Origin of the sequence: Paenibacillus sp. UNC496MF, from assembly GCF_900113915.1 — a bacterium.
GTDB classification, from domain to species: Bacteria; Bacillota; Bacilli; order Paenibacillales; family Paenibacillaceae; genus Paenibacillus_Z; species Paenibacillus_Z artemisiicola.
This window is the reverse complement of record NZ_FORE01000006.1, coordinates 1-92,658: the sequence shown is the minus strand read 5'-3', so window position 1 is coordinate 92,658 and position 92,658 is coordinate 1. Positions and strand designations below refer to the sequence as shown.

The following is a 92,658-nucleotide window of genomic DNA, read 5'->3' as shown; positions in this document are numbered from 1 at the left end:
GCCGGGGGCAGCGGGGACGCGAAGCCGGGAGCCGGGAGCGATGCGAACGCCGGGGGCAGCGGGGACGCGAAGCCGGGAGCCGGAAGTGATGCGAACGCCGGCAGCAGCGGGGATTCGAAGCCGGGAGCCGGGAGCGGCGCGAATGACGGAAGCGGAAAGCCGCAGAAAGCGGCGCCCCCGGTCACGCTGGACCGGCCGTCCCAGCCCGCGGCGGCTTACGGCGGCCCGGACGGCGCCAAGCTGGTTGCGCTGACGTTCGACGACGGCCCCGACAACAAGTACACGCCGAAGATTTTGGATATTTTGAAAGCCAAGCACGTACACGCGACGTTCTTCGCGGTCGGCACGCAGGTGAAGCGCTACGGCGCCGTCATGAAGCGGATCGTGGCGGAAGGCAGCGAGATCGGCAATCACAGTTATTCGCATACGGATCTGTCCAGGCTTGACAGCGCTCATATCATGAATCAAATTAAATGGACGGACACCTTGATCCGGAAGCAAGCCGGCTACGTGCCGCGCCTCGTGCGCGCGCCGTACGGCGCCTCCTCGCCGCTATTGAAGCAGATCGTGGCGGACAACGGCCGTTCCCTGGTGTTTTGGACCGTGGATACCCGCGACTGGGAAGGCGCGTCGGTCACCGCGATGCGGGCCAACGTGAACAAGAACGCGCATCCCGGCGGCATCATTCTCATGCATTCGTTCGGCAGCAAGCATCTCGCCAATACGGTGGAGCTGCTGCCGCTCGTCATTAAGGATTTGCAAGCGAGGGGCTTTACGCTCGTCACCGTCAGCGAGCTGCTGGACGTGAAAGCGAAGCACGCGGCCGGGAAAGCGAACGGCGCGGCGGGCGGCGCCCAGGACGGCGCGGACGCGAAAGGCGGAGCCGCCGGCAAGGACGCCGGCGGCGCGAAGGGCGAAGCGGCCGCGGGCGTCGTCGCCGGCAAAGGCGGCGCGGGCGCGCTGGGCGGAGCATCGGGAGCGGGCGATGCGGCGGGAGCCGGGGCGGCCGGCAAGGGCGCCGGCGGCGCCAAAGGCGGAGCGGCCGGCGGCAAGACCGGCGCATCCGGCGCGGACGCGGCGGGAGCGGGCGGCAACGCCGGGAAGCGTGCCGGCGGAGCCAAGGGCGATGGGGCCGGCGCAGTCGACGGCAAGGCCGGAGCGCCCGGCTCGAACGCGAAAGACGGGGTCAAGGCCGGCAGCTAGACCGGTGCGGACGCGACTCTGGGCCGCGCTTCGCGCAGGCCGCCGAAGACGCCCCGGCGGAGGGGTGGATCCCGCCCGGCGCAAGGGTATGGAAGAATAGCCGAAAGGAGCGCATCCATGCGGATTCGACGACATTTCATACGGAAGGCGCTCCTGCTCGGCGGGCTGGCTTCGCTGCTGCTCGCCGCGGGCTGCCAGTATACGACGACGCCGGCGGATCTGCTGATGGCGCCGAAGCCGGTGCCGGAGAACGCGGCGCTGACGGAAGCGCTGCGGACGATTTTGCCGCTGCAGGCGAAGCTGTCGGTCGTGACGCACGAGGAAGCCGACTCGGCGATTCTGCAGCTGGACGGCGACGGGGACGGCCGGAAGGAGGCGTTCGTCGTCTTCGCCGACGAGAGCGGCACGCAGCGCGTGATGGTGCTGGAGCAGACGTCGGACGGCTGGCGGCAGCGGTTCACGTTCGCGGAGACGTCCGCCTACGGCGTGGACGTGCTGCGCGACGCGGACCTCGACGGCGACGGCATCCCCGAGCTGATGATCGGGTGGAACCAGTTCGGCGAGCCGCAGCATATATTAACGCTCTATCATATCGGCCGGGAGGCCGGGGAGACGGGGCCGCCGAAGCCGCTCGCGGAGCTGCCGTACGACACGATGGGCATCGGCGACGCCGACGGGGACGGCAGCCCCGAGATCGGATTGATTCAGCTCCAGCGGCTGAAGCTGACCGCCGGGCTCGACCTGTACCGGTTCACGGGCGGCGAAGCGGTGAAGGCGGCGTCCGCTCCGCTCGACGGTTCGGTCAACGCCTACCTGCAGGTGAAGCTCGGCCAGCTGGCGCCGGACAAATACGGCGTCGTGGGCGATGCCGCGATCGGCTCCAATTCGTCGACCACGACGATGCTCGCATGGGAGGACGGGAAGCTCGTGCAGATTTATCCGCCGAGGTCCCCGAGCGACGAGAACGTGCAGACCAACGCGAACGCGGTGCTGAGCGGCGACGCCAACGGGGACGGCATGCTCGACATCCCGCTGCTGGCCGAAGCGCCGGGGCAATCGGACGGCGTGCCGTACAGCGATCTGCTCTGGATCGAGGTCGATAAGCAGTGGAACGGCCGCGGCGGTTTCCTCGTCGTCGCGAGACGGTATGCGGACGCGGGCGATACTTACGCGATCCAGATTCCGTCCGAATGGACGGGGTTCACGTTCCGGCGCCCGGCGGACGGCAGCCCGAGCGACATCGCGCTCGACGCGTACGACGAGGAATCCGGCCGGCGGGCCGAGGTGCTGACGGTGCGGGTCGCGGCGCTCGATGCCTGGGACGACCGGGAAAGCAAGCTCCAGGCGGACGAGGCGCGGTACTTGAAGCTTGGCGCGGCGGACGGGCTCGTCTATTACGCGGTCTGGCACGACAAGCTGCAGGAGGGCGGCAGGCTGAGCGCCGCCGGGCCGGGAAGCTTTCCGCCGGACGAAGCGGAAATGAAGCGGCTGTTCAAGCTGCAGGCGCCGTAGAGAGACAAAGGGATGTTTGCGAAAGGGGGACTGCCGCATGCGGATATTATTCTTGGAGGATGAAGAGGCGATTCGCGGCTTCGTTCGCATTAATTTGAAACGCAACGGCATGGAAGTGACGGAGGCCGAGGACGGGGAGACCGCGCTCGCGCTCGCGAAAGCGGCCGTGCCGCCGTTCGATATCGCCTTGCTGGACGTGATGCTGCCGACGATCAGCGGGTTCGAGGTGTGCGAGCAGCTGCGGCAGCTGTTCCCGCGTATGGGCATCGTCATGCTCACGGCGAAGTCGCAGGAGGAGGACAAAATCCGCGGGCTCGAGCTCGGCGCCGACGACTACGTGCAGAAGCCGTTCAGTCCCGGCGAGCTCATCGCCCGGCTGCATGCGCTGAAGCGGCGCATGATGCCGTACGGCGAGGAGCAGCGAGCGGGCGTCGGCGGGGCCGATGGTGCCGCCGGCGGAGCCGCGGCCGAAGGCACAGCCGAGACGGCCGAAGGCGCCGCGGGCGGCCGCGCCGAAGCGGGCGGCACCGCGCCCGGCCAAGGCGGCTCCGCGGCGGAGCCGCGCGGCGCAGCGCCGGACGCCATCGGCGCCGGCGCGGGCAGCGCAAGCGGCCCCGCGGGCGGCGCGGGCGGCGAAGCCGCCGCCGATCCGGCCGCGGCCGACGCGCCGCCGTCAGCCGGCCATCGCCGCCCGGTCCGTCCCGGCGACATCGCCTCCGGCCCGTTCCTCCTCTCCGCGTCGGAGCGCCGTCTCTGGAAGGATAACGTCGAGATCGTGCTGACGCCGACGGAATGGACGCTCGTGAAGCTGCTGATGGAGCGGGACGGCGAAGGCCTGAGCCGCGACGATATTTTGAATTCGGTGTGGGGCCGCCATTACGTCGGCGATCTGAAGATCGTGGACGTGAACATCCGGCGCATCCGGCAGAAGATCGAGGTGCGGCCGTCCGATCCCAAGCACATCGAGACGCTGTGGGGCTACGGCTACCGCTGGAACCGGGGCGACGGGCAATGAGCAGCACCAGCCTCCGCTCCCGGCTTGTCTGGAATTACGGCGTGCTCATCGTGCTCGTCGTCGTCATGCTCGGCTCCCTGTTCGGCACGCTCGTCTGGAATTACTACTATTCCAGCGCGGTCAGCTCCGTGCTGCAGCGGGCGCAGACGGAAGCGGCGCTGCACAACCGGCAGATCGCGGACGAGCCGACGAAGGAGAAGGCCCGCTACATGCTGCAAAACATGGCCGCCGGCACGGCGCATCTCCAGCTGCTGACCGGCTCCGGCGCGATCATCGTCGACAGCGACGGCTTCGACGGGAACGGCAAGGTCATCGACACCCCCGACGTCCGCGCCGCCTTGGTTCACGACAAGGGCATCTGGCGCGGGCGCGATCCCGTGACGAACGAGCGCATCATCGCGGTGACGCTGCCCGTCAAGGAAGGCGCGCGCATCGCGGCCATGTTCCGCTACACCGCGTCGCTCTCGACGGTGGACCGGATCATCGCCAACATCCTGTGGCTGACGGTGCTCGTGGGCTCGACCGTCGTGCTGCTCTTCTTCACGATGAGCGTGCTGATCGCGAACCGGATCGCCCGCCCGATCCGCAACCTGACGAAGGTCGCGGAGAAGATGGCCGAGGGCGACTGGAGCCGCCGCGCCGCGCCGCGCGACCGCGACGAGATCGGCCGGCTCGCGGAGACGCTGAACACGATGGCCTCCGAGCTGACGCGGCGGGAGAAGCTGAAGGAGGATTTCATCTCCTCCATCTCCCACGAGCTCCGCACGCCGCTTACGTCCATCAAGGGCTGGAGCGAGACGCTCGCCTCCGGCGATCCCTCGGACGTCGAGGAGCTGAACCTGGGCCTCGCGATCATCGACCGGGAGACGGAACGGCTGTCCGGCCTCGTTGAGGACCTGCTCGACTTCTCCAAGCTGTACGCCAAGAGCATCGTGCTCCATCCCGAGATGCTGGACGTCCGCAGGACGCTCGAGGAGACGCTCCGGCAGTTCGAAGCCCGCGGGCAGCGGGAATCCGTGACGATCCGCGGCGATCTCGGCGACGAGGAGCTGACGGCGAAGGTCGATGCCGACCGGATGAAGCAGGTGTTCATCAACGTGATGGACAACGCGATGAAGTTCACGCCGAAAGGCGGTTCGATCCTGGTGGGCGCGGGACGGCAGGACGGCTTCGCGCGCCTGACGATCCGGGATACGGGCATCGGCATCCCCCCGGAGGACCTGCCGCATGTCACGGAGAAGTTTTACAAGGGCACGAGCCAGCGCTCCGGCAGCGGCCTCGGGCTCGCGATCTGCAAGGAGATCGTGGAGCTGCACGGCGGCATGTTCCGCCTCGACAGCGCCGTCGACGTCGGCACGACGGTCACGATCCTGCTGCCGCTCATGACGGACGCGCAGCGGCAGGAAGAGAAGCAGGAGCAAGGATGAGGCGCGCCGGCAGCCTGCCGCCCGGCCGCCCGAACGCAAACTAACCCGATCGGCCTCGCGCCGGCTTGCAGGAGCCGGACGAAGCGATCGGGTTTTTCGTAGGCCCGCACGCGCGGGCGGAGAGCTACTCCTTGTAAAACAATGATTTGCGCTTGTTGACGACGAAGCCGACGGCGATCAGGGCGAGGACGACGACGATCGCCGACAGCCAGCGCTCGTGCAGCCAGTGGAAAAGGGTTTGCATAGGGAAATCCTCCCTTGGCGGGTTTTAGAACTAGTATGGCTGAAAAGGAAAATCGTATACGACGGCGGCGCTGCTTCTACGCACGCGGTCTTCGGCAGGGGATGGATAGTTCTGGGTGCGGCGGAGAATCCTAGTGGACGGCGGACCGCGGCCGAAACGCCCGGATCCGGCCCATACTCATACGCGACGGAGGAACCGATCATGCAAAACTTATATACCGCGGACGTTACGGTCACCGGAGGCCGCGAGGGCAAGCTCGCCTCGAGCGACGGGCTCCTGAACCTGGAGCTGCGGATGCCGAAGGAGCTCGGCGGCGCGGGCGGCGCCGGAACGAACCCGGAGCAGCTGTTCGCGGCGGGCTACGCGGCCTGCTTCGAGAGCGCGCTGAACCTCGTGTGCCGGATGCAGAAAGTCAAGGTCGAAGGCACCGAAGTGCGGGGCCGCGTCACGATCGGCAAGGACGACGACGGCGGTTTCGCGCTCGCGGTCCAGCTGGACGTGACGCTGAAAGGGATCGAGCAGGCGCAGGCGCAGGAGCTGGCGCAGGCGGCGCATCAGGTGTGCCCGTATTCCAAGGCGACGAGGGGCAACATTCCGGTGGACATTCGCGTCGTATAGCCGGCGGCCGCAGCGCCGATTCGCCCCTAGCACGGAAAAGCAATCCGCCCGCCGGTTCGTCCGGCCGGCCGGGTTGCTTTTTTTCTGCCCGCGACGGAAAACCGTTTCGCCCTTCCCGGCGTCTAATAGTCATCAAGGCAAGGCGGGAGGTCAAGACACTGGATACGATCGAGCAAAAGGCGGCGGCCGCATCCGGCAAGGACGACGCGTTCCTGCGGCTCATGGAGGCGAGCAAGGAACGGCTGTACCGGATCGCGCTGGCCTATCTCCACCGCGAGGCCGATGCCGTGGAAGCCGTGCAGGAGGCCACCTACCGCGCGTACAAGAGCTTCCGCAAGCTGAAGGAGCCGGCGTACTTCCATACGTGGGCGGTGCGGATCGTGCTGAACGTCTGCGCCGACGAATTTCGCAAGCGGAAGCGCCGGGAGCCGGCGGACGGCCGGGAGGCGGAGGGGGCGGCCGGCACGTTCGCGGACGCCAGCGATACGCGGGTCAGCCTGCCCCGGCTCGTCGACGGGCTGCCGCGGGAGCAGAAGGACGTCATCATCCTGAAATATTACCAGCAGCTTACGCTGACGGAGGTCGCGGCCGTGCTGGAATGCCCGGAGGGCACCGTCAAGACGCGGCTGCATAAGGCGCTCGTCCGGCTGCGGGGCGAGCTGGGAGAGGAGGGAAGCCATGATTTTGCCAGAGCATGAACGGAGCCGGCTCGAAGCGGGGCTCGCGGACGAGCAGGCGGCGTGGGACGCGGCTCCGGTGCCGGCCGCCTTGGACGAAGCGGCGCTGCGGGGCATGGCGCGGGCAAGACGCACGGGGCGCAGGCGCGCGAGGCGGACCGCGGCCGCGGCGTCCGTTGCCCTCGTGTTCGCGCTGCTGCTCGGCTTGGTGCGGGTGTCCCCGGCGTTCGCCGCGGCGGTGGCGGAGCTGCCCGGGCTGTCGGGCCTCGTCGCGCTGGTCGCCGGGGACAAGGGGCTTGAGGGCGCCGTGAGGAACGATTTCGTGCAGCCGGTCAGCGCCGGCGACAGCCACGACGGTGTGACGTTCACCGTCACCGGAATCATCGCGGACGATACGCGGCTGAACGTCTTCTATACGGTGAAGCTGCCCGAGAAGATGGCGCTCCCGTATGACCGGCCGCGCGTCTATGACGCGGATACGGGCAAGCCGCTGCTGGCTTCTTACTCTTCCGGAGGTTCTGGTGCCGACGGCAAGCTCCGCTCCGAATTTCACCAGCGCATGGACATCAGCCTTGCGGCCGGAACGGAGATGCCGGATCGCATTAAGTTAAGCATCGGGCTGGCGGGCTATCCGCAGGACAAGGCGTGGACGGCGGTCTTCCCGATCGATAAAACGCGGTTCGAGGGCTTGTCGGAAACGATCCCGCTCGATCAGACCGTGACGGTGCAGGGGCAGCGGATCCGGTTCGCGCGGGCGGTCGTGCATCCGACGAGCATCGAAGTCGACGCGGAGTTCGACGAAGCGAACGCCATGAAGATCTTCTGGTTGGGCGACCTCCGGATCGTGACGGATGCCGGCGAGGAACTGCGCAGTTACGGGTCGACGTCCGCTTCGCCAAGCAAAGTGACGCTGCAGTTCGAGAGCGCGTTCTTCTCGAAGCCCAAGCATCTGACGCTGGAAGGCAGCCGGATTATGGCATTGGACAAATCGAAGCTGGAGCTGACGATGGATCTGGCGAAGAAGCGCATCTTGCAGGCGCCCGACGACCGGGTGAGAATCATATCCGCCGAGAAGACCGGCACGGACAAGGTTACGGTAAGGCTGGGCGTGAAGACGAATAAGGACCTGGACCGTTTTTCCTTCTCGATCGTCGACGGGGCGTTCCATGACGCGGCGGGCCGCGAGTTTCAGATCGGCGGCTACCGGACTTCAAGCACGAACGAGACCGACGAAATTACCACCACCTTCGAGGCGATGCTCGACAAGCCGTACACGAATCCGCTGACGTTCCGCATCACGGACTATCCGTCTTGGATCGAACAGCCGTTCACGGTGAAGCTGAAGTAGCGATCAATCCGCCAAACGGAGCTGTTTTGCCGAAAGAACAATTTTCTCGGTGGCGAGTGTGCCGTACCAGCGCGCAGCTGACAGCCAGCCGGCATGGTTCGGTCGGCGGTCAGGGCTATCCGAACAAGACAATCCTTGGACGAATGTGGTTTAATGGAACGGACAGGTTTTTCTATCCGAATGGACAAAAGGCGGGATGCGCGAGTGCGAGAACGACTTCACGACAGGCAGGCGCTGCTTCGCTTTGGCCTGCTGCTGGCGCTGGCCGCCATGCTGGCGCTGGCGGGCTGCAGCGGCGGCGGCAATACGCCCAATGCGGCGAACGACGCGCCGCCGCCGGCGAACGACGCGCCGCCGCCGGCGAACGAGACGACGGAGCCCGTCGATACGGAGCCGGTCGATCCGCCGGCCGTCGACCCGCCGCAGTTCGTCGCTCCGCTGACGGGGCTGCCGCAGGACGAGGAGCCCAAGCAGCGGCCGATCGCGGTTATGGTGAACAATTTCGCCGCGGCTCGTCCCCAGTCGGGGCTGCCGAACGCCGACGTCGTCTGGGAGGTGCTCGCGGAGGGCGGCATCACGCGGCTCGTGGCCGTGTTCCAGAGCACGCCGTCGACGTCGCCGATCGGCCCGATCCGCAGCAACCGGCCGTACCTGATCCGGATCGGCGAAGCGTACCGCGCCGTTCTCGCGCATGCCGGGGCGAGCACCGACGCTTACGACCTGCTGCAGCATCACGGCAAGCCGTACCTCGACGAGATTTCCAACGCCGGCGCGTACTTCTACCGCGAGTCGTTCCGCAAGGCGCCGCATAATCTGTACTCCAACCTCGAGAAGCTGCGGGCCGGGGCCGCGAAGAAGGGCTACGACGAGACGGTCGACATTCCAGCCTATTCGTGGTCGGAAGCGGGCGCGACGGCAGGGGGCACGGACGCCTCGGAGGTGGAGCTGCATTTTCTGCTGAAGGATTACGTCGTGTCGTATACGTATGATCCGTCGGCCAAGCTGTACGCTCGCTTCATTAACGGCAAGCCGCACGCGGACCTGGAGTCCAAGGCGCAGCTGACCGCGGCGAACCTCGTCGTGCTGGGCGCGAAGCACCGGACGTACGACGATTACGGCCGGCTCGAGATCGATCTCGAGTCCGGCGGACCCGCCGTTCTGATCCAGCTCGGCAAAGCCGTCGACTGCGAGTGGGTCCGCGGCGCCGACGGGGTCATCCGGCTCATGAAGGACGGGCAGGAGCTGCCGTTTGTGCCGGGCCATACGTTCTACCATATCGTGCCGCTGACGCCGACGTTCGAGAGCCACCTGAAGCTGGGCGCGGCGGGGAGCGCGACGTCCCGGCAGCCTTAGACGGGCCTGCGGCCGGAAGCGATTAGAGACACGGTGCGGTGCGGGGTTGAACATAGCGCGAAACGCCCTGCAGCATCGCAGCTGGATCGTCCCGCAACCGTTGAACCAACCGCCAAGCGGTACCCAATCGCCGCCCTCCCCCCAAACCGGAAGCCCCGCGCTTCCGGTTTTATTTTCCCTGCATGAGGTTAAAAACGGCTATGCCGGAAAAGACTAGGATAGTGCCGACGGCGCAAAAAGCGGCCGAAAAAAATATCGCGAAGAATGTCATAATTCATTTACATTCCCTTAACAATTGCGTTGTAAACTGTGATAAGATATTGTCGGTTTCTTGTTGATTTTGTAAAGACGCCGCAACCAATCGAGGAAGATGGCAAAGGGGATAGTTATGTTCAAGAGGAAAAACGACGTATTCTTCAACACGTTCGAAGCGATGGCGGACACGATTTTGGAGGCGGTGCTCTATTTTCAGCAGAACGTCTCCAGCATCGAGGACGTCACGAAATTCGCGCGCGACATGAAAGAATTCGAGAGCCAGTGCGACCGTCACGTGCATACGATTCTGACGGAGCTCAATAAAACGTTCATTACGCCGATCGAGCGGGACGACATCATGAACCTGACGAGCTCGCTGGACGACGTGCTGGACGGCATCGAGGCGTGCGCGTCGCGTTTCGAGATGTACAACATCACCGAGCCGGACGAGTACATCACGCTGTTCGCGGACAACCTCCTTCGCTGCGCCCAGCAGATCAAGAAGGCGATCTACCTGCTGTCGGAGAAGAAGCTGCTGGCGATGCGCGAGCCGTCGATCCAGATCAACGAGCTCGAGAACCAGGCGGACGATCTGCTGCGCGTGTGCGTGAAGAGCCTGTTCGCGAACGTGACGGATCCGATCGAGCTGATCAAGCGCAAAGAGATCTACGAGCGCCTCGAGCAAACGACCGACTATTGCGAAGACGTCGCGAACACACTCGAAACCATTATCATGCGTAACAGCTAAGGGGACGGGGACGAGCGGCTATGAGCATGGACGTATACATTTGGGTCGGCATCGTTATTTTTCTTGCCTTGGCATTTGACTTCATTAACGGGTTTCACGATACGGCGAACGCGATCGCCACGACGGTCTCCACGCGGGCACTCTCGCCGCGGCTCGCCATCATTCTGGCGTCCTTCATGAACTTCCTCGGCGCGGTCATGTTCACCGGCGTCGCCAAGACGATCGGGGGCAAAATCGCGGATCCTACCGTGCTCGACCACGGCGTGCAGGTCGTCGTCGCGGCGCTGCTCGGGGCGATCATTTGGAACCTCGTGACGTGGTGGTTCGGCATTCCGTCGTCGTCGTCGCACGCCCTGATCGGCTCCCTGACGGGCGCGGTCGTCAGCTCGGCGGGCTTCGGCGCGATCAACGCCAGCGGCTTTACCGCTATTATCAAGGCGCTTATTCTATCCCCGTTCATCGCGTTCGCCGGGGGCTTCGTCGTCATGTGGCTGCTGAAGCAGGCGTTCGCCAGATCGAGCCCGCATCAGGTCAACAAAATGTTCCGCTCCGGCCAGATCCTGACCGCGGCGTTCCAATCGTTCACCCACGGCACGAACGACGCGCAGAAGGCCATGGGCATCATCACCTTCGCGCTCGTCACGGCGAACGTACAGGACACGACGGATCATATCCCGATGTGGGTGAAGATCTCCGCCGCGACCGCGATGGCGCTCGGCACCTCGATCGGCGGCTGGAAGATCATCAAGACGATGGGCACGAAGATATTCAAAATCGAGCCGATCAACGGCTTCGCGGCGGACATTACGTCGGCGACGGTCATCTTCTCCGCGACGTTGACGCATCTGCCGGTCAGCACCACGCACGTCATCACGTCGTCGATTCTCGGCGTCGGCAGCGCGAAGCGCTTCTCCGCGGTCAAGTGGGGCCTCGCCGGCCGGATCGTCATCTCGTGGATCATCACGATCCCGATCTCGATGATCGTGGCGGCGCTGATTTATCAGGCGATTGCGCTGTTTTTGTAGGGGACGGGCCTCTAATTGGAAGAGCATCAAGCTTGCGCGGCGGCGCGGGCTTGGTGCTTTTTTTGTTGGGGGAACAGCGGGGCGGCCGGGGCAAGAGCGGCACGAGGTACGGGACATGGCCCGCAAAGCGGCGATTTCGGCGCAAGAGCGGTACGAGGTACGGTACATGGCCCGCAAAGCGACAAATTCGGCACAAGAGCGGTATGGGGTACGGTACATGGCCCGTAAAACGGCGAAATTGGCTTAAGAACGGTACCAGGTACCGTTCATTGACCGCAAAATGGAGAATCCGGTGCAAGAGCGGTACCAGGTACCGTACATCATCCGCCAATCGGCGAGTTCGGCGTAAGAGAAGCATGAGGTACCGTTACTTTTACCCGTCCAAGTGGGCGCTGTACGATTACTAGGCAGCAAGGAGTCTGAAGCGCGGCGGCGAATAGAAGATAGGTTAGCCTTCTCGAACGCGATCGTTCGGACGGGGACTAACCGATGAAAAGAATGAACAGAACGGAGCAACACGAACGATGATGACGTTAAGCGAAGACTTCCAGTACCATGACAGCTATTTCATTGCCGGCAACCCTTGGATCGTGTTGATTGCGGCCGGCGTCATTCTGGCAATCGGCGTATTGCTCTATTGGCTTTGGAGCAAGTAGCGGCAATGTGACAGGTTATCTCCACATAGGCACGTGATACAAATTAGCCGTCCACGAACAAAAGGGCCGCCCCATCGCCATTTTCATGACGAGCGGGACAGCCCTTTTTTCAAGTCGTGTCACCTTGCCGGCAACTCGCTTAAAACGAGTTCGGAGGCGGAGGCGGAGGCGAATCCTGGGCGGCGAACGATCCGCTGAGGGATTCCCCGCGCAGGCGAAGGTCTTCGTAGAAATGCGCCACCGCGGTGTAGATATACGGGTTGAGCCAGAGCGTGCCGATGCCGAACGTCGGGATGCAGAGGAGAATCCAGCCGATGAAGCTCAGCAGCAGCACGAACAGCCGCCATTTGTGCCCGACCATCATCGCTTTGCTGCGGCGGATCGCTTCGAGCGCGCCGATCTCCGGGTTATCTTTCAGGATGAAATAAGCCATCGAATACCGAAGCGCGGCGACAATGCCGGGAATGATGAACAGCAGCAGCCACAGGATGGTGAAAATCAACACGAGCAGATAGACCAGGAACGAGCGGATGAAGTCCGCGAAGCCGCTGAACAATTCGACGAACGGCGGACGCTCGCCGCGAGAGACGAGCAAGAAGTAGCTATACGCGCCGAGGGCGAGAGCGCCGGCGCAAATTTCGATGGCGATCTGTCCGATGGCCGGCAGCACGTTCGGCAGGGCACCGATCAGCAGCATGACCAGCGTGAAGCCCGCGGCTCTGCGCCATTGCCCTCGTAAGCTTTCCCGAGCCCGTGCCCGCAATTCTGAGCTTGTAACCATAATGACCGGCAAACCACCTTTGAATAAAATGTACGCCCGAGCCGCGAGCAAGCGTCCCGGGACGGGGGAGTTGTGTCCAAATGTTGAACGATGCCCGAACCTCATCTTAACCGATTCGGGGGCCAAAAGTCATTATTTTTTTGCCGGAAGCTGTCGAATGGCTTGTCCGCTCGCAGCGGGTTCGGGGCAGCGGCGGGATGCGTCAGCTGTCAATCGAGGCGGCATGCAGCAAGCCGGCGACGGCGCGAAAACACTTGCGCGGCAACAACGGAACCCGTCTTCGCCCTCGCACGGCAAACGGCCGACGGCTCCGTTCACCGCCGGCTGTTCATGCGCGCACATGCTTGAAGCCGAATGAGGGCATTCGGCTCGCCGCGGCGCGGTGCTATTTGCGCGGGCGCTTGCGCTTCACCCCGTTCGGCGAGATGCCGCCTTTGACGCTCTTGGTACCGCCGCCCTTCACGCTCTTGCCGGTCGCGCGGCGCTTCTTCTTGCGCGGGCGCGGCTTGTATTCGTCGAGACTGTCATCCGCGATCGTGGCCGAAGCCCCTTTCTTCCCGAAAGAACCGGCGAGCACCTTGATGAGCGGGGCCATCTGGGTGAAGCTGCCGACGACCTTCTGCACCTTCGTCATCGTCGTGACGATGCCGTCGAGGCCGCCCATCCGGTCGACCACGCCCTTCAGGTCGTTCAGACTGTTGCCGAGATTGAAGCCGCCTTTGGCCGGCGCGGCCGGGTCGGCTTTCGCGTCGGCCGCCGCGGCGGGCACGCCCGGCGTGCTCGGCGCCTCGGGGAGCGGAATGATTTGCTGGTTCGTCGCCGGCATGATGTTGATCGAAGGCACGCCCTTCGAGAATTCGGCCGTATCGAAGGGAACGGGCGTCTTGACGCCGACGGTTTTATTCAGGCCCGTGAACGGATCCGCAATGCCCGGAAACGGGCTGTCGGGCGGATTTTGCGGGCCTTGACCTTGGCCGCCGAGGGGCTGCTGGAAGCTTCTGACGGACGGATCGTAGCGATATTTCACGCAGATCACAACCTTTTTCAACGTTTTGTTATTAGTCTATGGGATACTCGACTATGCGGATTGGACGGATGCCCGCTTTGGGCAAATATTTATGGGTGAATGGGAGGGGGGCGTTCCGCCCGGGGCATGGCCGACGGCAAGCAGCCGAACGCATTCGGACCGCTATCGAGCCGAACGCTGTCGCGTCGCGGACGCGAGATGCAGACGACGATGCCCCGATCGGGCGGCGGGTTTCTTCAAGCCATGCCTCGAGCCGCAAACGCTCTCCCGCATCTCTACCTGCCCGCCTCTTTCTATCCCCCTTCTATTAATTCGTCTCTCGCTCGTCTCTGTTGATCTGTAAAGCACCGCAACGGTGACGCTTGAAAATTGTCGATGAAAGCAGTACACTGAGCATATCAGTCAGGGTGGGAGGAGCGCGGACGATGCAATTGAAGAAGCTGAACGATAAGACGGTCGACCAACTTTTCGAAGCGGTGCTGACCTTGAAGAGCGTGGAAGAATGCTATATTTTCTTCGACGACCTGTGTACGGTGAACGAAATCCAGTCGCTCTCGCAGCGGCTTGAAGTGGCGCGCATGCTCGGCAAGGGCGCTACGTATAATCAGATCGAAGCGGAGACCGGCGCCAGCACGGCGACGATCTCCCGCGTGAAGCGGTGCCTGAATTACGGCAACGACGGGTACAAAATGGCGCTGGAGCGCTCGGGACGATAGCCCGATGAAGCCGGGCATCCTCGTCATCAGCCACGGCTCGCGCGAAGCGGGCTGGGTGAAGCTCGTCGACGACGCCGTCGCGGCCGTCGCCGCTTCCGCCGGGTTCGCGTTCGAACCGGATGGCGAGAGCGGGGACGCGGTGCCGATCGCGTCGTCGTTTCTTGAAATCGTGGAAGGCCGTCTCATTCAGGATGGCATCGATCGGCTTGTAGCGGAAGGCGTAAGCGAACTCTACGTCCTTCCGCTTTTTGTGTCGTCCGGAAGCACGCATGCGGACGACATCGCGCAGGCGTTCGGCGCGCCGCCCGTCTCGGCGGCCCGGCCGGGCGAGCTCGCGCCGTTCCGCGTCCCCGCGGGCGTGCGCGTCCGGATGGGGCAGCCGATCGACGACGACGCGGACATCGCCGAGCTGCTGCACGGCAATATCGCGCCGCTGTCGGAGGCGCCCGCGCGGGAGCGGTTGCTGCTTATCGCGCACGGCTCGCGCGAGGCGGTGTTTCACGGCCGCTGGCGAGCGGGTATGAAGCGGCTAACGGCGCGTCTTCGCGCGCGCGGGGGCTTCGCCGGCGCGGACATCGCGATGCTGCTGCCGGATCAGGCGGCGTGCAAGCTGCGCGCGCTGCAGCGGCGCCATCCCGGCGACGCGTTCCTCGTCGTGCCGCTCTTCCTGAGCGAGGGGTATTTTACCCGGACGGTCATTCCGAAGCGGCTCGAGGGGCTGGCCTACCGGTACAACGGCCGGGCCCTGCTGCCCAATCCGTGCATCGCGGGCTGGATGGAGCGGCAGATCCGGAAATGGCTTGCAGAACTGGGCGCGGCTGGCGACGGGCATTTGGGAAGTTAGCCGCATTGGTGTATAGTAAGGAATAGGGCAACAGATCGAAATTCGATATAAAATCAGATTAGAATTCGAAAGCAATCGGGATCAAATTCGGATAGAAATCCGGCGGCAGGATAGGACGGCAGCGGCGGCGGGTCCCAAGGATAGAGGGCGCCGCTAAAGCGCGTTGGCGCGCATGGCGAGAGCGGCGAGGCAGCGGTTACGATGGGGAGAACGGCAAGGGCGGAGCGCCGACGGAAGGTCGGGTCCGTTCGGATTCGATCGGAACCGCGTTGTCGTGCTTCCCCCCTCGTGTCCGCCGCGGCGCCGGCGTTCGCCTTCCTTTATCGGCCGGCCTGGATGTTCGGATGTTCGGAGGTAGCAGTCAGTGACGATTAAGCGGGCAAGGCTCATTTATAACCCGACGTCGGGTCGGGAGGAAATCAAACGAAGGCTGCCGGATATTTTGCAGCGGCTCGAGCGCGGGGGCATCGAGACGAGCTGCCACGCGACGGTGAGCGAAGGCGACGCGACGGTGGCGGCGGCGGACGCGGCGGACCGCGGCTTCGATATGATCATCGCGGCGGGCGGCGACGGCACGCTGTATGAGGTCATCAACGGGCTGGCGGAGAAGGAGCACCGGCCGCCGCTCGGGATTCTGCCCTTGGGCACGACCAACGACTTCGCCCGGGCGCTCGGCATTCCGAAGCACTGGGAGTACGCGTGCGACCTCATTATCCAGCAGTACGCGAAGCCGATCGACCTCGGCCAGGCGAACAACCGGTATTTCATCAACATCGCCGGCGGCGGCTCCTTGACGGAGCTGACGTACGAGGTGCCGAGCAAGCTGAAGACGATGATCGGGCAGCTGGCCTATTATATGAAGGGCCTCGAGAAAATGACCCGCCTGCGGCCGACCGAGCTGCGCCTCCAGGCCAAGGAAATCGGCGAGATTCACGAAGAAATCATGATGTTCCTCATCTGCAACAGCAATTCCGTCGGCGGCTTCGAGAAGCTCGCCCCGGACGCGAGCCTGAACGACGGCCTGTTCGACGTCGTGGTGCTGAAGAAGTGCAACCTCGGCGAGTTCATCCGCCTCGCGACGCTCGCGCTGCGCGGGGAACATCTGAACGATCCGCACGTCGTCAGCTTCCAGACGCGGCAGCTGACCGTCACGACGCCGGACTACGTGCAGCTGAACCTCGACGGCGAGTACGGCGGCACGCTGCCGTGCACGTTCACGGTGCTGCCGTCGCATCTGAGCATAATCGTCGACGAAGCGGGCATTTCGACTTATAAATAAAGCAAACCGCGCGCCCGGGCGTGCGGTGCATGGAGCGGGTTAAGACAATGAGCAAGTTCAAGAGCAGGAACGGCGGGGGCAGAGCAGGTGGTGCAGGGCGAAACGCCAACCATGCGCCTTCCGCGAAGCCGGCCGCCAGCGGCGCCTCGCAGGCGCCGGTCAATAAGAATGACGACGTCACCGTCGAAATCATCGGCTTGACGCACGAAGGCGAAGGGGTAGGCCGCGCGGACGGCTTTACCCTTTTTGTGCAGGGAGCGCTTCCGGGCGAGACCGTGCGGGCGCGCGTCATGAAGGTCAAGAAGACGTACGGCTACGCGAAGCTGACGGAGATCGTCGCGCCGAGCGATGACCGCGTCGACGCGCCGTGCCCGATCTACAAGCAGTGCGGCGGCTGCCAACTGCAGCACATGGACTATGCCGCGCAGCTGAAGTGGAAGCGGCAGCACGTGGTGGACAGCCTGGAGCGGATCGGGAAGCTGCGGGTGGCGGGCGAGGCGGTTCGCGGCACCGGCGTCGGCGAGAGCAGCGGAACGGTCGAGGAAGCGGGCCGGGACGCGGCGGTGATCGTGCATCCGACGATCGGGATGGGCGAGCCGTGGCGCTATCGCAACAAGGCGTCCGTGCCGATGGGCATGGCGGTGAGCGGGGCGATTCACGGCAAGGACGGCCTGCCGCAGCCGGATCTGAACGGCGAGCGCCTGATCGGCGGCTTCTACGCCCGCGGCAGCCACCGGATCATCGACATGGACGAGTGTCTGATCCAGCACAACAGCAATGACGAGATCGTCGCCCGCGTGAAGCGCATCGGCCGCGAGCTCGGCATCACCGCGTATAACGAAGAGACCGGCCAAGGCCTGCTCCGCCATGTCATGGCCCGCGTCGGTTTCGTGACCGGCGAGGCGATGATCGTGCTCATCACGAACGGCAAGCGAATCCCGAACGTCGAGGAATGGATCGCGCGCATCCGCGAGACGATCCCGGGCGTGACGAGCATCGTGCAAAATATCAACAAACGCGACACCAACGTCATCTTCGGCCACGAGACCCGCGTCCTCTGGGGCAGCGAGGTCATCTATGACGAGCTCGACGGCATCCGTTTCGCCATCTCCGCCCGGTCGTTCTACCAAGTGAACCCGGTGCAGACGGTGGCGCTGTACCGCAAAGCGGTCGAATACGCGGCGCTGACGGGCACCGAGCAAGTCATCGACGCGTACTGCGGCATCGGGACGATCTCGCTCTTCCTGGCGCGCCAAGCCGGTCATGTCCACGGCGTCGAGATCGTGCCGGAGGCCATCGAAGACGCTAAGCGCAACGCCGCGCTCAACGGCATCGCCAACGCCGCCTTCGAAGCCGGCCCCGCCGAAGTCGTCATCCCGCGCTTGCGCGAGGAGGGTATCGTCCCCGACGTCATCGTCGTCGACCCCCCGCGCAAAGGCTGCGACGAAGCGCTGCTCGACACGATCCTGGCGATGAAGCCGGAACGCGTGGTGTACGTGTCGTGCAACCCAGCCACGCTGGCGCGCGACCTGCGCGTGCTGGAGGATGGCGGGTACCGGACGGTGGAGGTGCAGCCGGTGGATATGTTCCCGCATACGGTACATGTGGAGTGCTGCGCACAGTTAGTCAGGTAAGACTAGGACCAGAAATGTATTGGTGTATTACCTCTATTGGAGAAAATCATTAGAGGTTTTTTGTTTAATCTTTTACATTGGAAATGTATCCATTTAAAGATGGATATGTAAAGCATTACGAGCCATCCAATTAATGAACTTGCGGTTTTTTTTTATTCACCAATTAAATCAATAATCTCTCTTATGTCGTTGATATCAAGAGCTTCAGCAATCTTTTCTATATGAGTGAAATTAATGTTTTCACGTTTATTGTTACATAATTCGCTTAACGCTGCATGCCGTACATCAGCAATCCTTGACAATTCTCTTAATGATATTCCCCTTTTTTGAATTGTCTCTTGTATTTTCACTTTTACTCTCTTTGTCATACTAAGTGCTCCCTGTCTATTGACTTACGCAAAAGCGTATCATAATATAGTCATAAGTGTGGTACGTATTTGCGTATCAAAAGTGTGTAGAAGGGACTTCTCTGGGTGTTCTTTTTCTAATGTAGCTAAATATGGAATAGATAGATTGCGGTAAGAATTACGCAAAGCTATGGGAGATATGATAATATAGTTAAAGGATCGTATGTTCGTATTTCAGCATCGGAAAGGTGATAGTGATGATTCGTCCAAGTATTTTTTCCTTTTTTTCGGGTGCGGGTTTCCTGGATCTGGGGTTTGAATTAAGTGGTTATAATGTTGTCATGATTAATGAGTTTAATGATTCGTTTCGTGCCACATATGAGCATTCAAGGGAAAAGATGGGTATAGACCTACCGGAATTTGGGTGCCCTCATAATGATGTTACACAATTTCTAACCGAGAATGGGAGCGAAGAGTTGTCTGGTCTAGTTAATATTTGTCGAGAAAGAGGAAATCCAGTTGGATTTATCGGCGGGCCTCCCTGTCCAGATTTCTCAGTAGGTGGTAAAAACCGGGGGATTGAAGGTGACAACGGTAAGTTAACTGCGACATATGTGGATATCATATGCACACAAAAACCAGAATTCTTTCTGCTAGAAAATGTTAAGGGATTATGGAGAACTAAAAAACATCGTATATTCTATGAACATATGAAGAAAAAATTACAGGACCAGGGTTATGTTACGACAGAGCGTCTAATAAACGCGATTGAATATGGTGTGCCGCAACAAAGGGAGCGCATCATTTTATTAGGTATAAAACAATCTTATTTAAACGAGTTGGGAATAACAATGAGGGAAAATGAAACTCTTGGAGATATATTTCCCTGGGAAGCAAAAATCAAATATTCTTTAGCAGAAATCATGGGTTTCCCGTTCCCTACACAAGATTCGTTTGGTGAAGACATATCCAGGGGGATACCGGCAGGTGTGCCGCCCGAACTTACAGTTGAACATTGGTTCCGTCTTAACGATGTATATAATCATCCTAACTCCCATATGTCTTTTACCCCAAAAGCCGGCTTGGCTAAGTTTCTAGTCATTTCTGAAGGAGACGACTCGAAAAAATCTTATAAACGCCTCCATCGCTGGAGATATTCTCCAACTGCAGCTTATGGTAATAATGAAGTTCATTTACATCCTTATAAGGCAAGAAGACTCTCAGTAGCTGAAGCCTTAGCAATACAGTCACTCCCTAAACAGTTTGAGTTGCCTCCGGAAATTACACTTTCAAATGCATTTAAAACCGTGGGTAACGGTGTCCCTTATCTGGCGGCTAAAGGATTAGCAGAAACATTACTAGAATTTATCAATGTGAGAATCGGTGTGTAGCAGGCATATTGCCTGCTTTTTTGTTCTATTTATAACAGGATATTTTAATTTTTATGGCTATGAATATACTATAATATTTATGTGAGTTTGGAAAAGCTTTACGGGACTAATGCCTATTGACAAGTAACCCAATGTAGGTTCCATTTGAGGGAGTGGCTAAAACTTCAGATCAACGACTAGTCCTTCCGGGGACTTTCTTGATTTAGTTAGTTCACTTTCTGCTACTATCGCAGCAGGAATTAAGAGTGTTTAGCCGAAATAACACTTATTAACTATCAAGGAGCTACAAATGGATTATTTGTATAATTTTTCTGTAGAATCTGAACTCCGGCAAGAGCGGATACCGATTTTATCTTTCTTTACAGGGGCTGGTTTTCTTGATATTGCTTTCATTCATGCCGGATTTAATCCTATATGGACAAATGAATGTAATCCTTACTTTGTTCGCGGTTATGCTCATGGAATGACATTATTAACTGGAGCAGAGACACGGATTTCAAATATTACTCCGATTGAGCACATTGGACCTAATCAAATTATGTCAGAAGCGTTCGGTAAAGGGGTCAGGCCAGAATTGTTTGGTATTATTGGAGGGCCGCCATGTCCTGATTTTTCTGTGGGCGGGAAAAATAAAGGGAAAGAAGGTGAAAGAGGGAAGCTTTCTCAGGTATTTATAAATCGGATAATTGAAATACAACCCACTTTTTTTGTAATGGAGAATGTGCCTGGTTTTCTGCGTACCGCCAAACATAAAGAGTTTTTCTATGAGCTTATTTCACAACTCAATAAAGATTATCTAATTGATTATAGTATAATAAATGCTTTGGAGGCTGGAGTTCCGCAAGACCGTGAAAGATTGTTTATCTGCGGTCTTCACCGAAAATGGATAAAAAGAAAGACGAGAAAGAGAAATATACCGATTAATAAAAACTGGTTTCCTTGGAAGTATTATTTGACTTTTCATAATGCCAAATCTATGTACTTATGGCCGAGTGTATCACCGTTTGGAGATGAACCTCCACGCCCTGATGGCATCCCCGCAGAACTTATGGTGGGATCTTATATTAATGATACACATATAACAGTAAACTTGCCTAATGGTCGGGATGTACTAATTCCCAAAAGTTCTAAACTTTTTGAGATCGCAGAAGGGGATGTATCACGTAAAAGTTTCAAGCGTCTTCACCGATGGAGGTATAGTCCAACTGCAGCTTATGGTAATAATGAGGTGCATTTACATCCGTTTGAACCGAGAAGATTAACAGTTAGAGAAGCCTTGCGAATCCAAACTGTTCCAGACAGCTATGCATTGCCAAGATCCATGCCATTAACGATGAAATTTAAAACCATTAGTAACGGTGTACCAGTTAAGTTGGGATTTGCTATAGCGCAATCCATGAAAAAAATAATTGAAGGGGGACTACTATATGAATGAACATAACTTGATATTCGATTTTACGCCAGACCCTAATGTACTAATAGCGTTGACTCATACAGCTATTCTACCATTGGATGCTTTATGTGAGCTAATAGATAACTGTATTGACTCGTTTCAATACGCTACATTGTCTGGTCTAAAGATTGAAAATCCGATTATATTGATAGACCTTCCCAGGCCTTCGGAGCTATCCCGAAGAGAAGGTGTTATTCGTATACGGGATAATGGGCCTGGTCTAACACCTGAAATGGCCGAAAAAATAATCAGAGCCGGCTATTCATCTAAAAACAAGTTTGACAGCTTAGGGTTATTCGGTATGGGGTTCAACATTTCTACTGGAAAATTAGGCAGGATAACCAAGTTATATACCGCCCGGAAAGAGGAATCCCAGGCCACTGAAGTAACAATAGATCTCGCGGAGATTACACGATCTGGTAAGTATGAGCTCGAAGGTTACCGCACTTCAAAAAGAGATGGTGTCGGCCACGGAACAGTTATTGAAGTGTCGGGTTGGTGGCCGGAAGGAAATAGTAACAGTCAATTCGTAAAACGACTGATCCAGTATGGATTGCCGACAATAAGAACGGAGATCGGCAGACGTTATGCCACTTTGCTAAGAGACAAAAAGGTCAGAATTTTAGTTAACAATGAACCATGTGAGGCTTTTCACCACTGTGTGTGGCATGACACTCGTACGGTGGAAAGAAGAGGCTGGGGGCAGATACCAGCAGTTATAAGGTTCGATAAAGTAATCTATAACCAGAAAAAATGTAGCAATTGCGGATCTGAAATAATGTCTGAGATGGATGAGTGTCCTTCCTGTGAGTCTTCCTCTATCCGCACAGTAGAGGAGCGGGTAACAGGTTGGATCGGTATCCAGAGGTTTGATGATAGTACCAATTATGGAATTGATATAATCCGCAATGGACGGGCAATTCGGATTGCAGAGAAATCTGCTTTTTTTGAATTTGTCGATGAGTTCAAAAAGACGATTTATGATTACCCGGCTGACCAGAATTATGGTCGAATAGTAGGAGAGGTGCATTTAAACCATGTACCTGTTGATTTTTTAAAACAAGACTATATGCGAACAAGCCCGGAATGGTTGAGGGCTTTGGTCTATTTGAGGGGGGAAAGTTCCTTACAGCCGAAACAGCCAAACGCAGACAGAAACGAAAGCCCTATGTTCCGGCTTTATCAAGGATACAGGCGGGTAAGGAATTTCGGCAAAGCTGATATGTATATGGGTTATTATGATCCTGAGACCAATGAGCCAAAGCGAATTTCAAGAGATATTGAAAGAGAATATTATGCGAAATTCCTGAAAAAAATGCCAGGATACTTTGATGATATGGAATGGTGGAAGCTAGTCGAACAAGCGACGACCCCACCAATTCAGGAATTGCCCGAATGTCCTTCATGCGGTGCCCAAAATTTAAAGGAGAGAGACACTTGCGAAGTTTGTGGAGACGTACTTATCCCAAAGAATTGTATAAATCCCGATTGTAACAATCAGATCCCTAAGTCCGCTTTATCCTGTCCTTTTTGCGGAATCTCTCAAGTTCCCAAGATTGAAGAACCTTGGATATGCTTAGTATGTTCAACTAAAAATATAGCCGGTAACACAACTTGTTCGCATTGCGGAAGTGATCGGAATTCTGAAAACGTACTTTCCCGCGATTACTTGTTAAAGAACTCAAATAAATCCGATGAGCTATCCATGCCTGGGTGTAGTATTTTATTAGCAGATGGGTCCTATAGTTCACCTATAGATGTTAACACATTTATAACAGTCAACCCTACTATCCCCTTCAACCAGACTGAGGGTATCCCACTCGTTGTGTTCAAAGGGGAGGAAATTGATATTTTTATTGATAAGGCACATAAGGTTTTTCGGGCGTTCCGTATACGTCCGGAGCAAATGATTGCTGCTGAGGTTGCTTTGTATATTTATGATATGAATCGCCAGTTAACAGTAAAGCAGTATCAAGGACAGCATACGTTAACGAATCTAGAATGGCAAATTCTAAAGAGTAAATGGTCAGAAGTTCTAGAGGACAACGCCGATAAAATAAGGGCTGATATCAATAGTTTGTTTGATTCAATTAAAGAAAGACTTCCTTTACTCTTCGGAAACGTTATTCCTGATGTATTTGATGATTTACCGGAAGACGAGAAAAAAAATCTCGTTATAAATATGCTAGGTAAAGGAGAGGACATCAGCCGTATCGGCGAAATGAGAATCGACGGTACTTACCTTAAGTATTTAGATGAGGAAACAATAACAGGTCTATTTAATAAATACCCTGATAGGTTTTTAGACGGGAATTTCTGGATTGTCCCATTCACTGGAATTAGTGGTCTGCCGGATACCGTTCTTGCACCAATTCAATCCCGTATTAAACAAACATTCGGTAACTGTTTATCAGACATATCTGGTTTTGCCCGGGACCGCTCGCCAGAACCAGGCATCTCGCAGCGGGCAAGAATGTCCTTGGATTACTTGGTACAAAAGGTGGCAAAGTAAATGTTTTTTAACGAGGAGAGTTTAAAGTCAGGAACTTGGCAGGCATTTGAAAGGACTGTCGGCAGACTTCTAATTCACAGTGGTTTTGAAGGGGTTCGGTTGGTGGGTCAATCAAGGGACCGCGGTGCGGATCTGTTGGCTCAATATGCAGGTAAGCGTTGGTTGTTCCAAGTTAAACATTGGCGCCAGAAGGTTGGTGTTTCAGTCATTGGAGAAACACTCGAAGCTTTGCGTATTTACCGAGCCCAAGTTCCAGTGATTGTTTCTCTTAACGGATTTGAAGCACAAATGCAGGAGCACCAACGGTCACTGATGAGCCGTCACGTCCCACTACAATTGTGGGATTCAAAAATGTTAATTTCCAAAGCTGTGAAATTGCGGGAGGTACCGGACTTAAACCGTTCTCCCAGACGTTATCAAGAACAAGCGATTCAAAACATAATCCGGGTGTATAACTCCGGTACAAAAAGAGCTTTGGTAGTCATGGCGACTGGTTTAGGGAAAACATTTGTAGCAGGGGAGACCCTACGTAGATTAAATGCAATAAAACCTTTACGGGTATTGGTCATCGCACATACTAATCCACTAGTATATCAATTAGAAAGAGCTTTTTGGCCGTTTCTGAATAAGCATCAAAACACTGTAGTATGGAATGGTTATGAGCAGCTTTCCCATGAGCAAATAGAAGGAGCGTCTTTTGTTTTTGCTTGCCTCAACACGGTAGATGCGTTTATTAGAAATAGAGGAGAACTTGAGCATTTTGACCTGATTATTGTCGACGAATGCCATCATGTAGGTGGACAAATGTATAACAGCATCATTCAAGAACTAATGGCGGGGCAAGAGAACGGTCCGTTTTTGCTGGGTTTGACGGCAACCCCATGGCGACCGGATGAAGTGGATCTCAATCAATATTTTGGCGAACCCGTTGTAAGTGTTGATATAGTAAAAGGATTAAAGCAAGGATTCCTCTCCAATGTGGATTACCGAATGTATACGGACAATATAAATTGGGATTCATTGACTAGAATTAGGGGGAAAAACTTCTCTCCTCGTCAAATAAACCGCACACTATTCATTACTGAATGGGACGACGCAGTTGTATATGAGCTGCGGTCGATATGGAACGAACAAAAAAAACCTAGAGCAATTGTCTTTTGTGGGACAATAGATCATGCTATCACTATGCGTGACCGGATAAACGCTTTGGGCTTTTGTAATGCTTCAGCAGTTTATTCCCAGACTGTAGCCGGCAGGGTAATGGAGCCTTCCGAGCGTAATCGGATCCTGTGTGACTTTCATGACGGAATAATCGATGTCTTATGTGCTGTGGATATTTTAAACGAAGGCGTGGACGTACCGGATGTGAACATAATTGTTTTTCAGAGAGTGACCCATAGCCGAAGGATTTTTATCCAACAGTTGGGAAGAGGACTTCGTATTGCAGATGATAAAGACAAAGTTATCGTATTAGATTTTGTCTCCGATATTCGAAGATTCGCCGCGGGGATTAATTTGAAAGACAGTTTGCATGACGAGGAAGGTCCTGCACCTGGTTCACCGGTCAGAATCAGCTTGCAGCATAAAGTATCATTTAGGAAAGCTGGAAGCGAGGATCCGCAAACAGAATCATTTATCAGGCGGTGGTTAGAAGATGTGGCGGAGATTGAAAATGCCGGGCTAGATGCATCGGTACTGAAGTTTCCGCCGGAACTACCAGGAGGTAGAAAAAGATGAGGTTTGAGGACATGTTGTCTGATTTAGAGAAATTGGTCGGACTTAGGTTACAAAGCATCAAACCCGGATCGGATTTAAGGTTAGAGGAGGTCGATAGAAAAGATTTAAATATTCGGTTGATGGCTAGTAACGGAGACCATAAAAGTCGGCCTTTTAGCGAATTGGAAAAGATATGGCTTGCACTATGTAAAGAGCCAGCAGTTCACGTGGATAAGGTACTTGGAGGATCAGGATCAAGCAGGAACCAGCCGGAAACATTGATAGCGAACTTGCCATATATCGAGTGGTGCTATCTTGAAGGAAAGAAAAAGCATTTAGTACTTAAACCAGGACCTACACACCATTACGGTACGCTAAAAAAAATGGATGATATTGAAGCTCTATCGTTATCAGAACGAATTAAAGGCAACCAAGCAGTTCAATCTGGGACCGTTGTCATAGTTACTGATGATATTTCAGTTGTTTCTTCGAAGCTCGAACATACTACGGGAGTCGAGCTAGAGGCTATTGATAATGGTGTATATCAACAAATACACAGTGGTTTAAAAATACTTATAATCCCACTAGGAGTATTAAACTCCCCACTAGCCTCTGGGACTTATGTAGTTATTAAAGGTAAGGCAATACCTCCAACAGCATCACAAATAATAATTAATGAACAAACATATTACGCTGTTAGCAATAACGGAATGAATATACTGATGAGTTTAGACTGAGTTTGAGGAGACGGTATTTTATTTTTATTTTGTACGACGCGCATTATCAATAAATGTTGCAATTCGTAAAACTGTAGCCTCAAAATCGTCCTTTAGATCATGCTCCCAGACCCGAAGAACTTGCCAACCTAATTCGTGATAATATTTAAATATTTCCTCATCACGTCGTTTATTCCGTTCTAATTTCTCGATCCAAAATTCTGTATTGGATTTTGGGATATGGCCATGATGTTCACAGAAGTGCCAGAAACAAGAATCGATAAAGATAACAATTTTGTATTTTCTAATAGCTATATCAGGTTTACCTTTTAGCTTTCTGACATTTTTTCGAAATCTAAACCCCATCCTCCATAGCGAAGTGGTAACCGCATCTTCTAGTTTTGTGTGAGTGGAACGAATTGCGCTCATGTTTTTACTTCGGGCTTCTTTGCTGATTTTATCAACCGTGGTAACCCCTCCGTTCCTCAATGTGTTTATTATTTAAGCATTAATCATTGCATAAAAGTTTATACACACCGTTTAATACAAACAGATTATAAACTAACTTCTTTCATTCAACATACGAAAAAATAAGATTGTGAGGGGCATTCCTTTGGAGGATAAAATTGGACTATGTCGAAAAGTAAGATAGAAAGGAGTTGATAATATGAGGTTGAAAATAAATCCAAGGGTCATAGAGCAACTTGGAAAGGAATTAATAACAAGTGATGAGATAGCTATAGTTGAACTAATAAAAAATTCATATGATGCAGGAGCTAAAAAAACAAATATACACTTTATTGACAACAAATTTTCTTTCTATTTTCAAAATATGCTCATTGATGTTGATCAAGAACTTAAATATGCAGTTATGAAAGATTTGAAAGATGCCTGCATTATAATTGAAGACAACGGACATGGAATGGGGCTTAATGAGTTACAGGAGGGTTTCTTTACCATAGGGACAACTATAAAGAAGCTGCAAAAACAGAATATTAGTAACAATGATAGAGCTCCTTTGGGGGACAAAGGAATTGGAAGATTGGCAGCCCAAAGGTTAAGTAAGCGGCTATATATTGAAACTACAAATGATGAGTCCAACCATACTTATTTGGTCAGTGTAGAATGGGAATCGTTTATCTATAATGAAAAATACTCTGAATTAGATATTGATGTAAGTACATTTCCTAAAACGGCAAAATCATATACCAGGCTTTGGTTTACTGATCTTAATTTGAATTTAGACTCATTAATTGATTTGAAAAAAGCAAAGGAGCTAATGGATGATGGTGATTCTACTAACATAGGAACTAATATTATAAGGGATAATCTACAATCCGCTTTAGGCTTTTTAATGTCCCCTTTTAAAAACTTAAAAGAGGAATTCTCTATAAATTTGTATTACAGAAATTTTCCTGTCCCATCGAGTTCAGGAATAAATCTGATAAACGTGGCAGAAAACGAATATGCATTCAAAATAGAAGAAAAAGATGGCGAAATAAATATAACTTGTGGGCTTGTCATAAAACCTTGGTACATAGAAAGAATCCATCAAACACTAATTGGAAAAGAAAGTTCTTTGGAAATAAGAAAAAGTCATTTGTTTTATGCATCGTTATTAAAGCAGCATAAAGATAGATTTAATAAGTCATTAAAATCGATTGTGTCGCAAAAAACATTAATTAAAGAGTTAAAACGTATGAACCCAAATCACAACTTGTTGCATGAGAATGCTGCAACAATGCTTCTAGATATAGTGCCAATAGAAGCAAAAATTTATTCATTTAAGCGCGATCCAAAGATTTCTGCGAGTGCAATTGAATCTGCAAAAGAGAATGGATATTTAAAAAACATTAACTTAAATACTACTAATTTAAGGAGTTTTTTGGAATACCATAATGGGATAAAACTATATCGTGGAAATTGTAGGGTTTCAACATTAGGCGATAAGGATAATGATTGGCTGCAGCTACAACAAGCAAGAACTAGAGGTCAACAATTTTTTAGATTCGAACTCGGTAATACTATTGGTTATATCAATATCAATGACCCCTTACAATCGTATATTAAGGAAATTAGTTCAAGGCAGGATCTTATACAAAATGAGCACTCATTTATTCTTAAAGAGGTCATTAAATTAATTCTAAACAAATATTTCTACGAATTTAGCAGGAATGCATATTACATTACACAAGACATCTTAAAGGAAGAAGGATTAGTCCCAAGACGATCAATTGACACATTAAAAGAAGAGATAAAAAACAATCAAAAGGTAGTACAAGATAATAGAGACGATCTAAAGCACTTCGACCAAAACCTAAAGAAAATTAATGAATATTTTAGTAAAGCAGAAGTGGATGATGATGTAAGAAAAGCATTTGGCTCTTTGCAAGACACTTCTGTAAATTTAAAACGAAATATTGAATACACTTTAACTTCGACAGAAAAGACCAATCGAGCATTGGAGAGAGTTGAACAAGAGAGAAAAATTATAGAATTAGAAACCTATAATAATTATAAATTAATGGCCAACGGACTTATAACTGAAGTCATTACACATGAACTTCACTCAATTTTATCAAACTTGGATAGTGAAGATAAAACGAATTATCACTTCGAAAATATAGAAAACCACCTACTTATTAATGATGCGGATGATATTTATACTGAGGACTTTAAGCCACTTAAAAGTAGATTCAATTTAATAAACTCCAAAATGCTTGATATGAATCAATTTTATACGTTCTTAGAAAGAACTTTTTTGTATAAAGGTACACATGAAGATTTTGAAACTCAAGATGTATTTGGCTTCTTAGAAGACTTGGAAAAAAGGTTCGAAAAAAAATTAAAAAAATACAAGATTAATTTAGATTACTCAAAAATTGACCTTAATTGGAAAGTTCCACGTGGTGCATTAATTCATGTATTTTACAATTTAATAGACAATGCTATTTTCTGGGTGAATCAGCGACAAATAAAGTCTAGAACTGATAAAAGTTATTCGATTGATGAACGGGATAGCATTGTTATAGACCAAGTCGGTGAAAATATGATTTTGATTAAAGATTCAGGGATTGGCGTTTTTAAACGGGTTGAAAATATATTGTTTCATCCATTAGTTTCTGGGAAAGATCGAAATGGTAGAGGAATGGGTTTGTATATTGTGAAGAAATTATTAAATTCCTTTGGGGCGGATATAGAGCTTCTACCAGATAGGAATAGATTTGGAAATAAATATATATTCTCTATTATATTGCGGAATGATCTTGAAGAAGGAGATGACAGCGAATGAGTAATAAATTTTCTGAATTAATAAATCATCTAAATGTTAGAGCTTGTTTTTTGATAGATGATGATTTTGAGCACATAAGTGATGCAGAACAGATCATTTGCGACATGATTCAATTGAATCCAGCTGACCAGTTAATGATTATAGATAAGTTGCAACAGCTGCCAAGCAGTAATATCAGTCTAAAGGAAACTTATGATTATCTTTTTAGGTCCTTCTCAGAACTTGATGAAACACTAAAAACGCGAATACTGAGGACTGGGAAAATTATAAAGTTGCTAGAAACTGTTAGAGAGACGGAAATAAATAAAAATGTCCACGATTTAGCATTAAAGATTCAAGCCATGCTAAATGAATTGACTCAATCTAATGAAGACGAAGTAAGTAAACTTTTTTTGCGTTACGGAATTTCGCAAAAACTGGCGAACTATGAGTTTATTATTGATGAGATTGACTCGATTGATGGAAGTTCTAAAAGAATATACAAGGAAATTGGAAGCAATGTCTGGGATGATATAGAATCTGATTTGCAAAATCTTGAAGTAAGGAAAAATGAATTTGTTCTTTTTGTTGTAGATAAAAATTTAGATGGGAATAATGATGCTGGGGAGACATTTATCAGGGATTTTTTATTAAAAAGAACCGTCAAAGAAAATATCATTAGTGTTATATATACCAGTAAGAAAGAAGATGTTGTCTCAAGTTCATTAGAAAACGATGTATATGTGTTCCAAGTGAGTAAAACTGAGGGTAGCAAACAAGATAAAATGGCTGAAGGCTTTGCTAAATGTTCATATGTTCATCTATTTAAACTAATAAAAAGAATACATTCGGAATCGATAGATGATTCATTCAGTTTTGCTTTAAAAAGAACAGAAAATATGAACTTCCTTGCTAAAATGGCTAAAATCGAGGGCGTTACTTCATTAGAAATTATAGAGAAGTGGATTGAACAGTTGAAAAATCAATATATAATTGAAAAATTATTTAATGCAGATGCAGGGGGCGTGCCACAATATAACCAAATTGCAGGGTTAACGAAATTTATTAATGAGAAATATTTGTCAGAAGAAGTTGACAGGATAGTTGAAGAAGAAATTGAACGGAAAATTCATGAGTTAAATACATATGAAATATTTGATTACACAGTAAACAGCAAACAATTGCCGCCGGCTCCGGGTGATGTCTTTTTAATAGATAATGAAATTTTTGTGCTTGTTGGACAGGATTGCGATACCATTGTTAGAGTCGGTAAAGAATCTTTATCAAGAAATACAAAAAACGCGGATCTACTGCGTGCAACATTTCAGATAAACAATTTCAATGAGAAGCTAAAAATTGAGCCCAAAGAAATACTTTTTAACTATTTCAAAAGCATCGAGGGTGAGGTTGGTGCGCTTTCAGTAAAATTTGAAAATATGTGTTTTGCAGATTTTGAAATATTAGACACATGCGTCTTTAATCCAACAGGTCAATTTATGTTAAGCCTAGATGCATCACTTCCTATAGAGAATGAAGCGCTATTACCGGAATATTGGAAAAGATATTATCAAGGTCTTCAAAATCAATTAAATAAAGTTGTTGAATATCAACAAGTATTAGATACAGCAGGAAAAGATATTAGGGAATTGGCAAATAATCAATTAAGTATCTATAATTTTGTTCACGATACCAAATTAAATAATATTTCATTTAAGGGGCGAAGAATTTGCCGTCTAGTAGGCCAGTTTAAAGATGTTTTAATAAAAAATTATTGGGAATACAGGTCTAGAATCGGTTATAACGGTATTTTATTTAATGAGTTGATACCATATTCAATTAACAAAGTTGAATGTCAAAATCAAGGCGAAACTGATGTAGAATATTTATCAGTTGATAACTTAAAAGCTTATTTGAAATTTGAGCGTGGAAAGTCTCTTCAAGACATGGTTTTAGTGATCAATAAGGGTGATTTAACCCCGTTGATTCCTACGATCCAGCTTAGCAGTAGTCTGATAGAAATACATGAATTCTATTATGATAATGTAACCAAAGTGAAGATTGTAAAAATAGTTATGGCTGACGGCGGAATAGGGATTAAAGTTATTAAGCCGTGCAGAGTGCACGGGAGTAAAAAGTTAATTGATAAAGATCAAATTAATGTTTACGATATTGTGGATGATACTTTACGGCAACGTTTAATAAAAGAAAAACCAGAGAAATTGAAGTATTTAGATAGTGAAGAGGAGGTGGATTTCTTTGAGGGCAAAGGACCAAGGAGATTTCCGATCGGGGACTTACAAAGAGGAATTAGTATACCTGCACTGCAGATTGAAATTATGTTAGACAAGGGGGTTATAAAGATCAATAATAAACAACTTGACGATGCCTCTTAAAACTATTTAATTTTATATGAATCAACAACGAGGAAGCAGATCTCTGCTTCCTTATTTTATAAGTGATGCAGCTGGGGACGGATTGGGGACGAACGCCGTCCTATTGAACAATATTAAAAACGAAAAGTATCGTATCTCAGTGGGTAAAACTCTTATAAGTCAAGGGTTCAGCCCGCTTCAACAAAATCGAATAAAATAAGCGATGTTCCCGCATACAGTGCATATTGTATTTAATAAAATCAGACCAAGGTTAATTTCTGAGTTAAATAGCCTCTGTTTGATGAGAGGATTTACAATGGCAATATCGAAATTCCTTAGTGGAATAGTTATAACATTTACAATAGGAGAGTGTTTTATAGTTATGAATTATCAAGTTGTTCATCATGAGCAGGATTTAAAAGTTGAAATCTGTGGAGAGAGTGAGATATTTGAAGGAGTCGATCTGAAGCTTAAAGCAATAAACAGTTTGATTCATTCCCTTGACTTTAAGTACGCTAATGAAGAATTTGCTGATTATGATGAAAAAGCAATGATAACTATAATTGACGAGGTAGGGCGCTTACTTCAAAATGCAGATCAATTCAGAGCCGAAAGTAATATTCACTCAGTTCAAGCGTTCTTGAATTGGTTTATCAAAATTCGACTCCACGAAACTTCGGATTATAGAGCAATATTGCTGGATAGTGAGGAGCCGATAAGTACTGAATAATACGAACACAAGGCATTTCTCCGAATCACCCCTGAACCCCTCCATTAATTTTTACCACATGAAATCATCGGTATTAATCCCTTGTATGAATCCGTTTAATCCACTAGTTAAAACCTATTGAAAACCACATTTATGAAGGTAAGAGTGTCTAAAATACATGAGTAGGTTTGTTAATGTGTAAAGGCTGAGTATATCACAGTGGATTAACGTATATTCCTGCTAACTTTCGAAATCATAGCAATAATTAAGGATTGGATGAAATGAATGATTATGTTTTATGTTTGATATGGCATCTGCCCCTCCGCTTCCTTTACACTTAGACCAAAAGGAGATGATCCCAAATGCCGGAACTCATGAGCGCGGACGCGGTCATGCAGGAGCTCGAGGCGCTCGGCAAGGAGCGCATGAAGAAAATGTACGTCTCCAATGGCGCGCAGGAGCCGGTCTTCGGCGTCGCGACCGGCGAGATGAAGCCCATGTCCAAGAAGATCAAGCGCAATCAGCCGCTGGCCGAGGAGCTGTATGCGACGGGGAATTACGATGCCATGTACTTCGCCGGCGTCATTGCCGATCCGAAGGCGATGACGCCCGCGGACTTCGACCGCTGGATCGACGCGGCGTACTTCTACATGCTGTCGGACTTCGTGGTGGCCGTCACCTTGGCCGAGACGGAGATCGCGCAGCGGGTCGCGGATACGTGGATCGCGAGCGGGGAGGAGCTGCGGATGTCGGCCGGCTGGAGCTGTTATTGCTGGCTGCTCGGGAGCCGGAAGGACGCCGAGTTCGATCCGGACAAGCTGGCCGGGATGCTGGAGACGGTACGGCGCACGATTCACGACGCGCCGGAACGCGCGAAGTTCGCGATGAACAACTTCCTGTACACCGTCGCCACCTCCTATGTGCCGCTCCATGAGCAGGCGGTAGCCGCAGCCCAGGCCGTCGGGCCGGTCGCGGTGAACAAGGACAAGCCGAAGAGCAAGCAAACCATCCACGCCTACGAGAACATCCAGAAGGCCCTCGAGAAAGGGCAGCCCGGCTTTAAACGCAAATACGTGCGGTGTTAACCGCCATTGCATCGGACAGCTCCGGCAGGGAGATCGCTTCCTGCGGCAGCTGTCTTTTTTGCGTTCGCTTGCGGCCGCTGGCCTGAACGCCCGCCAAGCTGCTTCCTCACACGAGGTGTGAAGAAAAATAAGCCGTCCTCGTGAAAACGCCATGTAAGCAAGCCCTGCAAGGGATGCGCTGTCATTACATTCATGACGTCAATAGAAACGTTTCGATTGAACAATAATAACCCCTTGAATACGCTTTATATTTCGGCTATAATCGGATCGAAACGTTTCACTTGCGTAGTTTTCGGTGATTATTACCTCCGATATGGGAATTATACGATGAATCGAAACGTTTCTACGGGAATCCCGAAGTTCGGAACGCCGTAATAAGGCTGGAAAAGACAGGACATAATGAGGGGGTGCGTGCGCTTCTCGCGAGTGACGGACCGGAAGAAATGAAAGCGTGCACGTAAGGGCAGTACCTACGAATTAATGTGCGAAATCATCGAGAGGGGTATTTCGATATGAAAAAGACAGTTACCGTCATGACGGCCGCGATGCTGAGCGTCGGCTTGCTCGCAGGCTGCGGAGCGAAGAACGATACGAACGGCGGCAATAAGAGCGAGGGCGGCGGCGCTTCGAACGAGAAAGTCACCTTGACCGTATGGGGCATGGGCGAAGAAGCGAAGACCCTGCCGAAGTATGCGGACGAATTCACGAAAGCGAACCCGAACATCAAAGTCAACGTCCAAGCGCTGCCTTGGGATCAGGGCCACGATAAACTGCTGACGGCGGTCGCGTCCAAGAAAGGCCCGGACGTCGTCCAAATGGGCTCGTCCTGGGTACCGGAATTCGCGGATGCCGGCGTGCTGGCCGACCTCTCGCCGTACGTCTCGCAATACCCGGAGCTGAATCCGGATAACTTCTACCCGGGCGCCGTCACGGCTGGCAAGTACAACGATAAGTACGTGAGCTCGCCGTGGTACGTCGAGACCCGCGTGCTGTTCTACCGCACGGACATGCTGAAGAACGTCGGCTACGACAAGGCGCCGGCGACGTGGGACGAGCTATCCGACGCGGCGCAGAAGCTGACGAAAGCCGGCGGCAGCGGCAAGTACGGCATGAGCATCGACCCGAAAGAGCAGTCCCTTGGCTTCATGTTCGCCCGCCAGAACGGCGCCGAATGGTTCACGTCGGACGGCAAGCCGAACTTCAACGATCCGAAGTTCGTCGAAGCGATCTCGTACGTCAACAGCTTCTACCAGAACGGCTCCGCGCCGAAGGATCTCGGCCTCGACATCATCCCGGCGTTCAAGGAAGGCATCCTGCCGATGTTCATCAGCGGTCCGTGGATGATCAAGCTGATCCAGGATCAGGCGCCGGAGATCAAGGACAAGTGGGCGCTCGCGGTTCTGCCGAAGAAAGAAAACAACAAGTCGGTGCTCGGCGGCTCGAACCTGTCGATCTTCGAATACTCGAAGAACAAGGATGCCGCGGCTAAGTTCGTCGCGTACATGAGCAAGGCGGAAACGCAGCTCAAGTGGATGGACGACACGAGCTCGCTGCCGGCCGTCACGTCCGCATGGGACAACGACAAGCTGAAGAACGACCCGAATTACCAAGTCATCGGCGAGCAGCTGAAGACGGCGGAGCCGATGCCGGTCCTGAAGTCCTGGGCGCAAATCGGCGACGCCTACCTGAAGCACTTCGAAGTCATCTACCGCAGCAACGCGGACGTGAAGAAGGAAATGGACAGCTTCAACGAAGAAGCGGCCAAGCTGATGAAGTAATCCTTGCTTGACGAGCAATCCAGGTGCGGGAATCGTCTTCCGCTCCACTTGAAGCAGACCGGCCGCCCGGCGGCCGGCCTGCTCTATATATGCCCCGGGCATGAAAGAAGGAAGTGAGATCTCCCGATGAAAGGTTTCCTGAATAGGCAAGCACCGTACGTATTCATCGCGCCAACCTTGATTTTGCTTACGCTGTTCTCCCTGGTCCCGATTCTGGTCGCCCTCGTGATCAGCCTCACCGACATGGACCTGGGCGGACTCGCGAATTACGACTCGATCAACTTTATCGGTTTTGACAATTATGCCGAGGTCCTGAAGGACCCCGTCTTTCTGAAGTCCATCTTCAATACGGTCTTCTACGTCGTCATCGGCGTGCCGCTCGTCATCCTGTTCTCGCTTGCCATCGCGCTGTTGATCAACCTGGGCACGGCCCGGATTTTCAAGGCGTTTCGCGTTGTCTATTATCTCCCTTCCGTGACGAACATCGTGGCCGTGGCGGTTGTCTGGAGTTACCTCTATAATCCGTCGCTCGGCCTCTTCAACTATCTGCTGAACGCGCTCGGCCTGCCGGACGTGCAGTGGCTGACGCAGCCGACGACGGCCAAGCTGTCGCTGATCCTGCTGGCGCTGTGGAAAGCGGTCGGCCTCAACATGATCATCTTCATCGCCGCGCTGCAGGGCATTCCGAAGTCGTACTACGAAGCCGCGCAGCTCGACGGCGCCAGCCTGTGGCAGCAAGTGACGAAGATTACGATTCCGATGATGCGCTTCGCGATCTTCTTCGTGTCCATCACGACCATGATCGGCTGGCTGCAGTTCTTCGAGGAACCGTTCGTCATGACCAACGGTGGTCCGCTGGACGGCACGCTGTCGGTGTCGCTGTTCATCTACCAGAACGGCTTCAAGTTCAACCACTTCGGGTATGCGGCGGCCGGCTCGTTCGTCCTGTTCGTCTTCATCATCGCGATTACGCTCGTTCAACTGAGGCTGCAAAAAAACGAGTCTGACATGACTTAAGATGCGGGGAGATTCCTATGAGTAAATCAACTGCCGTGAGCAAAGGGAGCCCGGACGCGCAGCACGGCGGCCGTCTGTTCCAATGGATATCCGGCATCGTGCTGACGATCGGCGGCCTCTTCTTCCTGCTGCCGTTCTTCTGGATGATCATGTCGTCGTTCAAGCCGGAGAGCGAGATCGTGCAGATTCCGCCGACGCTCTGGCCGTCCCATTTCACGATGCAAAGCTTCAAGGACCTGTTCCAAAACATGAACTTCGGCGTGTACCTGAAGAACACGCTGATCATCGTCCTGTTCTCGTTCGTCGGGCTGCTGCTGAACGCCGTGGCGGGCTTCGGCTTCGCCAAGTACGACTTCAAGGGCCGCAACGGGCTGTTCGTCCTCGTCCTGGCGACGATGATGATCCCGAGCCAGGTCACGATGATTCCGGTCTACCTCATCCTGAACGCGATGGGGCTGACCAATACGATGACGGGGATCGTGCTGCCGGGCTTCGTCGGCGCGTTCGCGATCTTCTTGTTCCGGCAGTTCATGTCGACGATCCCGACGGAGCTGCTCGAAGCGACGCGGCTGGACGGCGCGAGCGAATACCGGATTTTCCTCCAAATCGCGCTGCCGATCTCGAAGCCGATCCTGGCGGTGCAGGCCATCCTGACGTTCATCGCCGGCTGGAACAGCTTCCTCTGGCCGCTGATCGTCGCGAACGACGAGAGCTTGTACACGCTGTCCGTCGGGCTGTCGCTGCTGAAGGGGCAGTATGCCTCGAACTACGGCTTGCAGATGGCAGGCGCCACGTTCATGGTCGCGCCGGTCATCGTCCTGTTCACGTACTTCCAGAAGCATATTATCGAGAACTTCAGCATTTCCGGTATGAAGTAATCCACACCACTAGGTTCGAAAGCAGGTGCTAGCCCGATGACCGCTGCCTCTCCGAAACGACCTAATATTCTGTTCATCATGTCGGACGACCACGCCTCGCATGCGATCGGCGCCTATGGCAGCCGCATTAATCAGACGCCGAATCTGGACCGTCTGGCCGACGAAGGCATGCGCTTCGACAACTGCTTTTGCACGAACGCGATCTGCGCGCCGAGCCGCGCGACGATCCTGACGGGGACGTACAACCACGTCAACGGCGTCAAGACGCTCGGCGACGATCTGGACGGCCGGCAAGTGACGTTTCCGAAGCTGCTGCAGGCGGACGGCTACCAAACCGCGATCGTCGGCAAGTGGCATCTCGGCCACGGCGGCCATCACGATCCGACGGGCTTTGATTACTGGAGCGTGCTGCCGGATCAAGGCGATTACCGCGATCCCGATTTTATCGAGATGGGCACGACGAAGAAGTTCGAAGGCTACGTCACGGACATCATTACGGACAAGTCGCTGGCGTGGATCGAGCGCCGCGACCCGGAGCGTCCGTTCCTGCTGATGTGCCATCACAAGGCGCCGCATCGCCACTGGGAGCCGGACGAGAAGCACAAGCATCTCTACGAGGATATCGAAATTCCCGAGCCGCCGACGTTCAACGACGATTACGCGACGCGCTCGCAAGCGGCCGTGCAGGCGAAGATGCGCATCGACGACCTGAACGACCTGGATACGAAAGGGCCGCCGCCGGCAGGACTGACGCCGGAAGAAGTCCGCAAGTGGAAATACCAGCGCTATATCAAGGATTATCTCCGCTGCATCGCCTCCATCGACGATAACGTGGGCCGCATGCTCGATTACCTCGACGCGAAGGGGCTGGCGGAAGACACGATCGTCATCTACACGTCCGACCAAGGCTTCTTCCTCGGCGATCACGGCTGGTTCGACAAGCGGTTCATGTACGAAGAGTCGCTGCGGATGCCGTTTCTGATCCGCTACCCGCGGGAGATCGAGGCCGGCCGCGTGAGCGAGACGATGATGTTGAACACGGACTTCGCGCCGACGTTCCTCGATTATGCAGGCTTGCCGGCGCACGAACGCATGCAGGGCTTCAGCATCCGGCCGCTTCTGAACGGCGAAGCGCCGGAAGGCTGGCGGACGTCGATGGTCTACCGCTATTGGATGCACCTGGACGGCAGCCATGAAGTGTACGCGCACTACGGCATCCGGACGCATCGCTACAAGCTGATTTATTATTACGCGCAGGCGCTCGGCACGACGGATTCGCGGGACGAGTCCCGGCCGCCGGAGTGGGAATGCTTCGATCTGGCGCGGGATCCGTACGAGCTGAACAACGTGTACGGCCAGCCGGATTACGCCGGTACGATCGCGGCCTTGAAGCGGGAGCTCGAGCGGCTGATGGACGACGTGCAGGACGAATGCCTTCATGCCTGATTAGAGCCGCCGGCGGTTACGACGGTTATACGGACGACCTCATACTTAGAGATAGAACAGACGGATAGGAAACCAAGAGCATGGGGAGGAAGCCCGGAGATGAATACTGAGCTGAAAACAACGACGATTCCCGTGGAAGCGGATGGGCTGGTCTTCACGTTCCTGGAGAGCGGCGACCTGCGCGATATGCAATACGAAGGCATCATGGTCAATCAAGTCCTGTCGAACCCGCTGGACGGATCGATGAACAATCTGTATCTGCGCGTGCGCGAGGGAGGACGGATCCAGTCCGCGCCTCTCCTTGGCGTGCATGCGAGCAGCGCGGTCAGCGCATCGGACCGGCGCGTCGTCTGGAGCGGCGAAGCGCTCGGCGTCGCGTATCAAGTGACGTTCACGCTAATGCCCGGCTTGATCTGGTTCTGGGACGTCCGGTTAAGCGGCGACGGCGCGGAGGCGGACGTGGTATACGGGCAAGACGTGGGATTGGCGGACAAAGGCGCGGTTCGGACGAACGAAGCCTACATGTCCCAATATATCGGCCATACGGCCTTCCGCACGGATGAAGCAGGCTACGTCGTGTGCTCGCGGCAAAACCAGCCGATGTCGTCCGGCTTCCCGTACCTGCAGCAAGGCTCGTTGACCGGCGCCGCCGGCTACTCCACGGACGGCTTCCAGTTCTACGGCCTCTCCTACAAGGAGACGAACGTGCCGGAAGCGCTGGGACGCGAGCGGTTGGCCAATACGGTGTACCAATACGAATTCGCTTATACCGCGCTCCAGTCGGAGACGGTGCGGTTGAACGGCGAAGCGTCGTTCGTGTTCTACGGCCTGCTGCGGCCGAACCATGCCGATGCGGTCACCGAGCTGAAATTCCGCGATGACGTGCTGGCAGCTTGGGCACAGGCGCAGGCGGAGTCCGGCGTTGTTGCGGCAGCTGAGCTGCAGCCGGTCGGCTCTCGCGTAACGTGGAGCGACGCCGTTGGCGAAACCCTTCGCGGCGAAGCGCTGACGAAGGAAGAAGTCGCGGCGCTGTACCCGGTCCGGCTGCAGGAGGAATACGACGGCGAAGAGCTGCTCTCCTTCTTCACGGACACGTACGAGCATATCGTGCTGAAGGCCAAGGAACTCCGCACGGAGCGTCCGCACGGCCACATCCTGATGAGCGGCGACAATGCGCGCCTGAACGAGCAGGTGCTGTCGACGACCAACTACATGTACGGCATTTTCCATTCGCAGATAACGGTCGGCAACACTTCGTTCAATAAACTAATGACGAATACCCGCAGCGCGCTGAACGTGCTGAAGACGTCCGGACAGCGGATCTATGTCGAGGTGGAAGGCAAATACCGCCTGCTCACAATGCCGTCCCTGTACGAGATCGGCTTCAACTATGCGCGCTGGACCTATAAATTAACGGACGATACGCTCGTGGTGACGGCCTGGACCAAGGCCGATTCGCCGGAGCTGGCGCTCGAGACCGTCTCGAAGGCGGGCAAGGCGTATCGCTTCCTCGTCACGAATCAGATGACGATGAACGACAAGGAATACGAGCTGCCGTACCTCGTCGAACAGGACGGCGGCGAGCTTGTCTTCCGCGCCCATCCCGAGTCGCTTAGCAGCGGCGCCTATCCGGACCTGCACTACCGCCTGGGCGTCACGGGCACGGCGATGCGTCTGGTGGACGAGCGCGCGCTCGCGCCGGAAGCGCCGGCGGGCTCCGCTTCGCTGGCGGTGCTGGCGCTTGAACCGGCGGCCAGCTGGAGACTGACGATCGCGGGCCGCTTGGAAGCAGCCGAAGCCGCTGCGAAGGCTGGCGCCGCGGACGAGCGGCAGCCGGCGGAGACGGAGATCGAGCGGTACCGTTCGTTCCTCGCGTCGGTCATGAACGGCTTCAAGCTGACGCACGAGTCGGAGAAGCAGACGCGGGAGCTGGAGAAGTTCAACGCGCTGACTTGGTGGTACACCCATAACATGCTGGTGCACTACTCCGTCCCGCACGGCCTGGAGCAATACACCGGCGCCGCCTGGGGCACGCGCGACGTCTGCCAGGGGCCGACGGAATATTTCATGGCGACGGGCAAGTACGGCCAGGTCAAGGAAATCCTGAAGACGGTCTATGCGCACCAGTACCAGGAAGACGGCAACTGGCCGCAATGGTTCATGTTCGACCGATATTACCGGATCCAGCAGGAAGAGAGCCACGGCGACATTATCGTCTGGCCGCTCAAGGTGCTGGGCGATTACCTGCGGGTCACGGGCGACTTCGCGATTCTGGAGGAGCGCGTGCCGTACTCCACGCACAGCGGCGAGATGACGGAGGCGACCTTCGCCGTCCTCGATCATGCGCGCAAGGAGCTGCAGTACATCAAGGATCATTTCCTGCACGGCACCTACCTGTCCGCGTACGGGGACGGCGACTGGGACGACACGCTGCAGCCGGCGAACGCGAAGCTGAAGCAGTACATGATCAGCAGCTGGACCGTATCGCTGACGTTCCAAACGCTAACCCGGCTGTCCGGCGCGCTGTCCGGTCAAAGCGGGGAGCTGGCGGAACTGTCGGCCGAGCTGAAGGAGCTGGCCGATGGCATCCAGGCCGATTTCAACCGGTACCTCGTGAAGGACGGCATCATCTCCGGCTTCGCATATATGGAAGAGCCGGAGCGGATCGAGCTGATGCTGCATCCGAGCGACGGGAAGACCGGCATCGAATACCGCCTCCTCCCGATGACGCGCAGCATGATCGGCGAGCTGCTGGACCCGGACCAGGCGGAATCGCATTACCGCCTCATCAAGCGGGAGCTGTACTGCCCGGACGGCGTGCGCCTCATGAACCGCCCCGCGGACTATAACGGCGGCGTCAGCACCCGGTTCAAACGCGCCGAGCAAGCGGCGAACTTCGGCCGCGAGATCGGGCTGCAGTACGTCCACGCCCACATCCGCTTCGTCGAAGCGATGGCCAAGCTGGGCAAGCGCGACGAGGTGTGGCGAGGGCTCCGGATGATCAACCCGGTCGGCCTGCGCGACGTCGTGCCGAACGCGGATTGGCGCCAGAGCAACGCCTACTTCAGCAGCTCGGACGGCAAGTTCGCCGACCGCTACAAAGCGCGTGAAGGCTTCGTCCGGCTGCGCAAGGGCGAGGTGCAGGTGAAGGGCGGCTGGCGCATCTACTCCAGCGGTCCCGGGATCTACATGAACCAGTTCATCTCGAACGGCCTCGGCATCCGTCAAGAAGGCGGGGATCTGCTGCTCGATCCCGTGCTCCCGGCCGAGCTGGACGGGCTGCGCTTCCGCTTCGAATGGAACGGCAGGCCGATCGTCTTCCGTTACGAGATCGGAGGCGAGGCGGTGCGCGGCGTAACCGTGAACGGCAAGGCCGTGCCGGCGAGCGAGCAGGCGAACCGCTACCGCCACGGAGGCTTGCGGATCGCCCGCGAAGCGCTGGACGGGCTGCTGACCGAAGAGCTGAACGAAGTCTTGATTCAAATGGGATAACTTTTTTCGGAGGCGATGGGGGAAGTCAGTACCTCATCGCCGAATTTATTGCGATACGCAACGCGAAAGCGAGCCGTGAAGATAGGAGCGATTGCTGTGGTGAGCATTAAAGACATTGCCAAGCACTTGGGGGTATCCATCTCGACCGTATCCTACGCGCTGAATGGGAATCCGAAAGTCACGGAAGAAACAAGGGGGAAAATTCTGGCCGCGGCCAAAGAAATGAATTACGTGCCGAACGCGGCGGCGCGCACGCTGAAGAAGCGGGAGACGCGCATCATCGGGGCTTTCCTGACGACCTTCGAAGGCGCGTTCTACGGCCAGCTGCTGCAGGGCATGAAAGAAGAGATGAACAAGCGGGGCTACGACCTCGTGATCTGCAGCGGCACGCAGTCGCACCGGATGCTGTCGGAAGGCATGCTGGACGGCGCGATCATCCTGGACAACGAGTTCAAGGACGAAGAACTGCTGCAGCACGCGGCCCGAAACCATAAGGTCGTCGTGCTGGACCGGCAGCTCAGCCATCCGAACATCGTGCAGGTGCTGCTCGACAACAAGGCGGGCGCGACGTTCGCGACGGAGTACCTCATCCGGAAGGGCCATAAGAAGCTGTACGCCGTGACCGGCCCCGAAGGCTCGTTCGACTCCGCCCAGCGGCTCGCGGCCGTTCGCCAAACGGTCGAACGCAACGCGCCGCTGCGGTACGCCGAGATCCCCGGCAACTTCGACAAGGCAAGCGGCGAGGCCGCCGCGAAGCGCATCATGGACGAGTACGACGGACCGGCCGGCGTCTTCTGTCTGAACGACGAGATGGCGATCGGCGTGTATCACGCGCTGAAGGACACGCCGTACCGGATCGGCGAGCATCTGCACGTGGTCGGCTTCGATCATATCGACATCACCGACTACGTCCAGCCGCGCCTCGCGACCGTCGATTATTCCGAGCGGCGCTGGGGCGCGGTGGCGGCCGAGCAGCTGATCAAGCTGATCGCGGGCCAGGGCGCGGAGCACGAGCGGATCTACGTCTCGCTGATCGAAGGCGAGTCGGTGCGGCAGGCGTAAGCGATCGGCGTGCATTTAACAGCGCTCATGCGAAAATGGCAATAACCCGCATCCATCCCGACGTATTCGGGCATGGAGGCGGGTTGTTTTTGTATTGGCGGCAGGTTTCTCTGTAGGGCTGATCCGGCTGCAACCTTACTAGGAGCCAGTACGTTTATATGTCTAGCTAATCATACGGATATTGGAAGCGGAAGGGAGCTTCAACGCGAAGGATGAGAACGTTGATGCGGAAGAACGTGATTTATCTCCTGTGCCTTGTTTTCGTTTGTTCCCTATTCGCCGGTTGTTCCGCGCATGGAACGTTACCCAATGAGCCGATTCGACCGACGATACGAATGCAAAACCAGAGCGTTGATTATCTACTCGGTCAATATTGCTGGTACGGGTCGGAAGCCGAAGGGGTTTGCGGGGATCCTCCGCATCCGGATGCGTTTTATGCAAGTGTTCAAGCAAAAGCGGTTGTCGGCAGCGCCGAAGGAACCATCGGCATCACATTTCCGATTCAGCCGGATGAATGTACCTTGACCGTGATCCGGAATGACGGTACCGAGGAAACGATAAGCGTGCCGGATCCCTATCGCTACCCTAGCCCTGCGGAGCCGGGCTACTATCGGTACCGCCTTTCGGCCGTATGGGATCAAAAGAACAACGCCGATTACCATTTTGGGCTGCTGATCAAAGAATGAGCTTCTCCAAAAACTCGGGGCTTGCTGGCTGTTCTGCTCGCACACGCGCCGTCCTCCCGATCGCCTTTCGCCGCCTTGGCGTTTTTTCCCAACGAACTTGTTCGCGCCGATAGGAGAACGGGCCGCGGAACAAGAACTGTATGTACAGCGGACATCCCGCCAGCGACAGGATGGCAGTTTTCCATCTAGCTTTACATAAACTCCCACTTCGCTTGACGAACATGGAATACTTGTCCTGTACAATGGCACCGGGGATCCCAAACTTTGCAAGGCCAGGAGGAGGAGAATCATGAAATTGGTACTGCTCGGCGATTTGCACTATCACGAGATCGATGCCGCGGTTCCGGGGCTGCCGGAAGCGAGAGAGGCGTTCTATCGCACGCTGCTGGACGACGCGCTGAATACGGAAGCCGATTGGCATGTATCGCTCGGAGACCTGACGAATTTCGGAACGGCCTCGGAGCTAAGCGAGGTGTACGCGCTGCTGAAGCGCGACGACCGGACCTTCATCCACGTGCTGGGCAACCATGACGTCTACTCGCAGCCGCGCGAGGAGGTGCTGCGGATCACGGGGCAGCAGCGCTATCGCGCCATCGATACGGAAGCGGCCATGCTGCTCTTCCTGGACACCGCCCGCGAGATGAACACCGCCGACTGGAGCGGCTGGCTGGACGAAGAACAGCTGCTTTGGCTGGGCGCCAAGGTAGCGGAGTCCGGCACGAAGCCGCTGCTCGTCTTCGCGCATCACCCGGTCTTCGGCACGACGGCGCGCTCGGAGCTGGACAAGGCATCCATTCACCCCGACATCGACATGTGGCGCATTTTGAGCCAAAAGCAAGGCGTCGGCGTGTACTTCAACGGACACACGCACGTGGATTCGATCGCGGCCCGGGACAACTGGACCTTCGTGCAGCTGTCCGCCGGCCTCGATCTGCCGGGCTACCGGATCGTGGAGCTGGACGGCGAGCGGATCCGCATCGCCGCCGTGGACGTGGACGTCGAAGGGCTGCTGGAGCACGGGGCCGCGCTGCACCGGAACATGAAGCATTTCAGCCCGAACCCGAACGCTCGCGGGCAGGAGACGGACCGTCAGATCGAGATCGTCCTGCCGGCCGCGGCGAAGCGGCAGTAATGGAGCGCGCGGGCAAGAACGGCGCCGCGGACCATGCCGCGTTCCTGGAGGGCCTCGCCGCGCACCGGATGATCGCGTCCATCAAGGACCCGCGGCATATCGAGACCGCGCTGTCGCTGCACCGTCAATTGAGCGGCATCTTCCTGCTCACCGGGCACATCGGCGTCGTCAAGGGCTACGTGGACGTGTTCCGGGCGCACGGACTGCCGGTGTTCCTGCATCTGGAGAAGATGGGCGGGCTGAGCACGGACAACTACGGGCTGGATTACCTGGCGAAGGTCATCAAGCCGACCGGCATCATCTCGACGAAGACGAGCGTGGTGAAGACCGCGAAGAAGATGGGCCTGCTCACCGTGCAGCGCTTCTTCCTGGTCGACACGGAAGGGCTCGAGAACATCGCGAAGAGCCTCGCCCAGAGCGAGCCGGATATCGTCGAAGTGATGCCGGCGCGCATCCCCGACATGATCGACCGGGTGAAGTCGTTCACCTCGCTGCCGATTATTACCGGCGGCCTGCTGTACGAGCAGAGCCAGGCGGAGGAATGCCTGCGCCACGGCGCGGCGGCGATCTCGGCGTCGCGGCCCGAGCTGTGGCGGTGCTTGGGCCCGAGTCCGGGGCTCCTCCGGGCGCCGACCGCCGCGGCGGCGCCCGCCGGCCGCGACCGGAAGCGGTTCCCGCTGGCGCATGTCGGACTCGGGCTGACCGCGCTCTATGAATATTCTTATAATCTTAGCACTGGGATAATCTAGATTTTACGAACGGCGCGTAATATTCAAGGCGACAAGTAAATACGATCGGTTGGAGTAGTGGAGAAACCTTATCCGCTGGCGGACGCGCATCGTCCCCGGCTGGATTAAGGTTTCTTTTTTTGCGCCCCGGTTAGCGCTTGCAGGTCAAGTAAAGAAAAAGGCGGAGGAGAAACGATGATGAAGAAGCTTACGGTACTGCCGCTCGCGGCCCTGATGACGGGGATGCTCGCGGGCTGCGGCGGGGGAACGACGGAAAACAACGCGACGACGGGCGCGGCCGGCAACGCGAACGCGGCGAACGCGAACGCGGCCGAGACGGCGGCGGCGGACAACGGCGCGGCCAACGCGGGGACGGAAGCGGGCAAGAACGACGCGTCCAAGAAGATCGTCATCAAGTATTGGTACGCCTTCGGGGACAAGATCGAGGAAGCGAAGCTGCACATGGTGCAGACGTTCAACGAATCGCAGGACAAGATCGAAGTCGTCGCCGAGCACCAGGGCAATTACGACGACCTGCACGCGAAGGTCCAAGCGGCGTTCGCGGCCGGCGACGCGCCCGCGGTCTCCGATCTCGAGATCGCGTCCACCGGCGTCTTCGCCCGCTCCGGCATGCTGGAGGAGCTGACGACGTACGCTGAGCGCGACAAGGAGCAGCTGAAGCTGGACGATTTCAACCCCGGCCTGATGGGCAACGCCTACGTGGACGGCAAGCTGTACGGCCTCCCGTTCATGCGCAGCACGCCGATTCTGTATAAGAACGTCACCATGCTGAAGGATGCCGGGCTCGATCCGTCCGGCCCGAAATCGTGGACCGAGCTCGAGGAATACGCCCGCGTGCTGAAGCAGAAGGGCAAGTCCGCCATGACGATGCCGGTCGACATCTGGTTCTATGAAGCGCTCGTGGCCCAAAGCGGCGGCAACATGCTGAGCGAGGACGGCAAGCAGGCGACGTTCAACGCGAAGGAAGGCGTGGAGCCGGTCACGTTCTGGAAGAAGCTCGCCGACGAAGGGCTGATCAAGATTCCGGTCGGCGACGAAGCGGGCGCCACGGCGGACAAGGACTGGGCGAACCAGATGTCGGCCTTCAAATTCGCCTCGACGGCGGGCGTATCCGGCGCGCTCGAGATCGCCAAAGGCAACGGCTTCACGATGGATACGTCGTTCATGCCGGCCAACGCCAGCTACGGCGTGCCGACCGGCGGCTGCCAGCTCGTCATCACGTCGAAGGGCAGCGAAGAGGAGAAGGAAGCGGCATGGGAATTCCTCAAGTGGATGACGTCGAAGGAAAACACGATCTACCAGCATAAGCATGTCGGCTACCTGCCGACGCGGCTGTCCGCCGTCGACAGCGACGAGCTGAAGGCGCATTTCGCGGAGTTCCCGCAGTACAAAGTCGCCGTGGATCAGCTGCAATACGCCAGACCGCGCCCGATGGAGAACGCGTACCCCGAGATTGCGAAGATTATCAAGGAATCGATCGAGAAGGCGATTCTGGATCCGAAGACGACGCCGCAGGACGCGATGAACCAGGCGGCGGAGAAAGCGGACAAGCTGCTGACCAAGTAAGACGGGAAGACAGCGGATCATAGCGGCGGAGCGGCCGTTCGCCGCACGGGAGGATTGCCCCGCGGGCAGTTCGCCGGGCGGCGGATGGCCCTCCGCCTATCCTAAGACGAAGAGCGGAGAGGTAGTACCGAATGCACAACGAGAAGTGGTTGGCCGCGGTCAAAGTCGTCGTATTCGACATGGACGGTACGCTTTACCAGGATCATGCGTTTCTGGAACGGTATATCCGTTACCTGCTGGAAGGAACGGAGCACGAGGGAGAGACCGAGGCGGCGGTGCGCCTAGGCGGCGCGATGCAGGCCGGCGAACACCCGGGCGGCTTCGGCCATTTCTACCATGCCGGGGACGACGTCTGCCTGGCGCTCGACGGCGAGCGGTTCGTCCGGGGCTATAACTGGGCGGACGGCGGCGAGATCGACGTCGGCGCCCGCGCCTACGGCGGTTACGCGTCGCTTGCGCCGCAGCTTATTCCGATCGGCGATCCGTGGAGCATCGTCACGGCGCTGTGCCGGCGGTACGGACTGCCGGACGCGAAGCTGCGAGCGGCGTTCGAGCGGGTGCGGAAGGAGATGCTGCGGCCGCCCCATCAATTCGAGCGCAGCACCGGCCTGTTCCGGGCGATCGAGGCGCTGGACGCGGTCGAGAAGAAGAGCCTCCTGACCAATACGCCGGTCGAGTCCGGGGTCGAGTTTCTGGGCTTTATGGGGATCCGGCATCTGTTCGGAGACGTGATCTTCGGCGCTAACAAGCCCGCGGGGCTTCACGCGTACATGGCGTCGCTGCTCGCGGAGGGCTACGAGCCGCACGAGATATTGACGATCGGGGACAACGCCTGGAACGACCTGCATCCGGTCAAGCGGCTGGGCGGGCGGACCTGCCTCGTCTCGCCGTATCCGAGCCGCGACCCGGAAGCCTGGGATCTGAGGCTCGCCCGGCTGGACGAGCTGGAGGAGCTGATGCGCGCGATGCAACAATCCATCACAAGGAGGAGCATAACGGATGGCGAAGATCGAGCTGAAGCAAATCGGCAAGAAGTTCAAGGATGAGACCGTCATCGAGAATTTGAATCTGACGATCAAGGACGGGTCGTTCACCGTGCTCGTCGGGCCGTCGGGCTGCGGCAAATCGACCACGCTGCGCATGGTGGCGGGGCTCGAGCGGGCGACGAGCGGCGAGATCTGGATCGACGACGTCTGCGTGAACGATACGCCGCCCGGGCTGCGGGACGTGGCGATGGTGTTCCAAAACTACGCGCTGTATCCGACCATGACGGTGCGCGGCAACATCGAGTTCGGGCTGAAGAACCGCGGCGTGGCGAAGCGCGACCGCGACCGGCTGATCACGGATATCTCGGACATCGTCGGCCTGACGCCGCATCTGGACAAGAAGCCGCAGAACCTCTCCGGCGGCCAGCGCCAGCGGGTGGCGCTCGCCCGGGCGATGGTGAAGCAGCCGAAGGTGTTCATTCTCGACGAGCCGCTGTCCAACCTCGACGCCAAGCTGCGCAACCAGATGCGGACCGAGCTGATTCAGCTTCACCGGCGGCTCGGCACGACGTTCGTCTACGTCACGCACGATCAGGTGGAAGCGATGTCGATGGGCGACGAGATCGTCGTCATGAACAAAGGCGTCATCCAGCAGGCGGATACGCCGATGAAGCTCTACCACGATCCGGCGAACCGCTTCACCGCGGAGTTCATCGGCACGCCGGCGATGAATCTGATCGACCGCCGCGACATGGCGGGGCTGGAGGTGCATTCGTCCTCGGCGGTCGGATACGTCGGATTCCGTCCCGAGCAGGCGCTGCTCGGCGCGGCCGCGGACGCCGAAGGCTGCGAGCTGGAAGGCGAGATTCTGACCCGCGAGAGCTTGGGCGCGGAGAATATCTATCAGATCCGCTCGGCCTTCGGCATCTTCTTCGTCAAGACGTTCCTCGCGCCCCTTGAGACGGCCGCCCGCGTCCGGGTGACGATTCCGTACGACCGGCTCTATTATTTCGGGCCGGACGGCGAGCGGATGCGCGGCGTCGAGCTGGGCGCTCGGCAGCTGGCGGCGGCGGGGGGCAGATGACATGACGCTCTGGGAAAAGCTGCGTCCGTACGGAATGGTCGCGCCGGCCGTGATCATTTTCTCCTTGTTCTTCATCTATCCGATCTTCTACATGATGTACCTGAGCCTGTTCGACTGGAACTTCGTCAGCCCGACCAAGTCGTTCGTGGGGCTGCAGAACTTCAAGGACCTGCTGGCGGAGCCGGATTTCCGGCAGGTGCTCGCCAATACGACGCTCTATACGCTGATGACCGTGACGCTGACGACGGGGCTCGCCCTGCTGCTCGCGCTCTGGCTCAACCGCAAGAGCATGTTCCACGGCTTCGTGCAGGGAGCGATCTTCAGCCCGCATATCATCTCGCTCGTGTCGATCTCGCTGCTGTGGAGCTGGCTCATGGATCCCGAATACGGGCTGCTTAACTGGGTGATCGGGCTCTTCGGCTTCGGCAAGCTGGAATGGCTGTCCCATCCGAGCACGTCGCTCGTCTCGCTGGTCATCGTCGCCGTCTGGAAGGGGCTCGGCTACAACGCGCTCGTCTTCATCGCGGGCCTGCAGAGCATTCCGCCGGATATCTACGAAGCCGCGTCGCTCGACCGGTCGAAGCCGTGGACGACGTTCCGGAAGCTGACGCTCCCGATGCTGTCGCCGTCGATCTTCTTCCTCGCGGTCATCAACATGATCGGCTCGTTCCAGGTGTTCGAGACGATCGCGATCATGACGCAGGGCGGCCCGGTCAACTCGACCAACACGCTCGTTTATTACATCTATCAGTACGGCTTCCGGTTCTTCAAGATCGGCTATGCCTCCGCGGCGGGCGTCATCCTGCTGGCGATCGTCGGCGTGCTGACGATTCTGTATTTCAACCTGCTGTCGAAACGCGTCCATTACCGTTAGGAAGAGGTGTAGCTGTTGAAAGCCGTAGACCCTACGATCGGCGGCCGCCCGATCGCCGCCGCCGCCGGCAGCCGGACCCGCGCGCGGACGCGGAAGGCGGCGGTCCGCCAGACGCTCGGCGCCGTCCTGCGCGTGCTCAATATCGCCTGCCTGCTGCTGCTGGTGCTGATCTTCGCGCTGCCGTTCATCTGGATGATTTCCACCTCGCTCAAGACGCTGCCGGAGACGATGATCTTCCCGCCGGAATGGATTCCGCGGAACCCGGTCTGGCGCAATTATTCGGAAGCGTGGAACACGGGCCCGTTCCTCCACTACTTCACGAACAGCCTCATCATCGCGGTCGGCATTCTGGCGCTGCAGATGCTGACGATCATCCCGGCCGCGTACGCGTTCGCCCGGTACAGGTTCGCCGGCTCGGGCTTCCTGTTCAGCATCGTCATGGTGACGCTCATGATCCCGGCGCAGCTGATCTTCCTGCCCGTGTACCTGGAGCTGAGCGCGTTCAAGCTGCTGAATACGCATCTGGGCCTGATCCTGCCGTTCGCGTCGAGCGCCTTCGGCATCTTCCTGCTGCGGCAGGCGTTCATGCAGATCCCGGACGAGCTCGTCGAAGCGGCGCGGCTCGATCAGGCGGCGGAGTGGAAAATCATCCTGAAGCTCATGGTGCCGCTCGTCAAGCCGGTGCTCGTTACGTTCGCCCTGTTCAGCTTCATCGCCCATTGGAACGATTATTTCTGGCCGCTCGTCATGACGACGAACGAGACGGCGCGCACGCTGCCGCTCGGCATCGCCAAGATCCGGGAAGTGGAAGGCGTGGCGACGTGGAATATTCTCATGGCCGGCAACCTGATCCTGGTCGCCCCGATTCTCGTCGTGTTCTTCGTCTCGCAGCGGCAGATCATCAAGGCGTTCGTGTATAACGGCGTGAAATAAGCGAGACGTGAATAAGAGAGACGCGAAATAAGAGAGATGAAATAGGAGAATCGAAAGGATGGATGAGAGATGAACGACATGACGCAGGACGCGAAGCGCGAATGGCCGCTGACGATCGTGGCGCACCGCGGCTGCTCGGGCGCCGCGCCGGAGAACACGCTGGCGGCGTTCAAGCTGGCCCTGGAGGAGCCGGGCATCGCGATCATCGAGCTGGACGTGCACGTATCGAAGGACGGCGTGCCCGTCGTCATTCACGACCATACGCTGGAGCGGACGACGAACGGAACGGGGCGCGTCGATGCGCATACGCTCGAGGAGCTGCGCCGGCTGGACGCGGGCAGCGCGTTCGCGCCGGAATTCGCGGAGGAACGGATTCCCACGCTCGAAGAAGCGCTGGAACTGGCGAAGGGCCGCTGCAAGCTGCACGTCGAGCTGAAGATGCTGGCGCGGGAATACGCGGGCATCGAGGAGAAGGTCATCGCGCTCGTCCGGCGGCATGGCATGCAGCAGGAGGTCGTGCTGTCGTCCTTCAACCACGACTCCATGAAGCTGGCGCACGAGCTGGACCCGTCCATCGAGACGGGGCTGATCTTCCTCGGCAAGCCGGTGCTGCTGGCGGAGCAGCTGCGGCACGCGGGCGCGTCGAGCCTGTCGATGCACCAAGCGTTCCTGACCCGCGAGCTCGCGGACGAGATGGCCGGACTCGGCATCGATCTGGGCGTGTGGACGGTGAACGATCCGGCGCTGCTGGCGCGGATCGCGGCGGAATACCCGGGCATGCGGGTCACGACGGATTATCCGGAGCGGGCGCTGCGAATCATCCGGGAGCGCGAGCTGGAGGTACGGTAAGACGGCATCGGCTTGGGGGACGGCGTTGTTGGCCGGGAGCGGCGATGGCCGGTTACTTTCAATCAGGCATGCATAGGAGATCGCTTCGCGGAGGCAGCCGATTCAGTCGGCTGCTTCTTGTCGTATCATGGAGGGGCTCCGCGGCTTCTGCCCGATACGCAGTCGTCATTCATGGCGTCGGCGCATCAGCCGCCAGCCGGGCGGATAGTAACTATACACGAAGTAAGATGCTGATAAAGTTTTCACTTCTTTAAAGCGGTAATCGGGCGGCCTATAATAGAGGAGAATAGGCAAGTCCGCTTGACGGGAGCGCGGCTGCCGGGAAGCGAATAAGAGATGACGAGAGGTATGATGGACGGCGTATGCAAATCATTCAAGACGTTCGCGCGTTCATGTCGATCTCCGGAGCTAGAATATTGCTCGCGATGTTCTTGCTCTACGGGATCGGAACCGGCATGCTGGCGCCGATGAACGCGGTCTATCTCGACGAAAGCGTCGGGCTGTCGAAGGAACAGATCGTGGCCGTATTCGCCGTGTCCCTGTTCTGCAACATCGCCATTACGATTACCGTGGGCTGGTTCAGCGACCGGCTGCGGCGCAAGAAGAAGCTCCCTTTGGTTGCGGCGTTTCTCTGCATAATCGGGCTGGCCGTTTACATGAACGCTTCCGATTTCCGAAGCGCGCTCATCGGCATGACGATCGCCGTCGCGCCGTCCGGCTTGATCATGGGGCAGCTGTTCGGCATGGCGAGAAGCCATTTTGCCCGCAAGGCCGGCGAGCTGGTGGAGATGGCGCAGCTTTGGCTTCGGGCTTCCTTCAGCGTCGGTTTTTTCGCCGGGCTGCTGCTCGGCGCCAACATTTTCCTGATCGCCACGTTCCGGGGCGTCCTGTGGGGGAATGTGGCCGGTTACGTCTGTCTAGCGGTTCTGCTGCTCGCGTATAAGGAAACGGCGGGCGAGCCGGCGACGAAGACGGCCGTGAAGGGCGAACCGTTCTCCCTCGTGATGCTGATCGCGCTGCTCCTGCTCTCTTGCGCCGATGCCATTCGCGGCTTGTACTTGCAGCTTGTCGTCCTGAAGCTCTTCGGCAAGCCGGAGGTGATGTCCTACATCTGGAGCACCCAGGCGGTCTTCGAGCTGTTCTTCATGACGCTGGGCGGGTATTGGGCGGCAAGGTACGGTAGCAAGAAAATTATCTTTTTGGGCGGTTGTTTCGCGCTTGCCGCGTATTTGACCTATACGAGCAGCGGCTCGCTTCCGGTCTTCTTCGCCGTGCAGCCGTTGTATTCGTTCTTCGTTTCGATTTTGGCCGGCGTGGCGATGGGCTACGTGCAGCGGATGTTCCTCAGCCGAACGGGCTTCGGGGCGAGCTTATACGTGTTCATTACGCAGACGGCTTCGCTCATCGGGTATTTCCTGCCGCTGTTCATTCAGGGGATCACGCCGGACATCTTCTACATCCCGAGCGCGCTTGTCACGCTGTCGCTGCTGATCATCGGAGTCGTGCTGTACCGGGAGCGAGGGTCCAAGAACAGGAGCGCGAACGTTGTCAATCGCGCCGTCTGACGCGAAGGCGGCCGGTTCGCCAGCCATGCACGGTTCGTCGGCCATGCGCGATTCGTCAGCCGTTCAAGTTCAAGGGGCTGTCCGCTTGAGGCGAAACTAAAAACAAGTTCGGGAGGAATGGCTATGCGTTATCGGAAGTTGGGGGCCAGCGGATTGGAAGTATCGGTGCTGGGGCTGGGGACGAATGCCTTCGGCGGACGCGCGGACAAGGAGACTTCGATTCGCGTGCTGCATCACGCGGTCGACAACGGCATCACGTTCATCGACACCGCCAATATCTATACCGGCACGAAGTCGGAGGAGATCATCGGCGAAGCGTTCGAGGGACGGCGTCAGGACGTGCTCCTCGCGACGAAGGCGGGCATCAAGAACGGTGAAGGCCCGAACGCCGGAGGCGCTTCGCGCCAGCATATCTTCAAGGAAGTCGAAGCGAGCTTGCGCCGCTTGCGGACGGATTACATCGACCTGTACCAGATTCACGTGTTCGATCCGAAGACGCCGCTGGACGAGACGCTCCGGGCGCTCGACGATCTCGTGCGATCCGGCAAAGTGCGGTACGTCGGCGCCTCGAATTACAGCGCCTGGCAGATGATGAAATCGCTCGCGATCAGCGATAGCCGGCATTTGATCCGGTATGCGTCGGTGCAGCCCGGCTACTCGCTGGCCGATCGCGGCGCGGAGCGGGAGCTGATCCCGTTCTGCGTCGATCAGGGGATCGGACTCATCCCTTATTTTCCGCTGGCAGGCGGCATTCTGACGGGCAAATATTCGGGAGGAGCCGTCCCGAGCGGTTCGCTGCTCGACAAGAATCCGAACTTCGCCCGGCGCCTGAACGCCGCCCGCGTGGAGCTCGGCGAACAGGTGGCGCGCATCGCCGCGGAGATCGGAACGTCCGCCACGGCCCTCTCGCTGGCTTGGCTGATGCATCAGCCCGCGGTAAGTACCGTCATCGCCGGCGCGACCCGCGAGTCCCAGATCGACGAGAACCTGAAGGCGGTCGAGCTTGAGCTGACCGAGGATGTGTTAAAGGCGCTGGATGAAGCCAGCAAGAGCTTCGTTTATGCGCCGCCGTTTTAAAGCCGCTGCCGATCGAGCCGCAGCTCGCGTTGTTCGCGCATAGGAAGACTTCATTGCAAGTGAGGTAACGCAAGGGCAGCCGGTCGCGATCGGCTGCTTTTGGTGATGCGGCGGCAAGAGAGGAGCAACTAACCAAACCAATAGGACGTCCCATTCATAACATGGATCATGATGGCGCGCAGCCGATCGTTGGTTTGGAAAGGAGAGCCAGTCATGTCCTATCCGTTCGACTGTATCACGGAATTTATGTTTTTCGAAACGAAGCTCGAACCGGCGGAGATGATTCTGATTCCCGGAGCGGGTCAGCCTCGGCTGATGGAACGAGCGGCGGAGCTCTATCATCAGGGATTCGCCTCATATCTTCTGCCTTCCGGCGGCCCTTCCCGGAATGTGGAAACGACGGAATGGGCCTTCCTTCGCGAGATCGGCCTCGCGCTGGGCGTGCCCGACCATGCGATTCTTCGGGAAGACCGGGCGGCCAACACGTTCGAGAACGCAAGATTTTCCAAGCAGGCGCTGCAGCAAAAGGGACTCGTTCCAAAGAAGGCCATTCTAGTGTGCAAGTCTTATCACGCAAGAAGGGCGTTGCTCACGTATCAGGTCGACTTTAAAGAGACGATGTTCGATGTAAGCCCCATCACCGATAAGACCGGAATCACCAAGGAGAATTGGTTCCTGGACGATAAGCGGATTGCGATCGTCATGAAAGAACTGACCAAGGTCGGCCAATATTTCGCGCCTCATATTCCGAACTGGGTGGAATGAACGGACAAGAAGGATCAGGGCAGCCGATCGGAAGCGATGGGCTGCCCTTCAATGATGGGAGAAGCATGGCAGGTGCTGTCATGAACTTCGCGAAGTTGGACGGCGATAAGGACCCTTACGTGGCTTTCGCCCGGATGAGGTAGTAGAAGTTGGTTGATTTCACGCCTTTGTCGGTGGCATGCCGGCCGAACTGCCGTTGTAGTTCCTCGAAGCAGGTATCCCGGAGATAACCGGCGACACGTTCGTTTTGGCCGAAGCCTGCCAAGGTCAGAATGTCTTCCGCCGTTGGAATATGGACCGTTTCCCGCAAGAACCGGATCTCTAGCACCCGTAGACCGCTTGTTTGCAAATAGGCTTGGATCGCTTGCAGGATCGGCGCGCCTTTCGCCGGAGGGGGGAATAGGCCCGGAAAATAAAGGCCGAGTTCTCCTCCTTCGCCGTCGCCGTCTCCGGGATGAATGGCCAAGACGTCCGCTCCCGGCTTCAGCACGCGGTTCGCTTCGACATACATGCTCCCCGGCCCCTTCTTCGTATACGCGACATCGAAATAGTTGTCCGCGAACGGCAGGCCGTCCTCGTGCGTATAGCCGCGCACATAACGGACATTCGGCCGTCGGTGACGGACCGCGGTCGCGAGAAATCCCTCCGTCATGTCATAGCCGATGACCTCTTCGGCTTGTTCGGCCCAGCGGTTCGTGAATTCCCCGTGGCCGCATCCGACATCAAGGACATGGCCGCGGATAAGCTTGGACAGCTCTTCCGTAAAGACCTCTTCCGCCGCGGTTCCGTCGATGGCGTAGGTCCAGGTATACGCGTACTTTCCGGTTTGCGCCGCAAGCTGATCGCACCAAGCCCTCGATTGCGGCTTTACATACGCGGGATGTTGGCTGATATCCGGGTAAATGAGCTCCACCTCCGATTAAGGATTGCCGGCCGGCCTTATTAAGGTATACAAAATTTCACCGGAAGTATAGACTTATAATAATTGGAAAGTTATACTAGTATCGTAAGGAAGCCGGATAGGGCTTCTCTATTTCATTCCACCCCAAAACAGCGATGCACAAGATGCCGAGAGGCGTCTTTTTTTGTGGCGTGGGCCGCTTGGAATAGGAACGGAAGAAGAGCAGGAAGACATGGAAGAGCTGTTCCGGTTTAAAATCGGGCAGGATCACGTGTAAGCCACATCGGACACCGCCCCCCGCTGCAACACTTTCGGATAAATTCCGTCTAGATCATAGATCTGGAATTTTTCGCCATGCAGACGGAGGTATAGTTGATGAAGAGAACAGTATGGGTCTTCCTGACCGCTCTGCTCGCGTTCGGAACATGGACGGCGGTAAGGCCCGCAACGGTTCATGCCTGCTCCTGCGCAGGCGCCACGAGCTTGGAAGCGCAGCTGAACCGAGACACCGCGGTATTCACGGGCAAAGTCGTGCGGTTGACCGCCCCCGCTAAGGGGATTTTTCAATCCTCGGCGGATCCCGTCCGCGTTCAATTCGAGGTGAAGACGGTATGGAAGGGGACGTTAAGCGCCCAAGCGACGGTCTATACCGCGCTCAGTTCGGCCAGCTGCGGCTATGACGACTTTCAAGTGAACGAAGACTATCTCGTCTTTGCGCACGGCCAATCGAACCGGCTCGAAACCGGGCTTTGCGACGGCAACAAGACGCTAGCCGCCGCGCAGTCCGAGCTTCAAGCCTTGGGAGCCGGCTATGAACCCGTACGGATGAAGGAACCCTTGCCGCGCCGATCGGGCGCAGCCGCGATCGCTTTGGTCAGCGCGGGCGTGCTGATTGCGGCCCTCCTGTTGACGAAGCTCATTTGGCGCCGGCGCGGATGAGACGCGTTCGGCCGAATGCCTGCTGAATTGAATTCGTAAGACATTTGTAAAGAAAATGCAATCCAATCTTTATCTCTTCTTAAGGCTGCTGGGCTATACTTGAACTCGACCCCCCTTTTGAAATATATCCTTTAGGCCCGCAGCCCGTTGCTGCGGGTCTCTTTTTTTATGTTGCGGGCAGCGCGAATCCCGCCGAAGTTGTTTGTAAGATCTATCGTTTGTTGACTATTCAACCACGCGGGCTTGAAGTAAAATATGACCTGCACGCCCGTAATTGTTAAAGATTAGCAGTACGCGGAGAGGAGGGCTGCGCGGCAATCGTCGGCGGGCGGGCGAACACAACGCAGGAAAGCGGCAGGATACGATGCAATGAAAGCGCTCTATTAGTCGTAACGATGAGAAAGGACGGATGAGATTGTATCTCCTACGAAGATTCTTCGCCTTGGCGGCCGTGATGGCGGCCTCCTGCATGATTTGGCAAGCGTCCGCGCATGCGGAGCAGCCGTATTCCTCGTACTGGTTTCCGAAGGACCTGCTGAACTGGTCCCCCGGGACGGACAAGGATGCCGCTTTTAACAAGTCGGGCATTCCGCTGACCACTCGGGCTGCGGGCTTTCAAGTGAATCCCAACGTGACGTTGAACCCCAAACTGGCAGCGCTTTCGTCGATGGCCGATCATACGAGCGGAACGCCGTCGCAAGGCTCGGACCAGTTCGATACGTACGCGTTTCAATATTGGCAATATCCCGATGTGCTCGTCGACTGGGCAGGCTCCTCGGGCGAGGGCATTATCGTGCCGCCGAGCGCCGACGCGACCGATGCCGCGCATAAGAACGGCGTTCCGATCCTCGGCACGATCTTCTATCCGCCGACCGCATACGGCGGGAAGATCGATTGGGTGAACGACTCGCTGGTGCAGAATCCGGACGGCTCGTTCCCCTTCGCGGACAAGCTGATCGAGGTTGCGGACTATTACGGGTTCGACGGCTGGTTCATCAATCAGGAGACGGCCGGCGGGAATTCGGCGACCGCGACGAAGATGCAGCAGATGCTGAAGTATCTGCAAGCGAAGAAGCCCGCAAGCATGAAGATCATGTGGTACGACGCGATGGTCAGCAGCGGCTCGGTGTCGTGGCAGGGCGCGCTCAACGCCTCGAACAAAATGTTCTTCCAGGATAACGGAACCGTATCCGACAGCATGTTCCTCGACTTCAGATGGAGCGGGAGCACCCTGAGCGCTTCCAACGCGACGGCGGCGAGCCTGGGCCGAAATCCGTACGACTTGTACGCCGGCATCGACGTGGAGGCGAACGGCTATAATTCGGCCCCTCGCTGGAGCTCCGTCTTCCCGTCCGGCGGCCAGGCGGTGACGTCGTTAGGCCTGTACCGTCCCGATTGGGCGTACAAATCGTCGACCGGGCAGGCGGACTTCTATGCGAGAGAGAACCGGTTCTGGGTCGGACCGAACGGCGATCCGCGGCGCACGGCGCCGGGAACGTCCTGGCCGGGCATCGCGAATTACATCGCGGACAAGACGCCGGTGACGAGCCTGCCGTTCGTGACGAATTTCAATGCGGGGCAGGGGCATCAATTCGCCGTGAACGGCGAGGTGCTGCGCAGCGCCGACTGGAACAACCGCAGCCTGCAGGACGTCATGCCGACGTGGCGCTGGATCGCGGACAGCGCGGGCACGGCGCTGAAGCCGGACATCGATTTCGCGACCGCCTATTACGGCGGCAGCTCCCTGAAGGTCTCGGGCGACCTCGGCCCGGCGAACGCCACGCAGATCAAGCTGTACAAGACCGATCTGCCGGTAGGGGCGGACACGCAGCTGGGCCTGACGTTCAAACTGGCGGATCCGAGCCTTGCCGCTTCGCATATGAAGGTCGGCCTCGCCTTCGCGGATGATCCGAACGCGTTCGTCTACCTGGAAGCGGGTGATGCTCCGGGCGGCGCGTGGACCGCGAAGTCGATCCCGCTCGGCGCCTATGCCGGCAAACGGATCGCCGCCATCGGCCTGAGCTTCGCGAGCGACACGGCGATCAACGGCTACGCCGTCAACATCGGACGGCTGTCCGTATCCGACGAAGCCGGGCAGCCGGCGCCGGCTCTTCAGCCGAGCGCGCCCGCGATGGAGAACGAATTTACCGGAGGCGTAACCGCGGACGCCCGGCTGACCTGGACCAAGCCGGCCCCGGCTGCCGCGCTGTACGAGGTATACCGGCTGAAGCCGGACGGGACGCGCGAATTCCTCGGCGCCACGCCGAACGACGCGTATTACGTGTCCCAAATCAAGCGGATCGGCAAAGAAGCGCAAACGACGCTGCAAATCGTCGGCGTCGACAGCGACTTCAGGCACGGCGAACCGGCAACCGTCACGCTGAACTGGCCGGCCTATCCGAAGCCGGCGGCGGATTTTGCCGTCAGCCAGCGGTATGCCGCTCCGGGACAGCCGATCGACTTGATCGACGAATCGTCGGAAACGACCGAATCGGTCAGCTGGGACGTGCCGGGCGGCCGTGTCGATAACAGCTCGGGGCACCCGGTCGTCACCTACGATCAAGAGGGCACGTACACGATTACGCTGACCGCCTCGAACAGCTCGGGCGAGGACGCGCACGCGGAGCAGGTGCATGTGACGTGGGCGGTATCGGGCGGGCAGTCCAATCTCGCGCTGAACAAGACGGCGACCGCCAGCTCGACCTGCGCGGCGGCCGAAGCCGCGAAGTACGCGTTTGACGGGAATCTGAAAACGAAATGGTGCGCCAATGCCGGCAGCGGTCCGCACTGGGTCGTGAACGACTTGGGCGCCGATTACGCGATTACGGATTTCGCGCTCTCGCATGCCGAGCTTGGCGGCGAAGCGGTCAGCATGAATACGTACGATTACAAGATCCAGCTCAGCGACGACAAAGCGACCTGGCGGGACGTCGTCGACATCCGCGGGAATACGAAGGGGCGGACCGAACATACGATCGACCTGTCGGAAGCCCGGTATGTCCGGCTGTGGGTGATGAAGCCGGCCAGCACGACGGACAACGCGGCCCGGATCTACGAATTCGAGATCGACGGGTATGCGGTCAATCCCGCGTTCTTAAGCCTCAACCAGGCGGCGACTGCCGAGAACGTGCTCAATCTGCTCGGTTCGCCGGCTGCGCCGGGCCTCCATCTGGACCTGTCGAAGTGGAATCTGCTGAGCGGCGACGGGAAGCTCGCCGTGGCCCAGGCGATCGCGAGCGGCAAGCCGGCAGCCGGGTATTTCAGCAGCGCCGCGATTCAGCAGGCGATCGATCAAGCGGTAGCGGGTCTGGATAAGACGGCTCCCGTCACGACGCTGACCGCGCTCCCTTCCGAGCCGGACGGACAGAACGGCTGGTACGTCCATCCGGTCGAGCTGCGGCTGACGGCATCGGACGAGCTCTCCGGCGTCGCCACGACGGCATACAGCGTCGACGGCGGAGCGAGCTGGCTAACGTATTCCGGTCCGATCACGCTCGGCGAAGACGCGGCGGCCCGCATCCTGTACCGCTCGACGGATGCCGCGGGCAACGTCGAGGCGGCCCGAGAAAGCCTCATTCGTCTGGACGCGACGGCACCGGCGATAACCGCTTCCGTGCATGACGGCGACGTGTTCACGGATGACCAAATCATCATGCCGCAGATTGCGGTAACCGATACGGGTTCCGGCGCGGATGCGGACAACGCGATCATCACGCTCGACGGCGTGCGGCTTCAGCCGGGGGCGGCGGTAGACCTGAGCGGACTGACGCTCGGCACGCACGTCCTGGCCGTGGAGGCCGGCGACCGCGCGGGGAATGCCGGCACCTTGACGGTTCGGTTCCGGACGACGGCAAGCCTCGATTCCCTGCATGCGCTGGTCGAGCGATTCAGAGCGAACGGAGCGATCGACAACGGCGGTATCGCGAACAGCCTGCTTCTGAAGCTGGAGAATGGTAGCTTAGACAGCTTCGTGAACGAAGTAAGCGCGCAGAAGGGGAAGCATATTTCCGAGGAAGCGGCGGCATGCCTGCTCCGGGATGCGGCTTTCCTCGCCCGGCAGCAGTAAGGAAACGAACACCGTCAACAGGGAACCGGCTCATCGCCGGTTCCTTTTTTTGCTTCTGCCGGCGAACACCGGTTATTACCGAACCGTAAGCGTGCCGTCAGCGCCGAGAGGTTTTAATTGCGCGCCGTTTCCGGTACCATAAGGATGGAGTCGCACCCTGCAGCTCGCAAACCCGAACGGAGGTGACGAATGTGGACAATTACGCTTACCTGTACATCATCAGCGGCGAACCTTACCACCGCGGCACGTGCGTGAATCTGACGGCCGATTCGACGCTCATCGGCAGAATCGCGCATCAGTCGGCGCCGGACCTGGCCTTTACGAACGCGTATATTTCCCGTCAACACGTGATCATCCGCAGGGAGCGGGACAAGGCGCTGCTCTACGATCTCGGCAGCCGTCACGGAACGGAGCTGAACGGCGTGCGCCTTACGCCGCACAAGCCGTATCTGCTGCACAACTTCGACCGCATTCAGCTGTCCAAAGGGCTGGTCGTCCTTCACTTCTCGTATTCGTTCGCCGAGCAGACCTTGGATATCGAAGCGCCAAGCATCGCCTCGCGGCCGGACGAGTCGGAGGTGAGGCTGATCATTCACTGGGACAAGCGGGAATGCATCGTGGAAGGCAAGCGGATTCCGATGTCGGAGAAGGAATATTTGTTCCTTCGGGCTCTCCATGAGCATCCGAATCAGCTGGTGCCGCTGAACGAAATCAAAGCCAGCGTGTGGCCGGAACGCCCGTCGGGAGAGGAAGGCGTCCCCGATGTCACGCTCGACGAATTAAATGCGTTGGTCTATCGCGTGCGCAAAAAATACGGAAAAGACACCTTGCTTATTAACGCAGTCCGCGGAAGCGGGTATATCCTCGAGACTGAATCGAAAACGAGAGTGGGAATTACGTCATGAAATACATCCAAGTCGACTACTCGGGTCCGTTGAACGGCACCGTGCGCATACCGGGCTCGAAAAACAGCTCGCTTGCGCTGCTTGCCGCCGCTTGTCTGGCGGACGACATCGTCACGCTGAACGGCATTCCCCGGATCGAGGATATTCGCATGATTACGGCGATCAGCCAGGATATCGGCTTGTCCATGGAACAGAACGGCGGACAAGTCGTCCTGGATCCCCGCTGGATTCACAGCGCCGTCATCGACCCGAGCAAAGCGGCCGGCTTCCGGGCCTCTTACTACTTCGCCGGCGCGCTGCTCTCCAAATTCGGCAGCGTCACGATCGGCTTCCCGGGCGGGGACGATTTCGTCTCCAGGCCGATCGACCAGCATTTCAAAGCCTTCCAGGCGCTCGGCGCCGAGGTCAAGCTCTTCGACGACCATTTCATCGTCGAGGCCGCCGAATTGAAGGGGGCGGACATTTATTTCGACACCATTACTTCCGGTGCCACCATTAACGCGATGCTTGCGGCGGTCCGGGCCAACGGGCGGACGGTGCTACGCAACGCCGCGGTAGATCCGGAGGTCGTCGATACGGCCGTCTTGCTTAACCGGCTGGGCGCGCGGATCTACGGGGCAGGCACGCCGCAGATTCGCATCGAAGGCGTCCCTTATCTGCAGGGCGGCACGCATGCCGTCATTCCCGACCGCCTGATCGCGGGGGCGTTCTTAATGGCCGCGGGCATTCACGGGGGACAAGTAACCGTCCAGGATGTCATCCCCGAGCATCTGGACTCCTGCTTGTCCAAGCTCGAGGAGATCGGCATGCACATCGAACGCGGCGAGCAGCACGTCTCGGCTTCCGGGACGGGTTCGCTGAGGGCCGCGCGGGTTCGGACGGGCATGTACCCGAACTTCGCGACCGATTTGCAGCAGCCTATGACCGCGCTTCTGCTGCAGGCCAGGGGCAAGAGCATCATTACCGACCGCGTCTTCCCGAAGCGCTTCGCCCATGTGCCCCAGTTAAGGCGGCTCGGCGCGCAGATCGAGTTGCGACGCGAGAGTGCCTTCATTCGCGGCGGCATCCCTCTGCAGGGCGGCTGGGTGCATGCGTCCGACGTGCGTGCCGGCATCAGCCTGGTGCTGGCCGGATTGGCGGCGGAGGGAAGCACGTATATTACGGGCGTCGAGCATGTCGAGCGGGGGTATGAAGACGCGATCGCGAACTTCCGGGACATCGGCGCTTCCCTCTCGATGCGGGAGCTGGATGCCGGCGGCATGGCGGATCGGATGTCGCTGCGTACCTAACCTCGTTCCTTGATGGATGAATGGCAATAAGCCGAGTAAGGCGAAGCCGCAGAGCATGCGGCTTTTTTTGTCATGGGGAAAAGGGCGCGGCGGTTGCGGACGGGGAAGGGCGGGCCTTGAAGGGGAGTGACGGCGCAGCGGATCTCGCCCTTTACCCGCGTCTAGGCTCCCGTCGCGGGCCGTACGCCATGGTCCAGAGCGGCACCTGGCCGCCGGGGTTGTTCACGTCGTACACGTTGCCCGTCCACGGCGTGCCGCAGATGTGCAGATAGGCGTACGGCGTACCGTCGAACATCACCCAGGCGCCGGCATCGCGGACCGTCGCGGGCAATCCGCTTCGCTTGGCGTCGAACGGCCAAATGATCATCCAATGCGGACCGATCGGGATGGCCGGGCTCGTGCGATCGAACGGATCGGTGTTGCTGTGCTGCGTGGCGCCGCAGAGCATATAGATGAGGCCCGGGGCCGTATTCGTGGGCCGCGGTTTCCTGGCCATGATGTCCATCGTCCATTGCAGGCCCATGCGGTCGGCGCACATCGGGGGATTGCCGATCTGATTCTCGTCGCCGGGGAAGCAAGTCCATTCGTTGGTGCCGTGACGGAGGATGATCAGGCTGCCGTCCGGGCTAAATTCGGCCACTGTCGCGTCTTTGGTGATGGAATGGGGGCCGGATCTCATTGCCCGGGCAATTTTGATGCCGAGAATTTCTTCCTGCTTCGACGGGGGCACGGGCTGTCCGGGCGGCATCATCGCGATCGCGCTGTTGCTGAAAGATCCGGAAGACCCTTCCCTGGTTGAGGTTTCGGGCGCGGAACGAAGCGCTGCATGCTTCGCTGCGTCAGCTGCTGGGAGCGTGGGGGAGGCGCTTTTCCGTACGCGGGGCGCCGATGATTTTCGCTTTGCCATGTCGTCTTCCTCCTCGAAGAAAGCGTTGAAGTACCCGCGAAAGGCCGTGAAAAGTTCACTCCTTAGCGTATGCCGCGGGCTTATTTCCTAAGACAGCGAAGCGGGTTTGGCTTTCAGGTATCGACGAGTGGACAAGGTGCGGCCAGTTTGGCCGTTCGGAAGGAATTTCGCTTGCATTTATGGAATGGAACGATCATGCATACCGGGTCTTGGTTCAGTGGAGACGTTTCGTTCATGATGGAGGTGCGTCGATGGAGGTTTCGTACAAGCAGTACCTTATAAGCAATGATCAGTCACGTATTGACGTTCAGACGGTGATCGATTATTTGGCTAGAAGTTATTGGGCGGACCGCCGGCCGGTTGAGACGATTAAACAATCCATTCGCGGCTCTCTATGCTATGGCGTATATTTCCAAGACGAAATGATAGGGTTTGCGAGGGTCGTTACGGACGGAGCCACCATGTTTTATTTATGCGATGCCTTTGTTTTGGAAGATTATCGGGGACAAGGGATCTCCAAGAAATTGGTAGAAGCCATCGCCAACGCCCCGGAATTCGAGTGGATGACCGGCGTTTTGGGAACGAGGGATGCGCATGGATTGTACGAACAATTCGGGTTTGCCAGGGTTTGAGAAAGGCGATATCGGGCGCATTGCGCGGGAATTCATGCTTCGTTCGAAAGCAGGGGAGGGGACGCCCGACAGGTCGTACTTTCGCGCATAATTGCTTGACGAGATGCGATTCGGGGATTATGATAGCGTGCCGGTTAACTGAACATCCGTTAACGAGGTCTTGGAGGTGCCGCAGGCGGAAGAGTCCATGAATCGGTTCTACGTCATGACGGCGAAGATTCCCGAAGCAGGCGCAGCGAAATTCAATGAATACGAAAGTCTAGCGCTCTCTGCTTCGCGACCACGGCGCGAAATTAGAAAAAAGGCTCCAAAGCCCGATCGTACTACGCGATTATGCTTGCAACCATGGCTCACGAGGGACAACGGGATCCTTCGCCTCGTCTTTATTGCCTTTTAAGTTAAAGCCACCAATCATCCCTGACAGGAGTGATCGTGATGAACCCATCCAAGCTGAAGGAATACCGCATGCTGAACCGGCACGCCAAACAAGGGCAAATCGTATTCGTAGGCTCTTCGCTGATGGAAGGATTTCCGATTCATGAAATGCAGCTGTCGTTGAATCTCGGTCTGGACCGCGTCATCTATAATCGCGGCATTGGCGGCACGACGACCGCGGACCTGCTGCAATCGATGGACGCCTGTATCTTTGATTTGGCGCCGAGCAAGCTCTTCATCAATATCGGCTCGAACGACATCGGGGCCGAGGGGTACGGCAAGGAGGCCCTGCTTGCGAATTACGCGGCCATTATGGATCAGCTGCAAGCGCGGCTGCCGCTGTGCGAAGTCTTCGTGATGGCCTACTATCCGGTCAATGCGCAAGCGGATTTCGGAATGAAGGAAACCGAGAAAGCCGCGATGTTCGCCACCCGAACGAACGCCAACCTGCTGGAGGCGAATGCCGCGATCGAACAGGCGGCCAAGCAGCATGGCTTTACGTTTATTAACGCGAATGAAGGCTTAACGGATAGGGAAGGAAATTTGAAGCCGGAATTCACCGTGGAGGGCATCCATTTATGGCCCAACGCCTATACGGTCATCTTGGATAATTTGAAGAAGTATTTGTGAGCTGACCGCGTGGGACAGGTCCTGCGGAGACCGGAGCTTAACCGGTGCAGCCGCATTCGGGCTTAATGGTCCAATGGGAAAACGAAAAGCCTCAAGATCCCGCCGGCGTACACGGGATCTCGAGGCTTATGCTGCGTTACTCTTTCAGATACGTGCCTCCGCTTTAGAAGCGAATCGCGTACAACGACCCTCCGTCAAGCCGGTACCAGGCACCGTACCGGTACGGATTCTCTCCCGGACCGCCGAAGACATGCTCCCTGTAGTGCAGCTCTCCCGGACCCTTGAACGTATACAACAGCTTGCCCGCTTGGGCGGAATACAGGTAAGTGGTGTCTTTAAACGCGTACGCCACGGTCCCGTCCGGCCCCAACTCCTTAATGGTGAGCGGGACGCCGGTCAACTGCCACCATTTCGGGGCGGTATACGCCAATTTGGTCGCGCCTTCCGGCGACCGGACTTTCAAGGTCCAGCGCTCCGTCGCTTTGTTGTATTCCTTGTAGGCAATCCATCCGTTATTGATCTGGTACGAGGTTCTCGGGTCCGTCTTATAATAGTCCTCGTTCAGGACCGGGTTCAGGGTGATCGGGGTAATCTGGCCATCCGCGCCGCGAACTTGGAGCGACCATTTCGGATAGTCTTCGGACATGGTATACGCGGTGTAGAGGATGTTTTTGCCGTCCGTCAAAGGCCCATTGTAGTTGTTCGGATATTCGGGCGCGGTCGGATAATACGTCGTGGCCGTATCGTCGGAGAGGTGGCGGCGAATACCGTTATTAAACTCATACACGACCGTTCCGTCAGCCGACAGATCGAAGAAGTTCCGACTATTGAAATTCGCATTCAGCAAGTAACGGGATTTTCCCGTCTTTACGTTCACCGCGTTGTTGCTGAATACCGCGAAGTTTCCTTTTACGTCGTAGGGGCTTCCATGTTCCCAGCCGCGTTGAACCGCGCCGTCCTTCCAATACATCGCGGTGCCGTCGGACAAGGCATACACCACGCCTTCCGTCGTTAGATTCCCGGAGCGAAGGGCGCGAGGGGACCCGTCGGCATCATAGACCTTGACTTGGGTTTTAGCCGCGCGGTTGTACAACCAGAGCGTTTTATCGCCGTTTTCTTTCCAAATGATCCGGTCTTGATCAAAGTCCAGAATGGTGCCGTTCATCCGATATAGCAGCGTTTCCGCTTCGGGTACCGGACGATCGGCAGCCGTCGTGACCGCCTCTGCTTGTCTCACGCTTTGGTTGCCGTCGGCATCGACGGCGACCAGCGCAAAGTCGTAGGACGTACTCGGCGACAGCCCCTGCACGTCATAATGGGTCGCATCGGGATTCAAGGCAGTCAGCAGCGTCTGATCTTGATACACCCAATACCGGTCGACCCCGGTATCATCCGTGGCCGGCCGCCAATTCAACCGTACGGTGGCAGCGGTTACATCGGTAGCCGTAAGCACGTCGTACTCCGGCCACTGCGGCGCTTCGGGATTCGCGACTTGTACGGGCGTATCGCGGGTTATCGTCGTACCGTCGCCGAGTTGGCCGTACGCGTTATTTCCCCATGCCCAAACGGTGCCGTCGCGCTTAACCGCCACGCTGTGCGAGCCGTCGATCGTCCCGACGGAAGACACCGAATCAAGCCCGGCTACCTGCACGGGAGAGGAACGGTCAATCGTGCTTCCATCGCCGAGTTGGCCGGAATAATTATTTCCCCATGCCCAAACCGTGCCATCGCTTTTCACCGCCAACGAATGCGCAGAGCCTGCGGCGATCGCGGTCACCGATTCGAGCGCGGTCACTTGAACGGGCGTGGGACGGGTCGTCGTGCTTCCATCGCCGAGTTGGCCGGAACTATTCCACCCCCAGGCCCAGACGGTGCCGTCGCTCTTCAGCGCCAAGTTATGGAGCTGCCCCGCCGCAATGGCGATCACCGAATCGAGCCCAGGGATTTGAACGGGCGCAGCCCGGTAGGGGGTTTCGTAGGGTCCATCGTAGATGATCGAGCCGCCGGGCACCCCGTTTTGGCCTAATTCATTGCTCCCCCACGCCCAAACGGTGCCGTCGCTCTTCAGCGCCAAGCTGTGAAGCTGCCCTGCCGCGACGGCGACCACCGAATCAAGACCTTGTACTTGAACAGGCGCGGCGCGGTCCGTCCGGCTTCCATCGCCGAGTTGGCCGTGGACGTTCCACCCCCACGCCCAAACGGTGCCATCGCTTTTCGCTGCCAAATTATGAACTTGACCCGTAGCAATAGCGGCCACGTGGCTAAGATTGGCGACCTGAACGGGGGAAACGCTGTTCGTGCCGTCATACCAATTCCGACCCCACGTCCAGACGCTGCCATCGCGTTTAAGGGCCAAACTATGCGAATCGCCCGCCGCGACGCCGGACACCGAATCGAGCCCCCGTACTTGAACCGGCGTATAATGATGGTCTGTCGAACTTCCGTCGATGCTGGCGTATTCATTGCTTCCCCACACCCACACCGTTCCATCCGGTTTAAGCGCGAGCGTATGCTGCACTCCGCCCGTAACGATCGCTACCTCCAGATTCGAACGCTCTGCTGCCGCTTCGGAACCGGATGCCGCGGCCGCCGCCTGAAAAGGCAGAAGCAGCGTCAAGATCAGAAAACCGCAAATCAGAAGCACAAACCGTCGTCTCATTCTATTTCCCTCCTATGGCCCTTTTCTCTAAATCTACCATAATCAGGTAATATTGATAGTCCTCTAACGATCCATATTCCATGCCCTCGGCTTGGATCACCGGATCGTCTCGTAATCCTCGTAATCCTTATCCATTGCCGCACCGAATTCGGTATAATTAGCTTATCTTAGGAGCGAAATACGATGAGCATTTGAAGGATCGGGTCGGGAAGGAGCTTGGATGCGAAGATCGCAATTCCCCGATCGGTTTATGAAAGCGCGTACCAGATGAGAAGTCGAAGGCTTGCAGTGGCGGGGAGGCGAGGGGCAAGACGGTGACGGCTGCCGGTTGGCATGCGTACGGCCAATGCGAGGTTAGCGGCTGGCGCGATATCGCGGCGGTGGCGGCGGGCTGCGCGCATACGCTCGGCCTTAAACAAGACGGCACGATGGTCGCTGCGGGCGATTCTGCGGATGGTCAATGCGAGATCAGCGATTGGCGCGGCATCAAATTGCCCGATCGGCTGCTTCTGCTTGATTAACGAGGAGGCTCGTCTCGCAAGATTACGAACCATGAACGATTAAGGGGGCCAACCGTTTGGCGTCGGCATTATTTCCGCGATTGAAAGGCAACAGCAGAGGTTGTCTTGCGTTTGAACCGCTGTTTTTGATTCCTTATAGCATGTTCGCCACGTATGCCACGATTTACATGCATGAATTCGGGCTTAGCGGGACGGAGATCGGATGGGTGACGACGCTGACGCTGGCCGTGCAGGTGTTCTCTTCGCTGATCAGCGGCTATCTGACAGACCGGATGGGGCGCAAGGCCGCGCTGCTTGCGTTCGACCTGATTAGCTGGTCGATCGGAACGCTGCTGTGGGCGGTGTCGCAGAACATTTGGTTTTTCGTTGCCGCCGCGTTTATCAACGGGTTTCAGCGCGTGCCCCATACCGCGTTCTATTGTCTGCTCGTGGAGGATACGGAACCGAGGGAGCGGACATACGTCTTTACGCTGCTGCAGGTGATCGGCGTCGTTGGCGGCCTCTTCGCTCCGCTGGGCGGGCTCATCGTCAGCCATTACGGTGTCGTATCCGGCGGCCGGATGATGTATGTCCTCGCATTCGTCTGCATGACCGTTCAATTCCTGGGACGGCACTTCATGACGCACGAGACGGAAATCGGCTTGAGGAAGAGGCGGGAGGTGCGCGAGCTGGGCGTCAACGCAACCCTGCGGGACTACGCCGCGACCATGCGGGCCGTGCTAACGGACCGAAGCCTGCTGCTCATGTTCGGCGTCTACATGCTGTTCAACTTCCAAATGACCATGAAGGGGACCTACCTCTCCTTGTATCTGGCGGACGGGCTTGGCGTGGAGGAGGGATTCATCTCTTTCGTGCCGGCCGTCTCTTCCGTCGTCATGCTGCTCGTGCTCTGGCTCGTGATGCCGCGAATATCGGAGCGGCTGACGCCTCGCACGATGCTGTGGGGCTTCATCCTGTCGGCCATCGCCAACGGCATGCTTGCTTTAACGCCGGCAGGCGCTGCGGGATGGATCATCGCCAGCACGGTATTAGCCGCCGGGGCGACGATGATCACGGCCCCTTACTTGGAAGCGGCGGTTGCGAATGCGATCGACGACGAACGCCGGGCGAAAATGTTCGCGATCTTATCCGTCCTCGTCCTCCTCGTCGTCTCCCCGTCCGGCATTATCGGCGGTGCGACCTATTCGGTTGATCCGGCGCTGCCCATGTGGCTGACGGCGGGCGCATTCGTGCTGAGCATCCCTTTGCTTATCGCGGGAGGGAGAAGAATCACGGCTCCCAAAGACGGGGCGTTAGGAGTTGGAGAATCATCATGAAGACAATGCTTGTCGTCGTCGCCGCGGCCGCCGGTTTGCTAGCCGCTTCCGCCACTTCCCATGCGGCTGCCCCTTCGATAATCGTCGTTGGCGGTAAGCCGGTTCAACGAGTTGCTCCGCTTGTCGTGGATAAGGGGCGTATCTTGGTTCCGCTGCGCGCGCTGGCGGATTCGCTCGGCGCTTCGACGACCTGGAACCAAGCCGCCAAGACGGCAACCGTTCGCAAATGGTCGGAGACGGTGACGTTAATCGCGGGCAAAAATACCGCGTACTCCGTGAAGGCGAATCAGACCCATAAAGTAACGCTCGATGCTTCCGCGAAGCTCGTGCACAATCGGGTATATGTTCCGCTGCGCTTCCTTGCGCGGTTGTATGGCTACCAGGTAGCGGCAAGCGGGGATACCGCATTCGTGGACTCGTCGCTTACCGCGAGCGAGCAAGCTGCGCTCTATAAGGGAGATCTGGCGAAAGCGCGGCAATTCGTGATGGACAAGGGACCGAAGAATGCTCATTATGCCAATAAGCCCATCCCTTACTCGCACGAACGGGAAGGCTTTGAAACGACGTATTTCTTTCCGATCGGCGAAGCGAATCGCTTCTTCCTCATCACGGATGATACCGTGTCGTTCTATGAAGTGAAGGACGACTTTTTCGTCGTCACGTGGCAGGCGCGCATACCCGTTGGACAGAAAGATACGGATCAGCTGTTCCTGGAAGGCAAAGTGACGGATGCCGCGGGAACCAAACCCGCTATCAAGCGGGAATTTTTCTTTTCCCGAACCAGCGGCTTGGTGACGAGTACGAACATAACGGCCGGGAAAATCGGTCCCGATGGGAAGACCGCGGTTACGGGCGTCAAACGAATCGTCGGCGATGAAGTCAAAGAAGCATCAGGTTCCTTGGCTTTAACGCTGCCGAACGAGGTAAGGGCGGAGGCGACGAAAGAATGAGCGTCGGCCATCGATATGGCAACGGAATAGCGTAGGCAGCGCGTCCATCCACGATTCGCCAAACATACGGGACACGAAACAACCAAACGGCAGCCGATCGCGAATCGGCTGCCGTTTGACGTTGAAAGCGAAGAAAGCTGCCGAGAACCGCGCGCCGCGCGGTTTTTTTTTGTGGGGGAGGAACGGATTATCATCGATTGAGTATTATAATAAAAAAAGTACCTTGACAGTCACAGTAGTATGGCTTATTATGCAGATATGAAGGTGATCGATACGAGCGAGAACAACCTCGCATCCGCCCTGCCGGAGCCCGCAGCCAACGCAATTGGAAGAATGAGAAACGCGTGTTGCAAAATTAAATTTTAGAGGAGCGATTTAAGATGAAAAACGCGAAAACGGAACGGAACGTCCTGACGAACTTCAACGCAAGCAACCTGGCGGAAAGCGACTTTGCCGGCGTGACGGCGCATAAGGGACAGTTCAAAGGCAGCGCGCTGCGCGGCTCCGACTTCTCGGGCGCGGATCTGACCGGCAGCTCGTTCAAGAGCAGCGACGTCCGCGGCGCGAATTTCGACGGCGCGAACCTGACGGACTGCGTCCTGTCCACGCTGGATCTGGCGAATGCCAGCTTCCGCAAAACGATCCTGGTCCGTACCAATTTCAGCAAGTCGGTACTGGACGGCGCCCGATTCACGGGCGTACGGCTGACCGACGCGACATTAGCGATGACCGATCTTCGGAAGACGGCGTTCGAAGCGTGCGTGTTCGACGGGGCGGATTTCAAGCACGCCGATCTGAGCGGTCAGCGTTTCGACGGCCAGACGTTTATCGGCGCGAAGTTCGACAACGCGGCCTTAACCGGAACTTCGTTCAAGGGCGCCACCTTGAACAACGTATCGTTCAAGCCGGGGTTCGCGCTCACGAACAAGTACTACCGGATGATCAAAACCATCCGCTTCGACGGCGCGACGATGGATAAACTCACCTATGCGCTGCTCAAGGGCATGGGAGCCGAATTGACGAACGTCACGATTCTATAAGGGAGGGATTCCGATGCAAACCATGCAAGCCATGCAAACCGTGCAAACCAAGAGCATCCAAGTCAAAGGATTGCAAAAGTCCTACAAGGAGCTGCAGGTGCTGAAGGGCGTCGATTTCGAGGTGGAGAAGGGGAGCATCTTCGCGCTCCTCGGCTCCAACGGGGCGGGCAAGACGACGGTGGTCAAAATCCTCGCCACGCTGCTGAAGCCGGACGGCGGGACCGCCGCCGTCAATGGATTCGACGTCGCGGCCAAACCCGACCGCGTGCGGCAGGCGATCAGCCTCACCGGGCAGTTCGCCGCCGTGGACGAAATCTTGACCGGACGCGAAAACCTGGTCATGATCGCCAAGCTGCGGTATCTCAAGAACCCGCGCCAGGTGGCCGACGACGTATTAAAACGATTCGGCCTGACGGAAGCAGCCGACCGCCGGGTGTCCACGTATTCGGGCGGCATGCGCCGCCGGCTCGACATCGCCTTGAGCCTGGTCGGCAATCCGCCGATCATCTTCCTCGACGAGCCGACGACGGGACTCGATCCCGAGGCGCGCATCGAGGTATGGAAGATCGTCAAGGAGCTCGCGAACGGCGGGACGACCGTCCTCTTGACCACGCAGTATCTGGAGGAAGCCGAGCAGCTGGCCGACCGGATCGCGATCCTGCACGAAGGCCGGATTATCGCGAACGGCACGCTCGCGGAATTGAAGAAGCTGTTCCCGTCCGCGCAAGTGGAATACGTGGAAAAACAGCCGACCCTCGAGGAGATCTTCCTCGCCATCGTCGGCAAAAAGGAGGGCAAGTAAATGGAAGCCGCTAAGAAGCATTTCTTCACCGATATCGGCGTCATGCTGGGACGTTCCATGCGCCATGTGTTCCGCAGCATGGACACCATTATCACGGTGACGATCATGCCGATCGCGTTCATGCTGCTGTTCGTCTATGTGTTCGGCGGCGCCATACAAGCCGGAACGGACAACTACGTGAATTACCTGCTGCCCGGCATCCTGCTCATGGCGATCGCCAGCGGAGTCGCCTATACGTCGTACCGGCTGTTCACCGATGTGCAGCGGGGCATACTGGAGCGGTTTCAGACCATGCCGATCTCGCGTTCCTCCTTGCTTTGGGGCCACGTGCTGACCTCGCTGGCGTCCAACGCCATCTCGCTCGTCGTCATTATCATCGCCGCCTTGATCATGGGTTTTCGTTCATCCGCCGGCGTGCTGCCTTGGCTGGCCGTCGCCGGAATCCTCGCCCTGTTTACGCTGGCCTTAACCTGGGTCGCGGCGATCGCCGGACTTTCGGCCAAAACGGTCGACGGCGCGAGCGCCTTCTCCTACCCGATCATCTTCCTGCCCTTCATCAGCTCGGCGTTCGTGCCGACCGAGTCGATGCCGACCGTCGTCCGCGCCTTCGCCGAACATCAGCCGGTGACCTCGATCGTCAACGCCATCCGGTCGCTGTTGGCGGGACAGCCGGCGGGGAACGACATCTGGCTCGCGCTGGCGTGGTGCATCGGAATTCTGCTGCTGGCCTATCTGTTCGCCATGCGGGCGTTCAAGAAGCGGGTCTAACGAGCAAGTGATCAGGAGAAAGGAGTCTACGTGACCGATGAAAAACCCGCCGGGTGCTCCGGCGGGTTTTTTATGGTAAATCGCGTTTAAGGGTTCACGAACTTGACGATTTCCTCGTTGAATTTCGCTTTCTCTTCATAGAAGAGGCCGTGGCCGCTGTTTTGGAACGGGACGAGGGTCGAGTTGCGAATGCCTTTGTGCAGCTGCTCCGCGATGGCGAACGGCACCGCCTTGTCGTGCACGCCGTGCAGAATAAGCGTCGGCACGCCGATCGTTTTCAGCCCGGCGCGCAGATCCGCCGCCGCGACCGATTGAATGCTTTCGATCGTCGCGCGGGCATCCGAGGACTGGCCCATCTGATCGAACCAGGCGCGGAACGCCGGGCTCGGCTGCTTGTAGAAGAAGTCGTCGCCGAAGCTCTTCAGCATGTTCGGACGGTCCGCTTTCAGGTTGGTCACGATGTTGTCGATATCCTTCTGCGTGATGCCGTACGGATAGCCGTCGCGCTGGCTCCAGCTCGGGGAAGCGGCTCCGAACAGCATCAGCTTGGACACCGCGTGTCCTTTATGCCGGATCATGTAGTTGGTCGCCACCGTGCCGCCCATCGAGAATCCGGCCAGCGTCACGTCCTTCAATGCCAGCTTGTCGATGACCTGGCGGACGTCGTCCGCGAAGGTGTCCATATCGTAGCCGTCGTAAGGGCGGTCGGACTTGCCGAAGCCGCGCAGGTCGATGCCGATGAAGCGAATCCCTTGCTTAGGCAGCTCGGTCTCCTGATATTCGTACATCTCGTGATTGGCCGGCCAGCCGTGGATGAAGACGACCGGCTTGCCCTCGCCGACGTCCTCGACGTACAGCTTCACGTTGTTGCCGACCGTTATGTAGTGGCCGCTGCTCGTGTTCACGACGCCGGCCGTATAATGCTGCGCTTCCGCGACCGGCGATTTCGCGAGGCTCGCTCCGATGCCCGTTCCCGTACCGATCAGCGCGAGGGCCAGCGACAGCGTCATAACCTTTTTGCCTGTAACCTTTTTCATCATGTATTCCTCCTCAAAATGGCGGGTTTCGCGAACCGCCCGTTCTCGCCCTCGTTGCCGTGGTAAGTCTTGGCTTGCTCGCATCCCTATAATAATTCGTGCACAAATGGTTTGTCAACAAATTAATCTAAGAATTTCGCTGCGCCGATCGCTTTAATGAAGCGTTAAAATACGCGGATTTCGCCGCGGTTGGGCCTCCGGACGCTCTCTTCCATATAGGCGTTTAAAATCGGCTCGACAGAAAAAGCCGGCTCACGAACGATATTTGTTTGTTCAAAATTAATTCGTTGACAAACTAATAGGCGGAGGATATGATTGGTTCATAAAGTTTGTGGGCAAATGATTAGCGGGCAAATGAAATGGAGGAGGCATTCAGGATGCATCATCAAGCGGTTATTATCGGAACGGGTCCGGCGGGATTAACGGCGGCGATCTACCTGGCGCGGGCGAACCTGTCCCCGCTCATTATCGAAGGGGCGCAGCCGGGCGGACAGCTGACGACGACGACGGAAGTCGAGAACTTCCCCGGATTTCCGGAGGGGATCACGGGGCCGGAGCTGATGGAGAATATGCGGAAGCAAGCCGAGCGGTTCGGCGCGCGCATTCAAACCGGCTACGTGACCCGCGTGGATGTATCGAAGCGTCCGTTCACGCTGTACGTGGAAGGCGGCGCCGAAATCACGGCGGACGCGGTCATCCTGTCGACCGGCGCTTCCGCGAAAATGGTCGGCATCCCGGGAGAAGCGGAAAACATCGGCCAAGGCGTCAGCACGTGCGCGACCTGCGACGGATTCTTCTTCCGCAACAAGAAGATCATCGTCATCGGCGGCGGCGACACCGCGATGGAGGAAGCGCAGTTTCTGACGCGGTTCGCTTCCGAGGTCCGCCTCGTGCACCGCAGGGAGGAGCTTCGGGCTTCCCGGATCATGCAGGACCGCGCGCGCCGGAACGAGAAGATCGCGTGGAGCCTGAACGCGACCCCGCTGGAAGTACTGTCCGGCGACAAAGGGGTGACCGCGCTCAAAGTGCGCAACAACGCGACGGGAGAGGACGAGGTGCTGGAGGCCGACGGGATCTTCCTTGCGATCGGCCATCGTCCGAACACCGGGTTCTTGGGCGGGCAGATACGCACCGACGAGCAAGGCTACGTGGACGTCGTTCCGGGTACGTCCCGCACGAACGTGCCCGGCGTATTCGCCTGCGGGGACGTCATGGACCCGATCTACCGCCAGGCGATCACGTCGGCGGGCAGCGGCTGCAAAGCGGCGTTGGATTGCGAAAGCTTCTTGTTCGAACAGCAGTAACAGCAGTAGTTTGCATTCACGCGTCACCCCAAACCAAATCAACTAACGGAGGAATTTCTCATGGCACAAGAACGTACGGGTAAAGCAACGGTAGGCGGACAACCGATCACGCTGGTAGGTCCGGAATTGAAAGTCGGGGACAAGGCGCCCGCCTTCACCGTCAACAAAGACCTTATGACCGAAGCAAGCCTCTCCGATTACGCGGGCCGGATCAAGCTCATTTCCGTCGTGCCTTCGCTGGATACCGACGTATGCGACGCGCAAACGCGACGCTTCAATCAAGAGGCGTCGAAGCTGGGCGACGGCGTGGTCGTCTTGACGATCTCGGTCGACCTGCCGTTCGCGCAGAGCCGGTTTTGCGCGACCGCCGGCATCGACCGCGTCGTCACCTTGTCGGATTACAAACATCGTGCCTTCGGCGAGGCTTACGGCGTGCTGATCAAAGAACTGCAGCTGGACCAACGGGCGATCTTCATCGTCGACGCCGACGATACCGTCCGCTACGTCGAATATGTGGGCGAGCTGTCGGAGCATCCGAATTACGACGCCGCGCTTGCGGCCCTGCGCGGGCTCGCGGAGTAAGCGATCGCGGTCCGTCTCCGTCTCCGGAGCGGGACCGAACGGGACGCGAAGGAGACGGAAACCCCTTGATCCGATTCGATCAAGGGGCTTTATCTTTGTTTCTTGCCCGATTTCCGGCTTCCGGCTTCGCGATGCATTGTGTTTTTGGATAAGGAATTGTAAGATGAAGGGCGATGGACATGCGGCCGTTCACGTTAGGGGAGGGATGAGCGATGAAAGACGATAACCAGGGACCTCATATACCGTTGGATGCTCATTTGTGTTTTTCGTTGTATGCTTGCTCGCGCGCGATCTTCCGAATGTACCGGCCGCTGCTGGACGATTTGGACTTAACATACCCGCAATACCTGGTTCTGCTTGCCTTATGGGAGCACGAGACGATGTCGGTCAAGGAGATCAGCGAACAATTGGTCTTGGATTCCGGCACGCTGACTCCGATGCTGAAACGCATGGAAGCCGCGGGACTTATCCGGCGGGAGCGCTCGAAGGAAGACGAGCGGGTCCTGCATATCCGGATTACCGACAAAGGGATCTCGCTGAAAGAACAATCGACGTGCGTGCCGATGTCGCTGCTCGAAGCGAGCGGGATGACCGAGGCGGAGATCGGCGTGCTGAACGGGGCGATCCGGAAGCTGCTCCATAAGGTGAACGAAAGATCGGCGGAAAAATAAGTTTAACGAGACGCGGGAGATTCTCCGGCGTCTCTTTTTATGTTCCGTAAAGGCACGCTTCTAAGGCTTCTAAGGCTTCTAAGGCTTCTAGGACTCCATGCTTAGATCGCGATCCGGGACTCAAGCGGGCGCATAGGGCTGATTGCCATAGTAAGCGATTGCATCTTGATGAAATCGTACGAGGTCGCTTCAAGTTGTTCAAAATTAAGAAATAAAAAAATAAATTGCATATAAATATGTAATTTATTTTCAGGATAATCGGCGCATTGTAAAAAAGTAGAATTATTATCATAGTTAATATTAGTTACTTTAAAAAATTAATTAAACATTCGGAGGAATTATCATGGCAGCTACGATTAAATCATCCGCGAATAATACGTTTGTATCGGCGGAAAACCAAGGCGCGAGCCCGCTCGTCGCCAACCGGCAAGCCGCGCAAGCGTGGGAAACGTTCAACGTGGTCAATAACGCCGACGGAACGGTATCGTTCCTCTCGATCGCCAATAACAAATACGTGACGGCGGATCTTAACCAAGAGACGAAGCTGATCGCGCGCGCGTCGGTCATCCAAGACTGGGAGAAGTTCAGGAAGATCGACCGGGGCAACGGCAAGATCGCGCTGCAAGCCGTGGCCAATCAGCTGTACGTATCCGCGGATTTGAACAAGGGCGGCGTGCTGTACGCGAACCGGACGGCTGCGGCCGGATGGGAGGAATTCACGATCGCGCAGGCGGGCACGGAGGCATCCCAGCCCTCGCACCCGAGCGACGGCGGCGGGTTCATCGTGTCGGAGCAGCAGTTCAATCAGATCTACCCGTCCCGTCAATCGTTCTACACGTATGCCGGATTTACCGCGGCGCTCGGCGCCTATCCCGGCTTCGCGAACACGGGCGACGACGCGATGCGCAAGCAGGAAGCGGCGGCGTTTCTGGCCAACGTCTATCACGAGACGGGCGGTTTGTACTATATTAACGAGGCGAATACCGCGAATTACCCGCATTATTCGGACTACGGCAACACCCGCTATCCCGTCGAGCCGGGCAAGCAATACTACGGCCGGGGACCGCTGCAAATCAGCTGGAACTACAACTACGGCGCGGCGGGCGAGGCGCTGGGGCTGCCGCTTCTGAAGAATCCGGACTTGGTCGCCCAGGATTCCTCGGTCGCCTGGAAGACGGCGCTTTGGTTCTGGAACACGCAAACCGGCGCGGGGTCGATGACCTGCCACGATGCCATGACGAAGTCGCGCGGATTCGGCGAGACGATCCGCACGATCAACGGCGCGCTCGAATGCAACCGCGGAGGCGGGGGGCCGGTCCAAAGCCGGGTCGATCAGTATAAGCGCATCTGTTCGATTCTGGGCGTCGCGCCGGGCAACAACCTTTCCTGCTAATCGACCCGATCGAAGACGGCATACCCACGAAGAAGAGGAGAGATGACGATGAGCACGGGCAATTGGCGCCTCGTATGGAGCGACGAATTCGAAGGCGCGAGCGGTACCGCCCCCGATCCCGCCAAATGGGGCTACGACATCGGCGGCAGCGGATGGGGGAACAACGAGAAGCAGTATTACACGGACAGCACGAACAACGCGTATGTGGACGGCTCGGGTCACTTGGTGATCAAGGCGATCAAAGAAAACACGAACGGCATGCCCTATTCTTCGGCCCGGCTGGTCTCCAATAAGAAGGGCGACTGGACGTACGGCAGATTCGAGGCCCGCGCCAAGCTTCCCGCCGGGAAAGGCCTGTGGCCCGCCATCTGGATGCTGCCGACGGATTGGGAATACGGCGCTTGGCCGGTCAGCGGCGAGATCGACATCATGGAACAGCGCGGCTCCGATCCGCTCAAGGTGCACGGCACGATCCACTTCGGCAATCCGTGGAAGTATATCGGCTCGAGCTACGCGCTGCCGGACGCGGGCTACCACGTGTATGCCGTGGAGTGGGAGCCGAATGAAATCCGGTGGTACGTGGACGGGAACCTGTACCAGACGCGCAAGTCTTCGGAATGGTACAGCTCGGGCGGCGGCAGCCCGGCGCCGTTCAACAAGCGGTTCCATTTCCTGCTGAACGTGGCCGTCGGCGGCAATTTCGACGGCGATCCGGATAACGCGACCGTCTTCCCGCAGACGATGCTCGTCGATTACGTCCGCGCGTACGAACGCGACGCGAATGCGGCGCCGGCGCCCGTGACGATTCCCGCCCGAATCGAAGCCGAGACCTTCAGCGCGATGAACGGCGTGCAGCTGGAAAGCACGACCGATGCCGGCGGCGGCCAGAACGTCGGGTATATCGATGCCGGCGATTGGATGGAGTACAAGCTTCACGTTCCCGCTGCAGGCCGCTATACGGTGCAGTACCGGGTAGCGAGCCCAGCAGCGACCGGCCGGATTCAGTTGAAAGCGGGCGAGACGGTGCTCGCGACGACGGCGGTTCCGAATACGGGCGGCTGGCAGAATTGGCAGACGGTCCCGGCGGAAGCGACGCTCGGTGCCGGCCCGATTACCTTGCGCGTCTTTGCGAGCGGAGCGGGCTTTAACCTCAATTGGATCGGCTTCGCGAAAGCCGAAAGCCCGAATCTGCTGAAGAACGCGGGCTTCGATACGGGCGATTTGACGGGCTGGTTCGAGTGGCATAACCGCGAGCTTGCCCATAAGGTCGATCGGGATCAGCCGGACCAGGGCAGCTTCAAGCTCACGCATTGGGCGGCGGGCGATTATCAGCAGATTACGGCGCAGACGGTCAACGTGCCGAACGGGCTGTACAAGGCGAGCGTGCGGGTACGCTCCGGCGGCGGCCAGCGCGCGCTGAAGCTGTATGTCAAGAATTACGGCGGCGCCGAGCTGGGGGCGGACATCGGGACAAGTCCGGTGACGGCTTACACAACGTTCACGATCGACGACATTCCGGTCACGAACGGACAAATCGAGGTCGGCGTCTTCAGCGACGCCAAAGGCGGCAGCTGGGCCGCTTTCGACAGCTTCGAGCTCGTGAGCAAATAAACGCCTCCTCGCGCAAGACGAGACGCAAAGGACGTGCTGGTACACGATGCAATCAAAATCGGCAAGCAATGTGAGGGTCATCGACGTGTCGCACCATCAGAGCGACCGCGGCGCGATCGATTGGGCCGCCGTCAAGGAGGACGGCGTCGCGGGGGCGTTCGTCAAGGCGTCGGAGGGCGGTTCGGGCAGAGACAAGGGGTTCGCGGCCAACGCTGCGGGCGCGGCCGCGGCCGGCCTTAAGGTCGGCTTCTACCACTATGCCCATCCCGAGCTGAACGCTCCCAAGGAGGAAGCGGCCAACTTCGCGAGCGCGGTCGAAGGCAGGAAGGCGGACTTCCCGCATGCGCTCGACGTGGAAGGCGAGGCAAGGAAGATCGGGGCGGAGAAGCTGACCGCCTGGTGCGCCGACTGGCTGCAAGAGGTCGAACGGCTCGCCGGGCATCCGGTCATGGTCTATACCGGCGCCAGCTTCGCGCGGTCGAATCTGGGCCAAGCGCTCGGCAAGTGGCCCTTGTGGGTCGCCCACTACGACGCGGATACCCCGATGGCGAACCCGACCTGGGCGCAGTGGGTTGTCTTTCAATATACGAGCGAAGGCTCCGTGAACGGGATTCAAGGGAACGTCGACGTCAATGCGATGGAGCAGTCCTTCTTCCGCGCCTATGGCGGCTCGCCGAGTGCCCGGCCCTCCGATGCCGATGCCGATGAGGACGCGATCAAAATCGTGGTCAACGACAAGCTCGCGGGCTACGGCCGCATCCTCGACGGGCATGCGTACGCGCCGCTTCAGCACCTCGGCGACGCGCTCGGCCTGCAGGTGGCTTGGAACGAGAAGGAATCGGTCCCGTACGTGGGCGGCCGCGCGATCCGCGCGTTCAAGCTGATCGGCGGCAAGGCCTATATCGGCGTCCGTTCGGCCGCGGAGCTGCTGGGCGGACGGGTGTCCTACGACGAGGCGACGAAGAAGGTCCATTATTACGGCTAAACTCGAAGTTCGAGCGCGGCTTCGAAAGTTTACCATGCGGAGGGGAAGAACGTGAATACGAACGTGAAGTGGCTGACGCTGATTCCGGCCGTGCTCGGCGCGCTGAAGCTGATCGCCCAGCCTTACGGGATTTCGATCCCCGACAAGGATATCAACGATTTGGTCAACGGCATTGCCGCGGTCGTCAGCATCGTCGGCATTATCATGAACCACAAGGCGCCGAAGCAGGCCCAGGTCCTGCCGAATCAGGCGGAACCGGCCAAGTAGGCGGCCTCCCGTCGTCCGATGCCGGATAACCCGAATCGCACCGCTTAGAGCCGCGTTCATCGCGGCTCTTTTTTTGATTGTGGCATATTGCCGCGGTTCATTTGGAAGGGGAAGCGCCCGGCGACTCGGAAACCGCCGACAATAATTGTAGTCTGAACCCCCGCCTATACGGTAAACTAAACATGACGTTAGCGCGAGGGAGTCGGATCGATCATCATGGACAGGCAGGGCAAGCCATTGGAAGCATCGCGGAACCCCTTTGTTTTGATGCCGGCGTTACTCTTGATGTGGGGCTCGTTAGCGGCCGTCAGCAAGCTGCTCTTGCATCATTTGGACAGCTATCAGGTCATGTTTTATATGTACGGATTGGGAGCCTTGGCCTTCTTGGCGATCTTGTTGTTCAAAGGGCGGCTGCGTGCGATAGCCTCATGGACGCGGTCCGAGTTCGTCTTGCTGCTCTCGTGCGGGGCGTTGTCCTTTCTCTATGACTTCTTTTATCTGAAGTCCCTGGAGGTCGTCCCGGCGGTCGAGGCATCGATGCTGAATTATTTATTTCCGATCTTCATCGTGCTCTTCGCGATCCCTATCCATCGGGAGAAGATGAATCGGTACAAGCTGGTTGCCATCGCCATGGGGTTTGCCGGCACGATGCTTCTGATCACCAAGGGCAATCCGGCCAATCTGCATTTTACGAACGTCAAAGGGGATCTCTTCGCGGTTTTGGCGGCCGTAAGCTGGGGGCTGTTTACGAACCTCATTAAGAAGAATCGGAAGGATATGCCGGTCAGCGCGTTCATGATCACCTTGGTCGCGCTCGTCATGTCGATTGGCGCAACGTTCGCGTCCTCTCGCTTCATCCTTCCGCGTCCGGCAGACTTTTATGGCGTGCTGTGGCTGGGCATGAGCAATATCGTACTGGGTTTCTTCTTGTATTTTCGCGCTTTGAAATATTCCCCGGCTTCGTTGATCGCAAGCTTCACCTTTTTTACGCCGTTCGTCACGCTCGTGTTCATCGTGGTATTCGTGGGCGAGAAGCTGACGGTCACCGACTGTCTTGCGGCAGTCCTCATCGTTTTCAGCGTTCCGATTCAGAAAGCAGGCCATTTGTTCAAGAATAAAGAGAAGCGGTTGTTCGACTGACCGAGAGGAGCGAATGCATGAAAGCCATCGTATGCGAGCAAATCGAACAGTTTAAGTGGATCGAACTGGAGGAGCCGGCGTTCGAGCCGGGAGAAGCCGTCGTCCGGATTAAACGGATCGGCATTTGCGGCACGGACCTGCACGCGTTCAAGGGAAACCAGCCTTACTTCACGTATCCGCGCATTCTGGGGCACGAGCTGTCCGGCATCATCGAACGCATCGGCGACAATGAAGCCGGACTTCGCGAAGGCGACCGGGTCAGCGTCATCCCCTACCTGCATTGCGGCGCCTGCATCGCCTGCCGGAACGGGAAGACGAATTGCTGCACGCAGATGCGCGTGCTCGGCGTCCATACCGACGGCGGCATGCGGGAGCGGATGTCGGTTCCGGTCACGCACCTGATTTCGGCGAATGACCTAACGCTCGATCAGGCGGCGGTCATCGAACCGTTAAGCATCGGCGCGCACGCGGTGCGGCGTTCCGAGCTGAAGCCCGGCGAGACGGCGCTCGTCATCGGCGCGGGGCCGATCGGCCTCGGCGTCATGGCGATGGCCAAGCAGCGCGGCGCGCGCGTCATCGCCATGGATATGAACGAGGAACGGCTCGCGTTCTGCCAGCGATGGGCCAAGGTCGATCATACGGTGCATGCGCTTCGCGATCCCAAGGCCCGGCTGGAAGGCTTGAACGCGGGCGACCTGCCGACGGTCGTGTTCGACGCCACCGGCAACGCCGGGTCCATGGCCGGCGCCTTCGATTACGCCGCGCATGGCGGCAAGCTTGTGTACGTCGGTCTCGTGAAGGGAGACATCGCCTTCAGCGATCCCGATTTCCATAAGCGCGAGCTGACGCTGTTGGCCAGCCGCAATGCGACGAAGGAAGATTTTCTTCACGTCCTTGACGTCGTCAAAAGCGGTGCCATCGATGTGGGTGGCTATATTTCGCATCGTGCGCCGTTCGACGAGATGATCGCTCGCTTCGACAGCTGGCTCCGGCCGGAAACGAACGTCATCAAAGCGATGGTGGAACTATAACCGAGAGACGCCGTACGGGCCTTAATAAGTACGCGGAGAAGCCGGCTTCCTATGGAGGCCGGTTTTCGTTTTGCTGTCTTTTCGTTAATTTTAGAATATTCCTTGACGGGAATATTCCCGTAACGGTATACTCCAATAGAAAATACGAGTTCATGGAGGGATTGGAAGGATGAATCAAGAGGTTGCGGATTACATGCTCAATCTGCCCAAATGGCAAGCGGAGTTGGCCGAGGTCCTGCGGAACATGGTTCATGAGACGATTCCGGAAGCCGAGGAGCGCATCCAGTACAAGAAGCCCCATTTTTTGAAGAACGGCCATTATGCAGCCGTCATTTCGCCTTCCAAGGATGCGGTGGCCTTTATGATCATGAATGCGGCCGGCATCGACTTTCCGAAGGGATTCGACGGGCCGGCCGAACGCAAATGGATCAAACTGAAGGAAGGCGGCACGCCGGATCTCGCCGCGCTGTCCGAGCTGCTGAAGCAAGCCTCCGGCACGCTGTAAGGGCACTCGTCGGGTGGGAACGATGAATACGGCAACGCTGAAGGCGCTGGCGGATCCCAGCCGATTGAAGATGGTCGAGCTGCTGCGCGAAGAATCGCTGACGGTCGGCGAAATCGCGGACCGGCTTCAGCTTCGTCAGCCTCAGGCGTCCAAGCATTTGCGCATCCTGCGCGAGGCGGGGCTTGTCGAGGTCGTCCCGGAGGCAAACCGGCATCGCTTCCGGGTGCGTCCGGAGCCGCTGATGGAAATGAACGCGTGGCTGGAGTCGTTTCGCGACATGTGGGAAGGCCGATTCGAGCATCTATCCGAATATTTACGTCGTATGGACCGAACGTGACAATTCTTTTATTCGAAGGAGGAATATTGATGAGTACTCAGCAAGGACTGCTCTTGCAACGTGAATTCCATGCCCCGCGCGAGCTCGTATACCGCGTCTGGACCGAGCCCGAGCATTTCGCGAACTGGTGGGGACCGAAGGGGGCTTCGCTGGAAGTCGCCCGGATGGACGTGCGTCCCGGCGGCATGTTCCTCGGCTTGCAGAAGTCCGCGGACGGGCAGTTTGCCATGTGGGGCAAATTCGTGTACCAAGACGTGCAGGCGCCGGAGAAACTGGTCTGGGTCCAGTCGTTCTCCGATGAGGCGGGGAACACCGTCCGCGCACCGTTCAATCCGAACTGGCCGCTCGAGATTCTGAACATCCTGATGCTCGAAGAGCGCAACGGCACGACGCTGCTGACGCTCCAAGGCGGCCCGCTGAATGCGACCGCCGAAGAACAAGCCGCCTTCGAGGCCATGGCGAACATGGTTGCACAAGGCTTCGAGGGAACCTTCGAGCAGCTCGGAAATTACCTGGCAAGCCAGCAATAGCGGGGATCGGTAACCTATCAAAAACACGCAGGCAGTCGATCGGCAACGGTCGGCTGCCTCTGTTTTAACGGGCAGGGTTAGCCGGACAAGGGAGCTGAAGGACCATGAATATGGCCGAGCTGAAGCGATTCGTCATCTCAATCGAAGGAAAGCATTGGAGAAAACCTTAGCCGATGGAGAAGGCGAGAGTCCGTTCGCCGGGTTAATCCGAGATCGAATCGCCAACTTGAAGCGAGAAGGAGAATGGATATGTCGATTTGACGATGGCGTGCCGGCATCGCGAATCGTGACGTCCGGCATCGTCATTCGGAGCGCGGACGAAGGCGACGTCGACACGATACGCGATATCTATCGACGGGCGTCCCTGACCAACCAAGCCGACCACGACCTAATCGCCGCCCATCCCGAGTGGCTCGCGTGGGACGCCGCGATGCTGCCGTTCGCGCGGGTAGCCGTCGTTGACGGACGGGTCGTCGGCTTCGCATCGGCGCGTCCGGTCGACGACTTCCTCGAACTCGAGGATCTGTTCACCGATCCTGACTGGATGCGACAGGGCGTTGCCAGCGCGCTGATCGCCGACATCGCGCGCCGCGGGTTGCGTATCGAGAATACCGCCAATCACGCGGCGAAGGCCTTTTACGAATCGGCGGGGTTCGTCGTCATCGGCGCGGCCGGCTCGCAGGGCGGACCGGTGCTTCGGATGCGCCTCGATGTCGCGCGTAATCGGTCTGAATGAGTGATTCGTGCCTGTCAGTCTCCATCGAGCGGGAACGGCAGGTCAATCGAACGCCAAGCCAGCCGGACTTCAACGACCGGCTGGCTTTTATTTCATTGCCGGGAGACCGTTCTTAGAGGAACTGGCGTGCCTGCATCGAATGTTAAGCGTAGCGTTCATGATCCTCTTCATCGGTGGATGAACCTGAAAGAAGCGTAAGGAATACTCATCATAGACCTGCCAGGCTCTATTGGTTTGGAATGAAGGTTAGCGAACTTCCTAAACGTAATGAGGGGGAAACATCGGATGGCTGAACAGGGGCGTCTAGGCGAATTAGACTCTCTTCGCGGAATCGCTTCCATGAGCGTCGTGCTTTATCATTCCGCTTCACTGCTGGGCATTATGGCTGCTTTGCCATGGCTGTACCATACGCCGCTGCAGCTCTTGCTGGCCGGCCATCAGGCCGTGATTTTCTTCTTTCTTCTCAGCGGATTCGTGTTGTCCTTGCCGTTCGCCGAGGGGAAATCGCGCGGTTACGGCAACTTCATGCTTCGGCGTCTGAGCCGGCTGTACGTGCCGTATATCGTCTCGCTGGCATTGGGGCTCGCACTGCGTCTTCTCTGCTATCGGGTTCCGATTAACGATCTTTGGTCCAGGCCGATCGGCTGGATTCCGATTGTACAGCATGTCGTCATGATCGATCAATTTCATCAGCAGTATTTCAATCCCGTCGTCTGGTCGCTGGTCATGGAGATGCGCATCGCGCTTCTATTTCCGTTCATCGTCTGGTTCGTCATGCGGGCGAACTGGATTTGGGGCTTCTTGCTCGGCTTCGTGCTGTCGATCGGCGGGATTCTCCTGCATGTGCGCTATCAAGACAGGATTGACTTCTTCACGAATTATTACGATACGGCGCATTACGTCTTCATGTTTGTCACGGGCGCCATTGTGGCGAAGCACCGCCATCGCCTGGTGGAGGCGTTCAACCGCCTTCGGATCGTCACCCGGCTAGTGCTCGGTATTCTTGCCTTCCTCGTCTATACCTGGGGAAACAATCTGGGTTGGGACCACGGGGGACTGCTCGGGAACCTCGTGTCGGACTGGTTTACCATGCTCGCCTCGGGCTTCTGCATCATCGCGGCATTAGCGTCGATCCGGTTTAAGAGCGTCCTTACTTGGCGGCCGATCGCGTTTGTCGGGCGTGTCTCGTACAGCCTATATCTCGTACACCTTGTCGTATTGCTCGCGTTGATGAACTTGTTCACCAATCCATCCTCTCTCCTCTATCCGGACGATTATGAGCACTACTATATCTCGCCGTATTGGTTGTTGCTGGGCACCGTTGGCCTCAGCCTGGCGCTCGCCGCGCTGTCTTATCGGTACGTCGAGCTGCCGTCCATACGTCTTGGGCGTTACCTTGCGGGCGGCAGAACGATCCGTCCGAACTCCCCGGGCGAGCTGACGGCAAAAAGGTGATCGTTGAAAATAATTTCATCGCCACAGAGGAAATTCGTTCCTAGCAAGGCAACCGGCTAGTCGTGCTCGGTTGCCTTTTCTATTTCTTAGCCGTAGAAGGGGGAATTCGTGATCAAGAAGAAACGATGCGCGTTTTGGGCCGTGCTTTTTTTATGCGTTGCCATGGCTATAACGAAGCCGTCGGATGAGGATTATCATGCCTACTTATATCGCGTTCACGGAGTTTGCGCTAACTTTCATGACCCCTGTGTGCATTCGATTTCAGAGCATGTTCGTACGCTGCCTTTTTATATGACCGCCGAGACCAATATCTCGGAAGATAAGGAAATCCGTGTCTTCGGTATTTTTCATCACTTCTTTATTAGAAAGAACACTCTCGCTTCGTAATCGGGGATGGGTCTATAGGGTGCGGAGAACCTTATCACGAATAACGGCAAGTTCCTGCGAAAAAACATAACCCTTCGAAAATATTCGAGGGTCATGTCTTTACATATTACAAAGTACCTGCATCTCTTGCCGAATAGAAAGACGGGTAAATCGGTCGATAATGCAATTCATCTCTTATGCGCGTCGTATCGACGATCATGTCCCAAGGATCATAATCTTTTTGTAGGGCTTCTGATGAGATTTCGCTATTATGAAGTTGAAATAGCTCCGCAACGGAGATCGGCGCATCGTCGGCAACATTGTAGATTCGGCCATCAATACCCGGCGTGAATGCCGTGAGCATCAGAGCCTGGCTTATGTCCGCATGGTGTGCCATGTGAATTCGTTTAGCTGGATTCCAATTGCGGAATATCGGCAGAGCTTCGGTGATGTGAGAATCGCGCTCGCCATAAACAAATGGAAACCGTACGATGCGCACTCCCAATCCCTGTTCACGATGAAGCCGCAGCAGCGCCTCTTCGGCCTCAACTTTGCTTTGAGGATAAGCATGGGCGGGCCTCAACTCGTCATCTTCGCGGTTAGGTCTCGAACGGACCACCGAACCGTACACGTTATTGGTACTGGAAAAAACAAACCTTGGCACATCCGTTTCTAATGCAGCACGAGCTAATGCTAGGCTTCCATCGAAGTTTGCCGTTCTAGTGGTGTTCTCGTCTACTCCTCGGAACTGTGCCGCCAAGTGAACGATAACATCAGTACCCCTGAGTACGTCAATATAATTGTCCGGCTGCAAAAGATCGCCTTCAATGACTTCAGCCCCTTGCCGGTAAAGCCAATCCGCCTTGGCAGCGTCCCTAACCAACAGTTTAACATGATGACCGCGCTGCAAGAGACGCGGAACAAATCGGCTTCCTACTTTACCGGTGGCTCCCGTTACAAAAACGTTCATTTTCATTCCTCCTGCGTTTTATTAGCTGCTACACGAGCAGTATAATAAAACGTGCAAGCGGCTTCCTTCCTGCGTTTATCGTACGATTGGAAGTGTCAGGATAGGAGGGGTTCTATATGGAAGAGGACTACTCTAGGAGGTCGTTGGGTGAATTTTTGCGTTCACGTCGAGAACGTCTAACTCCGGAAGAGGTAGGGTTGGTATCCTATGGACGGCGACGGACCGCGGGCCTTCGAAGGGATGAAGTAGCACAGCTTGCTCACATCGGAACATCATGGTATACCTCTCTGGAACAAGGCCGAAGCGTTAATCCATCGGATGACGTACTTAATAATATAGCCAAAGCGCTGCGAATGACGGAGGATGAACGTCGCCATCTCCATCTTCTCGCAAGACCGGTTCAAAGGGAAACGGCAGAGAGCCAGCAATTAACTGCAGGTTTGGAACGGACGATAAGGGCTTTGGAACCGCATCCGGCGTTCATCATCGGACGATATTGGGATTTATTGCTATGGAACCATGCGGCCGAGCTCGTTTTCCGATTACCGGTGTTTTCGAATAACATGCGGCAGAGACCCCATTGGATGAGACATCTTTTGACGGACGCCGAGCTAGGATCGAAAATAAAGGATTGGGAAGTTAAGGCACGCGTCTTGATTGCACACTTTCGTGCGGATTACGCACGCTTCCCGAATGATGCAAAGTTTCAGGAGCTTATTGATGAATTTAAGCAGACCAGTCGGCTGTTTCGCGAGATCTGGCCGCTGCATGACGTTCAGGTCGCAGCGGATCGCCGTAAACGGAGCTACGATCCTCGTATCGGAGAGATGGAGTTCGAACATGTGACCTTGCAGCCGCCGACCAATCCGGACCTGAAGATCATGATTTATACAGCTTCCACGGATACGGCTGCGCGTTTGCGAAGTCTAATTGATAGCAGATTGTAAAAAAAGTCAGGGCCATTCCGCAATGAATGACCTTAAAACTTGCCGTTACGGGCAACGCGGTGAACGGTATATAACTAACCGTTTACGCTAGCGGGACACGATAGCTCAATCAATACTTCATGATTTGAAACACACTTTAATCAACTTTCTAGAAGATGAGAATTGATTTAGAAGGGAGTAAATAAAATATTGGCCAAAGAAATTATACTTGAATCTCAGAGGTTAGTTGAAAGAATCAAAGCTAAAGCTAATGGGGACACCTTAATAGCTCAATCATGACACGACGGCAGCCGGCCTCATAACGAAAAACTCATTTCCTCTGTATAAAAATGGTTTAAAAAACCAAAATAAAACAGCCTGTTTAATTTCAAACGTACAGAGGAGAAGATGAATGTGAGAAACAAATGGATGCCGGCGTTGCTGTTAATGTTGCTGCTCGTTTTTAGCATGATGCCGGCGGGAGCATCGGTTAAAGCGCATGTAGGCGAGAAGACGGATTCGGCTTGTTTAAGTCCCAAAATGGTACAGCTGCAAGGTGATTTACGGAAGCTGTGGATCGATCATGCGATTTGGACGAAGAAATACGTTATCAGCGCGTTGGCAAATCTCCCGGATCAAAAAGAAATCCTGGCAAGATTGCTGCAAAATCAACAGGACATTGGAAATGCTTTCAAGCCCTATTATGGAGAAGAAGCCGGCAATAAGCTGGCTGAACTGTTAAGGGAACATATCCTGCTCGCAGGCAAAATCGTAGCGGCCGCCAAAGCGGGCAATCAAGCGGATATGAAAAAACTGGACGCGGATTGGCACAGAAACGCCGACGATATTGCCGAGTTTCTGAGCGGTGCGAATCCGAACTGGAAATTTAAGGATTTACAAGAAATGTTATACACTCATCTGCAATTGTTGACGGATCAAATCGTCGCCAGAATTAAAAATGACTGGAAAGGCGATATTGAGGCTTACGACAAATATGAAACGCAAATCATTCATATGGCGGACGCCTTTACAGAAGGCATTGTCAAACAGTTTCCGGGTAAATTTTAAACGAGTTTGAATTGTAGGGAAAATAAAAATATGGGATAATGGGTTGCGCTTATTCCAGTTCATGGCATTTCATGCTTCTCTTCAAATCTCTTTTATTACAGCGTAGGTAATCATGAATTTCAGAAAATGATGCTTACGCTAACGGGACACGATAGTTGAACCCATCTTGGAGCAGTTTGCCGACGGCAGCTGCTTCATTTTTTCGTTCAACTAACTGGCAGGATAGTAGGAATGTCTTAGAGAATTGAGAAGTTAAAGAGCCAGATAAGCACCCGATATTATTACTTTTTTTCGGATATACTTGCAATTTCATCCGGTTGAAAATGATATGCCTTCCCGCATATATTGCAGAAGATTTCGATTGAGCGGCCTGCTGCGTAGGCATCAGTCAGCTCATCCTTCTCCAAAGCGCGCAGCATTGGAATCAACATTTCCTTGGAGCAGCCGCAAAACAATCGAACGGGTTCCTTGCCCACAGCTTGCATGTATTTAAAATTTGAGAAAAACAAATCGTTCTTGATACGATCGATTAGCTCGAGCGGTGCCCCCGGAAGCAATTGAGCCATGACGCCGCGGCTTCGAACGATGTCTTTCGATTGATCCATTTCGATAAGTAAAGAAAAAAAGGTGGGTGTTTGTTCGCTCTGCTGAAAATAATACGATAGGTCGTCGACGATGTTTCCGTAAGGCATGTCTGTGATACCGGTAAACGTGCCATGCATGCCGATATCCTTGGTAATTTGAATACATCCTCTAGAGCCTATCAATTGTTCAATTGAGTTATGGTGCAGATACTCCGGAGATGCGTTTAATAATTCATCGCTGATGTAGCCCCTCACATTGCCCCAAGCATCGGCATCCGCGAAGATTTTGTAATCACGGTGGCTGGTTTTTATTTTCAAACTAATTCGTTGATTGTCCTTCAAAACTCCAGTAAGCAGGCTCGCAGCGGAGACAGTCCTACCCAATGCGATTCTCAGCATCGGGGGCATCGTACGCTGACTGCATGCTGCCCTTACGAGCTCCGTATTTTCAACAAAAAGAACTCGAGCTTGACTATGATAGGCTAGTGCTTTTATTAAATAATTTTCTTCGTACATGATATTCCATT

At 56.5% G+C, this 92,658-nt stretch carries 80 protein-coding genes and 3 pseudogenes; 73 read left to right on the top strand and 10 right to left on the bottom strand.

The features are described 5' to 3' along the window. The 12 genes and pseudogenes from BMZ79_RS09040 to BMZ79_RS35030 form a co-directional block, all read left to right on the top strand. The coding region (locus BMZ79_RS09040; protein ID WP_090638942.1) for a polysaccharide deacetylase family protein at positions 1-1,203 on the top strand (1,203 nt) is incomplete at its 5' end. A gap of 117 nt (positions 1,204-1,320) precedes the next feature. Next, the gene (locus BMZ79_RS09035; RefSeq protein WP_090638940.1) at positions 1,321-2,715 is read left to right on the top strand and encodes a hypothetical protein; all 1,395 of its coding nucleotides are present in this window, start codon (positions 1,321-1,323) and stop codon (positions 2,713-2,715) included. Between the two features lie 37 nt (positions 2,716-2,752). Further along, positions 2,753-3,121: pseudogene (locus BMZ79_RS09030) on the top strand (response regulator transcription factor); the annotation flags it as partial. After that, a complete protein-coding gene (locus tag BMZ79_RS35575) occupies positions 3,113-3,730 on the top strand; it encodes a winged helix-turn-helix domain-containing protein (RefSeq protein ID WP_177222111.1) in 618 nt (205 codons plus the stop codon). The pseudogene BMZ79_RS09030 and the gene BMZ79_RS35575, both read left to right, overlap by 9 nt. Beyond that, the gene (locus BMZ79_RS09020; RefSeq protein WP_090638938.1) at positions 3,727-5,157 is read left to right on the top strand and encodes a sensor histidine kinase; all 1,431 of its coding nucleotides are present in this window, start codon (positions 3,727-3,729) and stop codon (positions 5,155-5,157) included. Before BMZ79_RS35575 ends, BMZ79_RS09020 begins: the two co-directional genes overlap by 4 nt. 445 nt (positions 5,158-5,602) lie before the next feature. Continuing rightward, entirely contained in the window at positions 5,603-6,019 is a 417-nt protein-coding gene (locus BMZ79_RS09015) for an organic hydroperoxide resistance protein (protein WP_090638936.1), read from the top strand. A gap of 125 nt (positions 6,020-6,144) precedes the next feature. Then, complete coding sequence (locus BMZ79_RS09010) at positions 6,145-6,717, top strand: sigma-70 family RNA polymerase sigma factor (protein ID WP_371263673.1); 573 nt, start codon at positions 6,145-6,147, stop codon at positions 6,715-6,717. Continuing rightward, a complete protein-coding gene (locus BMZ79_RS09005) occupies positions 6,698-8,044 on the top strand; it encodes a DUF4179 domain-containing protein (protein WP_090638931.1) in 1,347 nt (448 codons plus the stop codon). Before BMZ79_RS09010 ends, BMZ79_RS09005 begins: the two co-directional genes overlap by 20 nt. Positions 8,045-8,248: 204 nt before the next feature. Beyond that, complete coding sequence (locus BMZ79_RS09000) at positions 8,249-9,397, top strand: DUF3048 domain-containing protein (protein WP_256252625.1); 1,149 nt, start codon at positions 8,249-8,251, stop codon at positions 9,395-9,397. Positions 9,398-9,785: 388 nt separating this feature from the next. Then, entirely contained in the window at positions 9,786-10,400 is a 615-nt protein-coding gene (locus BMZ79_RS08995) for a DUF47 domain-containing protein (protein WP_090638929.1), read from the top strand. A 26-nt stretch (positions 10,401-10,426) separates the two neighbouring features. Continuing rightward, entirely contained in the window at positions 10,427-11,425 is a 999-nt protein-coding gene (locus tag BMZ79_RS08990; protein WP_090640094.1) for an inorganic phosphate transporter, read from the top strand. 524 nt (positions 11,426-11,949) lie between these two features. Further along, positions 11,950-12,081 (top strand): hypothetical protein, encoded by a 132-nt coding sequence (locus BMZ79_RS35030; RefSeq protein ID WP_256252624.1) that lies wholly within the window; start codon positions 11,950-11,952, stop codon positions 12,079-12,081. Positions 12,082-12,220: 139 nt separating this feature from the next. Here BMZ79_RS35030 and BMZ79_RS08985 read toward each other — a convergent pair whose 3' ends face one another. Beyond that, positions 12,221-12,862 (bottom strand): DUF975 family protein, encoded by a 642-nt coding sequence (locus BMZ79_RS08985; protein WP_177222067.1) that lies wholly within the window; start codon positions 12,860-12,862, stop codon positions 12,221-12,223. A 385-nt stretch (positions 12,863-13,247) separates the two neighbouring features. Continuing rightward, positions 13,248-13,910: a hypothetical protein gene (locus BMZ79_RS08980; protein ID WP_218154673.1), complete on the bottom strand. Its 663-nt coding sequence runs from the start codon at positions 13,908-13,910 to the stop codon at positions 13,248-13,250. 404 nt (positions 13,911-14,314) lie between these two features. Between BMZ79_RS08980 and BMZ79_RS08975 the strand changes: the two genes are divergently transcribed. The 4 genes from BMZ79_RS08975 (at position 14,315) to rlmD (ending at position 18,362) form a co-directional block, all read left to right on the top strand. Then, the gene (locus tag BMZ79_RS08975; protein WP_090638924.1) at positions 14,315-14,605 is read left to right on the top strand and encodes a YerC/YecD family TrpR-related protein; all 291 of its coding nucleotides are present in this window, start codon (positions 14,315-14,317) and stop codon (positions 14,603-14,605) included. Positions 14,606-14,609: 4 nt separating this feature from the next. Then, complete coding sequence (locus BMZ79_RS08970) at positions 14,610-15,449, top strand: sirohydrochlorin chelatase (RefSeq protein WP_090638920.1); 840 nt, start codon at positions 14,610-14,612, stop codon at positions 15,447-15,449. A gap of 364 nt (positions 15,450-15,813) precedes the next feature. After that, positions 15,814-16,728, top strand: a complete 915-nt coding sequence (locus tag BMZ79_RS08965) for a diacylglycerol kinase (protein ID WP_090638919.1) — start codon at positions 15,814-15,816, stop codon at positions 16,726-16,728. A 47-nt stretch (positions 16,729-16,775) separates the two neighbouring features. Then, positions 16,776-18,362, top strand: a complete 1,587-nt coding sequence (gene rlmD / locus BMZ79_RS08960; RefSeq protein WP_090638917.1) for a 23S rRNA (uracil(1939)-C(5))-methyltransferase RlmD — start codon at positions 16,776-16,778, stop codon at positions 18,360-18,362. A 152-nt stretch (positions 18,363-18,514) separates the two neighbouring features. Here rlmD and BMZ79_RS08955 read toward each other — a convergent pair whose 3' ends face one another. Then, positions 18,515-18,730, bottom strand: coding sequence for a helix-turn-helix domain-containing protein (locus BMZ79_RS08955; RefSeq protein ID WP_090638915.1), 216 nt, complete (start codon positions 18,728-18,730; stop codon positions 18,515-18,517). 236 nt (positions 18,731-18,966) lie between these two features. Between BMZ79_RS08955 and BMZ79_RS08950 the strand changes: the two genes are divergently transcribed. The 5 genes from BMZ79_RS08950 to BMZ79_RS33550 all read left to right on the top strand — a co-directional run bounded on the left by BMZ79_RS08950 (position 18,967) and on the right by BMZ79_RS33550 (position 26,518). Beyond that, on the top strand, positions 18,967-20,100 hold the full coding sequence (locus tag BMZ79_RS08950) for a DNA cytosine methyltransferase (protein ID WP_090638913.1): 1,134 nt from the start codon (positions 18,967-18,969) through the stop codon (positions 20,098-20,100). A 289-nt stretch (positions 20,101-20,389) separates the two neighbouring features. Further along, a complete protein-coding gene (locus tag BMZ79_RS08945) occupies positions 20,390-21,535 on the top strand; it encodes a DNA cytosine methyltransferase (RefSeq protein WP_090638911.1) in 1,146 nt (381 codons plus the stop codon). Next, entirely contained in the window at positions 21,528-24,065 is a 2,538-nt protein-coding gene (locus BMZ79_RS08940) for an ATP-binding protein (RefSeq protein WP_090638909.1), read from the top strand. The genes BMZ79_RS08945 and BMZ79_RS08940 overlap by 8 nt, the downstream gene beginning before the upstream one ends. Further along, positions 24,066-25,802, top strand: a complete 1,737-nt coding sequence (locus BMZ79_RS08935; RefSeq protein WP_090638906.1) for a DEAD/DEAH box helicase family protein — start codon at positions 24,066-24,068, stop codon at positions 25,800-25,802. Continuing rightward, complete coding sequence (locus BMZ79_RS33550; RefSeq protein WP_143088913.1) at positions 25,799-26,518, top strand: hypothetical protein; 720 nt, start codon at positions 25,799-25,801, stop codon at positions 26,516-26,518. Before BMZ79_RS08935 ends, BMZ79_RS33550 begins: the two co-directional genes overlap by 4 nt. Before the next feature lie 24 nt (positions 26,519-26,542). On the opposite strand, the gene BMZ79_RS08930 is transcribed toward BMZ79_RS33550, so the two are convergent. Next, complete coding sequence (locus tag BMZ79_RS08930; RefSeq protein ID WP_256252623.1) at positions 26,543-26,986, bottom strand: very short patch repair endonuclease; 444 nt, start codon at positions 26,984-26,986, stop codon at positions 26,543-26,545. 178 nt (positions 26,987-27,164) lie between these two features. Between BMZ79_RS08930 and BMZ79_RS08925 the strand changes: the two genes are divergently transcribed. From BMZ79_RS08925 to BMZ79_RS08820, 22 genes are all read left to right on the top strand, one after another. Next, positions 27,165-29,789, top strand: a complete 2,625-nt coding sequence (locus BMZ79_RS08925; protein WP_090638902.1) for an ATP-binding protein — start codon at positions 27,165-27,167, stop codon at positions 29,787-29,789. Then, complete coding sequence (locus BMZ79_RS08920) at positions 29,786-32,161, top strand: hypothetical protein (protein ID WP_090638900.1); 2,376 nt, start codon at positions 29,786-29,788, stop codon at positions 32,159-32,161. The genes BMZ79_RS08925 and BMZ79_RS08920 overlap by 4 nt, the downstream gene beginning before the upstream one ends. A 361-nt stretch (positions 32,162-32,522) precedes the next feature. Continuing rightward, the gene (locus BMZ79_RS08915; RefSeq protein ID WP_090638899.1) at positions 32,523-32,870 is read left to right on the top strand and encodes a hypothetical protein; all 348 of its coding nucleotides are present in this window, start codon (positions 32,523-32,525) and stop codon (positions 32,868-32,870) included. 353 nt (positions 32,871-33,223) lie between these two features. Then, positions 33,224-33,934 carry a DNA alkylation repair protein gene (locus BMZ79_RS08910; RefSeq protein ID WP_090640089.1) on the top strand — a complete coding sequence of 237 codons (711 nt, stop codon included), beginning with the start codon at positions 33,224-33,226 and terminating at the stop codon, positions 33,932-33,934. 512 nt (positions 33,935-34,446) lie between these two features. After that, a complete protein-coding gene (locus BMZ79_RS08905; RefSeq protein WP_090638897.1) occupies positions 34,447-35,712 on the top strand; it encodes a sugar ABC transporter substrate-binding protein in 1,266 nt (421 codons plus the stop codon). Between the two features lie 126 nt (positions 35,713-35,838). Then, a complete protein-coding gene (locus tag BMZ79_RS08900) occupies positions 35,839-36,729 on the top strand; it encodes a carbohydrate ABC transporter permease (protein WP_090638895.1) in 891 nt (296 codons plus the stop codon). A gap of 17 nt (positions 36,730-36,746) precedes the next feature. Beyond that, on the top strand, positions 36,747-37,607 hold the full coding sequence (locus BMZ79_RS08895; RefSeq protein ID WP_090638892.1) for a carbohydrate ABC transporter permease: 861 nt from the start codon (positions 36,747-36,749) through the stop codon (positions 37,605-37,607). Between the two features lie 36 nt (positions 37,608-37,643). Beyond that, on the top strand, positions 37,644-39,053 hold the full coding sequence (locus tag BMZ79_RS08890; RefSeq protein ID WP_090638891.1) for a sulfatase family protein: 1,410 nt from the start codon (positions 37,644-37,646) through the stop codon (positions 39,051-39,053). Positions 39,054-39,152: 99 nt separating this feature from the next. Next, complete coding sequence (locus BMZ79_RS08885; RefSeq protein WP_090638888.1) at positions 39,153-42,545, top strand: GH36-type glycosyl hydrolase domain-containing protein; 3,393 nt, start codon at positions 39,153-39,155, stop codon at positions 42,543-42,545. Between the two features lie 96 nt (positions 42,546-42,641). Further along, positions 42,642-43,607, top strand: a complete 966-nt coding sequence (locus BMZ79_RS08880; protein WP_090638886.1) for a LacI family DNA-binding transcriptional regulator — start codon at positions 42,642-42,644, stop codon at positions 43,605-43,607. Positions 43,608-43,831: 224 nt separating this feature from the next. Then, the gene (locus BMZ79_RS08875) at positions 43,832-44,293 is read left to right on the top strand and encodes a hypothetical protein (RefSeq protein WP_090638884.1); all 462 of its coding nucleotides are present in this window, start codon (positions 43,832-43,834) and stop codon (positions 44,291-44,293) included. 289 nt (positions 44,294-44,582) lie between these two features. Beyond that, entirely contained in the window at positions 44,583-45,425 is an 843-nt protein-coding gene (locus BMZ79_RS08870) for a metallophosphoesterase family protein (protein ID WP_090638881.1), read from the top strand. Continuing rightward, on the top strand, positions 45,425-46,174 hold the full coding sequence (locus BMZ79_RS08865; protein ID WP_090638879.1) for a glycerol-3-phosphate responsive antiterminator: 750 nt from the start codon (positions 45,425-45,427) through the stop codon (positions 46,172-46,174). The genes BMZ79_RS08870 and BMZ79_RS08865 overlap by 1 nt, the downstream gene beginning before the upstream one ends. A 174-nt stretch (positions 46,175-46,348) precedes the next feature. Further along, the gene (locus BMZ79_RS08860) at positions 46,349-47,740 is read left to right on the top strand and encodes an ABC transporter substrate-binding protein (RefSeq protein WP_090638877.1); all 1,392 of its coding nucleotides are present in this window, start codon (positions 46,349-46,351) and stop codon (positions 47,738-47,740) included. Between the two features lie 131 nt (positions 47,741-47,871). Continuing rightward, positions 47,872-48,786: an HAD family hydrolase gene (locus tag BMZ79_RS34220; RefSeq protein WP_090638875.1), complete on the top strand. Its 915-nt coding sequence runs from the start codon at positions 47,872-47,874 to the stop codon at positions 48,784-48,786. Continuing rightward, complete coding sequence (locus tag BMZ79_RS08850; protein WP_090638873.1) at positions 48,740-49,810, top strand: ABC transporter ATP-binding protein; 1,071 nt, start codon at positions 48,740-48,742, stop codon at positions 49,808-49,810. Before BMZ79_RS34220 ends, BMZ79_RS08850 begins: the two co-directional genes overlap by 47 nt. Before the next feature lies 1 nt (position 49,811). Continuing rightward, entirely contained in the window at positions 49,812-50,684 is an 873-nt protein-coding gene (locus BMZ79_RS08845; protein WP_090638871.1) for a carbohydrate ABC transporter permease, read from the top strand. 126 nt (positions 50,685-50,810) lie between these two features. Continuing rightward, the gene (locus tag BMZ79_RS08840) at positions 50,811-51,617 is read left to right on the top strand and encodes a carbohydrate ABC transporter permease (protein WP_256252678.1); all 807 of its coding nucleotides are present in this window, start codon (positions 50,811-50,813) and stop codon (positions 51,615-51,617) included. Between the two features lie 69 nt (positions 51,618-51,686). Then, the gene (locus BMZ79_RS08835) at positions 51,687-52,466 is read left to right on the top strand and encodes a glycerophosphodiester phosphodiesterase (RefSeq protein ID WP_256252622.1); all 780 of its coding nucleotides are present in this window, start codon (positions 51,687-51,689) and stop codon (positions 52,464-52,466) included. A gap of 362 nt (positions 52,467-52,828) precedes the next feature. Next, entirely contained in the window at positions 52,829-54,031 is a 1,203-nt protein-coding gene (locus tag BMZ79_RS08830; RefSeq protein ID WP_090638868.1) for an MFS transporter, read from the top strand. Positions 54,032-54,154: 123 nt separating this feature from the next. Then, positions 54,155-55,108, top strand: a complete 954-nt coding sequence (locus BMZ79_RS08825; RefSeq protein ID WP_090638866.1) for an aldo/keto reductase — start codon at positions 54,155-54,157, stop codon at positions 55,106-55,108. Positions 55,109-55,321: 213 nt separating this feature from the next. After that, positions 55,322-55,873: a YdcF family protein gene (locus BMZ79_RS08820; RefSeq protein WP_090638864.1), complete on the top strand. Its 552-nt coding sequence runs from the start codon at positions 55,322-55,324 to the stop codon at positions 55,871-55,873. 115 nt (positions 55,874-55,988) lie between these two features. On the opposite strand, the gene BMZ79_RS08815 is transcribed toward BMZ79_RS08820, so the two are convergent. Continuing rightward, positions 55,989-56,786 (bottom strand): class I SAM-dependent methyltransferase, encoded by a 798-nt coding sequence (locus BMZ79_RS08815; protein ID WP_090638862.1) that lies wholly within the window; start codon positions 56,784-56,786, stop codon positions 55,989-55,991. Between the two features lie 363 nt (positions 56,787-57,149). Between BMZ79_RS08815 and BMZ79_RS08810 the strand changes: the two genes are divergently transcribed. From BMZ79_RS08810 to murA, 4 genes are all read left to right on the top strand, one after another. Then, complete coding sequence (locus BMZ79_RS08810; RefSeq protein WP_143088912.1) at positions 57,150-57,713, top strand: hypothetical protein; 564 nt, start codon at positions 57,150-57,152, stop codon at positions 57,711-57,713. A gap of 469 nt (positions 57,714-58,182) precedes the next feature. Beyond that, positions 58,183-61,779, top strand: a complete 3,597-nt coding sequence (locus BMZ79_RS08805; RefSeq protein WP_256252621.1) for an endo-beta-N-acetylglucosaminidase — start codon at positions 58,183-58,185, stop codon at positions 61,777-61,779. 191 nt (positions 61,780-61,970) lie between these two features. Next, a complete protein-coding gene (locus BMZ79_RS08800) occupies positions 61,971-62,684 on the top strand; it encodes an FHA domain-containing protein (RefSeq protein WP_090638857.1) in 714 nt (237 codons plus the stop codon). Then, entirely contained in the window at positions 62,681-63,973 is a 1,293-nt protein-coding gene (gene murA / locus BMZ79_RS08795; protein WP_090638856.1) for a UDP-N-acetylglucosamine 1-carboxyvinyltransferase, read from the top strand. Before BMZ79_RS08800 ends, murA begins: the two co-directional genes overlap by 4 nt. Positions 63,974-64,124: 151 nt before the next feature. Here the strand turns inward: murA and BMZ79_RS08790 are convergent, their stop codons facing one another. Next, positions 64,125-64,613: a hypothetical protein gene (locus tag BMZ79_RS08790; protein ID WP_143088911.1), complete on the bottom strand. Its 489-nt coding sequence runs from the start codon at positions 64,611-64,613 to the stop codon at positions 64,125-64,127. A 10-nt stretch (positions 64,614-64,623) separates the two neighbouring features. Here BMZ79_RS08790 and BMZ79_RS34675 point away from each other — a divergent pair, with 10 nt between their 5' ends. From BMZ79_RS34675 to BMZ79_RS08775, 3 genes are all read left to right on the top strand, one after another. Then, entirely contained in the window at positions 64,624-64,971 is a 348-nt protein-coding gene (locus BMZ79_RS34675) for a hypothetical protein (protein WP_218154672.1), read from the top strand. A 160-nt stretch (positions 64,972-65,131) separates the two neighbouring features. Then, positions 65,132-65,512 carry a GNAT family N-acetyltransferase gene (locus BMZ79_RS08785; protein ID WP_090640079.1) on the top strand — a complete coding sequence of 127 codons (381 nt, stop codon included), beginning with the start codon at positions 65,132-65,134 and terminating at the stop codon, positions 65,510-65,512. A gap of 435 nt (positions 65,513-65,947) precedes the next feature. Further along, positions 65,948-66,577 carry a GDSL-type esterase/lipase family protein gene (locus BMZ79_RS08775; RefSeq protein WP_090638849.1) on the top strand — a complete coding sequence of 210 codons (630 nt, stop codon included), beginning with the start codon at positions 65,948-65,950 and terminating at the stop codon, positions 66,575-66,577. A gap of 163 nt (positions 66,578-66,740) precedes the next feature. Here BMZ79_RS08775 and BMZ79_RS08770 read toward each other — a convergent pair whose 3' ends face one another. After that, on the bottom strand, positions 66,741-69,236 hold the full coding sequence (locus BMZ79_RS08770) for an RCC1 domain-containing protein (RefSeq protein ID WP_090638847.1): 2,496 nt from the start codon (positions 69,234-69,236) through the stop codon (positions 66,741-66,743). A 311-nt stretch (positions 69,237-69,547) separates the two neighbouring features. On the opposite strand from BMZ79_RS08770, the pseudogene BMZ79_RS08765 reads away from it, so the two are divergent. The 6 genes and pseudogenes from BMZ79_RS08765 to BMZ79_RS08740 all read left to right on the top strand — a co-directional run. Beyond that, a pseudogene (locus BMZ79_RS08765) lies at positions 69,548-69,757 on the top strand (chromosome condensation regulator); the annotation flags it as partial. A gap of 56 nt (positions 69,758-69,813) precedes the next feature. Next, complete coding sequence (locus BMZ79_RS08760) at positions 69,814-71,073, top strand: MFS transporter (protein ID WP_256252620.1); 1,260 nt, start codon at positions 69,814-69,816, stop codon at positions 71,071-71,073. Beyond that, the gene (locus BMZ79_RS08755) at positions 70,965-72,023 is read left to right on the top strand and encodes a copper amine oxidase N-terminal domain-containing protein (RefSeq protein ID WP_256252619.1); all 1,059 of its coding nucleotides are present in this window, start codon (positions 70,965-70,967) and stop codon (positions 72,021-72,023) included. The genes BMZ79_RS08760 and BMZ79_RS08755 overlap by 109 nt, the downstream gene beginning before the upstream one ends. A gap of 398 nt (positions 72,024-72,421) precedes the next feature. Continuing rightward, positions 72,422-73,063: pseudogene (locus BMZ79_RS08750) on the top strand (pentapeptide repeat-containing protein); the annotation flags it as partial. A gap of 31 nt (positions 73,064-73,094) precedes the next feature. After that, complete coding sequence (locus tag BMZ79_RS08745; RefSeq protein ID WP_090640073.1) at positions 73,095-73,865, top strand: ABC transporter ATP-binding protein; 771 nt, start codon at positions 73,095-73,097, stop codon at positions 73,863-73,865. Further along, positions 73,866-74,633, top strand: coding sequence for an ABC transporter permease (locus BMZ79_RS08740; RefSeq protein ID WP_090638844.1), 768 nt, complete (start codon positions 73,866-73,868; stop codon positions 74,631-74,633). Positions 74,634-74,719: 86 nt separating this feature from the next. On the opposite strand, the gene BMZ79_RS08735 is transcribed toward BMZ79_RS08740, so the two are convergent. After that, complete coding sequence (locus BMZ79_RS08735) at positions 74,720-75,670, bottom strand: alpha/beta fold hydrolase (RefSeq protein WP_256252618.1); 951 nt, start codon at positions 75,668-75,670, stop codon at positions 74,720-74,722. A 377-nt stretch (positions 75,671-76,047) separates the two neighbouring features. On the opposite strand from BMZ79_RS08735, the gene trxB reads away from it, so the two are divergent. The 15 genes from trxB to BMZ79_RS08660 all read left to right on the top strand — a co-directional run bounded on the left by trxB (position 76,048) and on the right by BMZ79_RS08660 (position 88,604). After that, positions 76,048-76,974, top strand: a complete 927-nt coding sequence (gene trxB, locus BMZ79_RS08730) for a thioredoxin-disulfide reductase (RefSeq protein ID WP_090638841.1) — start codon at positions 76,048-76,050, stop codon at positions 76,972-76,974. Between the two features lie 60 nt (positions 76,975-77,034). Then, on the top strand, positions 77,035-77,556 hold the full coding sequence (tpx, locus tag BMZ79_RS08725; RefSeq protein WP_090638839.1) for a thiol peroxidase: 522 nt from the start codon (positions 77,035-77,037) through the stop codon (positions 77,554-77,556). 212 nt (positions 77,557-77,768) lie between these two features. Further along, positions 77,769-78,227 carry a MarR family winged helix-turn-helix transcriptional regulator gene (locus BMZ79_RS08720; RefSeq protein ID WP_090638837.1) on the top strand — a complete coding sequence of 153 codons (459 nt, stop codon included), beginning with the start codon at positions 77,769-77,771 and terminating at the stop codon, positions 78,225-78,227. Positions 78,228-78,570: 343 nt separating this feature from the next. Next, entirely contained in the window at positions 78,571-79,620 is a 1,050-nt protein-coding gene (locus BMZ79_RS08715) for a glycoside hydrolase family 19 protein (protein WP_090638835.1), read from the top strand. Positions 79,621-79,668: 48 nt separating this feature from the next. Further along, complete coding sequence (locus tag BMZ79_RS08710) at positions 79,669-81,231, top strand: carbohydrate-binding protein (protein ID WP_256252617.1); 1,563 nt, start codon at positions 79,669-79,671, stop codon at positions 81,229-81,231. A gap of 46 nt (positions 81,232-81,277) precedes the next feature. Further along, positions 81,278-82,216: a GH25 family lysozyme gene (locus tag BMZ79_RS08705; protein WP_090638831.1), complete on the top strand. Its 939-nt coding sequence runs from the start codon at positions 81,278-81,280 to the stop codon at positions 82,214-82,216. A 51-nt stretch (positions 82,217-82,267) separates the two neighbouring features. Then, entirely contained in the window at positions 82,268-82,483 is a 216-nt protein-coding gene (locus tag BMZ79_RS08700) for a hypothetical protein (RefSeq protein WP_090638828.1), read from the top strand. A gap of 216 nt (positions 82,484-82,699) precedes the next feature. Continuing rightward, on the top strand, positions 82,700-83,623 hold the full coding sequence (locus BMZ79_RS08695; RefSeq protein WP_090638826.1) for a DMT family transporter: 924 nt from the start codon (positions 82,700-82,702) through the stop codon (positions 83,621-83,623). A 17-nt stretch (positions 83,624-83,640) separates the two neighbouring features. Beyond that, on the top strand, positions 83,641-84,654 hold the full coding sequence (locus BMZ79_RS08690; protein ID WP_090638824.1) for a zinc-binding alcohol dehydrogenase family protein: 1,014 nt from the start codon (positions 83,641-83,643) through the stop codon (positions 84,652-84,654). 169 nt (positions 84,655-84,823) lie between these two features. After that, a complete protein-coding gene (locus BMZ79_RS08685; RefSeq protein ID WP_090638822.1) occupies positions 84,824-85,159 on the top strand; it encodes a DUF1801 domain-containing protein in 336 nt (111 codons plus the stop codon). Positions 85,160-85,181: 22 nt separating this feature from the next. After that, on the top strand, positions 85,182-85,496 hold the full coding sequence (locus tag BMZ79_RS08680) for an ArsR/SmtB family transcription factor (RefSeq protein WP_090640068.1): 315 nt from the start codon (positions 85,182-85,184) through the stop codon (positions 85,494-85,496). Between the two features lie 29 nt (positions 85,497-85,525). Beyond that, complete coding sequence (locus BMZ79_RS08675; protein WP_177222066.1) at positions 85,526-86,026, top strand: SRPBCC family protein; 501 nt, start codon at positions 85,526-85,528, stop codon at positions 86,024-86,026. Positions 86,027-86,312: 286 nt separating this feature from the next. Further along, complete coding sequence (locus BMZ79_RS08670) at positions 86,313-86,762, top strand: GNAT family N-acetyltransferase (protein ID WP_256252616.1); 450 nt, start codon at positions 86,313-86,315, stop codon at positions 86,760-86,762. Positions 86,763-87,047: 285 nt separating this feature from the next. Further along, complete coding sequence (locus BMZ79_RS08665) at positions 87,048-88,217, top strand: acyltransferase family protein (protein WP_177222065.1); 1,170 nt, start codon at positions 87,048-87,050, stop codon at positions 88,215-88,217. Positions 88,218-88,325: 108 nt separating this feature from the next. Continuing rightward, on the top strand, positions 88,326-88,604 hold the full coding sequence (locus BMZ79_RS08660) for a hypothetical protein (RefSeq protein WP_090638815.1): 279 nt from the start codon (positions 88,326-88,328) through the stop codon (positions 88,602-88,604). A 106-nt stretch (positions 88,605-88,710) separates the two neighbouring features. Here the strand turns inward: BMZ79_RS08660 and BMZ79_RS08655 are convergent, their stop codons facing one another. Continuing rightward, positions 88,711-89,553 (bottom strand): NAD-dependent epimerase/dehydratase family protein, encoded by an 843-nt coding sequence (locus BMZ79_RS08655; RefSeq protein WP_090638812.1) that lies wholly within the window; start codon positions 89,551-89,553, stop codon positions 88,711-88,713. A gap of 116 nt (positions 89,554-89,669) precedes the next feature. Here BMZ79_RS08655 and BMZ79_RS08650 point away from each other — a divergent pair, with 116 nt between their 5' ends. Together BMZ79_RS08650 and BMZ79_RS08645 are read left to right on the top strand one after the other, a co-directional pair. Continuing rightward, a complete protein-coding gene (locus BMZ79_RS08650; protein ID WP_090638810.1) occupies positions 89,670-90,500 on the top strand; it encodes a helix-turn-helix transcriptional regulator in 831 nt (276 codons plus the stop codon). Between the two features lie 393 nt (positions 90,501-90,893). After that, the gene (locus tag BMZ79_RS08645) at positions 90,894-91,547 is read left to right on the top strand and encodes a glycosyltransferase (RefSeq protein ID WP_177222064.1); all 654 of its coding nucleotides are present in this window, start codon (positions 90,894-90,896) and stop codon (positions 91,545-91,547) included. Positions 91,548-91,828: 281 nt separating this feature from the next. On the opposite strand, the gene BMZ79_RS08640 is transcribed toward BMZ79_RS08645, so the two are convergent. Continuing rightward, positions 91,829-92,658, bottom strand: an 830-nt coding sequence (locus BMZ79_RS08640) for an Hsp33 family molecular chaperone HslO (protein ID WP_090638806.1), incomplete at its 5' end; no start/stop codon positions are given.

What these genes read in the sequence shown, in the direction of transcription:
- BMZ79_RS08935 (WP_090638906.1), top strand. Translation starts at nt 24,066, where the DNA reads ATGTTTTTTAACGAGGAGAGTTTAAAGTCAGGAACTTGGCAGGCATTT.
- BMZ79_RS08865 (WP_090638879.1), top strand. Translation starts at nt 45,425, where the DNA reads ATGGAGCGCGCGGGCAAGAACGGCGCCGCGGACCATGCCGCGTTCCTG.
- BMZ79_RS35030 (WP_256252624.1), top strand. Translation starts at nt 11,950, where the DNA reads ATGATGACGTTAAGCGAAGACTTCCAGTACCATGACAGCTATTTCATT.
- BMZ79_RS08745 (WP_090640073.1), top strand. Translation starts at nt 73,095, where the DNA reads ATGCAAACCGTGCAAACCAAGAGCATCCAAGTCAAAGGATTGCAAAAG.
- BMZ79_RS08785 (WP_090640079.1), top strand. Translation starts at nt 65,132, where the DNA reads ATGGAGGTTTCGTACAAGCAGTACCTTATAAGCAATGATCAGTCACGT.
- BMZ79_RS08845 (WP_090638871.1), top strand. Translation starts at nt 49,812, where the DNA reads ATGACGCTCTGGGAAAAGCTGCGTCCGTACGGAATGGTCGCGCCGGCC.
- BMZ79_RS08925 (WP_090638902.1), top strand. Translation starts at nt 27,165, where the DNA reads ATGAGGTTGAAAATAAATCCAAGGGTCATAGAGCAACTTGGAAAGGAA.
- BMZ79_RS08690 (WP_090638824.1), top strand. Translation starts at nt 83,641, where the DNA reads ATGAAAGCCATCGTATGCGAGCAAATCGAACAGTTTAAGTGGATCGAA.
- BMZ79_RS08775 (WP_090638849.1), top strand. Translation starts at nt 65,948, where the DNA reads ATGAACCCATCCAAGCTGAAGGAATACCGCATGCTGAACCGGCACGCC.
- BMZ79_RS08890 (WP_090638891.1), top strand. Translation starts at nt 37,644, where the DNA reads ATGACCGCTGCCTCTCCGAAACGACCTAATATTCTGTTCATCATGTCG.
- BMZ79_RS08895 (WP_090638892.1), top strand. Translation starts at nt 36,747, where the DNA reads ATGAGTAAATCAACTGCCGTGAGCAAAGGGAGCCCGGACGCGCAGCAC.
- BMZ79_RS08900 (WP_090638895.1), top strand. Translation starts at nt 35,839, where the DNA reads ATGAAAGGTTTCCTGAATAGGCAAGCACCGTACGTATTCATCGCGCCA.
- BMZ79_RS08915 (WP_090638899.1), top strand. Translation starts at nt 32,523, where the DNA reads ATGAATTATCAAGTTGTTCATCATGAGCAGGATTTAAAAGTTGAAATC.
- BMZ79_RS08820 (WP_090638864.1), top strand. Translation starts at nt 55,322, where the DNA reads ATGTCCTATCCGTTCGACTGTATCACGGAATTTATGTTTTTCGAAACG.
- BMZ79_RS08720 (WP_090638837.1), top strand. Translation starts at nt 77,769, where the DNA reads ATGAAAGACGATAACCAGGGACCTCATATACCGTTGGATGCTCATTTG.
- BMZ79_RS08970 (WP_090638920.1), top strand. Translation starts at nt 14,610, where the DNA reads ATGAAGCCGGGCATCCTCGTCATCAGCCACGGCTCGCGCGAAGCGGGC.
- BMZ79_RS08825 (WP_090638866.1), top strand. Translation starts at nt 54,155, where the DNA reads ATGCGTTATCGGAAGTTGGGGGCCAGCGGATTGGAAGTATCGGTGCTG.
- BMZ79_RS08945 (WP_090638911.1), top strand. Translation starts at nt 20,390, where the DNA reads ATGGATTATTTGTATAATTTTTCTGTAGAATCTGAACTCCGGCAAGAG.
- BMZ79_RS08885 (WP_090638888.1), top strand. Translation starts at nt 39,153, where the DNA reads ATGAATACTGAGCTGAAAACAACGACGATTCCCGTGGAAGCGGATGGG.
- BMZ79_RS08875 (WP_090638884.1), top strand. Translation starts at nt 43,832, where the DNA reads ATGCGGAAGAACGTGATTTATCTCCTGTGCCTTGTTTTCGTTTGTTCC.
- BMZ79_RS08805 (WP_256252621.1), top strand. Translation starts at nt 58,183, where the DNA reads ATGATTTGGCAAGCGTCCGCGCATGCGGAGCAGCCGTATTCCTCGTAC.
- BMZ79_RS08735 (WP_256252618.1), bottom strand. Translation starts at nt 75,670, where the DNA reads ATGAAAAAGGTTACAGGCAAAAAGGTTATGACGCTGTCGCTGGCCCTC.
- rlmD (WP_090638917.1), top strand. Translation starts at nt 16,776, where the DNA reads ATGAGCAAGTTCAAGAGCAGGAACGGCGGGGGCAGAGCAGGTGGTGCA.
- BMZ79_RS08705 (WP_090638831.1), top strand. Translation starts at nt 81,278, where the DNA reads ATGCAATCAAAATCGGCAAGCAATGTGAGGGTCATCGACGTGTCGCAC.
- BMZ79_RS08650 (WP_090638810.1), top strand. Translation starts at nt 89,670, where the DNA reads ATGGAAGAGGACTACTCTAGGAGGTCGTTGGGTGAATTTTTGCGTTCA.
- BMZ79_RS08850 (WP_090638873.1), top strand. Translation starts at nt 48,740, where the DNA reads ATGGCGAAGATCGAGCTGAAGCAAATCGGCAAGAAGTTCAAGGATGAG.
- BMZ79_RS08920 (WP_090638900.1), top strand. Translation starts at nt 29,786, where the DNA reads ATGAGTAATAAATTTTCTGAATTAATAAATCATCTAAATGTTAGAGCT.
- BMZ79_RS08830 (WP_090638868.1), top strand. Translation starts at nt 52,829, where the DNA reads ATGCAAATCATTCAAGACGTTCGCGCGTTCATGTCGATCTCCGGAGCT.
- BMZ79_RS08655 (WP_090638812.1), bottom strand. Translation starts at nt 89,553, where the DNA reads ATGAACGTTTTTGTAACGGGAGCCACCGGTAAAGTAGGAAGCCGATTT.
- BMZ79_RS09015 (WP_090638936.1), top strand. Translation starts at nt 5,603, where the DNA reads ATGCAAAACTTATATACCGCGGACGTTACGGTCACCGGAGGCCGCGAG.
- BMZ79_RS09005 (WP_090638931.1), top strand. Translation starts at nt 6,698, where the DNA reads ATGATTTTGCCAGAGCATGAACGGAGCCGGCTCGAAGCGGGGCTCGCG.
- BMZ79_RS08905 (WP_090638897.1), top strand. Translation starts at nt 34,447, where the DNA reads ATGAAAAAGACAGTTACCGTCATGACGGCCGCGATGCTGAGCGTCGGC.
- BMZ79_RS08710 (WP_256252617.1), top strand. Translation starts at nt 79,669, where the DNA reads ATGAGCACGGGCAATTGGCGCCTCGTATGGAGCGACGAATTCGAAGGC.
- BMZ79_RS08940 (WP_090638909.1), top strand. Translation starts at nt 21,528, where the DNA reads ATGAATGAACATAACTTGATATTCGATTTTACGCCAGACCCTAATGTA.
- BMZ79_RS08770 (WP_090638847.1), bottom strand. Translation starts at nt 69,236, where the DNA reads ATGAGACGACGGTTTGTGCTTCTGATTTGCGGTTTTCTGATCTTGACG.
- BMZ79_RS08810 (WP_143088912.1), top strand. Translation starts at nt 57,150, where the DNA reads ATGAAGAGAACAGTATGGGTCTTCCTGACCGCTCTGCTCGCGTTCGGA.
- BMZ79_RS08665 (WP_177222065.1), top strand. Translation starts at nt 87,048, where the DNA reads ATGGCTGAACAGGGGCGTCTAGGCGAATTAGACTCTCTTCGCGGAATC.
- BMZ79_RS08950 (WP_090638913.1), top strand. Translation starts at nt 18,967, where the DNA reads ATGATTCGTCCAAGTATTTTTTCCTTTTTTTCGGGTGCGGGTTTCCTG.
- BMZ79_RS08955 (WP_090638915.1), bottom strand. Translation starts at nt 18,730, where the DNA reads ATGACAAAGAGAGTAAAAGTGAAAATACAAGAGACAATTCAAAAAAGG.
- BMZ79_RS08695 (WP_090638826.1), top strand. Translation starts at nt 82,700, where the DNA reads ATGGACAGGCAGGGCAAGCCATTGGAAGCATCGCGGAACCCCTTTGTT.
- trxB (WP_090638841.1), top strand. Translation starts at nt 76,048, where the DNA reads ATGCATCATCAAGCGGTTATTATCGGAACGGGTCCGGCGGGATTAACG.
- BMZ79_RS08860 (WP_090638877.1), top strand. Translation starts at nt 46,349, where the DNA reads ATGATGAAGAAGCTTACGGTACTGCCGCTCGCGGCCCTGATGACGGGG.
- tpx (WP_090638839.1), top strand. Translation starts at nt 77,035, where the DNA reads ATGGCACAAGAACGTACGGGTAAAGCAACGGTAGGCGGACAACCGATC.
- BMZ79_RS08835 (WP_256252622.1), top strand. Translation starts at nt 51,687, where the DNA reads ATGAACGACATGACGCAGGACGCGAAGCGCGAATGGCCGCTGACGATC.
- BMZ79_RS08675 (WP_177222066.1), top strand. Translation starts at nt 85,526, where the DNA reads ATGAGTACTCAGCAAGGACTGCTCTTGCAACGTGAATTCCATGCCCCG.
- BMZ79_RS09035 (WP_090638940.1), top strand. Translation starts at nt 1,321, where the DNA reads ATGCGGATTCGACGACATTTCATACGGAAGGCGCTCCTGCTCGGCGGG.
- BMZ79_RS33550 (WP_143088913.1), top strand. Translation starts at nt 25,799, where the DNA reads ATGAGGTTTGAGGACATGTTGTCTGATTTAGAGAAATTGGTCGGACTT.
- BMZ79_RS08685 (WP_090638822.1), top strand. Translation starts at nt 84,824, where the DNA reads ATGAATCAAGAGGTTGCGGATTACATGCTCAATCTGCCCAAATGGCAA.
- BMZ79_RS08715 (WP_090638835.1), top strand. Translation starts at nt 78,571, where the DNA reads ATGGCAGCTACGATTAAATCATCCGCGAATAATACGTTTGTATCGGCG.
- BMZ79_RS08985 (WP_177222067.1), bottom strand. Translation starts at nt 12,862, where the DNA reads ATGGTTACAAGCTCAGAATTGCGGGCACGGGCTCGGGAAAGCTTACGA.
- BMZ79_RS35575 (WP_177222111.1), top strand. Translation starts at nt 3,113, where the DNA reads ATGATGCCGTACGGCGAGGAGCAGCGAGCGGGCGTCGGCGGGGCCGAT.
- BMZ79_RS09020 (WP_090638938.1), top strand. Translation starts at nt 3,727, where the DNA reads ATGAGCAGCACCAGCCTCCGCTCCCGGCTTGTCTGGAATTACGGCGTG.
- BMZ79_RS08740 (WP_090638844.1), top strand. Translation starts at nt 73,866, where the DNA reads ATGGAAGCCGCTAAGAAGCATTTCTTCACCGATATCGGCGTCATGCTG.
- BMZ79_RS08990 (WP_090640094.1), top strand. Translation starts at nt 10,427, where the DNA reads ATGGACGTATACATTTGGGTCGGCATCGTTATTTTTCTTGCCTTGGCA.
- BMZ79_RS08870 (WP_090638881.1), top strand. Translation starts at nt 44,583, where the DNA reads ATGAAATTGGTACTGCTCGGCGATTTGCACTATCACGAGATCGATGCC.
- murA (WP_090638856.1), top strand. Translation starts at nt 62,681, where the DNA reads ATGAAATACATCCAAGTCGACTACTCGGGTCCGTTGAACGGCACCGTG.
- BMZ79_RS08680 (WP_090640068.1), top strand. Translation starts at nt 85,182, where the DNA reads ATGAATACGGCAACGCTGAAGGCGCTGGCGGATCCCAGCCGATTGAAG.
- BMZ79_RS08975 (WP_090638924.1), top strand. Translation starts at nt 14,315, where the DNA reads ATGCAATTGAAGAAGCTGAACGATAAGACGGTCGACCAACTTTTCGAA.
- BMZ79_RS08995 (WP_090638929.1), top strand. Translation starts at nt 9,786, where the DNA reads ATGTTCAAGAGGAAAAACGACGTATTCTTCAACACGTTCGAAGCGATG.
- BMZ79_RS08910 (WP_090640089.1), top strand. Translation starts at nt 33,224, where the DNA reads ATGAGCGCGGACGCGGTCATGCAGGAGCTCGAGGCGCTCGGCAAGGAG.
- BMZ79_RS34220 (WP_090638875.1), top strand. Translation starts at nt 47,872, where the DNA reads ATGCACAACGAGAAGTGGTTGGCCGCGGTCAAAGTCGTCGTATTCGAC.